This window comes from Streptomyces sp. NBC_01317 (genome assembly GCF_035961655.1).
Classification (GTDB): Bacteria; Actinomycetota; Actinomycetes; order Streptomycetales; family Streptomycetaceae; genus Streptomyces.
Genome location: NZ_CP108393.1, coordinates 3709302 through 3824644, shown reverse-complemented (window position 1 = coordinate 3824644; position 115343 = coordinate 3709302). Strand labels below are relative to the sequence as shown.

General features: G+C 70.5%; 92 protein-coding genes, 2 tRNA genes and 2 pseudogenes (2 of these 96 cut by a window edge). 58 read left to right on the top strand and 38 right to left on the bottom strand.

The annotated features are described in order from the left end of the window. Positions 1-359, bottom strand: the 5' portion of a protein-coding gene (locus tag OG349_RS16240) for an ATP-binding protein (protein ID WP_327235282.1). 88 nt of this gene lie to the left of the window's left edge; only the first 359 of its 447 coding nucleotides appear in the window; its start codon is at positions 357-359; the stop codon falls past the left edge of the window. A gap of 83 nt (positions 360-442) precedes the next feature. Here OG349_RS16240 and OG349_RS16235 point away from each other — a divergent pair, with 83 nt between their 5' ends. The 5 genes from OG349_RS16235 to OG349_RS16215 all read left to right on the top strand — a co-directional run bounded on the left by OG349_RS16235 (position 443) and on the right by OG349_RS16215 (position 4371). After that, positions 443-1258: a helix-turn-helix domain-containing protein gene (locus OG349_RS16235; protein WP_327235281.1), complete on the top strand. Its 816-nt coding sequence runs from the start codon at positions 443-445 to the stop codon at positions 1256-1258. Continuing rightward, positions 1243-1440 (top strand): DUF397 domain-containing protein, encoded by a 198-nt coding sequence (locus tag OG349_RS16230; RefSeq protein WP_327235280.1) that lies wholly within the window; start codon positions 1243-1245, stop codon positions 1438-1440. The genes OG349_RS16235 and OG349_RS16230 overlap by 16 nt, the downstream gene beginning before the upstream one ends. Before the next feature lie 228 nt (positions 1441-1668). Beyond that, positions 1669-2805 (top strand): hypothetical protein, encoded by a 1137-nt coding sequence (locus tag OG349_RS16225; protein WP_327235279.1) that lies wholly within the window; start codon positions 1669-1671, stop codon positions 2803-2805. A 207-nt stretch (positions 2806-3012) separates the two neighbouring features. Beyond that, positions 3013-3942, top strand: coding sequence for a Vgb family protein (locus OG349_RS16220; protein ID WP_327235278.1), 930 nt, complete (start codon positions 3013-3015; stop codon positions 3940-3942). Between the two features lie 90 nt (positions 3943-4032). Further along, the gene (locus OG349_RS16215) at positions 4033-4371 is read left to right on the top strand and encodes a hypothetical protein (protein ID WP_327235277.1); all 339 of its coding nucleotides are present in this window, start codon (positions 4033-4035) and stop codon (positions 4369-4371) included. Here OG349_RS16215 and OG349_RS16210 read toward each other — a convergent pair. Further along, positions 4340-5182 (bottom strand): hypothetical protein, encoded by an 843-nt coding sequence (locus tag OG349_RS16210; protein ID WP_327235276.1) that lies wholly within the window; start codon positions 5180-5182, stop codon positions 4340-4342. The genes OG349_RS16215 and OG349_RS16210 overlap by 32 nt on opposite strands. A 456-nt stretch (positions 5183-5638) precedes the next feature. On the opposite strand from OG349_RS16210, the gene OG349_RS16205 reads away from it, so the two are divergent. From OG349_RS16205 to OG349_RS16190, 4 genes are all read left to right on the top strand, one after another. Further along, entirely contained in the window at positions 5639-6940 is a 1302-nt protein-coding gene (locus OG349_RS16205; protein ID WP_161311291.1) for an aspartate kinase, read from the top strand. 16 nt (positions 6941-6956) lie between these two features. Then, on the top strand, positions 6957-8015 hold the full coding sequence (locus tag OG349_RS16200; RefSeq protein ID WP_327235275.1) for an aspartate-semialdehyde dehydrogenase: 1059 nt from the start codon (positions 6957-6959) through the stop codon (positions 8013-8015). Positions 8016-8449: 434 nt separating this feature from the next. Then, positions 8450-9025 carry a SigE family RNA polymerase sigma factor gene (locus OG349_RS16195; protein ID WP_327238597.1) on the top strand — a complete coding sequence of 192 codons (576 nt, stop codon included), beginning with the start codon at positions 8450-8452 and terminating at the stop codon, positions 9023-9025. A 260-nt stretch (positions 9026-9285) separates the two neighbouring features. Beyond that, positions 9286-10548 (top strand): hypothetical protein, encoded by a 1263-nt coding sequence (locus tag OG349_RS16190; RefSeq protein ID WP_327235274.1) that lies wholly within the window; start codon positions 9286-9288, stop codon positions 10546-10548. Positions 10549-10633: 85 nt separating this feature from the next. On the opposite strand, the gene OG349_RS16185 is transcribed toward OG349_RS16190, so the two are convergent. Next, positions 10634-11398 (bottom strand): SURF1 family protein, encoded by a 765-nt coding sequence (locus OG349_RS16185; protein WP_327235272.1) that lies wholly within the window; start codon positions 11396-11398, stop codon positions 10634-10636. A gap of 139 nt (positions 11399-11537) precedes the next feature. Continuing rightward, on the bottom strand, positions 11538-13364 hold the full coding sequence (locus tag OG349_RS16180) for a S9 family peptidase (RefSeq protein ID WP_327235271.1): 1827 nt from the start codon (positions 13362-13364) through the stop codon (positions 11538-11540). 165 nt (positions 13365-13529) lie between these two features. Between OG349_RS16180 and OG349_RS16175 the strand changes: the two genes are divergently transcribed. Together OG349_RS16175 and OG349_RS16170 are read left to right on the top strand one after the other, a co-directional pair. Next, positions 13530-14231: a hemerythrin domain-containing protein gene (locus OG349_RS16175; protein WP_327235270.1), complete on the top strand. Its 702-nt coding sequence runs from the start codon at positions 13530-13532 to the stop codon at positions 14229-14231. 185 nt (positions 14232-14416) lie between these two features. After that, entirely contained in the window at positions 14417-16396 is a 1980-nt protein-coding gene (locus OG349_RS16170) for an ABC transporter ATP-binding protein (protein ID WP_327235269.1), read from the top strand. Positions 16397-16421: 25 nt separating this feature from the next. Here the strand turns inward: OG349_RS16170 and OG349_RS16165 are convergent, their stop codons facing one another. After that, positions 16422-16988, bottom strand: a complete 567-nt coding sequence (locus OG349_RS16165) for an SMI1/KNR4 family protein (protein WP_327235268.1) — start codon at positions 16986-16988, stop codon at positions 16422-16424. Between the two features lie 932 nt (positions 16989-17920). On the opposite strand from OG349_RS16165, the pseudogene OG349_RS16160 reads away from it, so the two are divergent. Continuing rightward, positions 17921-18434, top strand: a pseudogene (locus tag OG349_RS16160) (hypothetical protein). Positions 18435-18457: 23 nt separating this feature from the next. On the opposite strand, the gene OG349_RS16155 reads toward OG349_RS16160, so the two are convergent. Continuing rightward, a complete protein-coding gene (locus OG349_RS16155; protein WP_327235267.1) occupies positions 18458-18754 on the bottom strand; it encodes a hypothetical protein in 297 nt (98 codons plus the stop codon). Between the two features lie 931 nt (positions 18755-19685). Here OG349_RS16155 and OG349_RS16150 point away from each other — a divergent pair. Then, positions 19686-20951, top strand: coding sequence for a DNA sulfur modification protein DndB (locus OG349_RS16150; RefSeq protein WP_327235266.1), 1266 nt, complete (start codon positions 19686-19688; stop codon positions 20949-20951). Positions 20952-21225: 274 nt separating this feature from the next. On the opposite strand, the gene OG349_RS16145 is transcribed toward OG349_RS16150, so the two are convergent. Further along, positions 21226-21299, bottom strand: a tRNA-Pro gene (locus tag OG349_RS16145). Positions 21300-21384: 85 nt separating this feature from the next. Next, positions 21385-22311 carry a metallophosphoesterase gene (locus OG349_RS16140; RefSeq protein WP_327235265.1) on the bottom strand — a complete coding sequence of 309 codons (927 nt, stop codon included), beginning with the start codon at positions 22309-22311 and terminating at the stop codon, positions 21385-21387. Between the two features lie 101 nt (positions 22312-22412). On the opposite strand from OG349_RS16140, the gene OG349_RS16135 reads away from it, so the two are divergent. Then, positions 22413-22880, top strand: a complete 468-nt coding sequence (locus OG349_RS16135; RefSeq protein ID WP_327235264.1) for a GatB/YqeY domain-containing protein — start codon at positions 22413-22415, stop codon at positions 22878-22880. Between the two features lie 104 nt (positions 22881-22984). Here the strand turns inward: OG349_RS16135 and OG349_RS16130 are convergent, their stop codons facing one another. Beyond that, a complete protein-coding gene (locus tag OG349_RS16130; protein WP_327235263.1) occupies positions 22985-25297 on the bottom strand; it encodes a transglycosylase domain-containing protein in 2313 nt (770 codons plus the stop codon). Positions 25298-25693: 396 nt separating this feature from the next. Between OG349_RS16130 and OG349_RS16125 the strand changes: the two genes are divergently transcribed. Then, positions 25694-26038 (top strand): WhiB family transcriptional regulator, encoded by a 345-nt coding sequence (locus tag OG349_RS16125; protein WP_202532472.1) that lies wholly within the window; start codon positions 25694-25696, stop codon positions 26036-26038. A gap of 152 nt (positions 26039-26190) precedes the next feature. Here OG349_RS16125 and OG349_RS16120 read toward each other — a convergent pair whose 3' ends face one another. Beyond that, a complete protein-coding gene (locus tag OG349_RS16120) occupies positions 26191-27612 on the bottom strand; it encodes an ArsA-related P-loop ATPase (RefSeq protein WP_327235262.1) in 1422 nt (473 codons plus the stop codon). Continuing rightward, positions 27609-28574: an ArsA family ATPase gene (locus OG349_RS16115; protein ID WP_327235261.1), complete on the bottom strand. Its 966-nt coding sequence runs from the start codon at positions 28572-28574 to the stop codon at positions 27609-27611. The genes OG349_RS16120 and OG349_RS16115 overlap by 4 nt, the downstream gene beginning before the upstream one ends. Positions 28575-28669: 95 nt before the next feature. Here OG349_RS16115 and OG349_RS16110 point away from each other — a divergent pair, with 95 nt between their 5' ends. The 4 genes from OG349_RS16110 (at position 28670) to OG349_RS16095 (ending at position 31174) form a co-directional block, all read left to right on the top strand. Then, positions 28670-28831 carry a DUF4177 domain-containing protein gene (locus tag OG349_RS16110; RefSeq protein ID WP_107018142.1) on the top strand — a complete coding sequence of 54 codons (162 nt, stop codon included), beginning with the start codon at positions 28670-28672 and terminating at the stop codon, positions 28829-28831. Beyond that, positions 28828-29319, top strand: a complete 492-nt coding sequence (locus tag OG349_RS16105) for a RidA family protein (protein ID WP_327235260.1) — start codon at positions 28828-28830, stop codon at positions 29317-29319. The genes OG349_RS16110 and OG349_RS16105 overlap by 4 nt, the downstream gene beginning before the upstream one ends. Before the next feature lie 110 nt (positions 29320-29429). Next, entirely contained in the window at positions 29430-30344 is a 915-nt protein-coding gene (locus OG349_RS16100) for an NUDIX hydrolase (protein WP_327235259.1), read from the top strand. Further along, positions 30341-31174: an MBL fold metallo-hydrolase gene (locus tag OG349_RS16095; RefSeq protein ID WP_327235258.1), complete on the top strand. Its 834-nt coding sequence runs from the start codon at positions 30341-30343 to the stop codon at positions 31172-31174. Before OG349_RS16100 ends, OG349_RS16095 begins: the two co-directional genes overlap by 4 nt. Before the next feature lie 128 nt (positions 31175-31302). On the opposite strand, the gene OG349_RS16090 is transcribed toward OG349_RS16095, so the two are convergent. Beyond that, positions 31303-31977: a Crp/Fnr family transcriptional regulator gene (locus tag OG349_RS16090; protein ID WP_161307922.1), complete on the bottom strand. Its 675-nt coding sequence runs from the start codon at positions 31975-31977 to the stop codon at positions 31303-31305. Positions 31978-32279: 302 nt separating this feature from the next. Between OG349_RS16090 and nth the strand changes: the two genes are divergently transcribed. The 3 genes from nth to OG349_RS16075 all read left to right on the top strand — a co-directional run bounded on the left by nth (position 32280) and on the right by OG349_RS16075 (position 35543). Further along, positions 32280-33269, top strand: coding sequence for an endonuclease III (gene nth / locus OG349_RS16085; protein ID WP_442806390.1), 990 nt, complete (start codon positions 32280-32282; stop codon positions 33267-33269). A 351-nt stretch (positions 33270-33620) separates the two neighbouring features. Next, the gene (locus OG349_RS16080; RefSeq protein WP_327238595.1) at positions 33621-34247 is read left to right on the top strand and encodes an NUDIX hydrolase; all 627 of its coding nucleotides are present in this window, start codon (positions 33621-33623) and stop codon (positions 34245-34247) included. A gap of 96 nt (positions 34248-34343) precedes the next feature. After that, complete coding sequence (locus OG349_RS16075) at positions 34344-35543, top strand: MarP family serine protease (protein WP_327235257.1); 1200 nt, start codon at positions 34344-34346, stop codon at positions 35541-35543. Positions 35544-35598: 55 nt separating this feature from the next. On the opposite strand, the gene OG349_RS16070 is transcribed toward OG349_RS16075, so the two are convergent. The 6 genes from OG349_RS16070 to OG349_RS16045 form a co-directional block, all read right to left on the bottom strand. Further along, positions 35599-35778 (bottom strand): hypothetical protein, encoded by a 180-nt coding sequence (locus tag OG349_RS16070; protein WP_161307926.1) that lies wholly within the window; start codon positions 35776-35778, stop codon positions 35599-35601. A 144-nt stretch (positions 35779-35922) separates the two neighbouring features. Further along, positions 35923-36846 (bottom strand): alpha/beta fold hydrolase, encoded by a 924-nt coding sequence (locus tag OG349_RS16065; RefSeq protein WP_327235256.1) that lies wholly within the window; start codon positions 36844-36846, stop codon positions 35923-35925. Next, the gene (locus OG349_RS16060; protein ID WP_401867797.1) at positions 36843-37337 is read right to left on the bottom strand and encodes a phage holin family protein; all 495 of its coding nucleotides are present in this window, start codon (positions 37335-37337) and stop codon (positions 36843-36845) included. Before OG349_RS16060 ends, OG349_RS16065 begins: the two co-directional genes overlap by 4 nt. 41 nt (positions 37338-37378) lie before the next feature. Beyond that, positions 37379-38815, bottom strand: coding sequence for a Na+/H+ antiporter NhaA (gene nhaA, locus OG349_RS16055; RefSeq protein ID WP_442806260.1), 1437 nt, complete (start codon positions 38813-38815; stop codon positions 37379-37381). A gap of 144 nt (positions 38816-38959) precedes the next feature. After that, positions 38960-40915 carry an acetate--CoA ligase gene (gene acs, locus OG349_RS16050; RefSeq protein WP_327235254.1) on the bottom strand — a complete coding sequence of 652 codons (1956 nt, stop codon included), beginning with the start codon at positions 40913-40915 and terminating at the stop codon, positions 38960-38962. Between the two features lie 272 nt (positions 40916-41187). After that, entirely contained in the window at positions 41188-43857 is a 2670-nt protein-coding gene (locus OG349_RS16045) for a bifunctional SulP family inorganic anion transporter/carbonic anhydrase (RefSeq protein WP_327235253.1), read from the bottom strand. Between the two features lie 321 nt (positions 43858-44178). Here OG349_RS16045 and OG349_RS16040 point away from each other — a divergent pair, with 321 nt between their 5' ends. Then, entirely contained in the window at positions 44179-45453 is a 1275-nt protein-coding gene (locus tag OG349_RS16040; protein ID WP_327235252.1) for a hypothetical protein, read from the top strand. Positions 45454-45873: 420 nt separating this feature from the next. Here OG349_RS16040 and OG349_RS16035 read toward each other — a convergent pair whose 3' ends face one another. Then, complete coding sequence (locus OG349_RS16035) at positions 45874-46860, bottom strand: ATP-binding protein (protein ID WP_327235251.1); 987 nt, start codon at positions 46858-46860, stop codon at positions 45874-45876. Between the two features lie 101 nt (positions 46861-46961). Between OG349_RS16035 and OG349_RS16030 the strand changes: the two genes are divergently transcribed. After that, entirely contained in the window at positions 46962-47840 is an 879-nt protein-coding gene (locus tag OG349_RS16030) for an oxidoreductase (RefSeq protein WP_327235250.1), read from the top strand. 536 nt (positions 47841-48376) lie between these two features. Here the strand turns inward: OG349_RS16030 and OG349_RS16025 are convergent. Further along, on the bottom strand, positions 48377-49213 hold the full coding sequence (locus tag OG349_RS16025; protein WP_327235249.1) for an HAD family hydrolase: 837 nt from the start codon (positions 49211-49213) through the stop codon (positions 48377-48379). 534 nt (positions 49214-49747) lie between these two features. Between OG349_RS16025 and ssd the strand changes: the two genes are divergently transcribed. The 7 genes and pseudogenes from ssd to OG349_RS15990 form a co-directional block, all read left to right on the top strand. Beyond that, positions 49748-50845 (top strand): septum site-determining protein Ssd, encoded by a 1098-nt coding sequence (gene ssd / locus OG349_RS16020; RefSeq protein WP_327235248.1) that lies wholly within the window; start codon positions 49748-49750, stop codon positions 50843-50845. Then, positions 50842-52032 (top strand): TadA family conjugal transfer-associated ATPase, encoded by a 1191-nt coding sequence (locus tag OG349_RS16015; protein ID WP_327235247.1) that lies wholly within the window; start codon positions 50842-50844, stop codon positions 52030-52032. The genes ssd and OG349_RS16015 overlap by 4 nt, the downstream gene beginning before the upstream one ends. An 11-nt stretch (positions 52033-52043) precedes the next feature. After that, positions 52044-52928 carry a type II secretion system F family protein gene (locus OG349_RS16010; protein WP_327238593.1) on the top strand — a complete coding sequence of 295 codons (885 nt, stop codon included), beginning with the start codon at positions 52044-52046 and terminating at the stop codon, positions 52926-52928. Then, positions 52925-53707: a type II secretion system F family protein gene (locus OG349_RS16005; RefSeq protein ID WP_327235246.1), complete on the top strand. Its 783-nt coding sequence runs from the start codon at positions 52925-52927 to the stop codon at positions 53705-53707. The genes OG349_RS16010 and OG349_RS16005 overlap by 4 nt, the downstream gene beginning before the upstream one ends. 79 nt (positions 53708-53786) lie before the next feature. Beyond that, complete coding sequence (locus tag OG349_RS16000; protein ID WP_327235245.1) at positions 53787-54017, top strand: DUF4244 domain-containing protein; 231 nt, start codon at positions 53787-53789, stop codon at positions 54015-54017. Positions 54018-54345: 328 nt separating this feature from the next. Then, positions 54346-54735: a TadE family type IV pilus minor pilin gene (locus tag OG349_RS15995; RefSeq protein ID WP_327235244.1), complete on the top strand. Its 390-nt coding sequence runs from the start codon at positions 54346-54348 to the stop codon at positions 54733-54735. Next, a pseudogene (locus OG349_RS15990) lies at positions 54732-54992 on the top strand (Rv3654c family TadE-like protein); the annotation flags it as partial. The gene OG349_RS15995 and the pseudogene OG349_RS15990, both read left to right, overlap by 4 nt. A 40-nt stretch (positions 54993-55032) precedes the next feature. Here the strand turns inward: OG349_RS15990 and OG349_RS15985 are convergent. Next, complete coding sequence (locus tag OG349_RS15985) at positions 55033-57864, bottom strand: DEAD/DEAH box helicase (RefSeq protein WP_327235243.1); 2832 nt, start codon at positions 57862-57864, stop codon at positions 55033-55035. 79 nt (positions 57865-57943) lie between these two features. Here OG349_RS15985 and OG349_RS15980 point away from each other — a divergent pair, with 79 nt between their 5' ends. The 12 genes from OG349_RS15980 (at position 57944) to OG349_RS15925 (ending at position 75871) form a co-directional block, all read left to right on the top strand. Then, entirely contained in the window at positions 57944-58297 is a 354-nt protein-coding gene (locus OG349_RS15980) for an STAS domain-containing protein (RefSeq protein ID WP_003967428.1), read from the top strand. A 103-nt stretch (positions 58298-58400) separates the two neighbouring features. Further along, entirely contained in the window at positions 58401-58856 is a 456-nt protein-coding gene (locus OG349_RS15975) for an ATP-binding protein (protein ID WP_327235242.1), read from the top strand. A 260-nt stretch (positions 58857-59116) separates the two neighbouring features. Continuing rightward, the gene (locus OG349_RS15970) at positions 59117-59707 is read left to right on the top strand and encodes a small secreted protein (RefSeq protein ID WP_327235241.1); all 591 of its coding nucleotides are present in this window, start codon (positions 59117-59119) and stop codon (positions 59705-59707) included. A gap of 133 nt (positions 59708-59840) precedes the next feature. Beyond that, positions 59841-61340: a DUF7059 domain-containing protein gene (locus OG349_RS15965; RefSeq protein ID WP_327235240.1), complete on the top strand. Its 1500-nt coding sequence runs from the start codon at positions 59841-59843 to the stop codon at positions 61338-61340. A gap of 122 nt (positions 61341-61462) precedes the next feature. Further along, positions 61463-61660 (top strand): hypothetical protein, encoded by a 198-nt coding sequence (locus tag OG349_RS15960; RefSeq protein WP_161307459.1) that lies wholly within the window; start codon positions 61463-61465, stop codon positions 61658-61660. A 537-nt stretch (positions 61661-62197) separates the two neighbouring features. After that, positions 62198-65062: a type I DNA topoisomerase gene (topA, locus tag OG349_RS15955; protein ID WP_327235239.1), complete on the top strand. Its 2865-nt coding sequence runs from the start codon at positions 62198-62200 to the stop codon at positions 65060-65062. A gap of 181 nt (positions 65063-65243) precedes the next feature. Continuing rightward, complete coding sequence (tmk, locus tag OG349_RS15950) at positions 65244-69299, top strand: dTMP kinase (RefSeq protein WP_327235238.1); 4056 nt, start codon at positions 65244-65246, stop codon at positions 69297-69299. 149 nt (positions 69300-69448) lie between these two features. Further along, on the top strand, positions 69449-70654 hold the full coding sequence (locus OG349_RS15945; protein WP_327235237.1) for a DNA polymerase III subunit delta': 1206 nt from the start codon (positions 69449-69451) through the stop codon (positions 70652-70654). 79 nt (positions 70655-70733) lie between these two features. Further along, on the top strand, positions 70734-72266 hold the full coding sequence (locus tag OG349_RS15940) for an alpha/beta hydrolase (protein WP_327235236.1): 1533 nt from the start codon (positions 70734-70736) through the stop codon (positions 72264-72266). 97 nt (positions 72267-72363) lie between these two features. Continuing rightward, positions 72364-72437 (top strand) — tRNA-Thr (locus OG349_RS15935). 717 nt (positions 72438-73154) lie between these two features. Further along, positions 73155-74477 (top strand): acyltransferase family protein, encoded by a 1323-nt coding sequence (locus tag OG349_RS15930; RefSeq protein WP_327235235.1) that lies wholly within the window; start codon positions 73155-73157, stop codon positions 74475-74477. 149 nt (positions 74478-74626) lie between these two features. Next, positions 74627-75871 carry a hypothetical protein gene (locus tag OG349_RS15925; protein WP_442806389.1) on the top strand — a complete coding sequence of 415 codons (1245 nt, stop codon included), beginning with the start codon at positions 74627-74629 and terminating at the stop codon, positions 75869-75871. Between the two features lie 684 nt (positions 75872-76555). On the opposite strand, the gene OG349_RS15920 is transcribed toward OG349_RS15925, so the two are convergent. Next, entirely contained in the window at positions 76556-77647 is a 1092-nt protein-coding gene (locus tag OG349_RS15920) for an IS630 family transposase (RefSeq protein WP_327235233.1), read from the bottom strand. Between the two features lie 73 nt (positions 77648-77720). Further along, entirely contained in the window at positions 77721-80174 is a 2454-nt protein-coding gene (locus OG349_RS15915; protein ID WP_327235232.1) for a hypothetical protein, read from the bottom strand. Between the two features lie 361 nt (positions 80175-80535). Between OG349_RS15915 and OG349_RS15910 the strand changes: the two genes are divergently transcribed. Next, positions 80536-83637 carry an AfsR/SARP family transcriptional regulator gene (locus OG349_RS15910; protein WP_327235231.1) on the top strand — a complete coding sequence of 1034 codons (3102 nt, stop codon included), beginning with the start codon at positions 80536-80538 and terminating at the stop codon, positions 83635-83637. A gap of 399 nt (positions 83638-84036) precedes the next feature. Here OG349_RS15910 and OG349_RS15905 read toward each other — a convergent pair whose 3' ends face one another. From OG349_RS15905 to OG349_RS15885, 5 genes are read right to left on the bottom strand one after another with little or no spacing between them, the layout of a single operon-like run. Next, positions 84037-85266 (bottom strand): MFS transporter, encoded by a 1230-nt coding sequence (locus OG349_RS15905; RefSeq protein ID WP_327235229.1) that lies wholly within the window; start codon positions 85264-85266, stop codon positions 84037-84039. 7 nt (positions 85267-85273) lie between these two features. Beyond that, the gene (locus OG349_RS15900; protein WP_327235228.1) at positions 85274-85879 is read right to left on the bottom strand and encodes a GNAT family N-acetyltransferase; all 606 of its coding nucleotides are present in this window, start codon (positions 85877-85879) and stop codon (positions 85274-85276) included. Continuing rightward, on the bottom strand, positions 85880-87088 hold the full coding sequence (locus tag OG349_RS15895; protein WP_327235227.1) for a type III PLP-dependent enzyme: 1209 nt from the start codon (positions 87086-87088) through the stop codon (positions 85880-85882). A gap of 8 nt (positions 87089-87096) precedes the next feature. Then, positions 87097-88416: a DUF6271 family protein gene (locus OG349_RS15890; protein ID WP_327235226.1), complete on the bottom strand. Its 1320-nt coding sequence runs from the start codon at positions 88414-88416 to the stop codon at positions 87097-87099. Then, complete coding sequence (locus tag OG349_RS15885) at positions 88398-89462, bottom strand: phytanoyl-CoA dioxygenase family protein (protein WP_327235225.1); 1065 nt, start codon at positions 89460-89462, stop codon at positions 88398-88400. Before OG349_RS15885 ends, OG349_RS15890 begins: the two co-directional genes overlap by 19 nt. Positions 89463-89967: 505 nt before the next feature. On the opposite strand from OG349_RS15885, the gene OG349_RS15880 reads away from it, so the two are divergent. Beyond that, positions 89968-91476, top strand: coding sequence for a glycoside hydrolase family 3 protein (locus OG349_RS15880; protein ID WP_327235224.1), 1509 nt, complete (start codon positions 89968-89970; stop codon positions 91474-91476). Positions 91477-91541: 65 nt separating this feature from the next. On the opposite strand, the gene OG349_RS15875 is transcribed toward OG349_RS15880, so the two are convergent. From OG349_RS15875 to OG349_RS15865, 3 genes are all read right to left on the bottom strand, one after another. Next, on the bottom strand, positions 91542-92048 hold the full coding sequence (locus OG349_RS15875; protein WP_327235223.1) for a hypothetical protein: 507 nt from the start codon (positions 92046-92048) through the stop codon (positions 91542-91544). 4 nt (positions 92049-92052) lie between these two features. Next, positions 92053-92943, bottom strand: a complete 891-nt coding sequence (locus tag OG349_RS15870; protein ID WP_327235222.1) for a heavy metal-binding domain-containing protein — start codon at positions 92941-92943, stop codon at positions 92053-92055. A 69-nt stretch (positions 92944-93012) separates the two neighbouring features. Further along, positions 93013-94026 (bottom strand): heavy metal-binding domain-containing protein, encoded by a 1014-nt coding sequence (locus tag OG349_RS15865; protein WP_327235221.1) that lies wholly within the window; start codon positions 94024-94026, stop codon positions 93013-93015. 223 nt (positions 94027-94249) lie between these two features. Here OG349_RS15865 and OG349_RS15860 point away from each other — a divergent pair, with 223 nt between their 5' ends. Further along, positions 94250-94759, top strand: coding sequence for a SigE family RNA polymerase sigma factor (locus tag OG349_RS15860; RefSeq protein ID WP_327238592.1), 510 nt, complete (start codon positions 94250-94252; stop codon positions 94757-94759). Positions 94760-94825: 66 nt separating this feature from the next. Continuing rightward, on the top strand, positions 94826-96103 hold the full coding sequence (locus OG349_RS15855; protein ID WP_327235220.1) for a hypothetical protein: 1278 nt from the start codon (positions 94826-94828) through the stop codon (positions 96101-96103). Between the two features lie 97 nt (positions 96104-96200). Here OG349_RS15855 and OG349_RS15850 read toward each other — a convergent pair whose 3' ends face one another. After that, complete coding sequence (locus tag OG349_RS15850) at positions 96201-97892, bottom strand: bifunctional 3'-5' exonuclease/DNA polymerase (protein WP_327235219.1); 1692 nt, start codon at positions 97890-97892, stop codon at positions 96201-96203. 138 nt (positions 97893-98030) lie between these two features. Between OG349_RS15850 and OG349_RS15845 the strand changes: the two genes are divergently transcribed. Continuing rightward, on the top strand, positions 98031-98945 hold the full coding sequence (locus OG349_RS15845; RefSeq protein ID WP_327235218.1) for an NADP-dependent oxidoreductase: 915 nt from the start codon (positions 98031-98033) through the stop codon (positions 98943-98945). 89 nt (positions 98946-99034) lie between these two features. Here OG349_RS15845 and OG349_RS15840 read toward each other — a convergent pair whose 3' ends face one another. Continuing rightward, positions 99035-99595, bottom strand: a complete 561-nt coding sequence (locus tag OG349_RS15840; RefSeq protein ID WP_327235217.1) for a sugar O-acetyltransferase — start codon at positions 99593-99595, stop codon at positions 99035-99037. 144 nt (positions 99596-99739) lie between these two features. On the opposite strand from OG349_RS15840, the gene OG349_RS15835 reads away from it, so the two are divergent. Together OG349_RS15835 and OG349_RS15830 are read left to right on the top strand one after the other, a co-directional pair. Beyond that, the gene (locus tag OG349_RS15835; protein WP_327235216.1) at positions 99740-100966 is read left to right on the top strand and encodes a DUF2786 domain-containing protein; all 1227 of its coding nucleotides are present in this window, start codon (positions 99740-99742) and stop codon (positions 100964-100966) included. Between the two features lie 316 nt (positions 100967-101282). Further along, the gene (locus OG349_RS15830) at positions 101283-101525 is read left to right on the top strand and encodes a DUF397 domain-containing protein (RefSeq protein WP_161309512.1); all 243 of its coding nucleotides are present in this window, start codon (positions 101283-101285) and stop codon (positions 101523-101525) included. 84 nt (positions 101526-101609) lie between these two features. Here the strand turns inward: OG349_RS15830 and OG349_RS15825 are convergent, their stop codons facing one another. Beyond that, the gene (locus OG349_RS15825) at positions 101610-102104 is read right to left on the bottom strand and encodes an ATP-binding protein (protein ID WP_327235215.1); all 495 of its coding nucleotides are present in this window, start codon (positions 102102-102104) and stop codon (positions 101610-101612) included. A gap of 336 nt (positions 102105-102440) precedes the next feature. Here OG349_RS15825 and OG349_RS15820 point away from each other — a divergent pair, with 336 nt between their 5' ends. The 5 genes from OG349_RS15820 (at position 102441) to OG349_RS15800 (ending at position 107461) form a co-directional block, all read left to right on the top strand. After that, positions 102441-103310 carry a helix-turn-helix domain-containing protein gene (locus OG349_RS15820; protein ID WP_327235214.1) on the top strand — a complete coding sequence of 290 codons (870 nt, stop codon included), beginning with the start codon at positions 102441-102443 and terminating at the stop codon, positions 103308-103310. A gap of 71 nt (positions 103311-103381) precedes the next feature. After that, entirely contained in the window at positions 103382-104839 is a 1458-nt protein-coding gene (locus OG349_RS15815) for an aldehyde dehydrogenase family protein (protein WP_327235213.1), read from the top strand. Positions 104840-104919: 80 nt separating this feature from the next. Then, entirely contained in the window at positions 104920-105561 is a 642-nt protein-coding gene (locus OG349_RS15810; RefSeq protein WP_327235212.1) for a PadR family transcriptional regulator, read from the top strand. A gap of 89 nt (positions 105562-105650) precedes the next feature. Beyond that, on the top strand, positions 105651-106628 hold the full coding sequence (locus OG349_RS15805) for an ATP-binding cassette domain-containing protein (RefSeq protein ID WP_327238591.1): 978 nt from the start codon (positions 105651-105653) through the stop codon (positions 106626-106628). Next, positions 106625-107461, top strand: coding sequence for an ABC transporter permease (locus OG349_RS15800; RefSeq protein ID WP_327235211.1), 837 nt, complete (start codon positions 106625-106627; stop codon positions 107459-107461). The genes OG349_RS15805 and OG349_RS15800 overlap by 4 nt, the downstream gene beginning before the upstream one ends. Before the next feature lie 54 nt (positions 107462-107515). Here the strand turns inward: OG349_RS15800 and OG349_RS15795 are convergent, their stop codons facing one another. Both OG349_RS15795 and OG349_RS15790 read right to left on the bottom strand, forming a co-directional pair. Beyond that, positions 107516-108952 (bottom strand): glutamate decarboxylase, encoded by a 1437-nt coding sequence (locus OG349_RS15795; RefSeq protein WP_442806259.1) that lies wholly within the window; start codon positions 108950-108952, stop codon positions 107516-107518. Between the two features lie 138 nt (positions 108953-109090). Beyond that, complete coding sequence (locus tag OG349_RS15790) at positions 109091-110377, bottom strand: ion channel protein (RefSeq protein ID WP_327235210.1); 1287 nt, start codon at positions 110375-110377, stop codon at positions 109091-109093. Positions 110378-110623: 246 nt separating this feature from the next. On the opposite strand from OG349_RS15790, the gene OG349_RS15785 reads away from it, so the two are divergent. Beyond that, entirely contained in the window at positions 110624-111328 is a 705-nt protein-coding gene (locus OG349_RS15785) for a DedA family protein (protein ID WP_327235209.1), read from the top strand. Positions 111329-111356: 28 nt separating this feature from the next. Here OG349_RS15785 and OG349_RS15780 read toward each other — a convergent pair whose 3' ends face one another. Both OG349_RS15780 and OG349_RS15775 read right to left on the bottom strand, forming a co-directional pair. Beyond that, positions 111357-112985: a threonine/serine ThrE exporter family protein gene (locus OG349_RS15780; protein ID WP_327238589.1), complete on the bottom strand. Its 1629-nt coding sequence runs from the start codon at positions 112983-112985 to the stop codon at positions 111357-111359. 125 nt (positions 112986-113110) lie between these two features. Continuing rightward, positions 113111-113608, bottom strand: coding sequence for an inorganic diphosphatase (locus OG349_RS15775; RefSeq protein ID WP_161307199.1), 498 nt, complete (start codon positions 113606-113608; stop codon positions 113111-113113). Between the two features lie 173 nt (positions 113609-113781). Here OG349_RS15775 and dacB point away from each other — a divergent pair, with 173 nt between their 5' ends. Both dacB and OG349_RS15765 read left to right on the top strand, forming a co-directional pair. Further along, positions 113782-115200, top strand: a complete 1419-nt coding sequence (gene dacB, locus OG349_RS15770; protein WP_327235208.1) for a D-alanyl-D-alanine carboxypeptidase/D-alanyl-D-alanine endopeptidase — start codon at positions 113782-113784, stop codon at positions 115198-115200. Between the two features lie 105 nt (positions 115201-115305). Then, positions 115306-115343 carry the beginning of a zinc-dependent metalloprotease gene (locus tag OG349_RS15765; RefSeq protein WP_327235207.1) on the top strand. 1099 nt of this gene lie beyond the right edge of the window, so 38 of the gene's 1137 nt are visible here — the first part of the coding sequence; its start codon is at positions 115306-115308; its stop codon lies beyond the right edge, outside the window.

Sequence of the window (115343 nt, the reverse complement as noted above, 5' to 3'; positions counted from 1 at the left end):
AACCACACGTACTTTCCGAACGGCCTCGGCCCCACCCCCCAGCGGGACGCGATCGCGTCCACCAGCAGCAGGCCGCGTCCGTGCAGGTCGTCGGTCGTGGGGTGCCGCACCCGGGGGCGGGTGCGGTTTGCGTCGTGGCACTCCACCCGTACGCGCTCGTCGTCGGCGCACACCATCAACAGGAACGCGCCGCCGACCGGCACCCCGTGCCGTACCGCGTTGGTCGCCACTTCCGAGACGCACAGCAGGACTTCATCGAGGTCGAAGGCGCGGGCGTCGCGCAGGACGCTCCGGGCGAAGTCGCGTGCCTCGGGCACGGACGCGGTCGATCGCGCGAATCGTCGGATTACATCAATCATGGTCACAGTGTGTCGATGGATGATTACGCTCGGGAGTGACAGAGCGGATACACGGCGCGGTGTGTCAGTAGGAGGTTCGAGCTGTGTCAGTCGAGGGGTCTCACTCGCCGGTCGCGTGGCGCTATGCCGGCGACCAGTTGAAGCGTTGGCGGACGAAGGCGGGCATCAGCCGCGAGGAGTTGGGGACGGCGGCGAATTACGCGCCGGACACGATCAAGGCCATGGAGCAGGGTGTACGCATGCCCACGCCGAAACTCCTAGACGCGGCGGACGATTTGCTGCGGGCGGAGGGGTTGCTGAGCGCGGCGAAGCAGTATTTGCGGCGGGAGAGGTTCCCTGCGAGGGCGCAGAACTTCATGGTGCAGGAGCGCGAGGCGATCAGTCTGTGGTCCTACGAGGTGGCGCTTATCCCTGGGCTGCTCCAGACGGAGGAGTATGCGCGTGCCCTCATCGGGAACTTCTCGCTTTCACTGGCGGAGGAGACTGTGGAGGAACGGGTTGCGGCTCGTCTGGAGCGGCAGATGATTCTCACCCGGAAGCCGCCGGTGGCGTTCAGTTTCGTTCTGTACGAGGCGGCATTGCGCGGTCCGCAGGTGAGTGAAGGCCAGTTGCGCCACCTCTTGGAGGCGGCGGCGCTGCGCAATGTGTCGCTGCAAGTGTTGCCGTATGCGAGGGCCATCCCAGCAGCCCTCGGTGGTCCGATGGTGTTGTTGGAGAATCAGGATCACGATCGATTCGCCTTCGCAGAAGGGCCGTTCGCGAGCGAACTTACCTCCGAGCCGGAACAGGTCAGTCTGGCGACGGAGCGCCTTAGCATGATCCGCATGGAGGCCCTCGGCACTGAGGACTCGGCCCGTTTCCTGGAACGGATGGTGGATGAGCGATGCGTGAGCGACTGATGTGGTTCAAGTCCAGCTACAGCGACGGCGAAGGCGGCAACTGCGTTGAGGTTGCCGGGTGCGACTCCATCGTGCACGTCCGGGACTCCAAGGTGAGCGGGGGGCCCGAGGTGGGGTTCTCCGCCGGGACCTGGGTCGCGTTTGTCGCGTACGCGATTCACGCAGGTCGGCCCGGGGCTTGAGCCTCGGGTTTCGGGTCTCGGGGCTCGGGCTCTTCCCATAGGAGTGGGAGGTGGTGGGAACCCAACCTCCCACCCAAGTCCCTCGCGGACCAGGCGAGATGACTTTCCGTGCCCGGCTTGCGTCGCAGCGTGGTGAGCGTTTAGCGTTCGGAGCATTAAGCGGCCCCGGCCGGTGCGCCAACACCGGGCCCCGGGGCCTGACCAACGAATCGATGAGGCTCTTCGATCGTGGCTTACGCCGATTTTAGTGCTGCCCTGTCCGCGCCCGCACACCCCCCGGCCAATCCCGGGTACGGGAAGCGCTGCGCGCCCGACCAATGCCCGCGTGGCGAGGCCGACTTCGTACATCTGCGCACGAGGGAAGCGGCGATCGCCGCGTACATCGATCGTCTGCCCGAGGGCGCCGCGATCGGGTACAAGGCCCTCGCGGCGAACATCGCCGACTACGGCCAGCAGGCCTGCGGCAAGGCGCTGAACTTCCTCTCGGACGCCGGGCATCTGCGGCGCGTGAAGGAGCATCTCCAGCTGGAGGACAACAGTTTCCGCTGGGTGACGCACACGTACTTCTCGCGTACGTCCAGGGACGATGCCTGGTGGACGGCGTTTGTGCAGCGGTTGCACGGGGTCGACCTCACCGAGCTGGAGCGCCGGAAGAGGGCGGCGGAGGCGGTGGTTGCCGGGGCGGTGGAGGCAGTGGCGCGTGCGGGGGAGGGGGCGGAGGACCTACCCGTTCAGCCCGCGCGCGTTGAGCCCGCACCTGCGAACGCGCAGCCGGCCGCCGTATCCGTACCCCCGCGGTCCGTGCCCGGCCGCACCGCAACCGCCCCCGGTCCCGCCCCCTCGGAGGCCTACCGCATCCTCGCGCGGCTCGGGCGTACCGAGCCCCGAATGACCCTGTCCGCCCGCGAGTGCGCCGCGCTCGAATCCCTCGCCGCCGAGTGGCTGGCGCGGGGGGCGACCCCCGATCACCTGGTGCGTTCGCTGACCGCCGGGCTGCCGCAGCCGTTGCGGAGCCCGGGGGCGATCGCCCGTACCCGACTGGAGAACAAGATGCCGCCCGAGCCGTTCCACGCCCCCGCCCACGTCAATCTCGCGGTCATGGTCTGCATGACGTGTGACGTCGCCGACAACGTGAAGCCGCTGATCAGAGGCGTGTGCGTGGACTGCCGCGAGGAGATGGCGGCGTACGACGCGGCCGAGGACGCGGGCGTGGTGATCGACCGGGTACCGGACACGTTCCTCGCCGTCCCCGCCCAGGTGAACGTCGCCCGCCGCGCCGACGAGTGCCGAGCCATGGCCGGCTTCAAGGCCCGCCCGATTCCGCAGCAGACGCACGTGAACCTGGGCCGGTTGGGGCCGCAATGAGCGCGCGGCCCCGCGACGTGGTCGAGGCGCGCGGTCACCGTGTTCCGGCCGCTTTCTGACGGGTGTTGAACTCTGGGGTTCCCGGGGCCGTATGTCTGGTGGGGGCGGGCGGGGTGACCTTGGCTGCTCCTGGCGGACTGGATCGGCACGTACGGCCGTACATCTGTGCGGTCGTGCACTCGGCCCCGACACGGAATGGACTCGATCGTGACTGCTTCTTCGGCAAGTTCGACCGGCACCTCCCGACCGACCTGGCGCGTGCGCCTCACCGCCGTCGCCATGGGGACCTTCGCGGCCGGGGCTCTCGTTCTTACCGGTGGCCTCTCCGGGAACACGGCGAACGCCACGAATGCCACGAACGCCGCCGCCCCCGCCGCCCCCGCCGTCGTCACCTGCCCCTCCGTCTCCTGCCGTTCCCTCGCCTCCGGTCTCGGTGAGCCCGTCAGCTCGGTGCTCGACGCGAGCGGCAACGCGTACATCACGTACGTCAACGGCGACCTCCGCAAGGTCGCGCTCGCCACCGGCGCCACGACCACCGTCGCCAGGGGCCTCGGCAATCTCCGTGGGGTGGACCTGGACGGCAACGGCAGTGCGTACGTCGGTGACTTCGACGGGAATCTGCGGAAGGTGAACCTCGCCACCGGTTCCCAGGAGTTGCTGGCCGGCGGGCTGGGACCGCTGCACGGCGTCGTCCACGGCGCGGCGGGTGTCACGTACGCGACCGGTGGTGCCGGGAAGTTGTACGAGGTACGGCCCGGGCGGCCCGTACGCGTCGTCGCCTCCGGCCTCGGGCTCTCCCAGGGCATCGCGCTCGACGGCAAGGGTCTCGCCTACACCGCCGACATGATGTCCGGTCGCATCCTCCGGACCGACCTGGCCACCGGCGCGGTCAAGAGCCTCGCCACGGAGCAGTACGAGCCGACGTCCATCTCCGTCGGGAGCGACGGGCAGGTGTACTTCGCCGTGGGCTCGGAGGTGACCCGGCTGAATCCGGTCACCGGTCAGGCCGTCGAGATCGCCACCCTGCGCGGCCTCAACTCCGTCTTCTTCAGGGTCGACAAGAACGGGGACGCCTACGCGACGGACGTGGTGAGCGGCGGTGGCTCGCTCTGGAAGATCACGGGTCTGGTGGGGTAGTTCTCCGGTCGTGGTCGGGTAGTTTGGTTGCGTGTTGAACAAACGTCGTCGGAATGGACTCGATCGCTCGTGCCAGGACGTGTGAAGCGTGTGAAACGTGCGACACGCGCGACCGGCCCGACGACCGCGCCCGCCTGCACGACCCTCTCCACCGCCGCGTTCCCCACGACACGCCGTACCGAACACGCCCGGCGCGTACGCCGTACCGCCCTCGCCATGGGCGCGCTCACCGCGCGCGGCCTGGTGGTGGCCGGCGGCGTACTGGTCCAGGCGGCGGCGAGGGGCGCGGCGGACACCCCCGTACCCGCCCTCTCCGCCGCCGCCAACCAGCCGCACACCGGCGCGAACCCGTCCCGGCGCGACGCCGGGACGGGGTGCGAGTTCTGCCGGGAGGCGATCAGCCGAGCTTGGCCAGCTGCGCGTCGATGATGTCCTTGGGCTGCTTGGTCTCGCCGCCGGCCAGGCTGATCGACATGAAGGTCGCGAGCAGGCCGTCCTTGCGCACGGCCACCAGCGGGGACGAGGTGGCCTCGCCCTCCACCTCCGAGGTCACGGTGAAGGCGACCGCCTCGTCGCCGGCCGTGTAGGTGGCCGGGGCGACCTTCGTGACCTTCGTCTTCTCGCCGTCGGCGGTGTACGTGAAGCCTCCCGCGCACGCCTTGCCCGCCGCGCTCAGCGCCTCCAGCGCCTCCGGGGCGCCCTGACCGGCGTACGAGTTGAGGGTCTCGGCGGCGATCGTCATGTTGCCGAGGGCTGCCAGCGCGTCCTCGGGCGAGGCGTCGGCGCCCGGCTTCTCCGGGACGCTGGTGAGCCTGACGGGCGACGACGCGGCGGGCTTGCCCAACGGCCGGAAGCCCAGGACGTCGACCAGTGGGGCGCACGCCTCGTTGTCGGTGGTGATGCCCTTCCCGATGGCGATGTCGGCCGCAGAGGCCTTGGCGATCTTGTAGCCCTTCACATCGCCCTCGACCAGTGCCAGCTTGTCCAGCTCGGCCTGGGACAGCGCGGTGGCGTCGGCGGCGTCCGCCGCGGGCTTGGCCGCGGCGCTCGCCTTGGACTTGTCGGCGGACTTGCCGGCCTTCTTGTCGGAGTCGGCCGAGCTGTCGTCGGAGCCGCCGCAGGCGCCGACCAGCAGGGCGAGGGAGAGCGCGGACGCGGCGACGGCGGTACGGCGGACGAGGGCGCTGCCCGCGAGGGTGGTACGGGCAGTGGTGGTACGGGCAGTGGTGGTGCTGCGCATGAAACGGTTCCTCTGGGTCTCGGTGAACAACGGTCCCCCCGCCCGACGTTCACCGTTCGGCGACACGCAGATGCTGGCGGATTCTGTTGGTTGACCGAAAATACGTTTCTTTGCCGTCCCATGATCAAGAAATGAGACCCGCCCGGGGGATTGTGATGCTCACGCAATGCCAGAGCCGTCCGATCGAGACGCGTTCCCGTACAACCCTCGCGTACAACACTCGCCACACTCGCGTACGACCCTCGCGTAGGTTCGACTCGCCGTTTTGTGATGTGACGTGGGTTACGTTCCGCGTGGCCCCGGTGATCGCGGGCATGCATGCTCACCGAGCGGCCGCGCCGACCCCCGGTGATCATCCAGTGAGCGGGACATCTCACGATGTGATATAGCAGGGGCGTCGTACGGCCGCTCGTTAGACTGAGCCGACAGTAGTGACGGATTGAGCGAGGAGCGCACGTGGGCCTTGTCGTGCAGAAGTACGGAGGCTCCTCCGTAGCCGATGCCGAGGGCATCAAGCGGGTCGCCAAGCGAATCGTCGACGCCAAGAAGAACGGCCACCAGGTCGTCGTCGTGGTCTCGGCGATGGGCGACACGACGGACGAGCTGATCGATCTCGCCGAGCAGGTGTCCCCGATCCCTGCCGGGCGCGAGTTCGACATGCTGCTGACCGCGGGAGAGCGCATCTCCATGGCGCTGCTGGCCATGGCGATCAAAAACCTGGGCCACGAGGCCCAGTCGTTCACCGGCAGCCAGGCCGGCGTCATCACCGACTCGGTCCACAACAAGGCGCGCATCATCGATGTCACGCCGGGCCGGATCCGTACGGCGCTGGACGAGGGCAACATCGCCATCGTCGCCGGATTCCAGGGGGTGTCCCAGGACAAGAAGGACATCACCACCCTGGGGCGGGGCGGCTCGGACACCACCGCCGTCGCCCTCGCGGCCGCGCTGGACGCCGAGGTCTGTGAGATCTACACCGACGTCGACGGTGTCTTCACCGCCGACCCGCGGGTCGTGACGAAGGCCCGGAAGATCGAGTGGATCTCGTTCGAGGACATGCTGGAGCTGGCGAGTTCCGGCTCCAAGGTGCTGCTGCACCGCTGTGTCGAGTACGCACGCCGTTACAACATCCCGATCCACGTCCGCTCCTCCTTCTCGGGGCTGCCGGGCACGTGGGTCAGCCACGAACCGCTCAATCGCGAACCGCTCAGTCACGAACCGCAAGGGGACCGCAAGGTGGAGCAGGCCATCATCTCCGGTGTCGCCCACGACACCTCCGAGGCGAAGATCACGGTCGTCGGCGTCCCCGACAAGCCCGGCGAGGCCGCCACGATCTTCCGTGCCATCGCGGACAACGAGATCAACATCGACATGATCGTGCAGAACGTGTCCGCCGCGGCGACCGGTCTGACCGACATCTCGTTCACGCTGCCCAAGTCCGAGGGGCGCAAGGCGATCGACGCGCTGGAGAAGACGAAGGCGAAGATCGGCTTCGACTCGCTGCGGTACGACGACCAGATCGCCAAGATCTCGCTGGTCGGCGCGGGTATGAAGACCAACCCGGGGGTGACCGCGGGCTTCTTCGAGGCGCTGTCGAACGCGGGCGTGAACATCGAGCTGATCTCGACCAGTGAGATCCGCATCTCGGTCGTCACCCGTGCGGACGAGGTGACGGAGGCGGTACGTGCGGTGCACACCGCCTTCGGCCTCGACAGCGACTCCGACGAAGCGGTGGTCTACGGAGGCACCGGACGATGAACGAAGGCACCCGGCGATGAACGGAAAGCCGACGCTCGCGGTCGTGGGTGCGACCGGTGCTGTCGGCGCCGTCATGCTCCAGATCCTGTCGCAGCACGCCGATGTCTGGGGAGACATCCGGCTCATCGCCTCGCCCCGTACGAACGGCCGCAAGCTGTCCGTACGGGGCCGGGAGACCGAGGTCCTCGCGCTCACCGAGCAGGCGCTCGACGGCGTGGACGTCGCGGTGTTCCTCGTACCGGACGACGTGTCCACCCAGTGGGCACCCGTCGCCGTCGCCAAGGGCGCGGTCGTGGTGGACAATTCGACGGCTTTCCGGATGGATCGGGACGTTCCGCTGGTCGTTCCGGAGCTCAACGCCCATGCCGTACGGTCCCGTCCGCGCGGCATCGTCGCGAGCCCCGGCTGCGCCACGCTGTCGATGATCGTCGCGGTGGGCGCGCTGCACGCGGAGTTCGGGGTGCGCGAACTGGTCGTCTCCTCGTACCTCGCCGTCAGCGCCGCCGGCCAGGACGGCGTCACCGCGCTGCGCGACCAGCTCTCGCTCGTCGCCGGTACGGATCTGGGTACGCACCCGGGCGACGTACGCCGCGCGGTGGGGGACACCACCGGGCCCTTCCCCGCGCCGCTGGCCCTGAACGTGGTGCCGTGGGCCGGTTCGCTCCAGGGGGGTGGCTGGTCGTCGGAGGAGTTGGCGATCCGCGACGAGACCCGCAAGATCCTGGACCTGCCCGGGCTGCGGATCTCCGCGACCTGCGTCAACGTCCCCGTGATCACCGCCCATTCGGCGGCCGTACACGCGCGCTTCGAGCAGGAGATCACGGTCGACCGGGCACACGAGATCCTGGCGACCGCGCCGGGTGTGGTGCTGTTCGACAACCCGGGCGCCGGCGATTTCCCCACGCCGGCGGACGTGGTGGGTACGGACCCGACGTGGGTGGGGCGCGTGCGGCGGTCGCTGGACGACCCCCGGGCCCTCGAACTGTTCGTCTGCGGCGACAACCTCCGTAAGGGCGCGGCGCTCAACGTGGCGCAGATCGCCGAGGCGGTGGCGGTCGAGCTGTCGAAGGGCTGAACTCCCCCTGAGCCGCGCGTAGTCCGGAGAAAACCGGAAGCCCCGGATCCTTAAGTGTTTGTAGGATCTGTGAACACCCTGTGATCAAGACGATGGTCTGTACCACTTGAACTGCTATGTCCTCGTGTCCGACGATGCGTATCAGTCTTTCTGTGAGTTTCCTTCGGGAGTTCCGCAACCGCTCGCTCGCCGGGAGGCGTCTATGCGGTCGCGCCTGTGGGGGTGCGGGGTGCCGCGAGCAAATGGGGCATTGGGGGAGATCAGGTACGCATGACGGTATTTGGTGCAACGTCAAATGGGTGGGCTCACGCGTACAACCCTGACGGGGGGGAGCGTGTCCAACAGGCGTGGCAGAGGTTCTCGACATCACAGCGATCGTCCCGGTACGCGGCGCGGCAGTGCGCCCCGTCCGGCGTCCGCGTGCGCCCGGCGGGATGCCGGTGATCGCCCGCATGCCCGCCGCGCGTTCCACCCGCATTCCGTCCCAGCGCGACGGAAGTGACGACACGGTGGCGGCGGGTACGACCGTCGACCACCTCACGGAGACCTACCGCGCGCACTACCGTTCGCTGCTCGGTCTCGCCGCCCTGCTCCTGGACGACACCGCCTCCTGCGAGGACGTCGTGCAGGAAGCCTTCATCCGGGTGCACTCCGCGCGCAATCGCGTACGGGAGCCGGAGAAGACGTTGGCGTATCTGCGCCAGACGGTCGTGAACCTCTCCCGTTCCGCGCTGCGGCGGCGGATCCTGGGACTCAAGCTCCTCTCCAAGCCGATGCCTGACATGGCGAGCGCGGAGGAGGGGGCGTACGACCAGCTGGAGCGCGACGCGCTGATCAAGGCCATGCGCGGGCTCCAGCGGCGGCAGCGCGAGGTGCTGGTGCTCCGGTATTTCGCGGACATGACGGAGGCGCAGGTCGCCGAGACCCTCGGGATATCGCTGGGTTCGGTGAAGGCGTACGGCTCGCGGGGCATCAAGGCGCTGCGCGTCGTGATGGAGGCGCAGGCATGAAAGGGCGCGGCTTCGGCCGTACGAACGGCCGGGGAGACGGAGACGGCCGTGAGAACGCGCGGCACGGGCCGGGCGGGTGGGACCGGGACGGGAACCGCGACGGGGACCGCGACCGGAACTGCGAGAGAGACCGTGAGAGGGACCACGCGGAGGACCAGGCGGGGGATCACGCGGGGGATCACGCGGAAAACCGTGCGACCGACCACCGGCCGGGCGACGAGCTCGACGCGCCAATGAACGACCTGACTGGAAACGGAATTGTGAACAAGGGGCCGGAGAACGAGCCGAGTGGCCTGGGCAGGGCCCTCGGCGGCGACAACGGGGCTGCTACGGGCGCCGGCGCTGCTACGGGCGTCGGCAGGGGCAGCGGCGGGAGCGGCGGCGTCGCCGGGAGCGTCGCCGGGGGGCTGGGGTCCGTAGGGGTTGGTTCCGGCTCCGGCTCCAACTCCGGCCTTGCTTCTCTCCTCTCTCCCGGCTCCGGCTCCGAATCCGGGGACGATGAGCTGGCGCTCCGCCGGCTGTTCCACACCGCGGTGGAGGACCTGGAGCCGTCCGACGGCGCGCTCGACCACCTCCGCAGGGCGGTCCCGACGCGGCGTGCCAGGAAGCGCCAGGCGATGGTCGGCGTCGCGGCCGCCGCGTTGCTGTGCGGTACGGCGATCCCGGCGTTCGTCCATGTCGCCAACTCCAGCAGCGCGTCGGACAAGAGCGCCGTCAACGCCGGTCACGGTACGAAGGACCAGGGCGACGGCGGCAGCGAGAAGGCCTCGGGCGGGATCGAGAAGGACACCGACCACCTGCCGGGCGAGGCGTCGGAGGACCCGAACGCGTCCGGCAGCCCCGACGAGCCCAAGGACACGGCATCGGGCTCCGTCGACGGCGGTCCGGGCGGTGCGGCGCAGCCGGACAACACCCTCGCCGCCTCCTCGCCCGTGTGCGACCCGGGCCAGCTCAACGTCGTGACGGCTCAGGCGGGGACGCCGACGGCGGACGGCACGGTGTACGGGACCTTCCGCGTCGCCAACGTCTCGGGAAGCGACTGCTCGGTCGCGGGTAGGGGCTCCTTCAACTTCACGGCGGCGGGCGCGGCCGACCCGGGCAGGATCGCGGTCGTCCAGCACACGGCGGGCGACCAGGCGAGCGGCCTGCCGGACCCGTCCCAGGAAGCGTCGGCGCTGGTTCTCGCGCCGAACAGCGCGTACGAGGTGCAGTTCGCCTGGGTGCCGGCCGACACCTGTCCGACGAGCCCTGCCTCCCCGGACCCCTCGCCGACGGACAACGTGTCGTCGGGCGGCAGCGGTGGCAGCGGTGGCAGCGCCTCCAACCCGGGCTCGGGCGCCACGTCCGGCACGGACACGACCAACACCGCGCCCCAGCTGGCCACCGACGACGGAGGCACGGAGGACGGCAGCGTCACCGTCTCCCACACGGCGGAACCAGGCTCTCCGGTCGCCCAGGCGACGATCCCGAACGCGTGCGCGGGCACGATCTACCGCACGGGCGTGCTGCCGCCCTCGGCGTAGGGGCGCGAGGGCTGAGGCTAGGGGCTGCGGGCTGGGCCAACAGGTTCAAGCAGCCGCTCGGGTGCGGCCGCTCACGCGCAACCGCTCAGGCGGCGGTGTCCAGCCCCAGCTCCAACTCCAACGCCCGGTCCTTCGCGGTCTCCACCTCACGCCGGAACAACCGGAACCACATGAAGACCACGAACCCCGCGAACACGAACCACTCACCCGTGTACCCGAGGTTCTGGAACGCCTTCAGGTCGAGCCCGGTGTTCTCCGCCGCCGTGGCCGGTACGGGCAGCAGCCCCGGCGACGCCTGGCTGACGGTGACCCAGGCGTCGTACACCTGGTACGGCACGACGTTGATGAGCGACGCCGCGCTGATCATCCCGAGCTGTCCCCGCGGCAGGCCGCCGCTCGTGTGCACCCCGGTGGAACCGGACGTCTCGGACGCCTGGAGCGCACCGCTCACGGTGACCTCGCCGGCCGGCGGCGCGGGCACCTTCTTGCCGTCGGCCAGCCAGCCGCGCACGACGGGGAGCGCCTTGCCACTGTCCGTACGCAGCAGGGTCAGGACGTACGAACCGTCCTTCCCGTCCAACTCCCGGTCCGGCACGAGGAACTGGTCGCCGTACCGGCCCGTCGCCGTCGTGTGTCGGCCGGAGGTCTCCTGATCGACGGGCAGCAGCGTCGCCAGCGGCGCGGCGTCCCGCGTGGCGGGGTCGGGCCGTTTCTCGGCCGCGTTCTGGGTGGCGACGCGATCCTCGAAACGCCCGAGCTGCCAGGTGCCCATGAAGATGCAGACGGGGATCGCCAGGACGACGAACAGATTGATCCCCCACCAGTGGGGAGTCACCAGGAAGCGATACACCCCTCCACGGTACGGAACGCCCCCCACCCCCGATTCCCCGGGTCCTGCTACCTCCGCCCTCCCGCTACCGCAACCTCCGCCTCCTGCTACCTCGCCCCTCCCGCTACCTCCGCCCCCCCGCTGAGTCCACCCCCCTCGGTCACCCCAGATGTCTCGCCGCGAAGTCCAGCTCCATCCGGACCTGCTTGATCCGCTCCTCCACCACCAGCGAGCCGTGGCCCGCGTCGTACCGGTACACCTCGTGCGGCGCGCCCCGGGCCGCCAGGCGGTCGACGTAGTTCTCCACCTGCTGGATCGGGCAGCGCGGATCGTTGACACCGGCCGAGATGTAGACCGGCGCCCGTACGGCGTCGACGTACGTGATCGGGGACGACGCCTCGAACCGCTCCGGCACCTCCTCCGGCGTGCCGCCCAGGAGCGTGCGGTCCATCGCCTTCAGGGCCTCCATCTCGTCGTCGTACGCCGTCACGTAGTCGGCGACCGGCACCGCCGCCAGCCCCAGCGCCCACACCTCGGGCTGCGTGCCGAGCCCGAGCAGCGTCAGATAGCCCCCCCACGATCCACCCGAAAGGACCAGCTTCGCCGGGTCCGCGAGACCGGACGTCACCGCCCACTCCCGGACCGCCGCGATGTCCTCCAGCTCGATCAGCCCGACCCGGTACTTGAGCGCGTCCGTCCAGTCGCGCCCGTACCCCGTCGACCCGCGGTAGTTCACCCGTACCACCGCGAACCCGTGGTCCACCCACGCGGCGGGACCGGCCGCGAACGCGTCGCTGTCGTGCCACGTCGGCCCGCCGTGGATCTCGAAGACCGTCGGGAACGGCCCCTCACCCGCCGGCCGCTGCACCAGCGCGTGCACCCGCCCGCCGGGACCCGGCACCCACGCGTCCTCCACCGGCACCGACGCGGGCGCGGCGGGACCGGGGGGATCGAGCACGACCCCGCCCGCCGTGGACCGTACCTCCGGCGGCCGCGCGGCCGACGACCACAGATACTCGACGCTCCCGTCGGGCCGGGCCGTCGCCCCCACCACCGTCCCGGGCGGGGTGTCCACCTGGATCAGCGCGCGCCGTACGAAGTCGTACCGCCACAGCTCGCCGCGCGCCTCGAAGCTGTGCGTGACGAGCAGCCCCGACCCGTCCGGATACCACTCGGCGTTGACGTCCCCGGGCAGCTCGATGGCGAGATCGGTCTCCTCACCGGTCAGCGGGTCCCAGATGATGGGCTCCCAGCGCCCCCGACGCTGATGCCCGACGAGCAGCCGGCTGTCCCCGGCCACCGGCGCGAACCCCAGCACCTCAAGGCCCAGCTCGCGTGTCCCGCCCGCGGTGTCGTCGAGCTCGGCGACCACCGAACCGTCCAGCCGCAGCACCCGGACCGCCGAGTGCATCGCGTCCCCGTGCTCGGTGTGCTCGATCGCGAGCAGATCGCCGTCGTACGACAGGTCCCCGACCCCGGCCGACTCCCGGTGACGGTAGATCTCGACGGGCGGCTGCCCCGGCCGTACGACATGGAGGGTCGACCCGTCCTCGTCGGTGGACCGCCCCACGATGGAGGTGCCGTCCCGCCCGAGCGCCAGCCCGCCCGGATAGGAGGGCGCGAGCCCCGGCGTCGCGGGCTCGTCGCCGGCTCCCGCACCTGCCCCTCCTCCGGACGCGGACGCCGACGCCGACGTCACGAAGGGCTGACGCATCCAGACCCCGAACTCGTCCCCGTCGGTATCGGAGAACCACCAGATCCACTCGCCGTCGGGAGACAGCACCCCGTCCGTGGTCCCGTTCGGCCGGTCCGTCGCCTGCCGCTGCTCGCCCGTCGCCCGGTCCCACGCGTACAGCTCGAACGTCCCCGTCGCGTTCGACACGAACAGCGCCCGCTGAGGAGCGTCCTCCGCCCAGTCGGGCAGCGAAACCCGCGGCGCCCGGAAGCGCTTCTCCCAATCCGGCATCGAACCGGTGATCTGAGTCATGACCCCATTCTGCGCCCGAGCCAGGACATTCGGTCGGCGTACCGCCCAGCCTGTGGACAACTGCCTGTGGATAACTCTCCCGGCCAGGTCCGAGATGCGCGGCCCTGCCGCCGGGGGCACTGTGGGGGGCGGACGCGTCACGGAATCGAAGCCGAGGACCAGACGATGGCAGCTTCACCCCAGGCCGGGGCCGAAGGCTCCAAGATGTACGACGAGCTGCTCGCCGTACACATGATCATGCGCCGGGGCGCCGCTCTCGTCACCGCGTCGTTCGCACGTCTGACCGCCGGGGAGGATGTCGACGTCAGGGCCCTGGTCAAGACGTCCCGCTGGCTGATCGAATTTGTGCATCACCATCACGCGAGCGAGGACGAACTGTTCTGGCCGGTCCTCCGCGGCCTGTTCCCGGCCTCGATCGCCGTACTGGACAGCCTGACCGTCGAACACGAAGCGCTGGACACGGAGCTGCACACCCTCGCCAGGGCGGTGGACGGCATCGCCGACCCGGACGTCACGGGGGAGCGCGCGAAGACCCTGGCGGTCGTCGGCCGGGCGGCCCTCGCCGGCCTGCCGTCGGCGCAGAAGGTCCAGGACCTCCTGGCGACCCACCTGGACAGGGAGGAACCGGTCCTGCGCGACCTGTTCCCCCAGGTCCCGGACGCCGACATCATCCGCGTCCGCGAGGCCATCGTCCACGGCGCGCCGCGCCACAGCCCGTACCTGGTGTTCGGCCTGATGGAGGACCCGGTACGAGTACCGGGCTACGAGGCGATGGCAGCCAACTTCCCGGCCCCCCTGCGCCGACTGCGTCCCCTGCTCCTGACCCGCTACCGCACCACCAAGAAGTCCCTGGGCGCGACGCGCTGACGGCTTCGTACGAGAGCGGCGTCTGGAGCGGGGGCCCGGGTGCTCGTACCACCGCCTTCGCGCTGGACATGCCCCGCGTGCGCCGCCGCCGATGCACTGTGCGCCCTCTCCCGCGAGGGGTGCGGGGCTATTGAATGCCGGGGAGCGCGGACGGTCACCCACGCACGACACGAGCGGGAGTGCGTATGGCGAGGCGGAAATCCCCCACCGGCGAGAACAACACAACGGAGTCCGAGGAACTGCTCTTCGGCGGAGCACTGCGGTACGACATGGGCTGGAACAAGCACGAGGACGCCTTCCTCCAGCTGAACCTCCGATCCATGGTCACTCGCCTGCCCCGACTGCTCCGTACGACAGGGCAGTTGGCGTGGGAGGCGGACAGAAGCGCCCTGCGTCTGGTCGCGTTCGCCGAGGCCGGGAGGGGGATCAGCCAGGCGGTCGGCCTGATCGCCGTCAACCGGGTCCTGGCCCACCTCCTCGGCGAAGGCACCACCGCCGAGCGACTCGCCGACGCAGGCGGCGCGTTGGCGCTCGCAGGGAGTACGGCCCTGGTGGGCGCGGTGCTGCGGGCCCTGGCCACGGCGGGTACGGGCCAACTGGAGCCGAAGGTCGAACGGGTCGCCACCGAGCGGTACTTGTCGCACACGGCCAGGGTGGAACTGGAGGCGGTCGAGGACGACGAGTTCCACAAACTCCTCGACAGCGCCCAGTACGGGGCGGGTTCGGCACGGCGCATGGTGCAGTACTGCCAGAGCGTCCTCAACGCCCTGATGTCCCTCGTCGCGGCCGCCGGCGTCCTGGCCGTACTGCACCCGGTGCTGCTGCCACTGCTCGTCGCGATGACACTGCCCAGCGCGTGGGCGGCCCTATCGGTGGCCAGGCGCCGTTACGTCTCCTTCCAGGTCTGGGTGCAGCACTCCCGGGCCGGCCACCTCATCAGCCAGATGCTGATCTCCACGGACGCGGCCCCCGAGATCCGCGTCCACGACGTCGGCCCCTTCCTCCTGCACCACTTCCGGGCGATGTCACAGTCGCAGGAGGCGGAACAGCGCAGACTGGCAAGGCTCGCCGCTCGTACGGGACTGATCGCGGCGGGCTGGACGGGGCTCGCCACCGCCGCCGCGTACGGGACCCTCGGCGGACTGCTGTGGACAGGGTCGATGGCCCTGGCGGTGGGCGGTACGGCGGTGTTGGCGATCCGGAGCGGTTCGGCGAGCCTGGAGAACCTCGTCCTCCAGGTCAACTACCTGCATGAGGAAAGCCTGTTCGTAGGAGACCTGCACAGGCTGTGCGAGGAGGCGGTCACCCGGTCCATTCCAACGGGAGGCCTCCCCCTTCCCCCCAACCCCTCCGAAATCATCTTCGAGAACGTGGAGTTCACCTACCGGGGCAAGGACAACAAGCGGGCGCTGGACGGCGTCAGCCTCACCATCCCGACGGGGAAGATCGTCGCGCTGGTGGGCGAGAACGGCAGCGGCAAGAGCACCCTGATCAAGCTGCTCTGCGGCCTCTACCAGCCGGACGCGGGCCGCATCCTGTGGGACGGCGTGGACGCATCGAAGGCCGACCGCCAGGAGTTGGTCTCGCGGGTGGCGGTCGTGGGACAGGACTTCTACCGCTGGCCGTTCACCGCGGCGGTGAACATCGGCATTGGCAGAGCCGACGCACCCATGACCGACCAACGCCTCGACGAGGCGGTCCGCTACGCGGGCGCGGAAACCCTGATCGCCGAACTCCCGCGCGGCTGGAAGACGTTACTGGCCCGCGGCTACAAGGGAGGCCACCAACTCTCGGGCGGCGAATGGCAACGCCTCGGCCTCGGCCGCGCCCACTACCGCGCCGGCCAGATCCTCATCGTCGACGAACCGACCTCGGCCCTGGACGCCAAGGCAGAACAACGCCTCTTCGAACAAATCCGCACCCTGGCAGACGCGGGCCAAACGGTCATCCTCATCACCCACCGCCTGGGCTCGGTCCGCGCGGCAGACCTGATCCACGTCCTGGACCAAGGCCGAGTAGCAGAAAGCGGCACGTTCCCGACCCTGCTCGCCGACAACACCCCAGGCCCCAAACTCTTCCGCTCCCTCTACGAACTCCAAGCAGCCCAGTACGCCACAACTCCCGCGACCTCCGTACCGTCCCAGAACGCCACGACAAACAACTGAGACCGCTGAACGCACCCATTGACACCTACCCGTCCTGAGCACCGATCCGCTCGACTGCCTCAGGCCAGGGGAAAGGATCCACGGCGTCCCCGGATCCCATCACTTCCTCCTCCCACCAACCGGTGCCGTTCACCCAGGCGCGGAACCACTCGAAGAGCGACGGCGCGTCTTGGAACCACGTGTCGGCCCAGTCACCCATGTAGGCGTTCGGCTCGAAGAGAAGGACGGGCGCTTGTGGCCGGAGACAGTCGACGGCGGCATACATGCCACACCCCCAGTCCAGGATCGGCAGCACGCCACGAGGCCAGTGAGGCGCCGACTCCTGTGCCTCCTCCTGCTGTACGGGCCAGTGGGCCCCGTACTCCGAAACAACGGTCCGCCCCTCCCCAACAAGCGGAAACAGCTTGTAGTCGGGCCCGAACCCACCATTGGCGACTTCCGCGTACATGCGCACGAGCAGCGCGGGCAAACCAAAGCCGAGCAGCCGCTCGGCCTCCGCGACCGCAACGGAATCCACGCACGGAGGGAGCGGTGAGGACTGCTGAACAGCTAGCGCCCGGACCTGGGACACCAGTTCATCGTGGTCGGTCATGCAGCAGATCGTGACATCCAGGTCTGGCAACGCGACCTGAACGATCACCTGGTGGGGCCCTGACCCTCCGCTCCGGTGAAGACGGCAAGGTACCGGAACTCCCCATGGGTCCCACCCTGTAGAGAGTAGGGCTGCCACCTGAGGAAATAACTCCCACCGAAAACCCGTGCGTTCCGCTCGTAGTCACCCCCACCCCAAAGAAGCTCCCCCGACAGCGTGCGCCCTTCATGGATGCGGAAGTCCTGGTCGCGCGTCACCTTGCTGCCTGCCTTGGGCGGTGACCACAGCCCTGGTTCGTTGGTGATGAGGAGCGCCAGACCGTTCTGGGCGGACCGGCTACCGAAGCGCTCGAGCCGGGCGATGTCAAAGACGAACCCACGACGCCCCAGGTCGCGAGCCCCGTGTGACCTCAGGGCGTACTCCTCCGGCGGCGAACCGGCCGTACCGGCCCAATATGCGGTGTAGTACTTGAACTCAATGGCCGTACGGCCCGAAGGCCCCCAGCACAACAGGTCAAGGTACTCACGACGACCTCCGGCCGCAGCCGGCTGCCGTACCTCCAACCTGGACCGCACCGAGGGAGCGAGCTCCCACAGAGCCCGAGCGAAACTGTGCTGAAGATCCGCTTCGGAATGAAACACGGGCCGATCGAGCCGAAGCCGGTCCAAGACCTTCTCCAACGGCACCTCCCCGGCAATGAGTCCGGACACACCGCCCACCGCAAATGTCATCTCGCCACCCCCAACTACAGCGACACCACGTGGAAGACTCCCAGCAACATCCCACCATCCTGGACGACTTGCTGAACCCCTTCGTGCAGTTCGTTAGGACACCACGCAGCTCGGAGTCTCCCGCCACCCCCACCCCCCCCGGGCCCTCTCGCATAGGCGACGGATCTTGCCCCACCGTCCCACCCCTCCTAGGTTGACCACATGGGTCGCCTCGACATGCTGACCGGAACCAGGCGTCCCACCGACGGTGTCGCGCCAGGTTCGGCCGGCGAGGTACGGACGGCCCTGCTGGGCCTCAATCAGCCGGATGTGCCGTACGTCGTCCGCGACGGCGCCGCGTAGGGAGCCGACTTGGTGGCGGAGTGGCGGATGGCGGAGCCCGCCTGGGAGACCCTTTTTGTGGAGTCCCCACTGACCCGCGCGGTTCGGATCCGGATGCGCGTGGGCCGGGAGAGCCATGAGGTCCGTGTCGTCGAGGAGCAGTGGGAAGTGACCCGGGTCGGGAATCCGCCGAGGCTTGCGATGTCTTCGAAGTACACACGCGGACCGGACAGGACCGTCTCCCGCCACTGGACGATCGGGCGCGAGGAAAACGGCCGCCTGGAAGCGACAGAGATCTTCCGCTTCGACGCCGGGGAAACTGCGAAACCTCCTGCGAGACGCCGTTCTCACGTTGGGCTGGACCTGGCGCGGAGCAATCTTCGGCACGCTGTAGGACTGGTCCTGACCTGCTGTTCCTCAGACTTCGAGGTCCGTGAGATGTTGCCGGGCCGCGTTCCACACCTCTTCGAATTCCTGGAGATTCATGGGCACTTCGACGTGCCCTTCCCATTCGGTGACGGGCAATTCGGCGGTGAAGCCGTACCGGGCATCATCGTCCCCGGCCGACGCGGCCGCGACAGGCCGCTGCGCAGGCCCTTCGAGTTCAACTTGCCGACTCACCCACCCGTCGCCGCCGACCTCGAAGTAGAACCACGTGTCCTCTTCCTCCCACCAGCTGCGGAACCATCTGCTCACCGACTCGTCCTGACCCACCGATCTCCTCCCCACCCCATTCCCACCAGGGTCATCCGAACCAGACGACAAGCCGCACGTTCTCTGCTCCGTGCAGCCCACTCAGTGTCCGCATGACCTCCCAGACGGGTCCCCAGTGGGTGGTGTCGCCGGCGACCGCACGACGGCTGGCGCCGGGCGGTGCTCGTTGCGGGCCAGCGATGCCTCGATCTTTCGGGAGAGCGTGGACTTGCCGATCCCGCCCACACCGTGGAACACGAGGATGTTGCGGCGGGGAGCTTCCAAGTCCTCCACGTCGAAGTCCGCACGGGTCACGTGCCGTAGGTGCTCGGCGAGGCTGGCCGTTACGGCCCGCCACTGTGCCTGCCGGTTCGTGAACGCCTCACTGGCGGCGATGCTCCGGTCGTTCGAGCTGAACAACGTTCGAAGGTCCCGCCCTGCCACAGCTCCCCCTGACGATCAACTGGAGCCAAGCCAAGCTCCGTTGACCACAGCGTGGCACGCCCGCATTCAGGCAGGTCCGCAGGCCGCATTCGGCACACGGCACTTGAGCCTGGGCTACTCCCACATCACCCGGGAGATGCGGGACGAACTGTTGGCGAATCTCACCGCTGAGTGGGAGGCGTCCCTGGATGCCCAGTTGGCCATGTGCCCTAACCAGCTACCCATGTGAGTAGCTGACCCACTTCGGCGTTCCAGCTACCGGGCCACGATGGAGCGCTTATCCCATCTGCATGCCCGCTCTTCTCTAGAACCTGGTGGCTGGCGAGGCCGACGAGTGTGATCGATCAAAAGTCATCAAATTCAGTCTCTTGTCTACAACTTGAGTTCAGTAGTCACCAACTTAGTCTGGGTAATAAGAAATTATTCACCCTGATTGTCAACTGGACGCTACTGTTCGGTTGTTGCTTCGCCAGTCAAGTGCGTGGCTGATCCCATTGAGGGGCTTCTCGTGAGCATTTCCGTCGACCCGCTGCGCCTGTCCAAGCCGCAGGACTCCAGCACGTACCTCGCCATCAGGACCCCTCAGGGCGGCCGTACGGTCTACAGCGTGCGCGTTCCCCTCCTCGACCTTCCGACCATCCTCCCTGTCCCCGATCCGAACAACGTCGATAAGGACAACCGCAAGGTCGACCGGCTTCACGCCAAGCACTTCGGTGAGTACCTCGACACGAAGCAGGACTGGGTGGCCCCTGCTCTGCTGGCCCGGGATGGCGGCGGATGCACCTTCGAGAAGGTGGATGACCAGGGCGCCGTCGGCTACCTCGTCGTTCCGTGGGCGATCGGAGGCATCTCCAGCCTGCGGACCATCGACGGCCAACACCGTGTGCTGGGCGTTGCCATCGAGAAGCAGCGCATCACGGACGCCATCTCCGCGGTGGACCGCGAGCTGGCTCGCAAGGTCAGCCCGGAGAAGGCCGCGAAACTCGAGGCCGAGCGCGAGAAGCTCATCGGCCAGATGAATCGACTCAAGGCCGAGTACGTCGGCCTGGACATCTATGTCGAGCCGGACCCGATCAAGTCTCAGCAGATGTTCGTGGACGTTGCCGACAACGCCAAGGGCATCAGCAGTGCCGTCCGTGCCCGGTTCGACAGCTACAAGGTCGCCAACCGTACCCTGTCCGACGTCATCGACCACCCGCTGCTGAAGGGCCGAGTCGACGCCGAGCAGGATCGCATGACTCTGAAGAACCCTAACTTCATGGGTGCCAAGCACGTCGCCGACATCACCCGTGCCGTCATCGCCGGTGCTGGCGGCCGGATCAGTAAAAAGGCCGAGCAGACTCTCACTGACGGCGAGGTGATCGAGCAGGTCAAGGACTTCCTGGACGTTATCTCCAACGCCTTCACCGACCTCGCCGCCCTCACCGAGGACGACCCCGAGGCGGAGCGTCATCCTGGGGATCTCACCATGGCCCAGGAAGTACGCCGGGCCTCGCTGCTCGGCTCGGTGGGTATGCTCCGCGTTCTCGGTGGCGTGTTCCGAGAACTGCGAGCAGGCGAGAATCCGGTCGAGCTCGACGACATCACCGAGTTCTTCAAGCGCCTCGACCCGCACATGGCTGCGCCGGTCTCCGAGACCAGCATTTGGCGTACTACCGGGGCCAACGCCGACTTCGAGCCGAACGCTTCGGCACCGATCATGCGGACGCAGAACATCGTCCACCTGGTAGGCGCTATCACCGGCTGGTACAAGAAGGCCCCCGCCGCCCTGTAGGCGAAGAACCGGGACGGAAGAGCGCCGCTCCTGAAGGACGGCGCTCTTCGAGCTTCTGGCGCGAAGTGGACCAGTCGTCACGCTCGGCCGAGTCCACCACCGTCTCTTATGGTCCTGCGCATGACCTCTTGCGGGAGCGTCTGCGCCCACCTCAGTGGGTGGCCTCCGGGAGAGATTCCAAGATCTTCTCCCAGATTTCTCCCAACTGGCCCTGGAAACCACTCAGGGGTCTGACCCGCTAAGCGGGTCAGACCCCTGACCTGGTACTTCACTGTCGGGGTGGCGGGATTTGAACCCACGACCTCTTCGTCCCGAACGAAGCGCGCTGCCAAGCTGCGCTACACCCCGATGTCGTCCGTGTGGTGGCGACATCGATTACTTTAGCCCACCGCTGGCCTAGGACGAAATCCGGTTTTGGGGAGTGGGGGAGCCGTCAGGGGTGGGGGGTCAGGGTGACCAGGGTGGCTTCCGGGGGGCAGGCGAAGCGGACCGGGGTGTAGCGGTTCGTGCCGCAGCCCGCTGATACGTGGAGGTACGAGGTGTGGCCGCCCGAGCGGTGGGTCGAGAGGCCCTTCACGCGGTCCGTGTCCAGGTCGCAGTTGGTGACCAGGGCGCCGTAGAAGGGGATGCACAGCTGGCCGCCGTGGGTGTGGCCCGCCAGGATCAGGGGGTAGCCGTCGGCCGTGAAGGCGTCCAGGCTGCGCAGGTACGGGGCGTGCACCACGCCGATCGAGAGGTCCGCGTCCGGGGCCGGGCCGCCGGCGACCTGTTCGTACCTGTCCCGCTTGATGTGGGGGTCGTCCAGGCCCGTGAACGCGATCTCGTACCCGTCGATCTTGAGCCGGCCCCGGGTGTTGGTGAGGCCCTCCCAGCCCGCCGCGTCGAAGGCGTCCCGCATCGGCTCCCACGGGTTGCGCACCGCCGAGGCTGCCGGGGCGTTGCCGTTGAGGCCGTGGCGGCCCTGGGCCTTCTCGAAGAGGTAGCGGGCCGGGTTGCGGAGCTTCGGGCCGTAGTAGTCGTTCGAACCGAAGACGTAGACGCCGGGGAACTCCATCAGCGGGCCCAGCGCGTCCAGCAGCTCCGGTACGCCCTCCGGGTCCGACAGGTTGTCGCCGGTGTTCACGACGAAGTCCGGGCGCAGGCCCGCGAGCGCCTGGAGCCAGTGCCGTTTCTTGCGCTGTCCGCTCACCATGTGGATGTCGGACACCTGGAGGAAACGAAGATCACGCATGCCCCGCGGCAGTACGGGGACGGTGACCCTCCGCAACCGGAACGAGCGGGTTTCGATACCGGCCGCGTAGGCGATTCCGGCCGCGCCGACTGCCGCGATTCCCAGGGGTACTCCGTAACGTGCGCGCATGTTCCCATCGTCTCAGACGTTGTATTGGTCTTTGTACGACCGGGGGAGGAGGCCCTTAATCCTGGGGCGGGTTTCGTGGCGTACCTGTCACACTTGTAGCCATGACCAGCCTCAAGTCCAAGCTCAAGGAAGACCTCACCGCCTCCATCCGGGCCCGTGACGAGCTGCGCTCCGCCACGCTCCGGCTGACCCTCACCGCGATCACCAAGGAGGAGGTCTCGGGTACGACCGCCCGTGAGCTCTCCGACGACGAGGTGCAGAAGGTGATCGCCAGGGAGGCGAAGAAGCGCCGTGAGGCCGCCGAGGCGTTCACGCAGGGCGGGCGTACGGAGCAGGCCGAGCGGGAGAAGGCGGAGGGCGTGCTTCTCGACGCGTACCTGCCCCAGCAGCTGTCCGACGACGAGCTCGCCGGGATCGTCGCCCAGGCCGTCGGGGAGGCGCGTGCCGCGGGCGCCGAGGGGCCGCGCGCGATGGGGGCCGTCATGAAGATCGTGAACCCGAAGGTCGCCGGCCGCGCCGAGGGCGGCCGCGTCGCCGCCTTGGTCAAGCAGCACCTCGCCGCCGAGTAGCGAATCGTACAAACGTCGGGGAGACCCTCTGATACGCCAGGGCGCCCGGTCGGTGACTGACTCGTCAACCGACCGGGCGCCCTGGCGCATCACCGCGGAAGCCCCTACGGGCCGTTCCCCCCGCCGTCCTGGCCGTTCCCTTCCCCGCCGTTCCCGCCGCCGTTCCCGTTCCCGCCGCTCAGCAGCCCCGGCCGCACCGAGAAGTCCGGGAAGGGGTTGTCGCCACCGTCCCCGCCGTTCCCGCCATCTCCGCCGTTGCCACCGTTGTCGCCGTTCCCCCCGTTGTCACCGTTCCCGCCGTCCGTCTGGCCCGCCGTGTCCCCCGGCTTCGCGTCCCCGGAAGGCTTCTCCTCCTGCTTCGGAGGATCCGGGATGTTGACCTCGTTGAACCCGGGAGCCTCGTGTCCGGCCAGCGCGCCGGTCATGGCGTCCTTCCAGATCGGCCCCGGCACCTGGCCACCGAAGACCTTCGCCTGGTAGGCCCCGCCGATGGTGATGTCCACCATCTTCCGCTTGTGCTGCGGGTCACCGACCCACACCGCGCCCGACATGTTCGGCGTGTAGCCGACGAACCAGGCCGCGTAGCGGAAGTCCGTCGTACCGGTCTTGCCCGCGCTCGGACGCTGCGGGCCGAGGCCCGCCTCCGTACCGGTACCGTCCTCCACCACGCCCTTGAGCAGCGTGTTGATGGTGTCGGCGGTCTTCTCGGACATCGCCCGGTTGCACGTCGACTTCGGCACGGGCAGCTGCTTCTTGCCGGGTCCGGTGATCGACTCGATCGCGATCGGCGTGCAGTACATGCCGCGGCTGGCGAACGTCGCGTACGCCGACGCCATGGTCAGCGGCGACATCTCCTGCGTGCCCAGGGTGATCGACGGCACCTGCTGGATCCGGTTGCCGTCGGCCCGCTTGACGCCCATCTTGGTGGCCATGTCCGTCACCGGGCACACGCCGATCTTGCTGATCAGCTCCACGTAGTACGTGTTGACCGACTTGGCGGTCGCTTCCTTCATCCCGTACGGGCCGTGCTCCGACTCGTTCTCGTTCTCGACCGGGACGTCCTTGTCGCTCCACAGTCCGTCGCAGGTCTGGACCGGGGTCGGGTACGTCATCTGGTACGGCGACGGGAACTGCTGCGTCGCCGGAATGCCCTGCTCCAGCGCCGCCGCCGCGACGATCGGCTTGAACGTCGACCCCGGCTGGTAACCGGCGCCGCCGCCCATGTTCTGGTTCACGGACAGGTTGATCTGCGTCTCGTTCTTCCCGAAGCCGTACGGCCTCGACTGGCCCATCGCCAGGATCTTGCCGCTCCCCGGCTCGACGATCGACAGCGCCGTCGCGACCGGGTCGCTCTTGTAGACGTGGTCCTTGATCGACGCCTGCGCCGACTTCTGCGCCTGCGGGTCCAGCGTCGTACGGATCGTCAGCCCGCCCTGGTTCCAGACCTTGGCGCGCTCCTCGCGCGTCTTGCCGAAGACCGGGTCGGTGAGGAAGACCTCGCGGACGTAGTCGCAGAAGAAGCCCGCGCCGTCGACGGCGGTGATGCAGCCGTTCTTGGGCTTGCTGACCTTGAGCTTGATCGGCTCGGCGCCGGCCTTGTCCGCCTCCGCCTGCGAGACGGCACCGACGTCGGCCATCCGCTGGAGAACGGTGTTACGGCGTTTCTGCGCCTCCGCCGGGTCGTTGACCGGGTCGTAGCGCGTCGGCGACTGGACGATGCCCGCCAGCAGGGCGGCCTGGCCGAGGGTCAGGTTCTTCGCCGACGTGGAGAAGTACCGCTGCGACGCGGCCTCGACGCCGTACGCCTGCTGACCGAAGAAGGTGATGTTCAGATAGTTCTCAAGGATCTTCTTCTTGCCCAGCTCCTCCTCGACCTGGATCGCGTACTTCAGCTCCTGGATCTTGCGGCCCAGCGTCTGCTGCGTGGCCTGCTTGAACTTCGTCGCGTCGTCGCCGGCCTCCTCGACGAACACGTTCTTCACGTACTGCTGCGTCAGCGTCGAGGCGCCCTCAGACACCCCGCCCGACTGCGCGTTGCGATTGGCCGCGCGGAGCACGCCCTTGAGGTCGATCGCCCCGTGCTCGTAGAAGCGCGAGTCCTCGATCGCGACGATCGCCTTCTGCATGAACGGGGAGATGTCCTTGAGCGGCACGACGGTCCGGTCACGCGAGTAGACCGTGGCGATCTGGCCGCCCTTGGCGTCCAGGATCTCGGTGCGCTGGCTCAGCGGCGGCGTCTTGAGATTGGCGGGGATCTCGTCGAATCCCTCGACGGTTCCCTTCGCGGCGAGTCCCAGCGCGCCGAACGCCGGCAAGGCGATTCCCGCCAGCACCGCTCCCGCGAGCACACTGACACCGAGGAATTTGGCGGCCTGCTGGGTCCCGGTCAGACCCCCGCCCGAGCGCTTTTTTGGCATGGGGGCAGCCTACGTTCTCATTCGCCGGACACGCGTCAAGGCTCTGGCCTAAGCTGTACCCAACTGTCACAGCAGCGGGGTTGCGCATCAAGCCCTCGATGTGAACTTCCCGTGAACCCGAAACGCGGGGAGCCACGTCTGTATTGACTGCTTCTGCCCCTGAACATCCGTTGTGACTCACCCCTCTTGCCCCGCTTTGCCGGGTTCATGAGTGATGTCCATCGCTCACTCCCCTGGGTGATCTGTCACGCACGCATAGTCCGTTCGGACCATTCAAGATTGGGCCCGAAGGGGGTGTTGCGCTGTGCCCGCCTTCCGTAACGTCCTCAACTGGCAGCGGTGAATATGCCGCTACCGCCGTGGGGGAGCCTCGATTCGGGAGAGGACGGCGCCGGAATGGGCTGGGTAACCGACTGGAGTGCGCAGGCAGCATGCCGCACTACCGATCCGGATGAATTGTTCGTGCAGGGTGCAGCGCAGAACAGGGCCAAGGCGGTGTGCACCGGTTGCCCGGTGCGGACCGAGTGCCTGGCGGACGCGCTGGACAACCGCGTCGAATTCGGCGTGTGGGGCGGGATGACCGAGCGGGAGCGCCGCGCACTGCTGCGCAGGCGTCCCACCGTCACGTCGTGGCGGAGATTGCTCGAAACCGCGCGTACGGAGTACGAGCGCAGCGCGGGCCTCCTGCCCGTGGGCTTGGAGGACGACGAGACGTACGAGACGTACGCGGCCGCGGGCTAGCCGCGGACGTACGACCAACCCGCGGGACAGGTACGAGAGGTACGCCCCGCGGGCCGGCACCGCACGGTCCTGGTGTGCGCCTGGACGTGCGCGGCCGTACGGCTCGGTAGTGGCGGCTCGATCAGCCGCGCCTCCGAGCGCGTCCTCGCAGGTCAGGTCGTACTACGACCGGCCGCGAGGTGATCACCGATGGCCCTGAGCCCGGCGAGGTCATGAACGTCGCCGGGCAGGGCGGCCACCTCGGCCACCGCGACTTCCGGATGCAGAGCGGTGAAGCGGTCGCGCGTACGCCGTTCGCGCGCGAGCACCTGCATCCGTTCCGCGTGCAGACGCAGCAAACCAGCGGTCAGCTGTTCCACACTTGTGACAGAAGGTGTGACGGAATCCGCCTGTGGGGCAGGCGCAGTTGTGGACGAGTCGGACACGGGGGGCTCGGGATCGGGAGACTCGAAGGCCTCCGAGGGTTCTGCGGATTCTGCGGATTCCGGGGGCGGCTCGGGCGCCGCCTCGGAGGCTCCGGGAGAAGAGCCCGCCGCGGCTGCGGCGCCACGAGAAGAAGCATTCCCGGGCTCCTGATCCACAATGCCGCCCTCTTCAAGATTTTCCGCAGCGGCCAGGGCCCGCTCGGCCGAGAGCCGCGCCGCGCCACTGCCATGGACCCGGTTGAGTACGAGACCCGCCAGCGGCATCTCCTCGGCGGCCAGCCTCTCCACGAAGTACGCCGCCTCGCGCAGCGCGTCCCGCTCGGGCGCCGCGACCACCAGGAAGGCCGTGCCGGGCGCCTGGAGGAGCCGGTACGTCGCCTCCGCCCGGGTCCGCAGCCCGCCGAACATCGAGTCCATCGCGGTGACGAACATCTGCACGTCACCGAGGAATTGGCCGCCGAGCACCTTCCCGATCGTGCCGGTCATCATCGACATGCCGACGTTCAGGAACTTCATCCCGGCCCGGCCGCCGACCTTGGCCGGCGCCATCAGCAACCTGATGAACTTCCCGTCCAGGAAGGACCCGAGCCGCTTCGGCGCGTCCAGGAAGTCCAGCGCGGAGCGCGAGGGCGGGGTGTCGACGATGATCAGGTCCCAGGAGTCACGCGCGCGCAACTGCCCCAGCTTCTCCATCGCCATGTACTCCTGCGTGCCCGCGAATCCGGCCGACAGGGACTGGTAGAAGGGGTTGTCCAGGATGGCGCGCGCCCGGTCGCGGTCCGCGTGCGCCTCGACGATCTCGTCGAACGTCCGCTTCATGTCGAGCATCATGGCGTGCAGTTCGCCGGGACCCTCGACGCCCTTCACCTGGCGCGGGGTGTTGTCGAGCGAGTCGATGCCCATGGACTGGGCCAGCCGGCGGGCCGGGTCGATCGTGAGCACGACCACCGTGCGGCCGCGCTCCGCCGCCCGTACGCCGAGGGCCGCGGCGGTGGTCGTCTTGCCGACACCGCCGGAGCCGCAGCACACGATGATGCGGGTGTCCGGGTCGTCCAGCAGGGGGTCGATCTCCAGGGGGGCGGCCGCCGCGTCGAGCGCGGAGGAGTGGCTGCTGGAGGAGGACCGGGAGGCGGTCGGAGTCCGGGTCATGCGAAGGCCTTCCCGAGTTGCCGTAGCTCCCCCGCCAGCCGGTAGAGACCGGCGAGGTCCATCCCCTCCCCGATCAGGGGGAGTTCGTACGTGGGCAGCCCCAGCTTCGCCAGGGCGGCCCGCTGCTCGCGCTCCAGCTCCACGCGCTGCGCGTGCTCCGCCGCCTGGTCGAGCAGGGGCCCCACCAGCTTCGTGGGGGCGCTGACCCCCGCCGTACCGAGCGCCTTGGCGACCTCCTTGCGGCGGTCCCCCGACGCGGCGCGGACGGCGGCCTCGTCGAGGAGGTGGGGCCGTACCTGGTTCACGATCACCTTGCCGACCGGCAGGTCCACGGCCCGCAGCTCGGTGATGCCGTCCACGGTCTCCTGGACCGGCATCTCCTCCAGCAGCGTCACCAGATGCACGGCGGTCCCCGGCGACTTGAGGACCCGCATCACCGCCTGCGCCTGATTGTGTATGGGGCCGATCTTCGCCAGCCCCGCCACCTCGTCGTTCACGTTCAGGAAGCGCGTGATGCGCCCGGTGGGCGGCGCGTCCATCACCACGTAGTCGTAGGCGAAACGTCCCTGCCTGTCCCTGCGCCGGACCGCCTCGCACGCCTTGCCGGTCAGCAGGACGTCCCTGACGCCGGGGGCGATGGTCGTCGCGAAGTCGATCGCGCCGATCTTCTTCAGCGCCCGCCCGGCCCCGCCGAGCTTGTAGAACATCTGGAGATAGTCCAGAAGGGCACGCTCGGCGTCGATCGCCAGCGCGTACACCTCCCCGCCGCCCGAGGCGACGGCGATCTTGCGTTCCTCGTACGGAAGGGCCTCCGTCTCGAAGAGCTGTGCGATGCCCTGCCTGCCCTCGACCTCGACGAGGAGGGTGCGCTTGCCCTCCGTCGCGAGGGCGAGCGCGAGGGCGGCGGCGACCGTCGTCTTACCGGTGCCGCCCTTGCCGCTGACGACCTGGAGCCTGCTCACGTATTCGAGCCTAACCAGTAAGGCCGCAGGCTACGCACGAGGCTGCCCGTGGGTACGGATACGGCGCCATCCGCCGTACGGATACAGTCGCCCCCATGACCAAGTGGGAATACGCGACCGTGCCCCTTCTCGTGCACGCGACCAAGCAGATCCTGGACACCTGGGGCGAGGACGGCTGGGAGCTCGTCCAGGTCGTCCCCGGGCCGAACAACCCCGAGCAGCTCGTCGCCTACCTGAAGCGGGAGCGGGCCGCATGAGCGTGTCGGACAGCGCCGCCGCCGGGACGGTGGAGGCCGCCCTCGCCGGACTGGGCCTGACCTTGCCCGAGGTCGTCGCCCCGCTGGCGTCGTATCAGCCGGCGGTACGGACGGGCCTGTACGTCTACACGTCGGGCCAGCTCCCGATGGTGGAGGGCAAGCTTCCGCTCACCGGCAAGGTCGGGGCGGAGGTCACGCCCGAAGAGGCGAAGGACCTCGCGCGTACGTGCGCCCTGAACGCCCTGGCCGCCGTGAAGTCGGTCACCGGCGACCTGGACCGCATCGCGCGGGTGGTGAAGGTGACGGGGTTCGTCGCCTCGGCCGCGGACTTCACCGGGCAGCCGGCCGTCGTCAACGGCGCCAGCGAGCTGCTGGGCCAGGTACTGGGCGACAAGGGCGTGCACGCGCGCAGCGCGGTAGGCGTGGCGGTCCTGCCGCTGGACGCGCCGGTCGAGGTCGAGATCCTGGTGGAGCTGACGGAGGACTGAGTCGGTGGGCCGGCCGGGCGGCGATCCGGCGCCCGGCCGCCGAGAGCCGGTGCGTACCGCCGGCCCGTACGCCTCTCGAACATCGTCCGCTCAGCGCATAGCATCCGGCCATGCCCAATGGTCAGTGGTACCCGCCCGAGTGGCCCGAGCGGATCCGTGCCCTCGCCGCCGGTGAGATCACGGCGGTGACGCCACGGCGCGCGGCGACCGTGATGCTGCTGCGTGACGGCCCCGCGGAGGCGGGCGGGGCGGTGGCGGGCGCCGGGGCGGGCCCCGGTCGGCCCGAGGTCCACATGCTGCGCCGGCAGGCGTCGATGGCCTTCGCGGCCGGTGCGTACGTCTATCCCGGGGGCGGTGTGGACCCCCGCGACGACGACCGGCCGGTCGGCTGGGCCGGTCCTGGCCGGGACGTGTGGGCCCGCCGTCTCGGCGTGGACGCGGCCTCCGCGCAGGCGATCGTCTGCGCGGCGGTCCGCGAGACGTTCGAAGAGGCGGGCGTCCTGCTCGCGGGCGAGACGGCGGAGACCGTCGTCGGCGACACCACGGGCGACGACTGGGAGGCCGACCGCGCGGCGCTCGTCCGCCACGAGCTGTCCTTCGCGGACCTGCTCGACCGCCGCGGCCTGGTGCTGCGCAGCGACCTGCTCGGCGCGTGGGCGCGCTGGATCACCCCGGAGTTCGAACCGCGCCGGTACGACACCTGGTTCTTCGTGGCCGCGCTGCCGATCGGCCAGCGCACCAGGAACGCGTCCACGGAAGCCGACCGTACGGTGTGGATCGGGCCGGGCGCGGCGACCGAGGCGTACGACAGGGGCGACCTGCTGATGATGCCCCCGACCGTCTCGACCCTGCGGGCGCTCGCGCCGTACGGCTCGGTGGCCGAGGTGCTCGCCACGGCCGGGGACCGCGACCTGACGCCCGTACTGGCGACCGCGCGGCTGGTGGACGGGGAGCTGGTGCTCAGCTGGCCGGGGCACGAGGAATTCACCAAGCGCGTGGACCCGGCCGAAGGAGGGCCCCGATGACGGACGCCGCAGCTCTGCCCGGTCAGCCGCGCGGCGGGACGCTCTCCGGACCCGCCACCGCCCGCGCGGTCAACGTCCTCGCGCCGAACGCCTCCGCCATGACCCTCGACGGCACCAACACTTGGATCGTCTCCGAACCGGACTCCGATCTCGCGGTGGTCATCGACCCGGGCCCACTGGACGACCTCCACCTCCAGGCGGTCGTCGACACCGCCCGGCAGGCCGGCAAACGGGTCGCGCTGACCCTGCTCACCCACGGTCACCCGGACCACGCCGAGGGCGCGGCGCGCTTCGCGCAGCTGACCCGTACCCACGTCAGAGCCCTCGACCCCGCACTGCGCCTCGGCGACGAAGGACTGGCGGCGGGCAACGTGATCACCACCGGCGGTCTGGAACTGCGGGTCGTCCCGACCCCCGGTCACACCGGCGACTCGCTCTGCTTCCACCTGCCCGCCGACCGCGCGGTGCTGACGGGCGACACGATTCTCGGGCGGGGCACCACGGTCGTCGCCCACCCGGACGGCCGGCTCGGCGACTACCTCGACTCACTGCGCCGCCTGCGCTCGCTGACGGTGGACGACGGCGTCCGTACGGTGCTGCCGGGCCACGGTCCCGTCCTGGACGACGCCCAGGGAGCGGTCGAGTTCTACCTCGCCCACCGCGCGAACCGGCTGGCCCAGGTCGAGACGGCGGTGGAGAACGGCTTCCGCACGCCGTCCGAGGTGGTGGAGCAGGTCTACGCGGCCGTGGACAGGTCACTCTGGCCGGCGGCGGAGCTGTCCGTACGAGCGCAGCTGGAGTACCTGCGCGAGCACGGTCTGATCAGCTGATCATTCGGTCCGAACACGCCACCGTCCGGGCGCCTGTACGGCGGCCCGGACGATGGTCCTACAGATGCGGCAGATTCAGCGGCCCAGCGGCCAGCGGCCCAGCGGCCAGTGGCCCAGCGGCCAGTGGCTCAACGCGAACGCTTCGCGAGGCGCTCCACGTCCAGCAGGATCACCGCACGCGCCTCCAGGCGCAGCCAGCCGCGCTGGGCGAAGTCCGCGAGCGCCTTGTTGACCGTCTCGCGGGACGCGCCGACCAGCTGGGCCAGCTCCTCCTGCGTGAGGTCGTGGACGACGTGGATGCCCTCCTCCGACTGCACACCGAAGCGGCGCGACAGGTCGAGGAGCGCGCGGGCCACGCGGCCGGGGACGTCGGAGAAGACCAGGTCGGACATCTGGTCGTTGGTCTTACGGAGGCGGCGCGCGACGGCGCGCAGCAGCGCCGTGGCCACCTCGGGCCTGGCGTTGAGCCAGGGCTGGAGGTCGCCGTGACCGAGGCCGAGGAGCTTGACCTCGGTGAGCGCGCTCGCCGTGGCCGTACGCGGGCCGGGGTCGAAGAGGGACAGCTCGCCGATCAGCTCGCCGGGGCCGAGCACGGCCAGCATGTTCTCCCGGCCGTCCGGGGAAGTGCGGTGGAGCTTGACCTTGCCTTCGGTGACCACATAGAGACGGTCGCCGGGGTCGCCCTCGTGGAAGAGAGCATCACCGCGGGCCAGCGTCGCTTCACTCATGGAGGCGCGGAGCTCTCCGGCCTGCTCGTCATCGAGCGCCGCGAAGAGCGGGGCACGCCGCAGAACGTCGTCCACGTGTTCTCTCCTTGTCGACCTGCTCAGGGAACCAGAGCGGAACCAGGGTCCCCATAATGCCGTACGTGCTGTCCGTTCTCGGGTGGCTCCGTATCTCACGGCCCTCTCGCCGTCTGCCGGGCCACCCCGTGTTCGAAACCGTGTGATCGGTCACAAGCTTGACGTACAGGGGCCCCGGACCGTGCCCGGGAGGCCGATTCGAGTGGTGATCGGCCAGGGCCGGGGCGGATGTCAGTGGAGGGCTTTAGGCTGGCCGGGTGTCCAAAAAGCCGGTGACAGCGCAGGCAGAGAGGGCTGGAGAAGTGGCGGCCGACCGTAATTCCGCTGTGGGCGAACAGCCCTCGGAGCAACCGAAAAAAGCCGCGAAAGCCCCACGAGGCAAGGGGGCGGGCCGAGGCGTGCGCAAGGCCGCGGCCCGGAACGCGGCCCCGGGCGGAGCCGGGACGGAGACGGCCGCGCCGGGTACGCCCATCCGTACGGCGGCCAAACCGGAATCGAGACTGGCCATGGTCCGCCGGGCCCGGCGGATAAACCGCGAGCTGGCCGACGTGTATCCGTACGCCCACCCCGAGCTGGACTTCCGGAACCCGTTCGAGCTGCTGATCGCCACCGTCCTCTCCGCCCAGACGACCGACCTGCGGGTGAACCAGACCACCCCCGCGCTCTTCGCCGCCTACCCGACGCCCGAGGACATGGCCGCGGCCGTGCCCGAGGAGCTGGAGCAGATCATCCGCCCGACGGGCTTCTTCCGGGCCAAGGCGCGGTCGCTCATCGGACTGTCGACGGCCCTCCGGGACAACTTCGACGGTGAGGTCCCGGGCCGCCTGGCCGATCTGGTGACGCTGCCCGGTGTCGGCCGCAAGACGGCGAACGTGGTGTTGGGCAATGCTTTCGGGGTCCCTGGTCTGACTGTGGACACCCACTTCGGCCGGCTGGTGCGCCGCTGGAAGTGGACGGAGCAGGAGGACCCGGAGAAGGTCGAGGCGGAGATCGAGGCGATCTTCCCCAAGAGCGAGTGGACGATGCTCTCGCACCGGGTGATCTTCCACGGCCGCCGTATCTGCCACTCGCGCAAGCCCGCGTGCGGCGCCTGTCCGATCGCGCACCTCTGTCCGTCGTACGGAGTGGGGGAGACGGACCCGGAGAAGGCGGAGAAGCTCCTCAAGTACGAGAAGGGCGGCTACCCGGGGCAGCGTTTGAGCCCGCCCGCCGACTATCCGGGCAGGCCGGCGCCTCCGCTGGGCGCGGGTGCCGGTGCGGAAGCCGGTGGCGGCGGTACGGGCGCGGAATGAGGCACGAGCCGGCGAGTCTCCCCGTACCGGACACCGGTCCCACGGATCGCACCGACGGCACCGACCGCGCGGAAGAACGGCGCGCGTTGAGCGCATGAAGGGCCCGCGCCGTATGACGTCACAGCCGCACGACGCGAGTGCCGTGCGGCGACGCGTCACAGCCGTACGGCGACACACACGGGTGGAGCCGGACGAGGGCGGAACGATCCGGCCGACGGCAGGCGTTAGGCGACAGGGGTGCAGATGACGCGCGCTGACAGGACGTACCACAACCGGACGTACGGCGACCCGGCATACGACGACCGTACGACCGGGGTCGACGTGACCACGGACGGGCTGCCCGACTGGCTCATGCCCGTCGCGCGCGCCGCGCTGGGCGTGGCGCCCGAGCAGCTGAGCCGTTTCCTGCCGCCCAAGAGCGGCGGCGGACGGCAGTCCGCCGTGCTCATCCTCTTCGGGGAGGGCGAGCGCGGCCCCGAGCTGCTCCTCATGGAGCGGGCGGGGAACCTGCGTTCGCATCCGGGCCAGCCGTCGTTCCCCGGCGGCGCGCTCGACCCCGAGGACGGCGACCCGACGACCACCGGGCCCCTGCGGGCGGCGCTGCGCGAGGCGGAGGAGGAGACCGGCCTCGATCCGTCGGGCGTCCAGCTCTTCGCCGTACTGCCCGCGCTCTACATCCCCGTCAGCGGCTTCGTGGTGACCCCCGTGCTCGGCTGGTGGCGCAGGCCCACCCCGGTCGCCGCCGTCGATCCCGCCGAGACCGCCCGCGTCTTCACCGTCCCCGTGGCGGAGCTCACGGACCCCGACCACCGCGTGAGCGCCCTCCACCCCAGCGGTTACCGGGGCCCGGCCTTCCTGGTCGCGTCCACCCTGGTCTGGGGTTTCACCGCCGGACTGATCGATCGCATCCTGCATTTCGCCGGTTTCGAGGTCCCCTGGGACCGCTCGAAGGAGGTCCCGCTGGACTGGCGCGCGTGACAGGCTGATTCCCGCCCGGGACGCGCCGGCCCCGCCTGCCCGTCCCCGCCCGACCCCGCTGCCCAGGCCGTTGACGAATCTGCGAGGCTAACGACGGTGAACGTGCTGGACATCCTGCTGCTGCTCGCCGCTGTGTGGTTCGCGATCGTCGGCTACCGCCAGGGCTTCGTGGTCGGCATCCTGTCGGTCATCGGTTTCCTCGGGGGCGGCCTCGTCGCCGTGTACCTGCTCCCGGTGGTCTGGGACAACCTCACCGAGGACGCGGAGGTCTCCACCACGGCCGCCGTGGTCGCGGTCGTGATCGTCATCGTCTGCGCCTCCATCGGCCAGGCCTTCACGACCCACCTCGGCAACAAGCTGCGCCGCTACATCACGTGGTCGCCGGCGCGCGCCCTGGACGCGTCCGGCGGGGCGCTGGTCAACGTGTTCGCCATGCTGCTGGTCGCCTGGCTGATCGGCTCCGCCCTCGCGGGGACGACGCTGCCCACGCTCGGCAAGGAGGTACGCAGCTCCAAGGTGCTCCTCGGCGTCTCACGGGTGATGCCCACCCAGGCCTCCACCTGGTTCTCGGACTTCTCGTCCGTCCTGGCGCAGAACGGCTTCCCGCAGGTCTTCAGCCCCTTCGCCAACGAGCCCATCACCGAGGTCCAGCCCCCCGACCCCGCGCTCGCGGGCAGTCCCGTCGCGGCCCGCGCCCAGAGGTCCATCGTCAAGGTCGTCGGTACGGCCCAGAGCTGCGGCAAGGTCCTCGAAGGCTCGGGCTTCGTCTTCGCCGACCGCCGGGTGATGACCAACGCGCACGTGGTCGGCGGGGTGGACCAGCCGACGGTCCAGATAGGCGGCGAGGGCAAGCTGTACGACGCGAAGGTCGTCCTCTACGACTGGCAGCGCGACATCGCGGTGCTGGACGTGCCGAACCTGCCCGCGACCCCGCTCCGCTTCACCGACAACGAGGCGCGCAGCGGCGCCAACGCGATCGTGGCGGGCTTCCCCGAGAACGGCGCGTACGACGTGCGCTCCGCGCGTGTCCGGGGCCGTATCAACGCCAACGGGCCCGACATCTACCACCGCGGCGAGGTCAGCCGCCGGGTGTACTCGCTGTTCACGACCGTGCGCCAGGGCAACTCGGGCGGCCCGCTGCTCACACCGGACGGCAAGGTGTACGGCGTGATCTTCGCGCGGTCGCTCGACGACGCGAACACGGGGTACGCCCTGACGGTCGACGAGATCCGCGAGGACATCGAGAAGGGCCGTACGGCCAATCAGGAAGTCGACAGCCAGGGGTGCGCGCTGTAGCGGTGGGGCCCGTCCCCATGTGCGCGTGGGGCCTATGTGCGCGTGGGGCCCGTCCCTATGTGCGCGGGTGGCGCAGCCGGGCCGAGACCCAGCGCGCCCTGCGGCGGAGAATGAGGGAGATCCCGAGCCTCGGATCATGCTCCTGATCGTGCGGGCCGCCCCTCTCGTGGGTGATCGGCACAGTGGCCGAGCGGCGCTTGCGTGGTGCGTCACCGTAGTCGTGCGTCCAGCCCATACGGGGACGTGTGCCCGTGCCCCAAGGTCGATAACCGCGCGGGGGAGGGCCAATTGGCCTATGCGCCCGGCAAGTGGCCCTTCTTAGGACGGGTGTTCGTGATGGTGTTCGAGACGCCGTTTACGACGGTGTCGGATCGCGCGCTCAGCGGTCCGGTTCCGGGTCCTTGAGCCAGTTGATCAGCTCCGAGGAGAACGCCGCCGGGTCCTCCTCGTGCGGGAAGTGCCCGAGCCCGTCGAAGAGCCGCCACCGGTAGGGCGCCTCCACGTACTCCGCTGACCCCGCCGTGCTGCGCGTGCGCATCGCCGGGTCCAGCGACCCGTGCAGCTGGAGCGTGGGCACCCGTACCGGCCGCTTCATGCGCCGGTTGAACTGGATGCCGTCCGGGCGCGCCATCGACCGCACCATCCAGCGGTACGGCTCGATCGCGCAGTGCGCCGTCGACGGAATGGTCATCGCCCGCCGGTAGACGTCGATCGCCTCCTCGTCCGGCAGCGTCGGCCCCGACCACTCCCGGATCAGCTGCCCCACCAACGCCGCGTCGTCCGCGACGAGCTGACGCTCCGGCAGCCACGGCCGCTGGAAGCCCCAGATGTACGAGCCGGCCCGGCTCTGCGACAGGTCGGAGAGCATCGAGGAGCGCCAGCGGCGCGGGTGCGGCATCGAGGACACCGCGAGCCTGCGCACCAGCTTGGGCCGCATCACGGCGGCGGTCCACGCGAGGTATCCGCCCAGGTCGTGTCCCACGAGCGCCGCGTCGGGCTCGCCGAGGGAGCGCACGACGCCGGTGATGTCGAGGGCCAGGTTGGCGGGGTCGTACCCCCGCGGCGTACGGTCGCTGCCGCCCACCCCGCGCAGGTCCATGGCCACCGCGCGGTACCCGGCGTCCGCGAGCGCCGTCAGCTGATGCCGCCAGGTCCACCAGAACTGCGGGAAGCCGTGCAGCAGCAGCACCAGCGGCCCGTCGCCCACCTCGGCGATGTGGAAGCGCGCGCCGTTGGCCGCCACATCGCGGTGGACCCACGGACCATCGAGGCGGACGGCGGAGGCGGAATCAGGGACGGTCATGCGGACGAGCGTGCCACAGACTTGGTCTCCTGCCCGACCCCCCGGGGGTGGGGCTTCGCGTTCTGGAGGACGGACGCCGTCTCCTTGGACGAGGCGATGGACTTCTCCGGCGGCTTGATCTTCTTGAACTTGAGTACGGCGAACCCGCCCAGCAGGCCGGCGAGCACCACGAACGCCCCGCCGACGATCAGGAACGACCAGGCGAGCCCGAGTCCCCAGTTGTGGATGCCGTACGCGGCCGCGAAGCTGAACACCGGCAGGGAGAACAGGGCGAGGATTCCCGCGACGGCGATGGCCCCGCCGCCGATCGCACCCCGCTTGACGTCCTGCCGGATCTCCGCCTTGGCCAGCGCGATCTCGTCGTGCACCAGCCCGGACAGCTCGGTGGTCGCCTCGGCGACCAACTGGCCGAGGCTGCGGTCGGCGCTGACGGGTTCCACGATGACGCCGGTCCGGACTGCGTCGGCGGCTTGCCTGCCGGGGTCGCTCACGGTGACTCCCTCTTCTCGCTCTGGTTCTCGCGTGTGTCAGATCATGCCGGACCGTCGCCGTCATCGCGCGCTGCCCCCGCGTGTTCCGCCAGACGGCGGTGTTCCGCGGCCTTCGCCTCGAAGATCGCGGCCATGCGCAGGTGATACCCGGGATCGTCCTGTTCATAGATGTCCGGTACGCCGTCCTGGTCCTCGTCGCGCTCCTCGTCCGCGCAGAGCGCGCGATAGGTCCGTACGCGGAGCTTGAGCAGGACCCCGGCGAGCACCGCCGCGATGAGGGAGCCCAGCAGGACGGACGCCTTCACCTCGTCGGTCAGCGCCGCGTTCCCGGCGAACGCCAGCTCGCCGATGAGGAGCGACACGGTGAAGCCGATCCCGGCGAGGACGGCGACCGCGAACACGTCCGGCCAGGCCAGATCCTCGTTGAGCCGCGCCCGGGTGAAGCGCGCGGCCAGCCACGTACCGCCGAAGATCCCGACCGCCTTGCCCGCCACCAGCCCCAGGACCACACCCAGGGTCTCGGGGCGGGTGAAGACGTCGCCGAGGACGCTGCCGGTCACCAGGACGCCCGCGGAGAAGAGGGCGAACACGGGGACGGCGAGTCCCGCCGACAGGGGGCGCACCAGGTGTTCGACGCGCTCGCCCGGGGACCGCGTCTCGTCGCCTGTCCTGACGCAGCGGAGCATCAGCCCCATCGCCACGCCCGCGATGGTGGCGTGGATGCCGCTGTTGTACATGAGCGCCCAGTTGACCAGGGCGAGCGGGACGTACACGTACCAGCCCCGTACGCCCGTCCTCAGCAGCAGCCAGAACACGGCGAGGCCGGCGAACGCGCCACCGAGCGCCGCGAAGTTCAGATCGCTCGTGAAGAAGATCGCGATGATCAGGATCGCGAAGAGGTCGTCGACGACGGCGAGGGTGAGGAGGAAGGCGCGGAGCGCGGCGGGCAGCGCGGTGCCGAGGACGGCCAGGACGGCGAGGGCGAAGGCGATGTCGGTGGCGGTGGGGACGGCCCAGCCGTCCAGCGATCCGCCGCCGACCACGTTGACCACCAGGTAGACGAGGGCGGGCGTCGCCATCCCGCAGAGCGCGGCGACGACGGGCAGGGCGGCGGCGCGGGGATCGCGCAGCTCACCGGCGACCAGCTCGCGTTTCAGCTCGACCCCGGCGACGAAGAAGAAGACGGCGAGCAGTCCGTCGGCCGCCCAGTGCTGTACGGAGAGGTGGAGGCCGAGGGCGGAGGGGCCGAAGTGGAAGTCCCGCACGGTGGTGTACGACGCGCTGACCGGGGTGTTCGCCCAGATCAGGGCGGCTACGGCGGCGGCGAGGAGGAGCAGTCCGCCCACGGTTTCGGTACGGAGCGCGTCGGCGACGTAGTTGCGCTCGGGCAGCGACAGCCGGCCGAGGAACTTACGGGCGGTGGCGGTGGCCGTGGGGGCTGGCACGGGGTCGTACCTCCGGGGCGGTTCGGCGGACATGGCGGATCACGTTGCCGACCAGACTTCCCGGCGCACCCAGAATTCCTTGTTCATTTGTCGATGTCGCGCACACTCTACGCGGGTGTGCGCGGGGGCACCCGGTTCGACGGACTCCGGGTGCCCCCGCGTGCGTGCGGGTCGTGCTCAGTCCTCGCTGGTCGCCGACGGCAGCTGCGTCTGGATGAGGTCCATGACCGAGGAGTCGGTGAGCGTGGTGACGTCTCCGAGCGTCCTGTTCTCGGCCACATCGCGCAGCAGGCGCCGCATGATCTTGCCGGAGCGGGTCTTCGGCAGCTCCGCCACCGGGAGGATCCGCTTGGGCTTGGCGATCGGGCCCAGAGCCGTACCGACGTGGTTGCGCAGCTCGGCGACGAGCCCGTCGTCCACGCTCGCGGTGCCGCGCAGGATGACAAAGGCGACGATGGCCTGGCCGGTGGTCTCGTCGGCCGCGCCCACGACCGCCGCCTCCGCGATCTTGGGGTGCGAGACCAGGGCGGACTCGACCTCGGTGGTGGAGATGTTGTGACCCGAGATCAGCATCACGTCGTCCACGCGGCCCAGCAGCCAGATGTCGCCGTCGTCGTCCTTCTTCGCGCCGTCACCCGCGAAGTACTTGCCCTCGAAACGGGACCAGTACGTGTCGATGAACCGCTGGTCGTCGCCCCAGATCGTACGGAGCATCGACGGCCACGGCTCCGTCAGGACCAGATAGCCGCCGCCCCCGTCCGGGACCTCGTTGGCCTCGTCGTCCACCACGGTGGCGGAGATGCCGGGCAGGGCCCGCTGGGCGGAGCCCGGCTTCGTCTCGGTGACCCCGGGGAGCGGTGAGATCATCATGGCGCCGGTCTCGGTCTGCCACCAGGTGTCCACGATCGGGGCCTCGCCGGCGCCGATGTGCTCGCGGTACCAGATCCACGCCTCGGGGTTGATCGGCTCGCCGACCGAGCCCAGGACCCGCAGACTGCTCAGGTCGAACTTGGCGGGGATGTCGTCGCCCCACTTCATGAACGTACGGATCGCGGTCGGCGCGGTGTAGAGGATCGTCACCCCGTACTTCTGGACGATCTCCCAGAACCGCCCCTGGTGCGGGGTGTCGGGGGTGCCCTCGTACATGACCTGCGTGGCGCCGTTGGCGAGCGGGCCGTACACGATGTACGAGTGGCCCGTCACCCAGCCGACGTCAGCAGTGCACCAGTAGACGTCCGACTCGGGCTTGAGGTCGAAGACGGCGTGGTGGGTGTAGGCCGCCTGGGTGAGGTAGCCGCCGGACGTGTGGAGGATGCCCTTCGGCTTCCCCGTCGTCCCGGAGGTGTAGAGGATGAAGAGCGGGTGCTCCGCGCCGAACGCCTGGGGGGTGTGGTGCGGGGTCTGGCGGGCGACGATCTCGTGCCACCAGACGTCACGGGTGCTGTCGAAGGCGGTGTCCTGCCCCGTACGGCGGACCACCAGCACATGCTCGACCTGCGGACACTTGGTGACCGCCTCGTCGATGGCGGGCTTGAGGGCGGTCGGCTTGCCGCGGCGGTAGCCCCCGTCGGCGGTGATGACGAGCTTGGCGTCCGCGTCCTGGATGCGGGAGGCGACCGCGTCGGCGGAGAAACCGCCGAAGACGACGGAGTGCGCCGCTCCGATCCGGGCGCAGGCGAGCATCGCGACCGCGGCCTCGGGGATCATCGGCAGGTAGATCGCGACCCGGTCGCCGGACTGAACGCCCAGCTCCGTCAGCGCGTTGGCGGCGCGGGAGACCTCGTCCTGAAGCTCCGTGTAGGTGATCGAGCGGCTGTCGCCCGGTTCGCCCTCGAAGTGGATCGCGACCCGGTCGCCGTTGCCGGCTTCCACGTGACGGTCCACGCAGTTGTACGCGACGTTGAGTTCACCGTCCGCGAACCACTTCGCGAAGGGCGGGTTCGACCAGTCCAGCGTCTCGGTCGGCTCGGTGACCCAGGTGAGCCGCCTCGCCTGCTCGGCCCAGAAGCCGAGCCGGTCCGCCGCGGCCTGCTCGTAGGCCTCCGCCGTCACGTTGGCGTGCGCGACCAGCTCGGACGGCGGCGCGAACCGCCGCTCCTCCTTGAGCAGATTGGCCAGGCTTTCGTTGCTCACGACATCTCCCTCTCCCGGGCGTCCCCAGGGCGTCCTATGTGTCCCTGGCCTAGCTCATCAGGCGGATGCCCGGGTGACAAGGCCCTTCCGGTAATTGGTTTAGACCTGTGTGGGGTGCGGCGCTTGTGCGCGGGGTGCGGTCCTGTGTACGTGGAGGATCTTCGCGTACGAGACGTTCTTCACGTACACAGGGGCGTGGCCCTCCGCCCCGGGCGGCGGGGAAGAGGGCCACAAGGGGCCACACACTCTCACGGACGGCGGAGGCGGACGGTTCAGGCGCGCGACTCCTCCAGGGCCGTGGGGGCCACGCGGTTGAACACCTCTTCGGAGCCGCCCCCCGAACTCCCCGTCGTACTGCCGTCGGCCAGCAGGTAGGCCTGCGCCTCGCCGACGTGGAAGTACATGCCGTGCAACTCCAGCCTCCCTTCGGCGAGTCCGCGCGCGACCGCGTCGTGGGCGCGCAGATGCGCCAGTTGCTGGACCACGTTGGTCAGGCAGAGCTGTTCGATCGCGTCGGCCGGCAGCCGTCCGGAGATCCTGGCCCAGGAGTGGTGCTTGCTCTTCATCCGATCCAGGCTCGGCTGTCCGTGCCGCAGCCAGCGCCGGAGGGGGGTGCGGGGCTCGCCGTTGACGTCCGGCGTGTTCAACAGGGCCTGCATCGCGCCGCATCCGGAGTGTCCGCAGACGGTGATGGACTGGACCTGGAGGACATCCACCGCGTACTCGATCGCGGCCGCCACCGAGTCGTCCGTACCGTGCGCGCTGTCGGCGCCGGGCAGCGGCACGAGGTTGCCGACGTTCCGTACGGTGAAGAGGTCGCCCGGGCCGCTGGACGTGATCATGCTGGTGACCAGCCGGGAGTCGGCGCAGGTGAGGAACAGCTGCGACGGCCGCTGCCCCTCCCGGGCGAGCCGCGCCAGCTCGTCCCGGACGCGGGGGGCCGTGTTGCGCTGGAACGAGCTGATGCCGCTGGCGAGTTGACGACTGCTCGCCCCACCGCCCACGGGGCGCCGTCCTTCGAGGTGCGGCTGGGTGACGCGCGGGGCTGACGTGCCGAGGCCCGACGTGCTGTTACGGAGCACCGGGGGGCCTGTGGTCGAGGGGGAGGGAGCGGGGGAGGCGGACGCGGAGGACGGGGTGGGGGAGGCGGGGAAGCGTCCTGGTGCGCCCGTACCGAACGGACCTGCGTCGGACGGACCCGTACCGGATGAAGCCGTACCGGATGAAGCCGTACCGAACGAGATCGCGTCGGAGGCGACCGGGCCTGACGGGCTGGCTCCCGACACCTCGGCGACAGCCGGTTCCGCCGCCGGATGCTCCCCGCAGTGGTGGTTACGCCACGGCGTCCACGGACGGCAGCAGGACTGGAGCTCCGTCGTCGGCTCCGCGATCCGCCCGCCGGCCCGGCCGGTGAACTCCGCCGTCCCTCCTTGCGCGAGATGCGAGGTCTGCCAGTCGTGCAACGCCTCGTACGCCGCGTGGTCCATGAAGGACCCGTCCAGCTCGACCACACTGTCCGCGCGCTGCGGCACCTCCTGGAGGATCCGGCTGAGCCGCGGCACCGCCAGGAACGTCAACTGCCCCCGGACCCGGATGCGGTGGACTCCGTTCCGCTCGGCCACCGTGATCCGTGTCCTGGTCAGCCGGTGCATCGCGACCGCCACCGCGACGGCGATCCCGATCGCCACCCCTTCCAGGACGCCGGTGAACACCACCCCGGCCAGCGTCACCGCGTACACCAGCATCTCGCGGTTCCGCTTCACGCTGCGCAGATGGACGAGGTTGACCATCTGGATCCCCACGACCATCACCAGCGCGGCCAGCGCCGCCAGCGGGATCAGGTCGAGCACCGGCACCAGCAGCAGCGCCGCGACCGCGACCCACAGGCCGTGCAGCATCGTCGAATTCCGGCTCACCGCGCCTGCCGCGACATTGGCGGAGCTGCGCACGGCGACGCCGGTGATGGGCAGCCCGCCGAGCGCGCCGGAGAGGATGTTGCCCGAGCCCTGTCCGAACAGCTCGCGGTCGAGCCGGGCGCGCGGGATCCGGACGGCGGGCTCCTTGCGCATGGCCACCAGCTTGTCCACGGCGACGGCGGAGAGCAGCGATTCGACGCTGCCGACCAGGGTGACGGTGAGGACGGCGGCGATCAGCCCGAGCACCGGGCCCTGAGGCAGCTCCGGCAGGGCGTGGTTGCGCCACGAGGGCAGGTCGACGCGCGGGAGGCCCACCCCGAGCACGGCGGCCACCGAGGTCGCCAGGGCCACCGCGGCGAGCGTGGCGGGGACCTTCCGTACGAACCGGCCGCCGCGCCCAGGAATCCGTGGCCAGGCGAGCAGCACCACGATCGTGAACACGCTGACCGACACCGCGCCGGGATGCAGGTCCGCCAACTGGGCGGGGAGTCCTTTGACGTTGGCGACCGCGGAGCTCTGCGGGGAGCCGCCCAGCACGATGTGGAGTTGGGACAGCGCGATCGTGACGCCGATGCCGGCGAGCATGCCGTGCACGATCGCCGGGCTGACGGCGAGGGCCGAGCGGGCCACCCGCAGCGCCGAGAGGCCGAGTTGGGCGAGGCCGGCGCAGACGGTGATGGCGCAGGTGGTGCGCCAGCCGTACAGCTGGATCAGGTCGGCCGTGACGACGGTGAGCCCGGCGGCGGGGCCGCTCACCTGGAGCGGCGCGCCGCCGAGGCGGCCGACGACCAGGCCGCCGACGGCCGCCGCGACCAGGCCGCCCTGGAGCGGCGCGCCGGTGGCGAGTGCGATGCCGAGCGAGAGCGGCAGCGCGATCAGGAAGACGGTGACGGAGGCGGACAGGTCGGCCCCGGCGATCCGGAACCGGAACCGGGATCGGAACGGGGGCCGGGAGCCGGGGGACGGCGGGTCGGTACGGGCCGGTCGAGCGGCGCCGTCGGCGCGAGTGGGTACGCGGGCAGACATGTTTCCCGTCTCCTCCGGGGCAGCGCGGTCGCGGAACGTGGGGGTCGCGGCCGTGGGTCACGGCGTGCAGCGGCGGGATGCAACAGCGGGATGCTCAGTGCAACTCTTGGTAAACAGATCGTAATGGAGAGTAAAGACTCAGGCATGACTTACGGGGCAAATGGGTCAATCAATCACTCGAACTAGCGATTAGTCATTTTGTACGGCTTGTCGTTTCATCTTCCTTTTGTTCGTGGTGCGAGGTTGGCGGCGCTCGGCGCCGTGCCGGCACCTCGCCGCTCGGCACTTCGGTACGCGAACCCTGAAGGAAGAGGTGGGCGGATGCTGGCCGCCAGAAAGAGAATCACCTTCGGCGCCGCCGTCACGGCGCTCGCCGTCGGTCTGACCGGCTGTTCCGGTGGTGGCCCGGGGGGCGGGCCCGAGGCCGAGAACGGCGCGTACGGCGCCAGGAAGGCGCCCGCGGCGCCCAAGAACGTCGTACGGCTCATCGGCGACGGCTCCACCGCGTACACCGGTGCGCAGCCGCGGCTGCCCAAGCCGCAGCGGTTGAAGCCGGGTCAGAAGCCCCCGCAGTTCGTGGTGTTCTCGTGGGACGGGGCGGGCGAGGACAGCCAGCGGCTCTTCTCCCACTTCCGAGAGGTGGGCAAGAAGTACGACGCGACGATGACGTACTTCCTGAGCGGGGTCTATCTCCTCCCCAAGGAGAAGGCCCGGCAGTACGACCCGCCGCAGCACGCGGCCGGCAGCTCGGACATCGGCTTCAACGACACCAAGGGGATCTCGGACACCCTGCGGCAGCTGCGCGGCGCCTGGCGCGACGGCAACGAGATCGGCACGCACTTCAACGGCCACTTCTGCGGCAAGGACGGGGGTGTCGGCACCTGGTCGGTCGACGAGTGGAAGAGCGAGATCAGCCAGGCCAAGGCGTTCGTGAAGGGCTGGAAGACCAACGCGGGGCTCGCGACCGAGGCGCCGCTGCCCTTCGACTACGACAAGGAGCTGGTCGGCGGCCGTACGCCCTGCCTGGAAGGGCAGAAGAACATGATGCTGGCCGGGCGGACGATGGGCTTCCGCTACGACTCCAGCGGCGTCGGCAACCAGGTCTGGCCGAAGAAGACCGAGGGCCTCTGGGACCTGCCGCTCCAGCTGGTGCCGGTGCCGGGGCGCGCCTTCGAGACGCTGTCGATGGACTACAACTTCATGTTCAACCAGTCGGGGACGACCAAGGGCGACCCGGCCAAGCACACGTACTGGGGCAACCAGATGCGGGACGGCCTGCTCAAGGCCTTCGACCGGGCGTACGACGGCAACCGCGCCCCGCTGATCATCGGCAATCACTTCGAGTCCTGGAACGGCGGCACGTACATGCGCGCCATCGAGGAGACGATCAGGACGGTCTGCGTCCAGCGGGACGTGCGCTGCGTGTCGTTCCGTCAGCTGGCGGACTGGCTGGACGCGCAGGACCCGCAGACGCTGGAGAAGCTGCGCGGCCTCGGCGTCGGCCAGGCCCCGAAGGGCGGCTGGGCCCCGTACATGACGGACCCGACCACCCTCACCCCGTCCCGGGCCCCGGCGGGCCCCGAACAGAAGAACTGACCGACCTGGCCCCGCGCCGGCCGGCACGGTGTCGGCCCGGCTGAGGTCCGGCGGGGTCTCAGCCGGGCTGGGGCACGGCTGACGCTTCGCTGAGGATGAAGGCGGGGTCGACCTGGGAAGCCAGGCAGATTCCTCCTTCTGCGGCCCTCGCGCCGTTCGGCGCCTGGGGCGCCTGCCGGGCTTCGGGCCGCTGCGCCGGACTCCGTCCGCCGGTAGCGCGGCCGGGGTCCGGCGGGGTCTCAGCCGGGCTGGGGCACGGCTGACGCTTCGCTGAGGATGAAGGCGGGGTCGACCTGGGAAGCCAGGCAGATTCCTCCTTCTGCGGCCCTCGCGCCGTTCGGCGCCTGGGGCGCCTGCCGGGCTTCGGGCCGCTGCGCCGGACTCCGTCCGCCGGTAGCGCGGCCGGGGTCCGGCGGGGTCTCAGCCGGGCTGGGGCACGGCTGACGCTTCGCTGAGGATGAAGGCGGGGTCGACCTGGGAAGCCAGGTCGACGCCCGTCTTCGCGTTGCCCCAGCTCTCCGCGTTCCTGAGGTGGAAGTGGACCATCTGCCGGGTGTACCGCTCCCAGTCGCGATTCTCGTACGAGTCCTCCGCCGCGTCCTGGAGGGTCTGGAGCGCGCAGCGGTTGTCCGCCTCCAGCAGCTCGAAGCGGGGCGGGCGGCCCTTCTCCATCGCCCGGACCCAGTTGGAGTGACCCACGGTGACAAGCAGGTCCTCGCCCACCTCCTGGCGGAGGAAGTCCACGTCGTCCTCCCCCTGCACCTTGTTGCCGACGACCTTGAGCGAGACGCCGAAGTCCCGCGCGTACTCCTTGTACTGCCGGTAGACCGAGACACCCTTGCGCGTCGGCTCCGCCACCAGGAACGTCATGTCGAACCGCGTGAACATCCCCGACGCGAAGGAGTCGGAACCGGCCGTCATGTCGACGACGACATATTCGTCCGGCCCGTCGACCAGGTGGTTCAGGCACAGCTCGACCGCGCCGACCTTGGAGTGGTAGCAGGCCACCCCGAGGTCGGACTCGGTGAAGGGCCCCGTGGCCATCAGCCGGATCTCCCCGTCGTCCAGCCGGACGGCCCGCGCGCACGCGTCGTACACCGGGTTGTCCTCGTTCACCCGGAGCAACCGCGACCCCTCGCCCGGCGGCGTCGTCTTGATCATCGCGTCGGCGGACGCGATCCGCGGGTTGCTGCCGCGCAGATAGTCCTTGATCAGCGGAAGATGCGCGCCGAGCGCGGGCAGCGCGGCCGACTCCTCGTCCGTGAGGCCGAGCGCGGGCCCCAGGTGCTGGTTGATGTCGGCGTCCACCGCGACGACGGGAGCCTCATTGGCGGTCAGATGGCGGATGAAGAGCGAGGACAGCGTCGTCTTGCCGCTGCCGCCCTTACCCACGAAAGCGATCTTCATGTTCACGTAGGTTAGCGGCTCACCGTGTTCGCCGGTCACATTCAGTGAAGAAGACCACTCCAAGGTGGGGCGCCCCTCGCGGGCGCGTAGCCTAGCTACTTATGAGTACGACTTCCTCTGACGCCTCTTCCGCTCCGCGGCCGGAGGAACCCCTGCTCGCGCTGGCCTCCCTGCCGGGCGTCCCCGACGCGGTGGATTCCGTGCGCAGGGCGGTCGACCGCGTCTACGGCCACCGGGTGATGCGCCGCCGGAGCAACGAGGTCGCCTCGGAGGCGGCCCTGCGCGCGGCACGTGGTTCCGCCGCGCTGTCCGGCGCCGACTGGGCGCTGGAAGAGGTGCGCAGGCGCAGCGACTTCGGTGCCGACGACGAGGCCCGTACGGTCGGCGCCGCACTGCGCCTGACCGCCGAGGCCGGCCAACTCCTTTCCATCTGGGACCAGTCACCGGTACGGGTGCTGGCCCGGCTGCATCTGGTGGCGGCGGGCGGCGCGGGCCCCGCCGACGACACGGTCGGACGGCCCCGGCTGGCCGGCGAACGTGTGACGGAGACCCCCGGCGCCGATGCCACGGGACCGCTGACCGAGGCGCCGCTGCCCGGCGCCGCCGAGGTGGCGGGACGGTTGGAGGGGTTGTCGGCCCTGGTCGTGGCGGGGAGTTCGGCGCCGGCGCTGGTGACGGCCGCGGTGGTGCACGGCGAACTGCTGGCGCTGCGCCCGTTCGGTTCGTACAACGGCCTCGTGGCGCGCGCCGCCGAGCGCATCGTGCTGACCGGCAGTGGGCTGGACCCCAAGTCGGTCTGCCCGGCGGAGGCCGGCCACGCGGAGCTGGGCCGCGCCGCGTACGCGGCCGCCTTCGCCGGCTATCTGTCGGGCACCCCGGACGGGATGGTCACGTGGATCGCGCACTGCGGCCGCGCGATCGAACTGGGAGTGAGGGAGTCCACGGCGGTATGCGAGGCCCTCCAGCGCGGTGCGGCTTGAACGCGCCGCGTTCTGTAGCTCTCGCGCTTTGAACCGGCCGCGCTTTGAACCTGTCGCGCCCCTGAATTTGCCAGCGCTTATTGCGAACGGCGGTCCGGTCCGCATTCCCGTCGCCCGGACGGACCGGGCAGAATTGCGGCGGCATCACTTTCGATGCCGCCGCCAACACGTCCGCCGAGTTACCAAGCGTCCTCGAAGTAGTGCCCATCAGGTCGGGAACTTCGCCCGTCACCTGGTGCGGCTGGCCCGTAATCGACGGGTCGACGTCGCGTGGGTACTCGACTTCCGTGCTTCGGTCCGTGGGGCCTCAAGCGTTTCTCAGGTGATCCTCTCGGATGTCCTTGGTCTCGCGGGCCGTTGATTCCTTTGTACTCCTGTCCCCAGGGATGCGAAACCCCCGGCTCGACTTCTTTACTTTCATGTTCAAACAGGTGCGAAACGGGCGGTTGGCGATTAGGGAACGGGCAGCGGACGAGGACGAAACGGGCGGCGGGTGGTGGTGAGGGAAATGGGCGCCGTCGGACGGGGGCAAGTGCTCACACGGGCGCCGTCGTCCGGCGGCGGCTCGCGTACCAGACGAGCCCCGCCGTGGCCGCCGCCGCACCCACGGCCGCCGCGGCCACCAACGCCGGGCGCGCCGGCATCGACAGGGCGGGCAGCCGCCGCTTCAGCCGAACAGGCCTGCTGAAGACCAGGATCGGCCAGTCGCGCGCGATCGCCTCCCGCCGCAGCGCGCGGTCCGGATTGACCGCGTACGGATGGCCGACGGACGACAGCATCGGGACGTCCGTGATGGAGTCGCTGTACGCGTAGCAGCGCGACAGGTCGTAGCCCTCGGACTCGGCGAGCGCCTTGACCGCCTCGGCCTTGGTCGGCCCGTACGCGTAATACTCCACCTCGCCGGTGAAGCAGCCGTCGACGCCGACGGCCATCCGGGTCGCCACCACCCGGTCGGCGCCGAGGAGTTCGCCGATCGGTTCGACCACCTCCGCGCCCGAGGTGGAGACGATCACCACGTCCCGGCCGGCGGTGTGATGGTCCTCGATGAGGGATGCCGCTTCGTCGTAGATGATCGGGTCGATGAGATCGTGCAGGGTCTCTGCGACGATCTCCTTGACCTGTGAGACGTTCCAGCCTTTGCAGAGCGCGGAGAGGTACTCCCGCATCCGCTCCATCTGGTCGTGATCGGCGCCTCCGGCGAGGAAGACGAACTGCGCGTAAGCGGTCCGTAGTACCGCCCGGCGGTTGATCAGACCGCCTTGGTAGAAGGGCTTGCTGAAGGTCAACGTCGATGACTTCGCAATGACCGTCTTGTCCAGGTCAAAGAAGGCAGCTGTGCGCGGCAAGGAGCGGATTTCCACGAGGGTGAGCATATGCGCCCACCATTCGGCGTAAGGTCCGGCGCGTGGGTTTGCCTGAGAAGGCCGTCGGGTACACCATGGAAGTCACGGATCGTTCGCGACCGTGCTAACCCGGCCCGACTCCTCCCCCCCCGAGTCTGGCTGTGGGGACGACCCCCGCTCTCCCCCCCGGCGGGGGTCGTCGCATGTCCGGACGCGTTTTCGTCTCTCGAATCCCGTTGTCCCCCCTCTCCTGACTTCGCTCGATTCCGTCTGCGGTGCGGCGTGCGGCGGCGTGTTTCCATTCATACCCCTCACTCTGCGTAGCCGATGCGCTGCGCTGCGGAAGTCACCGGTATGAGCGAGCGGGATATTCACAACCTGTGAGTTGTCCACAGTTTTCGAGCAAGATCCACACGATTTCCTGTTCCCCTGCACGGTGATTCCGACCGCGAAGTTCGCGGAAGCCGGAATCACAGATACCGGATGCCAGCGAGACCGCTGAGAAGCGCTCGCAGATCCGGGATCGAGGCAGAGATGAGGGGGGCGGAGATCGTGGCGGGATCCATGACATCCGATCGGGCACAGGTCGCCGGAGGGCGACGGGCGGGACCGCTGATCGTGACCGAGGACGCGGATCTGCTCGACGATCTGCTGCGGCTGTGTGCTGCGGCGGGCGCGGAGCCGCAGGTGCACCACGGGGTGCCGGAGGCGAAGGGGTGCTGGGAGGACGCGCCCATGGTCCTGGTCGGGGACGACGCGGCGGCGCGCTGCCGCGGTGCCACCCGCAGGAGGGGGGTGATGCTGGTGGGCCGCGATCAGGACGATCCGGACGTGTGGCGGCGGGCCGTGGAGATCGGCGCCGACTGTGTCCTGCGGCTTCCCGACGCGGAGGGCTGGCTGGTCGACCGGATCGCTGACGCGGCGGAGGGCGTGGGCCGGCAGGCGCTCACGGTCGGCGTGATCGGCGGGCGCGGGGGCGCGGGGGCCTCGACCCTGGCGTGCGCGCTGGCCGTCACCGCGGCCAGGGCAGGCCGGCGCACGATGCTCATCGACGGCGATCCGCTGGGCGGCGGGCTCGACGTGCTGCTCGGCGGTGAGCAGACCGAAGGCCGGCGGTGGCCGGATTTCGCGGCCTCGAAGGGCCGGGTCGCCGGGGGCGCGCTGGAGGAGTCGCTGCCCCGGCTGCACGAGTTACGGGTGCTGAGCTGGGATCGCGGTGACGCGGTGGTGGTTCAGCCGGAGGCCATGCGGTCCGTGCTCGCGGCGGCCCGTAGGCGCGGCGGCATCGTGGTGGTGGATCTTCCGCGCCGGATCGACGAGGCCATGGCGGAAGCCCTGGCCCAGGTGGATCTCGGGCTGCTGGTGGTGCCCGCCGAGCTGCGGGCCGTGGCGGCGGCCGGGCGGGTGGCTTCCATGGTCGGCATGGTCCTCCAGGACCTGCGGGCCGTGGTCCGGGGGCCGTACGCGACGGGTCTGGACGAGCGGTGGATCGCGGGCGCGCTCCGGTTGCCGTTGGTGGGCGAACTGCCCTGGGAGCCGGGCCTGGCCCAGGCGCAGGAGGGCGGTGCGCCGCCGGGATCGAGTGCCCGTGGCCCGCTCGCCGCGTTCTGCACCGCGTTCTGGGAGCGGGCGCTGGCCGGCGAGGGGAGTGTGAGCCCGTGAACGGCCGTGCGCGGGACGAGGTCCCGTACGGCGGGGCGCCGGCGGGCGGCCTGCTGGACGCGGTGCGGCAGCGGCTGGCGGAGAGCGGGGCCGAACCGACCCCGGCGCGGGTGGCGGCCGCGCTGCGGGCCCAGGGCCGGCTGCTCGGGGACGCGGAAGTGCTCGGCGCTGCGGAGGAGTTGAGGTGCGAGCTGGTGGGCACGGGGCCGCTGGAGCCCCTGCTCGCCGATCCGTCGGTGACGGACGTCCTGGTCTCGGCGCCCGACCGGGTGTGGGTGGACCGGGGCGGCGGGCTGGAACTGACCGGTGTGGCGTTCGCCGACGCCGCTTCCGTACGGAGGCTCGCGCAGCGGCTGGCGGCGGTGGCGGGGCGGCGGCTGGACGACGCGCGGCCCTGGGTGGACGCCCGGCTGCCCGACGGCACACGGATGCACGCGGTGCTGCCACCGGTGGCGGTCGGTTCGCCGTATCTCTCGCTGCGGGTGGTGCGGCCCAAGGCGTTCTCGCTGGGGGAGTTGATCGCGGCGGGGACGGTGCCGCCGGGCGGCGACCGGGTGCTGCGCGCGCTGGTGCAGGCGCGGCAGTCCTTCCTGATCAGCGGCGGTACGGGCACGGGCAAAACCACGCTTCTCTCGACGTTGCTCGGCCTGGTCGGTCAGCGGGAGCGGATCGTTCTGGCCGAGGACTCGGCGGAGCTGCGGCCGGACCACCCCCACGTGGTGCGGCTGGAGTCCCGGCCGGCGAATCAGGAGGGCGCGGGCCTGGTGACGCTGGAGGACCTGGTCCGGCAGGCGCTGCGGATGCGGCCCGACCGGCTGGTCGTCGGCGAGGTGAGGGGGCGTGAGGTGACGGACCTTCTGGCCGCCCTCAATACAGGCCATGAAGGCGGCTGCGGGACGGTGCACGCCAATACGGCGGCCGATGTGCCCGCCCGGCTGGAGGCGCTCGGGACGGCGGCGGGGCTGGACCGGGCGGCGCTGCACAGCCAGCTGGCGGCGGCGCTGTCGGTGGTGATCCATCTGGTGCGGGACCGCGACGGGCGGCGTCGGCTCGCGGAGGTGGATGTGCTGGAGCGGGACAGCGCGGGGCTCGTGGTGCCGGTGCCCGCGTTGCGGTGGGGAGCGGAGGCGTTCGCGTACGACCGGGGCTGGCCACGGCTGTTGATGCTGATCGGAGGTGCCTTGTGACGACGGTGTCGATGTCGGCGGCGGCATACGCGGCGATGGTCTGCGCGGGGGCGGCGGCCTGGCTGACGGTCGACCGCAACGTGGCGGCGCGACGGGCCACGGTGCTGTTCGTGGACGGTGACGGTGCGGACGCCGGCCGCGCGGGGGACGGCCGGTGGGCGTGGGCGGCGTCGTGGCGGCGGTGGCGGGTGGGCGTGGTCCTGCGGGCGCGGCGGTTGCGTGGGGAGTGGCTCTGTCTGCCGGTGGCGGGAGTGCTTGCCGTGTTGGGGGACTCCGTGCTGCCGCTGATCGGGGGCGCGGTCGCCGTGCCGCTTGTGCGGCGCCGGCTGCGGGCCCGGGAGCGGGCGAAGGCCGCTGAGCGGCGGGCCGGCGGTGTGGTGGCGCTGTGCGGGGCGGCGGCGGGGGAGCTGAGGTCCGGTGCGCAGCCGGTCCAGGCGCTGCTGGCGGCCGCGGTGGCGACCGGGGGCCTGGGGGACGCCGAGGCCCCGGTGGTGGCCGCCGCGCGGTTCGGCGGGGAAGTGCCCGAGGCGTTGCGGCAGGCGGCGCGTGAGCCCGGATGCGAGGGCCTGGCCGGGCTCGCGGCCTGCTGGCGGGTGGCCGTGGACGGCGGGGCGGGTCTGGCCGCCGGTCTCGACCGGTTGGAGGCCGCTCTGCGGGCCGAGAGGGAGCAGCGGGAGGACCTGCGTGCCCAGTTGGCCGGCGCGTGGTCGACGGTCGTGGTGCTCGCGCTCCTCCCGGTGCTGGCTCTGGCGATGGGCTGGGCGCTCGGCGCGGATCCGTTGCGCGTGCTGCTGCACACCCCCGCCGGGCTGGGCTGTTTGGCGGTCGGCGGGCTGTTGGAGGGGGCCGGTCTGTGGTGGGCCGGCCGGATCGTGCGCATGGGGGTGGGGACATGAGCGGGGAGTTGACCCATCGGCTGTGGGCGGTGGGCTGGGCGCTGGCCGCTGTCGGGTGCCTGTTGTTCACGGTGGTGGCGGTGCGGTACGAGCGCCGGGTGCGCAAGCGGCTCGCGGTGGTCCTGTCCGTGGAGTGCGGGCGGCGGCGGCGAACGTGGCCGGACGTGAGGGCCTGGGCGCGGCGTTGGGGCCCGGTGTTCGCCGCTGTGGTCACCGGCTATGTGCTCGTCGGAGGCGTGACCGGCTGGGTCGTGGGATGCGCGGGGGCGTATGGGGTGCGGCGGTGGCTGAGGAGCCGGGCCCCCGACGACGCTGCCGTCGCGGCCGACGAGGCGGAGGCGGCGCGCCAACTCCCGCTTGCCGCCGATCTGCTGGCGGCCTGTATCGCCGCCGGGGCGGGTCCGCGTGAGGCGGCCGAGGCGGTCGGTGAGTCGCTGGGCGGACCGGTCGGGGACCGGCTGGCCCGGACCGCCGCGGAGCTTCGGCTCGGCGGTGAACCGACCGCGGTGTGGGGGAGGTTCGGCGCGATACCGGGCGCGGCGGGGCTGGCCAGGTGTCTGGAGCGGGCCGGCGTCAGCGGGGCACCCGCGGCCGAGCCGGTGGCGCGGCTGGCCGAAGGCCTCCGGGCGGAACGGGCCCGTACGGCGGTGGCCCGCGCCCAGCGGGCGCAGGTGCTGATCACCGCGCCGGTGGGGCTGTGCTTCCTGCCCGCGTTTCTGGCGGTGGGGGTGGCGCCGGTGGTCATCGGCCTGGCGGGCGGACTGCTGCGCGGCGGGTGAATGGAGGCCGCCGTCAATGGCGCCGGGATCTTTTCGTTCTTCGAATTCATGTTCATTTCACGGATCACGGGAGGTAGGCATGCGGGAGTTCGGCATGGGGGTGCGGGCGGGTGTGCGGTGGCTGTGGCTGTGGCTGTGGCTGCGGCTGCGCGGCACGCGGACGGACGCGGGGATGGCGACGACGGAGTTCGCCATGGTGACGCTGGCCGCCGCCGCGCTGGCGGCGGTGCTCTACAAGGTGGTCACGGGCGGACAGGTCTCCGACGCGCTGCGGTCGGTGATCGGGGAGGCGCTCGGTGCGCGGTTCTGACAGTCGGCGACCGGTGAGGGACCAGCAGGGACCGATGAGGGCCCATGGGCGACCGAGGAGGCGGTCCCGCCGATCCAGTACGGGCCCCGGGCCATTCACGGCGGGCCCCGGGCCATCCACGGCGGGCCACGTGGCAGCCGCCACCGGCTGCGGGCCATCCGCGACGGGGCGCGGGCCATCCGGGACGGGCCGGAGGCGATCCGCGACGGGTTCCGGGGTGGCCGCGATGGGCCGCGGTCCATCCGCGACGGAGCAGGGGGCAGCCGCGACGGCCCGCAGGCGATCCGGGACGGGTCCCGGGCGATCCACGACGAGCCGAAGACGGTTCATGACGGGCGACCGGGGGTCCGTGACGGTGGAGGCGGCGATGGCCGTCCCGGCGCTGGTGGCGTTCACCCTGGCGCTGGTCTGGGCCCTGACGGCGGCATCCGCGCAGATCCGGTGCGTCGACGCGGCGCGGGCCGGGGCGCGAGCGGCCGCCCGGTCGGAGCCGGAGGCCGAGGCGCTGGCGGCGGCCCGTTCGGCCGCTCCGGAGGGCGCAAGGGTCACGATGGCGCGGTCCGGGGACCTGTGGCGGGTACGGGTGGAGGCGCCCACCCCCGGGCCGGGTGCGCTGGCCCTGACGCTCGGTGCGGAGGCGGTGGCTCCGGCTGAGGACGCCCAGGACGGAGCTGGAGGCGGCCTTGGAGGCCCTGGGGCCATGGGGGTGGCGTCATGAGCGGGGACCGGGGGGCCGCGACGGTCTGGGTGGCGATGGCGGCGACAGCGATGTGCGCGGTGTTCGCGCTGGTCCTCGCCCTCGGCCAGGCGGTCGCCGCTCGTCATCGGGCCGGGGGCGCCGCCGATCTCGCCGCCCTCGGCGCGGCCGGGCGGGCGCTCCAGGGCCGGGCCGCCGCCTGCGACCGGGCGGCGGAGGTGGCCGCCGCCCAGGAGGCCGAGCTGGTGCGGTGCGCGCTGATGGGGGAGATCGCGGACGTGACCGTACGGGCGCGCTTCGGCCCGTACGGCCTGGAGGTCAGGGCCCGGGCGGGGCCACCACTGCCGTCGCCGGTCCCTGCTCGGGTCCGGGACGGGGATCAGGTTTCGTCGGGGGGCCTGGTTCGGACCGGGGGCCAGGTTCCGAACGGGGGGTGGATTCGGACCGGGCCGGTGGCACGGTCGGCGTGGTCGTGGTCGTCGCTTTCGGCTTGGTTGCCGTCGGCTCCGGACGCGGTGCCGATGTCGGGGCTCGGTCCGGCGTCGGTCCCGGCCCCGGTGCCGCTGTTGTCGGCTCGTGCTCCGGGCGCGCTGTCGGTACCAGGTCCGGCTCCGGGTGCGGTGCCCGCGGCGCGGGCTCCTGGTCCGGCACCGGTGACGGGGCCGGAGGCCGTGTGCCGGGCGCGGTCGTGGCCTCGGGGTCCGCCGGTGCGGACTTGAGCAGTTCGGTGAGGAGGCGGACCGCGCCGCGCTTGTGCAGGGGCTCGTTGCCGTTGCCGCACTTCGGGGACTGGACGCAGGAGGGGCAGCCCGCCTCGCACTCGCAGGACGAGATCGCCTCGCGGGTGGCCGTGAGCCATGCGCGGGCCGTGTGGAACGCCCGCTCGGCGAAGCCCGCGCCGCCGGGGTGGCCGTCGTACACGAAGACCGTCGGCAGCAGCGTGTCCGGGTGGAGCGGTACGGACACCCCGCCGATGTCCCAGCGGTCGCAGGTCGCGAAGAGCGGGAGCATCCCGATCGAGGCGTGCTCGGCGGCGTGCAGGGCGCCGGCCAGCTGTTCCGGGTTGACCCGGGCGGCGTCCAGCTGGTCCTCGGTGACCGTCCACCAGACGGCCCGGGTGCGCAGGGTGCGGGGCGGGAGGTCGAGCTTGCTCTCGCCGAGCACCTCGCCCGTGATGAGCCTGCGGCGCAGGAAGGAGACGACCTGGTTGGTGACCTCGACGGAGCCGTAGCAGAGGCGTCCCGCGCCCCAGGGGATCTCGGTGTCGGTTTCCAGGACGGAGATGGCGGTGGTGTCGCGGGCGGTGGTGGAGTACGGCGGGCTGGCCTCCTCGACCAGGGCGACCGAGTCCTCCAGGTCGAGCTGTTTCACCAGGTAGGTGCGGCCCTGGTGAAGGTGGACGGCGCCGTCGTGGACGGCGGCGTGCGAGGCGGGTTCGTCGACGGTGCCGAGCAGCCGGCCGGTGGCTGCCTCGACGATCTGGACGGGCCGGCCCCCCTCGCCCCGGATGTCCGCGAGATCGGCGGCGCGCTGCCTGCGGGTCCAGTACCAGCCGGACGCGCGCCGCCGCAGCAGCCCGGCGGACTCCAGCTGGGGGAGCAGCCCGGCGGCGGCCGGGCCGAAGAGCGGCAGGTCGGCTTCGGTGAGGGGCAGCTCCGCGGCGGCCGCGCACAGGTGGGGGGCGAGGACGTACGGGTTGTCCGGATCGAGGACGGTCGACTCGACGGGCTGCTGGAACAGCGCCTCGGGGTGGTGGACGAGGAAGGTGTCCAGCGGGTCGTCGCGTGCGACCAGGACGGCCAGCGCCCCCTGCCCGGCGCGGCCCGCGCGCCCCGCCTGCTGCCACAGCGAGGCGCGGGTGCCGGGGTAGCCCGCGATCAGGACGGCCTCCAGGCCGGACACGTCGATACCGAGTTCCAGGGCGGTGGTGGCCGCGAGGCCGAGGAGTTCGCCGGAGTGCAGGGCCCTCTCCAGGGCGCGGCGTTCCTCGGGCAGGTAGCCGCCCCGGTAGGCGGCGACCCGGCGGACCAGGGAGCGGTCGACCTGCGCCAGCCGTTCCTTGGCGATGACGGAGATGAGCTCGGCGCCGCGCCGGGACCGTACGAACGCGACCGTACGGACGCCCTGGAGGGTGAGGTCGGTGAGGAGCTCGGCCGTCTCGGCGGTGGCGGTACGGCGGACGGGGGCGCCCTTCTCGCCGTGGAGGTCGGTGAGCGGGGGTTCCCAGAGGGCGAAGACCAGCTCGCCGCGCGGGGAGGCGTCGTCGGCGACCTCGTGGACGGGCAGGCCGGTGAGCCGGCCGGCGGCCAGGGCGGGCCGCGCCGCGGTGGCGGAGGCCAGGAGGAAGACGGGGTCCGCCCCGTAGCGGGCGCAGACGCGGCGGAGCCGGCGCAGCACCTGGGCCACGTGCGAGCCGAAGACACCCCGGTACGTGTGGCACTCGTCGATCACGACATAGCGCAGGGAGCGCAGGAAGGAGGCCCAGCGGGGGTGGGACGGGAGTATCCCCCGGTGCAGCATGTCCGGATTGGTCAGGACGTAGTTGGCGTACTGCCTGACCCACTCGCGCTCCTCGACGGGCGTGTCCCCGTCGTAGACGGCGGGGCGTACGCGGGTGCCCAGCGGGGCGGCGAGTTCCTTGACGGAGCGGCGCTGGTCGGCGGCGAGGGCCTTCGTGGGGGCCAGGTACAGGGCGGTCGCGCCGCGCCCGTTCGGGGCCTCGGAGCCGTCCAGGAGGGTGCTCAGCACGGGAGCGAGGTAGGCGAGGGACTTGCCGGAGGCGGTGCCGGTGGCGATCACGACGGATTCGCCGTCCAGGGCATGCTCGGCGGCGGTCGCCTGGTGGGCCCACGGATGATCGATTCCGGCCCGCTGGATCGCGTCGATCACCTCCGCGCGGATGCGATCAGGCCAGACCGCATGACGACCCGCCCTCGGGGGCAGGTGCTCCGTATGGGTGATGCGCGCAGCACGGCCCGCCCCCGCGGCGAGCCGGTCGAGGACCGTACCGGGGGAGGGGCGGCTTTCCCCGCTCTCGGCGGGTCCTTGGGGGCGGTGATTCCTGGCCATCGGCATCGAGTGTGTCACTGGCATGACGGACAATGGTCCCAAGGCGTCGTGCATGGCTGCTGGTAAGTGATTGAATGCCATCGCGGCTGGCGATACGTCCCCTGGCTCCGTCGGGGAGACCCGAGGGGCGACCGCTCGATAGCAAGGTGCTGGAGGATCCGTGGACCTGTCTCTGTCGACTCGCAATGTGTCCGGCCCTGGTGGCGACCGTACGGTCGTCGAGGTCGGTGGCGAGATTGATGTGTATACCGCGCCCAAGCTGCGCGAGCAGTTGGTCGAGTTGGTGAACGACGGCAGCTACCACCTGGTTGTCGACATGGAAGGCGTGGACTTCCTTGACTCCACCGGTCTCGGCGTGCTCGTGGGCGGACTCAAGCGGGTGCGTGCGCATGAAGGCTCGCTGCGCCTGGTCTGCAACCAGGAGCGCATTCTCAAGATCTTCCGGATCACCGGCCTGACCAAGGTGTTCCCCATCCACACCACGGTCGACGAGGCCGTGGCGGCCACCGACTGAGGTCGGTCGCCACCTTCCGGAGGAAGGGCGGTGGGCTCCGGGCCGTGTGCCCGGGCGCCCGCGTCCTGTGAGTTTGCACGCTCGTACGTTCGAGGGGGATCGCATGGCCACCGTTGAACTCCGCTTCAGCGCCCAGCCCGAACATGTCAGGACGGCCCGTCTGGTGGCGGCCGCCGTGGCGCGCCGGGCCGGCGTCGATGAAGCTGTGTTGGACGAGGTCAGACTCGCGGTCGGTGAGGCATGCAGCCGGGCGGTCGGGCTGCATCGCAGTCATGGCATCACCGCCCCGGTGAGAGTTGTCCTCATCGAGGAGGAGAAGACCTTCTCCATCGAGGTCGGCGACGAGGTGCCGAGCACGGGCAGCGTCGCCACCGAAGCCCCGGAGGCGGGCGGCGGAGCGCCGGCCGGCGATCTGTACGACCATGACGCCGACGGTGAGGACGAGATGGGACTCGCGGTCATCAGCGGGCTCGTCGACGACGTCGAAGTCACCTCGGACGACGACGGTGGCGTCATCCGGATGACCTGGCCGACGGCCGACGCCGTAGCGCTGCCGTGAATTCCTGATTCCTTTCAAGAAAGGCCCTGCCGAGCAGGGCTCTTCTTGTTTTACGGGGGGCGTTGTCCGCCCGGTCGCCCATCGCCCCGCGCGCAGGTCGCCCACCGCCCCGCGCACAGAAGGGCAGCGAGGTGAGGTGTCTCTCCCCTGTTGCTGGTGCAAATGGCTCCAATGCGACATGAACCGGACGTCCGGCGCGCGGGTGTAGCCCACATGGCGTGTATGTTCCGGGGCCGAGAGCCTTGGAAGGGACCAAACCGGTGAACAAGAAGCTTGTGGCCGCGCTGTCCGGCGGTGCGGCACTGCTCATGGCGCTGACCGGCTGTAGCAGCGGCGACGACAGCGACAACAAGGTGAACGACTGGGCGAAGCAGGTCTGCGACCAGGTGCAGCCACAGCTGAAGAAGATCGCGGACGCCAACGTCTCCATCCAGCAGGTGACCTCGGACAGCAGCAAGCCGGCCGACGTCCAGAAGACGGACTCGGCGGCCTTCCAGTCCATCTCGGACGCCTACAAGGCCCTGGGATCCGCCGTGAACGGCGCGGGCGCGCCGCCCGTCAAGGACGGCGCGACGACCCAGCAGGAAGCCGTCAAGGAACTCAACGCCACCTCGGCCGCCTACGCGGGCCTCAAGCAGAAGGTCGACGCGCTCGACACCAAGGACCAGGCGAAGTTCGCCGACGGCCTGACCGGTGTCGCCGAGGAGCTCGACAAGCTCAGCAAGAGCGGTGACGACGCGCTCCAGAAGCTCCAGTCCGGCGAGGTCGGCAAGGCCATGGCGAAGCAGCCCGGCTGCCAGAAGCCGTCGCCGTCCGCCTCGGACGCCGCGAGCCCGTCCGCGGACTCGTAACCCCGTCCGCGGACCGGTGACCCCGTCCGCACGCTCGTCACCGCGGGGAAGACTCGCGACACCGCGGCCCGCCGCGCCCCTTCCGGGCGGCGGGCCGCGGGCCGTTGTCAGTGACAACCGCCACAATGGTGAGGTGAGTACGACCAGCCTTCCCTCGCCCGACCACTCGTCCCGACTCCGTGAGGTCCTCCTCGCCGCGGACTTCACCGCCGACGGTCTGCTCGACCTGCTCGGCGCCCCGGCCTACACCGCGCTGGCCCGCAGCGAGACCGTGCCCGCCCTGCGTGCCACCGAGGGCCACACCGCGCTCGAATCGCTCGTACGGCTCTTCCTGCTCCAGCGCCCCGTCGCCCGGGAGCACGCGGAGGGCGCCCTGGCACTCCCCGAGGCGCTGGCCGGGGGCTGGATCATCGAGGACGGGGACGAGATCCGCGCCACGGTCGACGTACGGCCGTACGGCGGCCCCGAGGGGCAGGACTGGTTCATCGTTTCCGACCTGGGGTGCGCCGTCGGCGGCGCGGGAGGCGTGGGGGACCACGACGAAGGGGTCGTGCTCGGCGTCGGCGGGGCCTCGACGACCTTGGCCGGAATCACCGTACGGACCCCCGTGGAGAGCGCCCTCGACCTCGGCACGGGCTCCGGCATCCAGGCGCTGCACGCGACCCGGCACGCCACACGCGTGACGGCCACCGACCTCAATCCGCGCGCCCTCGCCTTCACCCGCCTGACCCTGGCGCTCTCCGGGGCGCCCGAGGCCGACCTGCGCGAGGGGTCCCTGTTCGAGCCGGTCGCGGACGAGACGTACGACCTCATCGTCTCGAATCCGCCCTTCGTGATCTCGCCCGGCGCCCGGCTCACCTACCGGGACGGCGGAATGGCCGGCGACGATCTGTGCCGGACGCTGGTGTCGCAGGCGGGGGACCGGCTGAACCTGGGCGGGTACGCGCAGTTTCTCGCCAACTGGGAGCACATGGAGGGGGAGGAGTGGCAGGAGCGGCTGCGCTCCTGGGTGCCGCGCGGCTGCGACGCGTGGATCGTCCAGCGGGAGGTCCAGGACATCACGCAGTACGCGGAGTTGTGGCTGCGCGACAGCGGCGACCACCGGAGCGACCCGGAGGCGTACGCGGCGCGGTACGGGGCGTGGCTCGACGAGTTCGAGTCCCGTGGGACCAAGGCGGTCGGCTTCGGCTGGATCACGCTCAGGAAGTCCGGCGCCGAGCAGCCGTCGGTCGTCGCGGAGGAGTGGCCGCACTCGGTGGAGCAGCCGCTCGGCGACGCCGTACAGGCGCACTTCGAACGACAGGACTACCTGCGGGCGCACGACGACGCGGCGCTGCTCGCCGACCACTTCGTCCTGGCGACCGAGGTCGTCCAGGAGCAGGTGGGGCTGCCGGGCGCGGAGGACCCCGAGCACGTGGTGCTGCGCCAGCACCGGGGGATGCGGCGGGCCACGAAGGTCGACACGGTCGGGGCGGGCTTCGCCGGGGTCTGTGACGGCACGCTCAGCGCCGGGCGGATCCTGGACGCCATCGCGCAGGTCATGGGCGAGGACCCGGTGCTGCTCCGGGACCGTACGCCGCAGTCGATCCGGCTCCTGGTGGAGGAGGGCTTCCTGGAACCGGCTTCCGGGTGAACCTGCGCGTGGCGTTCACCCGAAATTCGTACTCCTGACGTCCCGGGCTGCCAGCCTCGGGCTCCTGGGTCGCGGCGCTCGGGAACGGGCGCCGGGTACGACGGAGTGAACGGGGTGCGGGCATGGAGAGCGGGCCGGCGATCTTCGCGGGGACGGCCTTCGCGCTGTTCGGCGCCGCGCTGCTGCTGTGGACCGGGGTACGGGTCCTGCACCGCGCGCCGGTGGCCCACGGGGTCGGGGCCGCGGCATCCATCACGCTCGCGACCCTCTCAGGCGTGGCTTTTCTCGCGCTCGGCGTCTGGTGCTTCGGCCGCATCTGAGCCCCGCGTCCGAACCGCTCTGGTCCCCACCGACCGATCCCCTCCGAGCCCGCGTCCGATCTCCTCTGATCCGCGCCGTCTGATCCCCGCCGTCCGATCGCCGGCTCTGACCCCCGCGCTCCGATCCGATCCTCGATCCGAGATCTGATCGCCGATCCGAGCCCCGCTTTCCGATTGAGGACCGGAATCTCCCGTCCATGATCGACAGGCGCCTCCGCACAGTGCCCCGCACCCGCCGGACCTGCACCGGACCCTCTCCGTACCCCCGGCGCACGACCCCCCTCCCGGCCCGCCCCGGAATCACCGGGGAAGCGGTCCGACGCGACGGGCCCGGGGGTCCGGGCGGCAGGAATGCCCGGAGTCGGGTTACCGTTCGAGTGGCCGTTGCGGTCTTTTGCCGTTTGACACGGGGGCGGGTTGTACCGTCACACTCCGCAGCGAAGCAGCGTCACCGCTGGGCCGTACCGGTCCCGCCGTGCCGTTCTGCCGTACTGGCGTACGGGCCCACCGAGTGTCGATCCGGAGAGAAGAGCGAAGTTGTCCCCGACCAGCGAAGCCGCACACGGCGGCCGCCGACTCGTCATCGTCGAGTCGCCTGCCAAGGCGAAGACGATCAAGGGCTACCTCGGCCCCGGCTATGTCGTCGAGGCGAGCGTCGGGCACATCCGCGACCTCCCGAACGGTGCCGCCGAGGTGCCCGAGAAGTACACCGGCGAGGTACGCCGACTCGGTGTGGACGTGGACAACGACTTCCAGCCGATCTACGTCGTCAATGCCGACAAGAAGGCCCAGGTCAGAAAGCTCAAGGAGCTGCTGGCCGAGTCCGACGAGCTCTACCTCGCCACTGATGAGGACCGCGAGGGCGAAGCCATCGCGTGGCACCTCCAGGAAGTCCTCAAGCCCAAGGTCCCCGTCCACCGGATGGTCTTCCACGAGATCACCAAGGACGCGATCAGGGCCGCCGTCGCCAACCCGCGCGAGCTGAACACGCGCATGGTCGACGCCCAGGAGACACGCCGGATCCTCGACCGGCTGTACGGCTACGAGGTCTCGCCGGTCCTGTGGAAGAAGGTCATGCGGGGCCTGTCCGCCGGCCGCGTGCAGTCCGTCGCCACCCGGCTCGTCGTCGAGCGCGAACGCGAGCGCATCGCGTTCCGCTCCGCCGAGTACTGGGACCTGACCGGCACGTTCTCCACCGGCCGCGCCGGTGACGCCTCCGACCCGTCCTCGCTGATCGCCCGGCTGAACGCGGTCGACGGCAAGCGGGTCGCCCAGGGCCGTGACTTCGGTTCCGACGGCCGCATCAAGTCCGACCAGACGCTCCACCTGGACGAGGAGAACGCGCGCGCCCTGGCCGCCGCGCTGGAGAACACCTCGTTCTCGGTACGGTCCGTCGAGTCGAAGCCGTACCGCCGTTCCCCGTACGCACCCTTCCGTACGACGACGCTCCAGCAGGAGGCCTCGCGCAAGCTGGGCTTCGGGGCCAAGTCCACGATGCAGGTCGCGCAGAAGCTGTACGAGAACGGCTTCATCACCTATATGCGTACGGACTCCACGACACTCTCCGACACCGCCATCTCGGCGGCCCGCGCGCAGGTCACGCAGCTCTACGGGGCGAACTACCTGCCGGACAAGCCGCGCACGTACGCCGGCAAGGTCAAGAACGCGCAGGAGGCGCACGAGGCGATCCGGCCCTCGGGTGATCGTTTCCGCACTCCCGCCGAGACGGGTCTGTCCGGCGACCAGTTCCGCCTCTACGAGCTGATCTGGAAGCGGACCGTCGCCTCCCAGATGAAGGACGCGGTCGGGAACAGCGTCACCGTCAAGATCGTCGGTTCCGCCTCCGACGGCCGCGAGGCGGAATTCTCCGCGTCCGGCAAGACGATCACCTTCCACGGCTTCATGAAGGCGTACGTCGAAGGCGCGGACGACCCGAACGCCGAGCTGGACGACCGCGAGCGCCGGCTGCCGCAGGTCGCCGAGGGCGACGCGCTCTCCGCCGAGGAGCTGACGGTCGACGGCCACGCCACCAAGCCCCCGGCCCGCTACACCGAGGCGTCGCTGGTCAAGGAGCTGGAAGAGCGCGAGATCGGCCGCCCGTCCACGTACGCCTCGATCATCGGGACGATTCTCGACCGCGGTTACGTGTTCAAGAAGGGCACGGCGCTCGTCCCGTCCTTCCTCTCCTTCGCCGTGGTCAACCTGCTGGAGACGCACTTCGGCCGGCTGGTCGACTACGACTTCACGGCCCGCATGGAGGACGACCTCGACCGCATCGCGCGGGGCGAGGCGCACTCCGTGCCGTGGCTCAAGCGCTTCTACTTCGGTGAGGGCGGGGACGGCGAGGACGTCGGCGCCGCCTCGGCCGCGGGCAACGGCGACGGGGACCACCTCGGCGGCCTCAAGGAACTGGTCACGGACCTCGGCGCGATCGACGCCCGGGAGATCTCCTCGTTCCCCGTCGGCGACGGCATCATGCTGCGCGTCGGCCGGTACGGGCCGTACGTGGAGCGCGGCGAGAAGGACGAAGAGGGCCACCAGCGTGCCGACGTGCCGGAGGAGATGGCGCCGGACGAGCTGACGGTCGAGTACGCGGAGGAGCTGCTGGCCAAGCCGAGCGGCGACTTCGAGCTGGGCGCGGACCCGGTGACGGGGAACCAGATCGTGGCGAAGGACGGGCGGTACGGCCCGTACGTCACCGAGATCCTCCCGGAGAACACGCCGAAGACGGGCAAGAACGCGGTCAAGCCGCGTACCGCCTCCCTCTTCAAGTCGATGTCCTTGGACACGGTCACCATCGACGACGCCCTCAAACTGATGTCGCTGCCGCGTGTGGTGGGGACGGACGCCGAGGGGGTCGAGATCACGGCGCAGAACGGCCGGTACGGTCCGTATCTCAAGAAGGGCACCGATTCACGGTCCTTGGAGACCGAGAACCAGCTCTTCGACATCACACTGGACGAGGCGCTGGCGATCTACGCCCAGCCGAAGCAGCGGGGCCGCGCGGCGGCCAAGCCGCCGCTCAAGGAGCTGGGCACGGACCCGGTGAGCGAGCGCCCCGTGGTGGTGAAGGACGGTCGCTTCGGGCCGTACGTCACCGACGGCGAGACGAACGCGACCCTGCGGACGGACGACAGCGTCGAGGCGATCACCCCGGAGCGGGGCTACGAACTGCTCGCGGAGAAGCGCGCCAAGTCGCCGGCGAAGAAGACGGCGAAGAAGGCTCCCGCGAAGCGGGCCCCGGCCAAGAAGGCGACGACGGCGAAGAAGGCCGTCGCGAAGAAGACCACGGCGACGGCCGCCAAGAAGACGACGGCGAAGAAGACGAGCGCGACGACCAAGGCGACCGCGGCGAAGAAGTCGACGGCTTCGGCGTCGAGGTCGGCCAAGTCGGACGAGTAAGAGCGGACGATTAAGAGCGGCCGACGAGGACGAGTACGAGCGGCCGGTGCGGGTGAGAGCGGCCGGAAAAGCGGACGAATGGGCGGGTGCGGGAGGGCAACCGGGCGGTAATCGCCACGCCTGGACCACCCGCTCCGCACCGGCCGCACGGACTGTCACCGGCTGCGGATAGGCTGGGCGGATGACGCGAGCCGAGCAGCCAACGGTCGTGAGCGCCACCTCCGACTCCGACGCACTTGCCGCAGACTCACGAGAGCGCGCCGTACGCTCACTGCTGCGCCTCCCACCGCTGCGGCGGTTGTGGGGCGCCCAGCTCATCGGCGGTGTGGGCGACGCGCTCGCCGTTCTCGTGCTTCTGCTGCTGTCGTTGCAAGCAGCCATCTCCGAGGGCTCGTTCGGCGCGGGATACCGAGGCGCGGCGTTCGCCGTCGCGGCGGTGTTCGGGGCGCGGGTCGTGGCCACGGTGCTGTTCGGGGCGGTGCTTCTGGGACCGCTGACGGCGTTGGTGACTCCTGGTTCCGGCACGCGTCCCAGGACGGGCACCGGTACGGATTCTGCTGCTCCTGGTGCTTCCGGTGCTTCCGGTACGGGGGAGAGCGACGGGACCGGTGCTTCGGCCGTCGGGGCCGACGGCCGTCCCCCGCGCGGCGGCACCTCCGGCAAGCGCGCCAAGCCGCGCAAGCCGCCGCGGGAGGGCGGGCCGCTCGACCGTCGCTGGACGATGATCGGCGCGGACGTCGTACGCCTCGCACTCCTGATCATCGCCCCGCTGTGGATCGACTGGACCCCCGACCGCGCCCTGCCCATCCTGCTCAGCACGGTCTTCGTGGCCGGGGTCGCCGAGCGTTTCTGGACGGTCGCCAAGGAGAGCGCGGCTCCCGCCCTGCTCCCGGCGCCTCCGATGGAGGGCGCGGCGGTCCGCCCGCTGCCCGACCACTTCGACGCCCTGCACCGCCTCTCGCTGCGTACGGCGTTCCTGGCCGTGCCCGCGGCGGCGGCCGTGCTGCTCGTGGCCACGCTGATCGGCAATCTGCTCGGTACGGGCATCGACTGGTTCTCGCTGCACCAGGCGGCCCTCGGGTCGTACGTGGCGGCGGGGCTCTTCGCGGCCTCCGTGTCGACGCTCTACTTCATCGAGCTGCCCGACGGGCGTACGCCCCGGCCGCGCTCGCCGCTGGAGGGGCTGCGGCGGCCCTCGGCTTCCGTTTCGGGTTCTTCTTCGGCTTCCGGCTCCGGTTCGGCTTCCGGCTCTGGCTCCGCTTCCGGCTCCGGTGCGGGCAAGGGGCGGACGGGCGGCGTGCCGCTGTTCGTCCTCGCCTGCTCCGCCGTGGCCGGCGCCATCGCGGCTGCCGTCTCCGTGTCCGTCCTGCACGCGAAGGACCTCGGCGGCGGCCCCGTCGCGTTCGCGCTGCTCGTCCTCTTCCTGACCGGTGGCACCGGGCTCGGCATCCGGGGCGCGGCCAAGGTGCTGCCCTCCCTGTCCCGCCGCCGCCTGCTCCCGCTGGCGATCGCGCTGACCGGTATCGCGCTGCTCGCCATGGGGCTCGTACCGGACACGGCGACCGTGCTGTTCCTCGCGCTGTTCACCGGCTTCGCCGCCGGCGTCGCGGCGAACACCGGACACACGCTGATCGACCTGGAGACCGAGGAATCGCTCCGTACGCGCGTGACCGGTCATCTCCACGCGGTCGTACGGCTCTTCGTGGCGGCCGGAGTGGTGATCGCGCCCCTGCTCGCCGCGGCCATCGGCCCGCACCGCCTCGCCAACGAGGACTTCGTCTTCGCGCACGGCGGGGCCGCCTTCACGCTCATGCTGGTCGGCGCGCTGCTGCTGCCCGTGGCGGCGGTGGTGCTCGCCAAGACCGACGACCGCGCCGGAGTACCGCTGCGCAGGGACCTGCGGGACGCGGTGCGGGGCGGCGCCGACCCGGCGCAGGCCCCGGCCGCGTCGGGCTTCTTCCTCGCGGTGGAGGGCGGCGACGGCGCCGGCAAGTCCACGCAGGTGGAGGCGTTGGCGGAGTGGATCCGTGGCAAGGGCCACGAAGTGGTCGTCACGCGCGAGCCGGGCGCCACGCCGGTCGGCAAGCGGCTGCGTTCGATCCTGCTGGACGTGTCGAGCGCCGGTCTGTCGAACCGCGCGGAGGCGCTGCTGTACGCGGCCGACCGCGCCGAGCACGTCGATTCGGTCGTCCGGCCCGCCCTGGAGCGCGGTGCGATCGTCATCTCGGACCGTTACATCGACTCGTCCGTCGCGTACCAGGGCGCGGGCCGTGACCTCTCGCCGACCGAGATCGCGCGGATCTCGCGCTGGGCGACGGACGGACTCGTACCGCACCTGACGGTGCTGCTCGACGTTTCCCCGGAGACGGCGCGTGAGCGCTTCACGGAGGCGCCTGACCGGCTGGAGTCGGAGCCCGCGGAGTTCCACCAGCGGGTACGGTCCGGCTTCCTGACGCTCGCGGCGGCCGACCCCGCCCGGTACCTCGTCGTGGACGCGGGCCAGGAGCCGGCGGCCGTCACCACGGTCGTACGGCACCGGCTCGACCAGATGCTGCCGCTGTCCGAGGCCGAGGTGAAGGCCCGGGAGGACGCACGGCGGGCCGCCATCGAGGAGGCCAGGCGCCGGGCCGAGGAAGAGGCGGCGCGCAAGGCGGAGGAGGAGCGGCTGGAGCGCGAGCGCCAGGCGCAGCTGGCCAAGCTCCGTGCCGAGGAGGAGGAGCGCAAGCGCCGCGAGCTGGAGGAGGCGCGGCAGCGCGAGGCCGAACGGCAGGCGGAGGAAGCCAGGCAGCGCGCCGAGGAGGAGCGCCGGCTGGCCGAGGAGGAGCGCAGGCGCCGGGAGGCCGAGCAGCAGGCGCACGAGGCGGAGCAGGCGCGTCTCAGGAGGCAGGCCGAGGACGAGGCCAGGCTCCGTGCCGAGGCCGAGGAGCGGCGCCGGGAGAAGCAGCGCAAGGCGGAGGAGGCGCTGCTGAGGGCCGAGGAGGCGCGACGGCTCGCGGAAGAGTCCGCTGCGGCCGCTGCGGCGGCTTCGGCCAGGGCGGCGGAGGAGGAAGCGGCCGCGGGGCGGGCCGCGGCGGAGAAGGCGGCGGCCGAGCGGGCCGCTGTGGAACGCGCTGCGGCGGAGAGGGCGGCCGCCGAGCGAGCCGCCGCTGAGCTGGCTGTCGCCGAACGGGCCGCTGCTGAACGGGTGGTCGCGGAGAGGGCTGCCGCTGAGGAGGCGGCGCGTCAGGGTGCCGCCCGGGAGGCTGCTGCTGCTCGGGAGGCCGCTGAGGCCGCCGCGCAGGCGGCTGCTCAGGCATCCGCTCAGCCTTCTGTAGAAGCAGCGCGGTCCGAGCCTCCGGCGTACCCGCCGCACGAGACCACGGTGGCGACACCGGCGGTACCGGGCTCGCGCTTCCTGAAGAAGCCGGAGTTCGCTCCGGACGAGGTGACACGCGAGGTCCGGGCGGTCCGTCCGGAGCCGGAGGACGAGCGCCGGACGGCGGGCTCCGACGCCGAGGAGACGGCGGTCATTCCGCAGGTCCAGGAACCGGCGGGGGACGAGACCCGGGTGATCCCGCGGATCCAGGATCCGGCGGCCGACGAGACGGCGGTGATTCCGCCGGTACGCGACGGGCAGGGGGACGCGGACCGGCCGGGGGAGCGGGACGCGCGTGATCGCCGGGACTCCGAGGGTCCGAGGGACGCGGAGGATCGGCGGGACTCAGGGGATTCGAGCGACGCGGAGGATGCGCGGGGCGGGGACGGTTCGGCGGATACCGGGGGTTCGCAGGACGCGCCGGGTTCACGGGACGCGGAGGGTTCGCGGGATCCGCGTGACCCGAGGCAGTCTTGGGACGCGCCGGGTACGCCCGACCCCCTGGGCGGACGGGACGCCAGGGACGCGCGTGAGGTGCGCGCCACCGACGAGACGGCCGTCCTTTCGCCGGTACGGCCCGTACAGGATGCCGTTCCGGCGGACAGGGTGCCGCCGGGCTTCTTCCGCGAGGAGACGCCGGAACCGGCGGTCGCCGAGGGTGCCAACGAGCGCACGCGTGAGCTGCCGCAGCTGTATCCGGACGGCGGACAGGGCCCGGTGCCCGGTTACGCGCAGGCGCCGCCGGAGGCGGAGCGTCCGCGCCGCCGTTCGGACTGGGCGGAGGAGACCCCCTTGGACGACCTCCCGACCCTGGCCGACGAACTGCTCGGCCCGCACGACGACGACCGCGACGAGAACGGCGGACGGCGGCGGCGCCGCTAGCCGGTTTCCGGCGGATCCTCGCGGATCAGCCTGCGGATGACCTTGGTGGGGCCGGGACTGTCAGACCCCGGCCCCACAATGGATTCCGTACGGCACACCACGCGCCGTACGGCACGCATACCGGCACGGCACGGAGGTGATGGCGGCACATGACCGTATGGGACGACCTGGTCGGGCAGGAGCGCGTCCAGGCGACGCTGGCCGCGGCCGCTCGGGACGCGGACGCGCGTGTCACGGCCGAGGCCGCGGGCCTCGCACCCCCCGAGGCGACGAGGATGACGCACGCCTGGCTCTTCACGGGACCGCCCGGCTCCGGCCGCTCCACCGCCGCCCGCGCCTTCGCCGCCGCCCTCCAGTGCACCAGCCCGGACCGCGCGCTGGGCGGAGAGCCGGGCTGCGGGTTCTGCGACGGATGCCATACGAGCCTGATCGGGACACACGCGGATGTGGATGTGATCCGTACGGACCTGCTCTCCATCGGGGTGAAGGAGACCCGTGAGCTGGTCCGCCGCTCGCAGCTCTCCCCGGCCGGCGGCCGCTGGCAGGTCAACGTGCTGGAGGACGCCGACCGCCTCACCGAGGGCGCGGGCAACGTCCTGCTGAAAGCCGTGGAGGAGCCGGCGCAGCGCACCGTATGGCTGCTCTGCGCCCCCTCGCTGGAGGACGTCCTGCCCACGATCCGCTCCCGCTGCCGTCACCTCGTTCTGCGTACGCCGTCCGTGGCGGCGGTGGCGGACGTCCTGATCCGGCGCGACGGCATCGACCCCGAGGCCGCGCACGCCGCCGCGCGCGCGACCCAGGGGCACATCGGCCGGGCCCGCCGGCTGGCCACGGACGAACGGGCGCGTGCCCGCCGCGCCACGGTCCTGAAGATGCCGTTGCGCGTCGACGACATCGGCGGCTGTCTCCGGGCGGCCCAGGAGCTGATCGACGCCGCGACGGAGGACGCCAAGCAGGTCGCCGAGGATGTCGACGTCAAGGAGACGGAGGACATGAAGGCGGCGCTCGGCGCGTCGGCAGGCGGCCGGATGCCGCGCGGTACGGCGGGCGTGATGAAGGAGCTGGCCGACCGCCAGAAGCGCCGTTCGACCCGTACGCAGCGGGACAGCCTCGATCTGGCACTGACCGAACTCACCGGCTTCTACCGCGATGTGCTGGCCCTCCAGCTGGGTTCCCGCGTCCAGCTCGCCAACGTGGACGTACGGGACGCGCTGGACCGGGTCGCCAGGGCCTCCACCCCGGAGCGGACGCTGCGCCGCATCGAGTCGATCAGCGGCTGCCGCCAGGCGCTGGACCGCAATGTGGCGCCGCTGCTGGCGGTCGAGGCGATGGCGGTGTCGCTGCGGGCGGGCTGACCGGGAACCGGACGGCCCGCGATTCACCCGTTCGAGCGTGGAAACACGGGACGCGTCACACGGCGGCTAGGCTCGCGGAATGGACACCAGGCGCCTCTTCCGCATCTCCGCCACCGCCCTCGTGGCGGCCGGTCTCCTGCTCTCGGGTTGCAGCTCCGACTCGGCGTCGGGGGCGGGTACGGGAGCGGGCTCGACGGCGGATCCGGCCGCGCTGAAGAAGTTCTACGGGCAGAAGCTCGCCTGGCGTTCGTGCGGGGTGACCGGCTTTGAATGCGCCAAGATGAAGGCGCCGCTGGACTACACGAAGCCGGACGGGACGGAGATCAGCCTGGCGGTGGCCCGTAAGAAGGCCACAGGCCCCGGCACACGCCTCGGTTCCCTCCAGGTCAACCCCGGAGGCCCGGGCGGCTCGGCCGTCGGCTACCTCCAGGCGTACGCGGGCATCGGTTACCCGGCCCCGGTCCGCGCGCGGTACGACATGGTGGCCATCGACCCGCGCGGGGTGGCCGACAGCGAGCCGGTCGAATGCCTGACGGGCAAGGAGATGGACGCGTACACGCAGGTCGACCAGACCCCGGACGACCAAGGCGAGGAAACACTCCTCACCGCGTCGTTCAAGAAGTTCGCGGCGGGCTGCGAGAAGCGGTCGGCCACGATCCTGCCGCATGTCTCCACGGTCGACGCGGCCCGCGACATGGACGTCTTCCGCGCGGCGCTGGGCGACAAGAAGCTGACGTACGTGGGTGCGTCGTACGGCACCTTCCTCGGGGCGACGTACGCCGAGCTGTTCCCGAAGCACACCGGCCGGCTCGTCCTCGACGGCGCGATGGACCCGTCCCTCCCGGCCCGCGAGCTGAACCGCGACCAGACCGCCGGCTTCGAGACGGCCTTCGCCTCCTTCGCGGCGGACTGCGTCAAGCAGACGGACTGCCCGCTCGGCACGAAGTCCGTCGCGGACGTCGGCGTACGGATGAAGGCGTTCTTCAACACCCTGGACGCCAAGCCCGTGGCCACGGGCGAGAGCCGCCCCCTGACGGAGTCGCTGGCGACGACGGGGGTGATCGCCGCGATGTACGACGAGTCCGCCTGGCCGCAGCTCCGTGAGGCCCTCACGACGGCGATGGCGGGCGACGGCTCGGCGCTCCTCACCCTCGCCGACTCGTACTACGAACGCGACAGCGACGGCTCGTACGCGAACTTGATGTTCGCCAACTCCGCCGTCAACTGCCTGGACCTCCCGCCGGCCTTCTCGGGCCCCGCCGAGGTCACCGAGGCCCTGCCCTCCTTCGAAGAGGCCTCCCCGGTCTTCGGCGAAGGCCTCGCGTGGGCGTCCCTGAACTGCGCGTACTGGCCCACGAAGGCCACCGGCACCGCACACCGCATCGAGGCCAAGGGCGCGGCCCCGATCGTCGTGGTCGGCACCACCCGCGACCCGGCGACCCCGTACAAATGGGCGGTCTCCCTGGCCGACCAGCTCTCCTCGGGCACCCTGCTCACGTACGACGGTGACGGCCACACGGCGTACGGCCGGGGCAGCGACTGCATCGATACGGCGATCAACACCTACATCCTGGAGGGCACACCCCCCAAACCCGCCACAAAGTGCTCCTGACCTGCAAAAACACCCCAGCACCCAGGGGGTGAGGAGCACCCCCGGAAACTGTGTAGACTTGGCCCCGCCGCTGACCGCAGTATGGTCCGGACGGCACGCCGCCTTAGCTCAGTTGGCCAGAGCAACGCACTCGTAATGCGTAGGTCTCGGGTTCGAATCCCGAAGGCGGCTCTGTAGAAGCCCCAGGACATCTCGCCATGACCTGGGGCTTTTGCTATTCCCCCGGATGCGGCGGCGCGGGTCGCGAGCCGCTCGGCCGGCTGTGGTCTCCGTTCTGGTCCCACTCGATCCGGCTCCCTCGCGGCAGGCCGCCGGGGCGGGTCGGGTCAGGCGCCGAGGAGGTGCCGCAGGCCGGAATGGTCTAGCTCGTTGCCGGCGTGGACCGTTTGATCGTCCGGGCACTCCGTGGTGCTACACGGGTAGATTCCTTGCAGGTCGGCGGGCTGTCCGGGACTGGATGCGGATCATGGGCGCTCTCGTGGGGACCGGCGCAATATGCATGACGGTTTGTCAGTTTGTATGGTCGCGTTGAGGTCAGTACTGTCCGCGCTGAGAATGTTTCGATCATGAGCGGGAGTGTGGCCGAGTGATACGTACTAGGCTCTTCGTGGGCGGATTTGCACTGTCGATGCTTCTTGTTGTGGGGAACGCCGCAGTGGCGGCGGCCGTCTGTATGCCTTACAAGAAGACGGCGAGCGCTTTGAGGCAATAGGCCCGGAAGCGGCCCCCGGCCGCTGCTGCCTCACCGGCGGGTAGGGCTCACCGGCGGGTGGGGCTCACTCCCGACCCGGTCGGGCGGCGTTGGCTTGTGTCGTGTTGGGTACGAGTTGGTTGCGGTCCTGGGGGAGTTTGCCCGGGTGAGGGCTGTGGGGGGCAGCATGGTGGCGCATGGGGAGGGACCGGTATGTCGACTTCGTGCGTGCCTGGGCGATCGTTCTGGTGGTGCTGGGGCACTGGGTGATCACTGGGCTGGTTCTCGGGCCCGGTGGGGAGATTGACGCGCCGGAGTTGTTGGCGGTCGAGCCGTGGACGCGGTGGCTGACGCTGGGTTTTCAGATCATGCCGTTGTTCTTTCTGGCCGGGGGCCACGCGGCGGGTGGTTCCTGGGTGCGGGCCCGGGCGGCGGGGGGTACGGCTGCTGGGTGGGTCGGGCGGCGGGGGCTGCGGTTGTTGCTTCCGGCGGCTGTGTACAGCGGGCTCGTGCTGTCTGCCGTCGGCGTGTGCTCGGTTGTTGGTGTGGATCCGGGCACCCTGGCTCTGGTGGGGTGGGCGATGGCGATGCAGTTCTGGTTCCTGCCGGTGTACCTGCTCCTCGGCGTCCTGACTCCGCCGCTGCACGCGGCACACCGGCGCTGGGGACTTCGCGTGCCGGTGGTGATGGGCGCCGTCGCCCTGGTGGTCGGCTGGTGGGGGATGGGTGGGCAGGCGCCGTACGTCGGAGCGGTCAACTACGTGCTGGTGTGGGGCGTGGCGTACCAGCTGGGTTTCTGTTGGTACGACGGGCTGCTGACGGGGCGTCGGCCGGTCGCGGTGGCGGTCGCTCTGATGGTGGGCGGGGGGTTGGTGTTCGCGGCGTTGATCACGTTCGGGCCGTTCCCGGTCAGTCTGATCCGGGTGACCGGGCAGACCCCCAGCAACACCGACCCGCCGTCGGCGGCGATGCTGGCCTGGGTGGTGGCACAGGTCGGTCTGTGTCTGCTCGCCGCGCCGGCGGTACGGCGGCTCCTCGCCCGCGAGCGGGTGTGGCGGGCCGTGCGCCGCGTGGGCGGCGCCAGCATGACGCTCTACCTGTGGCACATGCTGCCGGTGCTGGTGGTCGCCGCCGTCTTCTACCTGCCCGGGATCGCGCCCGACCCCGTGTTCGGGTCCGGGGCGTGGTGGGCGCTGCGGGTGCCGTGGCTCTTGGTGCTCGGTGTGGTTCTGGTCGGTGTGCTGGTGGTGTTGAGGCCGTTGGAGCGGTGGCAGGCGCGACTGTACGAACGTACCCGGCCGCGCTTCGACCTGCGCCGCGCCTGGCCTCTGTGGCTCGGTCTGCCAGCCGGCGTCGCCGCCTTCGCCTACTTCGCCACCCGGGGCTTCGCCCCCGACGGACGGGTCCCGGTGCCGGCCGCCCTGGCCCTCGTCCTGGGCACCATACTCGTGATGACAACCCGCCTGGCGGGCCGGGAAGAACCGGACGATGCCAAGGGCGCTTTGAGGGAAACCGTCTGATCTGCCCTGGGACATCTCGCCCTGACCTGGGGCCTCTTCGGTGAGGTGCGGGCGGGCAAGGTGGCTGCAAGGTGGTTGCAAGGAAAGCGTCGTACGTGTCGGGCATTCCCCCGTCGACTGCTGTACGCAGCCGACAAGCATGGGGGAGCATTGTGTCTGTCAAAACCACTCAATCGGCGCTGATCGAGCAAGGCCGGTGGCTGACCGTACCGGACTGCAAGCAGGTGTTGGTCGTTGCCCACACCGTGGCCTTCGCTCAGCGTCTGCGCGAGGCTTTCTGCCTGTTGGAGGCGGACTTCCGGATCCAGGTGGTCTTCACCGCCGCGCCGCACGCGTTCGGTGGCGGTGTCGCGCGGTACCTGGAGAGTCTGGGGATCGCCACCGTGCCCTGGGAAGAGGCGCTGCGGGCCGAGTTCGACCTGGTGCTCGCGGCCGGGTCCCGGGGGGTGCATGAGCTGAACGCGCCGGTTCTGCGGATGTCGCACGGAGCCGGCCACACCAAACTGCTGACCGACACCTCGTCGCTGGCGCCGGGGGAGACGCGGGCGCCGGGGATGCTGAGTCGTCAGCATCTGCTGCACGAGGGGCGCGTCGGGCCCGCGGCGATCGTCTACGCGCATGAGCGTGATCTGGAGGAACTGGCGCTCTCGTGCCCCGAGGCGCTGGCCGTCGCCCACGTGGTGGGCGACCCCTGCGTCGATCGCATCGTGGCCGGCATGCCCCGGCGCGAGGAGTACCGGCGGGCGCTGGGGCTCGGTGAGGGGCAGCCGTTCGTGGTGGTCACCTCGACCTGGGGGCCCACCTCCACCTTCGGGCGGATCGACGCCCTGCTGCCGCAGCTCCTGAGCCAACTCCCGGGCCAGGACTACCGGGTGGCGTTCCTCTTCCACCCGAACATCTTCTCCGGGCACGGGAACTGGCAGGTGCGGAGCTGGCTGGCCGGCTGCCGTGGACGCGGGATCTCGGTGGTGCCACCGGAGGCGGACTGGCAGTCTCTGCTGATCGCGGCCGACTGGGTGATCGGGGACCATGGCTCCCTTACGGCGTACAGTACGCTGACCGACGCCGCCGTACTGCTCACGCCCGGACCGAGGCGTGAGATCGCCGCGTACTCCCCGGCGGCGCTTCTTGCCACCGTCGCGCCGGTGGTCACCCCCGGGCATCCGCTGGACGAGCAGTTGCGGTACGCGGCGCGACAGCATCGTCCGGGGCAGTACGCCCAGGTCGCCGCCCTGCTGTCGTCTGCGCCCGGAGAGTTCCACCAGCGGATGCGTACGGTCATCTACTCCATGCTGGAGCTGGGCGAACCCGCCAGCGCGCCGCCCGTTCCGCCCCTGCCGCTGCCCTCTCCGCTGGAGCAGTGGGAGGCCGGTTCTCTGGGGATGGCGCAGTGAGGGGCCGGCCTGTCGGGGGGCGGCGTACGGGGAGTGAGGAAGACTCCTCCGAGGCGGCACTGCCCTGCGTGAGGTGGGGGTGGGTTCGCTTCCTCGGTGGGGACCACGCCTGTACGGGTTCCCTCGGCGGGATGGTCGCTGTGGGGGCCTCCGTCGGATGGAGGTCTGTGACGGGGAGCGGTGTGGTGCGTGTACGGGTCGATGCGGCCGTCCCGTTGGACGGGAGGTGGTCGGGGTTCTCCCGCGAACAGGCCTGTGACGTACACCTGTTGGTGAACCCCGACGCTCCAGGGGGAGCCCGCCGCGCGGAGTACGCCGATGTACTCGTCGCGCGGGCGCCGCTGCCGTCGGTGGCGGCTCGCGCCCGTGCGGAACAGCTGGTCGCGCGATGGCCGGGGTGTCTCGTCGCCGCCGTATCGGACAGGGGCGGTGGGTGTGCGCTGGGGGCACGGGGTGGCGGGAGTGTTGTCCTGCCCGCGGGGGCGGCGGTCGGTCGCTTCCCGGCTCCTCCGTTTGTTGTCGCCTCCGTGGCGCACGCCTGGGTTGTCGCCGGGGGTTCGTCGGGGGACTTGAGGTCCGTCGTCCTTGAGGGGGGCGGGGAGTAGGGCGTGTCCGCGAAGTGGCGTCGTTCGCCCGGAGGGCGTGCCGGGCGTCGCGAGCCAGACGCCACTTCGCGGACACGCCCTAGTCTTCTGAGTCAGGAATTCTGTTCAGATATGAGGCGAGGCGTTCGAGGATCTCGTCCGCGGTCTTGGTCCAGATGTAGGGCCTGGGGTCGGTGTTCCAGGCTGTGATCCAGGTCCGGATGTCCTTCTCCAGGGCCTGGACGGTCTTGTGGACGCCTCGCCGTATCTGTTTGTTCGTCAGCTCGGCGAACCATCGCTCCACAAGATTGAGCCAGGACGATCCAGTCGGCGTGAAGTGCAGATGGAACCGCGGGTGGGCCAGTAGCCATGTCTTGATGGCCGGGGTCTTGTGGGTGGCGTAGTTGTCCAGCACGAGGTGGATGTCGAGGCCGTCGGGCACTTCCCGGTCGAGTTTGACGAGGAACTTCTTGAACTCCTCGGCGCGGTGGCGGCGATGCAGGGAACCGATGACCTTGCCTGTGGCGACCTCCAGGGCGGCGAACAGGGTGGTGGTGCCGGCGCGGACATAGTCGTGCGTGACGCGTTGCGGCACTCCGGGCATCATCGGCAGCACCGGCTGCGAGCGATCGAGGGCCTGGATCTGCGACTTCTCGTCCACGCAGAAGACCAGAGCCCGCTCGGGCGGGTCCAGACAGAGGCCGACGACATCGTGGACCTTGTCGACGAAGTACGGGTCTGTCGACAGCTTGAACGTCTGCGACCGGTGCGGCTGCAGACCGAACGCCCGCCAGACCCGCGACACCGTCGACTGCGACAGGCCCGTCCGCCTCGCCATCGACCGCGTCGACCAGTGCGTCGCGTTCTTCGGAGCCGACTCCAGCGTCCTGGTGACCAGCGCGGCCACCTGCTCGTCGCTCACCGTCCGGGGACCGCCCGAGCGGGGCATGTCACCCAGGCCGGCGATCCGATACTCGACGAACCTCGCCCGCCAGCGGCCCACCGCATGCGGCGTCGCGCCGAGCCGGGCAGCGACGTCCTTGTTGGAGGCGCCCTCCGCGCAGGCCAGGATGATCCGACAGCGCAAGGCCCACGCCTGCGGCGTGGAACGGCTCCGCACCCACCCCTCGAGCGCAGCCCGCTCCTCGTCCGACAGAACCAACTCGGCCTTCGGCCGTCCAGTACGTGCCACAGGCCAAGTCTAAACATCTGAACAGAATTCCTGACTCAGAAGACTAGGAATCCGGCACCGGCTGCGGCACCGCTCACAGGTGCCGCAGCCGGTCGTCCACGCGCCGCGCGTCGGCCGGGTCCTGCCGCCCGTACAGCTCCCGGGCCGCCTCGTAACAGCGACCGGCCTCCTCCCCGTCGCCCCGCTGTTCGGCGGCCTGTCCGAGCCATTCCAGGGAACGCGCCTGCCAGTGTTCCGACCGGGCGCCGGCTCCACGGAACATCCCCAGCGCCTCCCGCAGCCGCGCCGTGCCCCCTTCGTGATCGCCGTCGGACGCCAGGACGTGTCCGAGGAGGGCCAGAGCGCGGGCGGCCTCGTAGTGCTCTTCCTGCGCGTCGAGTTCGGCATGTGCGCGGACCAAGTAATCGGCCGCCGTGGAGAGTTCGCCCGCCGCTAGGGCGGTCTCCCCCAAGCGTCTTCGGGAAAGTGCGGCCCCGCGCAGGTATCCGATGGACTCCCGTAGCCGCAGGGCGTTCTCGAAGTACCCGCGCGCCTCGTCCAGTTGTGAGGTCAGCAGGCTGAGGTGGCCGAGACCGTTGAGTGCCTGCGCCTGCTGTCGTACGTCTCCGTCGTACGTCGCGTGCTCCAGCGCCTGCGTGTACCAGTCGGCGGACTCCGCGTACCGGCCGGCGGTGCGCAGGCCGATCGCACCCGAGGTCAGCATGCGTCCCTCGCCCGCTCTGGACCCGCTCGCGCGCGCCGCCGCGAGGCCCTCGCGGTGTGCCTCGATCCACAGGTCCGTGGGCCGGAGGCGTAGGAACAAAGGCCACATCACGTCCACCAGGCGCCAGCAGGCGGTGTGCCATCCGGCATCCGCACAGTGCCGTACGGCGCCCATCAGACCGTCACGGTGGGTGTCGAGCCAGTCCAGCGCCTCGGCCGGCCCCGCGAGGGGGGTCGGTACAACAGCCGGTGCGTCAGGTGAATCTGATGCATAGTCAGAGATCGGCATGCGGTGGCTGGGCGTGAGGATCGTCTCCGCCTCGCTCGCGGTGGCCAGGCACCAGGCCACGTACCGGCGCAGTGTGTGCTCGTACCGCGCAACGGATTCCTCCGCTGTGCCGAGCCGCCGCGCGTGGGGGCGTACGAGGTCGTGGAAGCGGTAGACGCCCGAGCCCGTCTCCTCCAGGAGATTCGCTTCCAGCAGTGCGTCGAGGGCCAGTTCGACGGCCTCCGCGGTGGTGGTGTTGTCGGCGGTGCTCGCGGTCAGCAAGAAGAGGTCGTAGCGGTCCGTGGGCAGCAGACCCATCCGCCGGTAGAGCGTCGCGCTGTCGTGCGGCAGCAGTTCGTACGAGAGGTCAAGTGCGGTACGCACCACGGCTTCTCCATCGATACGTAGGGCGTCGAGCGACCCCTGTCCCTGGGACAGGCTCGCGGCGAGGGCGGATACGGAACGGTTCGGACGGACGGCGAGTTGTGCGGCCGCCAGGCAGACCGCGAGGGGGAGGCAGGCGCACAGGGTGACGACCTCGCGTGCCGCGACCGGGTCCTGTGCGACGCGGCTGCCGCCACCGCCGGCGGCCAGCAGCTTGACGGCCGATTCCGTGGTGAGGGTTCCCAGCCGGTGGAGGGCCGCGCCGTCGACCAGCAGCCCGGTGAGATGGTTTCTGCTGGTCACGACCGTGAGGCCCGTCGCTGAACCGAACAGGAGCGGGCGGACCTGCGCCGCCGTGTATGCGTTGTCCAGGAAGACGCCGAGCCGCAGGTCCGCGGTCAACGAGCGCCAGAGGGCGATTCGTTGGGCGAGGTCCGCCGGTACGGAGGCGGCCCCGAGGGCGTGCAGAAAGCCTTCCAGTACGGCGGTGGGGCGAACCGGCCGGACAACCGGCCCGCCGGCCTCCCTGGTCTCCCCGCCTTCCCTGCCTTCCCCGGCCTCTCCGCCGGTGGCGTGGCCGCCCAGATCGGCGTACAGCTGGCCGTCGGGAAAGCTGTCCGCCTGATCACGCAGCCAGCGGGAGACGAGTGTTGTTTTCCCGACGCCCGCGAAGCCACTGACCACCAGGAGTTGGTGGGTGTGCGGAGGATGCTGCGCGCGGAGGGCGTCCAGGGCTCGTACGTCGCTCTCCCGGTCGACCAACTGCCGTCGTACGGGCGGAAATTGGCGGGGCGCCGGAGGCCGGGGTCTGTCCTGTGGGGCGGAATGGTGCACGTGGATGCCGCCGTGGATGTCGCGTGCCTGCACGGCCGGGCCGTGGATGACGGCGGCCCCGCCGATGGCGTTCGTACGATCCGCGTTCGTACGGTCGGAGTCCGCACGGTCGGAGTCCGTACGGTTCGAGTCCGTGCGGTCCGGGTTCGTGCGGTCCGGGTTCGCATCGTCCCTGCTGACCGTGGGCGGGGTGTGCCGCCGGAGCCAGTCGGTCACCGCCGCCTCCGTGCCGGAATCGCGCGAAGCCAACGCGGCGACCGCCCAGGCCAGTTGCGCCATCGCCGGGGTGACTCCGACAGCGGCCGTGGCCGTTTCCACCGCGCGCCACAACTCGGCCACCCCCTGATCCACCCGAGCCGTCGCGCGGAGAACGTGGGCCAATTCCCGCCACGCGAGGGATTCCCGGTCCCTGGCACACAAGGCCATGGCCGATAACAATGCTTCCGGTGTGCCGGATTCAGGAAATGCCACGTCCGTACCCCCATACGCACTGCCCGGCTCATGCCAACAGCATATGCACCGGACGCGCTTCGTCAGTGACCGTCGTGGAGTCCTTCCCCTGCCTCGGGGGCGGCTGAACGGAATCGTTCTTAGATGAATCAATTTCGGACTTAAATGGGGCCTTGATGGCCACGCATGACTACCGCGTGACATCCTCGGATACCCGGCCAGGAGAGGCCGGACCGGCGGAAGGACGCTGGTGGAGTTCGAGATTCGACTTTCAGGATCGGTCGAAGTACGGGCCCTCGGCCGACGCAATGATCTCGGTTCCACCAAGACCCGCCTGGCGCTCGCCGCTCTGGCCTGGGATGCCAGTCGTACGGTGAGTGTGGATACGCTGATCCACCGGATCTGGGACGACAACCCGCCGGCCAAAGCCAGAGAAGCGCTGCACGCCCACGTATCGCGTATCCGAAAAGCCTTTCGGATCGCCGGGGGTGACGCGCCCGCGATCAACAGCCGGACCAACTCGTATGTCATGCAGGTCGATCCGGACCGGGTCGACCTGCGTCGCTACACGAGTTATGTCGACCAGGCCCGCTCTCTGAAGGACAGCGACGACGAGGACGAGGCCATTCGCCTGCTGGACCTGGCGGCGGGCCTCTGGCGCGGCGAGGCCCTGGCGGGGATTTCCGCGTACTGGGCAGGTCATCTGCGTGCCACGGTCGCCGAGAGCAGCCTCACCGCCGCCATGGTCCGGGCCGAAATCCTCATGGGGGCAGGGAAGTTCGCGGAGGCCGTACCCGTACTGCTGCCTCTGGTCGAGGAGCATCCGGTCGACGAGGCCCTGGTCGAGCGACTGGCCCTCGCCCTGTACGGCAGCAGCCGCTCCGCCGAGGCGACCAAGCTGGTGCAGAGGACGCGGCAGCGTGTCGTCCGTGACATCGGCCTCGACGCGGGCCGTCGCCTGCACCGCGTCCATCAGGGAATCCTCTCAGGAACCCCGGCGGCGGCGCTGCTGGGGCAGTCCGGGATCGGCAGGCGTACCCCTTCCCGGACGACAAACCGGGTTCCTGACAACTTGCCGCGTGATGTCCCCTGGGTGGGGCGGCACGACGAACTGCGGCTGCTCACGGCGGCGCTCTCCGAGACGAGCCGTACCTCGGCGCCGGTGGTCACCATCGAGGCCATCGACGGCATGGGGGGCATCGGGAAGACGTCGATGGCAGTGCATCTCGGGCATCAACTGCGCGAGGAGTTCCCCGAAGGCCGGATTTATCTGCATCTGCACGGCCATGCCCCGGACCGTGAGCCGCTGACGGCCGTCCGCGCGCTCACGGAGTTGCTGCGCCTGCTCGACACCCCGCCGGGCGAACTGCCCAAGGATCTGGACGGGTTGGTCTCGCTCTGGCGCACCACGGTGCGGGACCGCCGCATGCTGGTGATACTGGACGACGCCGCGGGGGCCGCCCAGGTCCGGCCTCTGCTCCCCGGGGCGTCCCCGACGGCGGTGATCGTGACCAGTCGGCAGCGGCTTCCCGGTCTGCCCGGTGTGCGGCCCGTCTCCCTCGACGTGCTGCCGCGTGAGGACGCCGTCGCGCTCTTCGCGCAGCGGCTCGGGGGCCGGCGTACTGTCCTGGCCTCGGATGCGGCGGAGATCGTTCGCATTTGTGGATATCTGCCGCTGGCCGTCGAGCTTGTGGCCAGCCGTCTGCTTTCCCGGCCGTCGTGGACGACGTCCGACCTGCTCAAGCAGTTGACGAGCGGGATGGAGCACCTCTCAGAAATGCGGGACGGAGAGAGGACGTTGTCCCATGTTTTCGGATTGTCGTACCGCGCACTCACGCCTGTGCAACAGCTTGTCTTCCGGCAGGTCGGACTGCACTTCGGCGTGCAGTTCGGTACGCACGCGGTGGCGGCCCTCGCCGACCTCTCCTTCGAGGAGACCGAACGTGCGCTGGAGGAACTCCAGGCTCACCACCTGATTTCCGAGCCGTCGCCGCACCGGTTCACGGTTCACGATCTTCTGCGCGAATACGCCCGAACGCTCAGCGACCATACGGGGGATTCTGATTCCGCTTCCGGCGGCGAAGTCGAAGGGGCCTCGGAGCAGGCACTTCGGCGTCTTGTCGATCACTATGTACGGGTCGCGGACCGGGCCGACCGGTTGGCCTATCCGTTCCGCTGCCGGATCGTTGTCGACGCCGACGGTGGTGGCCACTCCGCCACGCGGGAGCCGGAGATCGCGGACGCGCAGGCGGCCGAGCAGTGGCTGATCACCGAGGGCGCGAATCTGCTGAGGGCGTTGGACTGGACGCGGCGGTACGGCTCCGAGGCCGAACTGGCGCTGCACACGCATGTGTTGGCGGGGTTCTTGGATCTGGAGGGCCATCTGGAGGTGGCCGAGCCCCTGCTGCGTCGTGCCGTCGCGCACTGGCGGGCCGTCGGGGACGACGGTGCGCGGGCGCGGGCTCTGCTGGATCTGGGTGCGGTGTGTGCTCACAGTGGCCAGTACGACGAGGGGTACGCGATGGCGCGTGAGGCGCTGGGTATCGCGCGGTCGTTGAAGGATGAAGATCTGGAAAGCGAAGCGGTTCACCAGTTGTCGATCCCGCTGTGGCACACCGGGCAGTACGTACTGGCTCAGACGCTCCAGGAACGCTCCCTTGATTTGCGACTGCGATCGAACGATCGATTACAAGTGGCGCGCAGTCTGAATTTACTCGGCATCACACATCTTCATCTTGGGCAGAATCAGGTCGCGCTTGAATACTTCCTGCGGGCTTTTGCCGGTTTTACCGATGCCGGCGACGACAGGGGAAGATATCGCACCTTGAACAATCTCGCCGAACTGCAACAGCAGATGGGAAATCTGGAAGCGGCGGAGCGGGCTTATCGAGAAGCGATCGAGGTCTCGGAGACCATGGGGAGCAGGGGTGATCGCGCCACACTCTGGATGAACCTCGCGAGCGTGCTGACCCCTCGCCGGAAGACGGACGAAGCGCTCGCTTTGTATGCCCGTGCGTTACCGGTGCTCCGCGGCGTGGGGGACGTGCGCGGGGAGGGTATCGCTCTCGCCGGCATCGGCAGGGCGTACCGGATGACTGGTCGCAGTGAGCAGGCGTTGGCCCAGCTCATTGCCGCCCTGGCGGTGCTGAGGAGAATCGGCGCCACCGGTGAGGTGGCCGGCGTCCTCTACGACCTGGCGCAGGCCGAACTGGACAGTGGGCGCTTGGAGCGGGCCGAGGCTCGCCTGGAGGAAACACTCACGCTCTGCAAACGGAGCGGTGCTCGCGGTGAGGAGGAGCGGGCCTTGGAGGCGCTCTCCTCGCTGCGGCGGGCGAGGGGTTTCGGGGGATAAGGTCGCCTGTTTCCGCCGCTGGGTCGGCGGGCCGGTGTGCGGGTAGATGGCGGCTCTCGTCACGCGCTACTCTTTCGATCACGTGATGCGGGCTGCGGCTGCCGAATTCGCCACGCCCTCGTGCCTGCTCGGAAAACCCTCAGAAATCAGGAACGGCGCTCTTGATATTTAACGGAAGCAAGAATTCCGATACGCGTGCATTTGCTGCGATGCGGTGGGCAAAGCGCGTACGTCCCGTTGGAGCCTACGTATGCATGCCGTACGTTGTCCTGCGGTTCGTGGATCTGCTGTCGGCGACGGATGCGACCACATGGCTATAAGACCCTGACACCGGCGGAGTGACCACGAAGCCCCAGGACATCGTGCAATGTCCTGGGGCTTCCGCATGCCCGGGAAGTGTCAGGCCGTCAGGGGATCGTCCAGCGGGTCCGGGTCCGCCGCCGATTGTGGTGTGGGCCAGCTGATCCGCGTGCTGCACAGCGATACGACGATCGCCGAGGCCGCCACCGCGCCCATGCCCCACACCAGGCCGCTCCCGTTCGCGATGAAGCCGATCACCGGGGGGCCCGCCAGGAGGCCCACCGTCCCCATCGTGGCCACCAGGGTCAGCGCGTCCGAGCCCTGTGACGCCGCCGCCACGTACACGCAGGGCGTCACGGCCGCGATGCCCAGGCCGACGCAGGCGAAGCCGATCAGGGCCGGGACCACACCACCGGTGAGGAGCGCGACGGCCAGGCCCGCGCCGGCCAGTGCGCTGCCGGTGCGGACGATACGGGCGTCGCCCCAGCGGCTGCGCCAGCCGTCGGCGAAGAGGCGGGCCAGGACCATCATTCCCGAGACGACGGCGATGCCCAGGGGCGCGAGTTCCGCCGACGCCTTGGCGACGTCCTTGAGGTAGATGGCCGACCAGTCGTTCATCGCGCCCTCGGTGACCGTGCCGAACGCCATCGCGGCGCCCATCCACAACGTCATCGCGGCCGGCAGGGCCCACTTGGCGCGGGTCTTCTTCTCCGGTGCGTCCGCTGTCTCCGCCGTGTCCGCCTTCTCCTCCGCCGGCCGCTCCTGCGCCAGCAGCCCCGGCCGCGCGTACGCGGCCAGCAGCAGGAGCAGGACGGCCGCCACCCCGAAGTGCACGATCACGGTGGACGTCACGGTGTTCATGCCCGACGCCAGCAGCGCGGCGGCCAGCGAGCCGCCGCTGAACGTCGCGTGCAGCTTGGACATGGCGTTGCGCTCGTACCTCACCTCCAGCTCCGCCCCCTGCGCGTTCATGGCGACGTTGAGACACGCCACGAGCGCGCCGTCGACCGCCATGATCAGCAGGGCGACGGGGTAGTTCGGCGCTTCGGCCAGCACCAGGAGCAGCAGGGCGAGGCCGAGCGCCGCCACCAGGGCGAGGCGCCGGGAGCCCAACCGCCGCATGAGGACCGCCACCAGGGGGAACGACGCGGCCGCGCCGATGCCGGTGGCCATCAGCAGCAGGCCGACCTCCGCCGCGGTCAGGTCGAGGTGGGTCTTGATCGCGGGGAGCCGCGCGGCCCAGGTGGCGTACTGGAACCCCAGCGAGCTGAACAGGGCGGCGATCGCCAACTGTGCGCGGCGGAAGGGATCGTCGTGAACACGGAACATGGTGTGATCAGCCCACTTCGTCTTGTGCTGCTGGTACGGCTGGCGCTGCTGGTACGGCTGCTTCTTGTACGGCCCCAGCTGGCGAGGCCCCTGCCGGCGAGGCCCCTGCCGGTACAGCCCTGGACATGTACACCGCGCCCGGTCCGTACCCCTCCGTGGGAGCGGCCCCGGGGCGGGCGGTGAATCCGTTCGCCGCCCAGAAGGTGTCGCTGCCGTTGACGGCGATCAGGGAGATCCGCTCGTACCCCTCCGACCGCGCCGTCGCGAGGAGGTGGTGCAGGAGGGTCTTCGCGAGCCCCCTGCCCCGAAGCCCCTCCTCGATCACGAGATCGTGCAGATGCAGGTTCGAGTGGTGTGCGCGTACCGCCGCCGCTTCCTCCGCGCGCGTCAGGTCCGGATACCCGTGCTCCGGGTACGGCAGCGCCAACACATAGCCCGCGAGCCGCTGTTCGGCATCGAGGGCGAAGCAGGTGCCCGGCGACGCGCGCACCCTGGACTCCAGGGCACTCCGCTCCTCGGACAGCCCGAGGGCGGCGTACGCACCGGATTCCAGCGCGACGATCCCGTCCCAGTCACCTTCGGAGACCGGGCGTACGCGCACGTCGTGGTTCATCTACTTCCTCGCCTCCCCGCTCGCCCCCGCCAGGTGGCGGTCGCCGCGTATGCACGTGTAGGGCAGCGGACTGAAGCCGTTGAACCCCTGCGTCATGTAACTGATGGCGTACGCACCGCTGGAGAGCACCCAGACCGGGTCGCCGGACGCGACCGTACGGGGAACGCGCACCAGCCCGTGCTCGCGGGAGTAGGCGTCGTCGCTGTCGCAGGTGGGTCCCGCGACCACGGCCGGTATGTGGACGGCGTCCGTGTGCGTCGGGAAGGTGAGCCGGTACTGCAACTCGTCCATCTCGTACAGGCCGTTGAACTTCCCGCAGCTCAGATACAGCCAGTGCTCGTGTTCCCCGCCGGGCGTCCGCCGCGTGGACAGCCGGGAGACGTGCGCCCGGATCGCCCCGTGGTCGGCGACGAGATACCGCCCCGGCTCCACGATGAACCCCAGGTCGTGCCCCGGCACTTCGCGGCACCGCCGCATGCCCTCCCGGATGACGGCGAAGATCTTGTCCAGCGGCGGGTCCAGCCGCTCGCCCCGCTTGTTGAGGTAGCCGAGCGCCGGCAGACCTCCGCCGAGGTTCACGTGGTCCAGGAAGATGCCCCGCCCGTGCAGGACTTCGAGCACGTCGACCAGCTTGTCGAAGGCGCTGCGCCAGGCTTCGGCGGTCATCTGCTGCGAACCGACGTGCACGGACAGCCCGGACGGGGTCAGACCCGTCTCCCGGGCCCTTTCCAGTACGAGCACCGCGTCGGCGGCCGAGCAGCCGAATTTGTTGGTGAGGCCCCAGAGCGCGCCCTGCCCGTCGGTCGCCAGCCGGCAGAACACGCGGGCGCCGGGGGCGTTCTCCGCGATCGCCGTGACGTCTTCCAGGCTGTCGGTCGCGAAGTCCCTGATGCCGAGACGGTGTGCGTCGAGGATGTTCCGGTCGGACTTGATGGTGTTGCCGTAATGAATGCGTTCGAGCGGCACACCCGAGTTGATCGCCTGCGCGATCTCGTTCGGGTTGGCCGCGTCGACTCCCGCTCCTCTTTCCGCGAGGCAGGAGATCACCTCGTCCACGGGACAGGCTTTCATGGCGAAGCGGACGGCGACGTGCGGGAGTTCGCGGGTGACGACGTCGTAACTCGCCTCAATTCCCGTGAGATCGAAGATGATCCGGTCATCGGTGGCGGCGGCCAGGGCGGTGAGCATGGATATGTTCTCGTGCGTCATCGACAGGTTCAGCCAGACTGCCGTTCGAGCCGGTAAAGGCTCGTGGCTCGGCTCGCGTGCGTCAGCGGGGCCCATGCCTCGATCAGCAGCGCGAAATCATTGATGTCCTGTCGGGCCTCGTCCAGAAGCCGCTCGCGACCCGCGAGAAGGACGTCGGCGAACTCGGCGTATCTGCCGCCCAGTTTCCGGTAGGACCGGTCGAGGGTGTCCAGCCGCTCCACGTTTTCCGTACGGTCGAGCGCGGCGCTCTCCCTGGCGAATTCGGCGATCGTGGGGACGTGTACCCGGTGCTGTTCGTCCAGCAGCGTCTCGCCGGCCGCCGCCATTTTGGCGTAGATGAAATTGAAGTAGAGCATCGACAGGAAGAACTTCGCGAACCTCGTCTGGTACGCGAGGAATCCGGCGTCCGTCCGCCGCTCACCGGTGTAGAAGTTCACGATGTTGCGGTTGTGCAGGACGCCGGGCAGCGTGGAATTCTGGACCAGGTGCAGGAGGAAGTAGTCGCTGCCGATGGTGTCGGTCGCGGGCGGCAGCGGCACCGATTCGTGCACCTGGTGGAAAGCGATGTTGCACATGTCGACGTGCATGGGGTCGACCACGGTCAGCGTCGCGTGGTCCTCGGTGAAGGCCTCGGTGCCGGCGCCCCGGAAGGACTCGTCGGCGAGCTTCTTCTTCTCCTCCGCCGACCACTGGCCGGGCGCCCACAGGCTGACCACGTCGTAGTAGACGTCCCGGTCGAGCCGGTACATCTCGTCGATGTCGACGGACATCTCGCCGACGAACGAACTGCCCACCATCGTCACGGGCTTGTCCGCGTGGCGGGGATCGAGCGTGCTCTCGTCCACGCCGTCGGCCGCGTCGGCCGCGCGCTTTCCGAGCGACATGAGTTCGTGGTGGACGGGAAAGACCGGCACCCCGTCGACGGCCTGATATCGGCTGTCCGAATCCCGGCGGTGGACGGATTCGCAGCCGAGAGCGGTGGCGATGAGGAACGCGCGATTGGTGCACGCGCCGTACGAAAGACGGGCGGGCAGCATGAGGTCGAGCAGCAGCTCCGGCTTGACGGAGCCCGCCCGGTTGATGACCCGCCGGAGAAAGTCCCGCTGTTCCGCCTCGTCCAGATGATGGGTGATCACCCGCGGTACGTCGGAGACCCCGCGTACGACCCGGGCGTGTTCGGCGAAGGTGGCCGCGTCGGACGAGTCGAGGATGAGCAGGTGGACCTCGACGTCGAACTGCCCTGCCGCGTAAGCCGCTTCTTCGGCGATGGCCGAAATCGTCTCGGCGCAGGCCCTGTTGGTCGGAAGGGTCAGACAGATTCTGCGCATGCCCGGTCCCCGGTCGGCAGTTCGCGGTCCTGCTTGCCCCAGGATTCAAGACCCAGCAGTTTGGCACCCAGGTCGGTCAGCCCGGCGGCTCCGTACCGGAGGGATTCGTGCTGGGTGGCGTCGCCGACCAGCGTCTTGTTCCACTCCGGGGTACGGAGATGGCGCCAGGAGTCGACGCGCGAACGGCGCAGTTCCTGATGCGATTCCAGGGCGGGCATCATCGTCAGGTACTGGACCGCCCTGACCCCGTTCTCCGAGGTGTTGGGGGCGACTCCGTGTGCCAGCAGACCGTTCCAGATCAGCAGGTCGCCGGCCTCCAACTCGGGCCGGATCACCGGGAATTCCGTACGGTCGACGGCGGGCCTGATCGGGTCCCGGTCCGCGGGCTGGGCCACCCGCCACGGGTCGAACTGCCGGAACAGCTCCGGGTTGCACTGGAAGCCGCCGTGGTCCGGCCTGGTGTCGTTCAGCGCGATGATGCCCTGCACCCGCTGCGGCAGCACCCCGAGCGTGGTGTCGACGTCCCAGTGGAGGTCGATGTCGAACCCGCGCTCCGTGGGGGCGATGTGCGCGCGGTCGCGGTTCCTGACGTTGGGCGGGTTGAGGTTGAGCCGGTCCAGGCTCACCCACAGCTCTTCGCAGTCCCACACGTCGGCGAACGCGTCGTACACGCGCTGCGTCTGGCGGTTGTCCCACATGAGCTGGTGGTGGTACGCCTCCACGAAGCCGTAGATGTGCAGTTCCCGGTCGAGGTCGGAGCGGAACTCCTTTTCCTCGTACCACGTTTCGGGCCGCTCGGGGTCAAGTCCCTGGAACTCCCAGGCGAAATCGAGGAGGCGTTTCGCCGAAACGGCCGGGATCGCCTCCTTCACGACGATGTAGCCGTACGTCTGCCAGAAGGCGAAGTCCTCCTCGGACAGCACGCGGAGCTTCTGTGTTTTCCGGAGATCCCGCAACTGCGTCTGCGCGAGATAGGTTTCGCCGTCCGAGCTGAAATACGGGACGTCCGAAGGCGCTCGATAGAGATAGTTGTCAGGCTCCGACATACAGTCGCTCCAATGCTCGAATTTCCTTGAGCGGATGGCTCCCGGCCCGAACCCGCGGCGGGACACATCGTCGGTCAGTTGTCGCTGTCAGTACGGGAGTTGATACGCACAGCGGTGAGTCCGGCGCACGGTCCCGTCAGAGGTAGTCCGCCTCACAAGCCCCTTGCGACCCCCGTGTCCCCTGGCGAACTCGCGCCACACAAATTGGACTAGACCAGCGGCTCCGTGTCAACTGTAGAAAGGGGCAAGGATTCCGGGTGCGCTAACAAGGTGATGCGATTCCGGTTTGGCGGTCACGGATAGTGCCGAAGAGGTTACGAGAATGGCCTCGTTATTCGGTGGTCACGGTTGGTGTCGGTGGGGTGACGAGAACGGGCGCACGGGCGGCATGAGTTCGGCGGCCGGGGCCGAGGGGGTGTCTTGACACTGTCGATTGAGCTAGGCGAATATCCGTTGGTCTGTACCAAGGGGCCGGGTCATCCGGCACTACCGGAAGGCCCACCCGATGTCCTCCAGCAAGCACAGCAAAGAGCTGCGGCGACTCGCGCTCTCCGTCCTCCAGCCGGGGTTCGTGGGTACCGAAGCGCCCGACTGGGTCCTGCGCGACATCCGTGACGGCCTGGCCTCCGTCGTGCTCTTCGCCCGCAACATCGTGTCGCCCGAGCAGGTCGCCAACCTGACCGCCCAACTCCGCTCCGAGAAACCCTCGTTGATCATCGCCATCGACGAGGAGGCGGGGGACGTCACCCGCATCGAGTCCTCGACCGGCTCCACCCGCCCCGGCAACTTCGCCCTCGGCGCCGTCGACGACCCCGAGCTGACCGAGTCCGTCGCGCGCGACCTGGGCCGCCAGCTGCACGCGGCCGGCGTCAGCCTCAACTACGCGCCCAGCGTGGACGTCAACTCCAACCCCGACAACCCGATCATCGGCGTCAGGTCCTTCGGCGTCGACGCCGGACTGGTCTCCCGGCACGCCGCCGCGTGGATCCAGGGACTCCAGTCGGGCGGTGTCGCCGCCTGCGCCAAGCACTTCCCGGGCCACGGGGACGTCGCCGTCGACTCCCACCACGGCCTGCCCACGTACGACGCGGACCTGGACGAGATCGCCGCGCAGGCGCTGCCCCCGTTCCGGGCCGCCCTGAAGGCGGGGGTACGCGCGGTCATGAGCGCCCACCTCCTCGTACCGGCGTACGACCCCGACCTGCCGGCCACCCTCAGCAGCCGCATCCTCAACGACCTGCTCCGCAAGGAACTCGGCTTCGACGGACTGATCGTCACCGACGCCATCGAGATGGGCGCGGTGGCGAACCGTTACGGGATCGAGGGCGCCACGGTCATGGCCGTCGCGGCCGGCGCCGACGCCATCTGCGTCGGTGGGGAGAACGCCGAGGAGTCCACCGTCGGCCTCCTGGCCGACGCCCTCGTCCGCGCGGTGTCCGCCGGGGACCTCGCCGAGGACCGCCTGGTGGAGGCGTCCCGCCGGGTCGCCGAATTCGCCGAGTGGTCCACGCGTCTGGGCCAGGGGGTCCCGGTCAACCCCGTCAGCGGCGACATCGGCTTCATCGCCGCCCGGCGCGCGATCCGTACGAGCGGCTCGACGCAGGGCGTTCTCCCGCTGACCGCCGCTCCCCACGTGGTGGAGCTGGTGCCCTCCAACAACCTGGCCATCGGCAAGGAGACGCCGTGGGGTGTCGCCGTACCGCTGCGCGAGCGGCTGCCGGGAACCACCTTCGTACGGGTGCACCACCAGCAGTTGGAGGCCGACTCCACCGTCCTGGAGAAGCACGCGCTGGCACCCGCGTCGGGCCGTCCGATCGTGGTGGTCGTACGGGACGCCTCCCGGAACAAGTGGATCGGACGCGCCCTCGCGGACCTCACCGCGGCCCGCCCCGACGCGATCGTGGTGGAGATGGGCCTGCCCGGCTCCACCGCCCCCGGCGCGGTCCAGATCTTCACCCACGGCGCGACGGCGGCCTCGGGGGTCGCGGCGGCGGAGGTCCTGACCGGCGCCTGACGTACCGTCACCGTTCCGTCATTGCTTGTACGTTGCTCCTCATCGCTCCGACGCCCGTCGCGCGGTCAGCCCTCCAGGATCAGTTTCTCCAGGGCCGCGCGGGCCTCGGCGTCGGAGCGGGAGCGGGCGGCCATGGCCGCGGCCAGGCGGCGGGTCCATTCGTCAAAAGCAACCGGGGTGCGGGACAGGACCACGCCGCGGACCACCTTGGCGACCTCCGCCACCGGGTGGCCGTGGGTCAGGGTGAGGGTGAGGCGCTCGTCCTCCAGGGCGATCTCCACGCGTTCCACCCGGCCCTCGCGGCCGGCGAGGCGGTCCGACAGCGTGCGCCTGCGGTCCAGCGTGATCGACCCGGGCGGGAGCGCCGCCGCCAGGGAGCCGCTCAGGACCTGGCCGTAGATCTCCAGGTCCGCCGCGTCCCTGCGCAGCGCCGCCGCCAGCGTGTCGACCGACTCGGCAGGGGCGGCGGCGGGGAGGCGGGATGCGTTCTCGCCGAGGGCGTTCTCGTCGGGCTCGCTCTCTCCCGGCTGGCTCTCTTCCGGCTCGTTCTCGTGGGGCCCGCTCTCCGTCACGGTGTCACCCGTCCAGGCTCAGCACCATCGTCGGACGTTGGATCTCGTGGTCGGAGCGCAGCGGCCGTACCGCCGTACCGATCGAGAAGAACTCCGTGGTGTGGCCGCCCCAGCGGTGGTTGTGCGCGTTCAGCTGGACGCCGACGACCCCCTCCGCGTCCAGCTCCTCCGCCTCCGCCTGCATCCGGGCCATGGCCAGTTCGCGGGCGTCGTAGAGGGCCTGGGTGAACTTCTCGATCTCCACGTTCTTGCCGAAGTTGGAGAACGTCGACCCCATCCGCTGGTGCGCGATGTGGTACACGCACGTGCCCATCACCATGCCGAGCGGCGCGTAGCCCGCCCGGATCAGGGTCCAGAAGTCCTGGCCCGAGAGGTCCGAAGTGAAGGGCTGGCCCTTGTTGTTGCGCCAGACCGTGCCGCCCGGCGCCGGGTGGTCGGACTTCACCGCCGTGCCGATGGCGATGAACTCGGCGATGTCGTTGCCGAACTCCCGTGCCTCGACGCTCAGCCGGACCCCGACGATGCCGTCCGCGCCCAGCTGCGCGGCCTCGGCCTCCATCCGGGTCATGGCCAACTCACGTGCGTGGTACATCGCTTGGCTGAGGGTCTCCAGCTCCTGGTTCTTGTTCCACCGGCCGAGCTGGATGCCCACGTGGTAGATCGAGCTGCCGAGCACCAGGCCGATGGGGCGGAAGCCCACCTCCCGTACAAGCAGGAACTCGTTCACCGAGAGGTCGCTGGTGAAGATCGAACCGGCCTTCCCCGGCTCCAGCGCCGCCAGCCTGCGCATGGCGTCGACCGGGACCCCCTGTTCGCTGGGGCCGGTGCCGGGGTTCCGCGCCTCCTCCGTGGCGCCACCCTCGTTCGTACCCTCGTCCGCGTAGTCACCGCTCACGTCTCCACCTCTTCTTCCGGGCTGCTCGCGCCGTGCCGTGCCACTGACCGTCCGTCGCCGTTTCTGCCGTCATCCCTGGTCGCCCAGCTCCTCCAGCTCCTCGACGAGCCGGCGCCGCTCGGCCGGATCCCCGTACGGACTGCCCTCCGTCGCCGCGAGCCGGCGCCGCAGCCGGTCGCCCCGCCGGTCCAGCGGCATCACGGCGAGCGTCGGCGGGCGCTCCGCCCGCGCCTGGAAGCGGGCGATGGTCGTGGCCACCATCGTCGACTCGGCCACGTGGTCCTCCGCCTCGGTGCCGTAGCGGGACGCCCGTACGCACGACTCCCGCCAGATCCGCAGGTCACCGCTGGCGAGGATGACGCCGTCGCCACCGGCGTGGGTCCCTTGCAGCTCCAGCTGGTGCCGGGCGTCGGCCCGTACGTCCCCGACCAGCGCGCTCCACGCGCCGACCTCGGTGTTGCTCCAGGAGAACGCCTGCGAGCGGGTGCCGAAGTCGTCGTGGCGGACGCCGATCGACATGCCGACCAGCAGTTCCACCGGCACCCAGCCGGCCGCGACGAGCTTGGCGAAGCCCTGGCCGTCCAGGTGGCAGGTGAAGGGGCGCGGCGCGCGGACGTCGCCCCTGGCCCGGACCGCCGTACCGATCACCTTGAACTCCAGGCAGTTCGGCTGCGACGGGAAAGGGGCCATGGTGAATTCCGCCGCCACGACCCCGTCGCCGCCGAGCGCCGTGCACTCCGCCGCCAGCCTGCTGAGAGCAGTACGGCGCGCCTCGTCGAACACATGAACGAGCCCGGCCGCCGGTGCGCCGTCCCCGGACAGGGCCACCTGGCCGGGCGCCGTCGACATCGTGTAGCCCGCGCCGAGGTAGAGGCAGTCGTAGTACCCCCAGTTCCGGCCCGCGCGTCCCACCTGGTAGACCGTCGATCCCATCGCCTGGCCCACCGGCTCGAAGCCCACCGAGCGGATCGCCGCGAAGGCGCTCGTGGAGAGCGCGGACGACCACGTTCCGCTTCGTTGGGCCTCGGTGATACGCAGCTCGGCGGCCGGAGGCAGGCCCGCGCCGCTCCATGGGACCGTCATCCACCCACCACCTGTCGCCGCCCGTCCCTTTTGTGCCTCTATTCACCCTAATCGAGTCGCCCGGATGGCGCCCGACCCCCGGTCCCCGGATCCCTCTGAAACATTCCGGCCCCGCCGTCGCGTCAGAGAGAGGTAAGGGCGGGAAGCCGGAGCAGTCCAGGTGAACGGGGAAACCATGGGCCTCATGGGAATGAGGGGGCGGGGGCGTCGGAGCGGTGAGGGCGTGCGCGCGGCCCGCGCGGACGATTTCAAACAGTTCGCCGCCGGCCGTACGAACCACCTCTTCCGCTCCGCGTGCCTGCTGACCAGCGGCGACACGCATCTCGCCGAAGACCTGGTGCAGGAGACGCTCGGCCGGATGTACGCGCTGTGGGGGCGCGTCGCCCGGATCGACAACCCGGCGGGGTACGCCCAGACCGTCCTGGTCCGTACGTTCCTCACCCACCGGCGGCGGCGCTCGGCCACCGAACAGCCCGTCGGGGAGATCCCCGAGACGGTCCCCCACTCGGGCGACGACCCCGCGCTGCGCGTGGCGCTCCTCGCCGCGCTCGGCCAACTGCCCCCGAAGGACCGGGCGGTGGTGGTGCTGCGGTACTGGGAGGACCGCAGCATCGAGGAGACGGCGCACGCGATGAATTGCAGCTCGGCCGCCGTACGGACCAGATCCGTACGGGCGTTGGCCAAGCTGCGTGAGCAACTGGGCGGCGTGTTCGCCGAGTTCGCCGACCGCTGATCCTGGCGGAACTCCCGTTCAGGACTGTTCTGTCCCGTGAACCATGAGTAAGGAGTGGGATCAACCATGCCCTTTGAAGAGCCGTACGAGGACAAGATCGGTCACGCGCTGCGTGCCACGGGCGACACCTTCGAGCCCGCCGACTGGTCCACCCTGGTCGACGGCGGACTGGCGCGTGGCCGCCGCAAGGTGGCCCGCCGCCGTTCGGCCGCCGTGACCGGCGGTGTGCTCGCTCTGGCCGTGATCGGCGTCGGCGGGGCGTACGGGGGCGGGCTGCTGGGGGGTACGGAGAGTGGCGGTACGTCCCTCGCCGTGCCGGCCCTGTCCGCCACCGAGGCAGGGCTCTCCGGCGCCGACCTGACCAAGATCCTGACGGGTCTGCTTCCCGGGGGAACGCTGAGCGAGGTGAGCGCCAGGGGAGCCGGGGACACACCCAGCGCCGACGTGTCCGGGGTCTTCGACGACGGCAAGGGCCCGGCCGCGATCGCCGTCGTCCTCACCCGCGTGGGCGGAAAGCCCGCGATCCCGCAGATGCAGTGCCCGGATCAGGTGCTCGTACCGTACGAGTCCTGCTCCCACACCCAGCTCCCCGACGGTTCGGCGCTCCGGATCTTCCAGGGGTACGAGGGTCCGGACCTCAAGGACGGCGTCAAGCGGTGGCAGGCGACGCGGATGAACGGCAGGTTCCTGGTCGACGTCACCGAGTACAACGCCCCCGCCGAGAAGGGCGCCCAGGTCTCCCGGCCCGAACCTCCCCTCGGCACAGCGGAGTTGCGGGCCCTGGTGACGTCGAAGGAATGGAACGGGCCACTGCGCGCGCTGCCCACGGCCCCGCCCGGGAAGGACGCCGAGCGGAAGGTCGGCCCCTCCGAGTTCCCGGAGGGGGCGGGCGGCACGGGGGTGGGCGAGTCCGCCGGGACCGTACAGGGGACGGTCCGTGAGACGTTCCTTTCCCTGCTCCCCAAGAGGGTGAAGGTGCTCGACCACGGCGGCCAGGAGGACGAGTACGCGTACGCCGTCGTGGACGACGGCAAGGGAGCCGGGTTCGTCCAGGTCAATGTGCAGCCCGACATGCTTGATGTCGCGGACGAGCTGTACGGCGAGGGCGCGACGACCCTGCCGGACGGCACGCTCCTGAAGACGACCAAGGAGCCCAGTGAGAAGGGCGGCAAGGGCGCGGTCATGTGGACCGCCGACACCATGCGCCCCGACGGTCTCCGCGTGGTGGTCTCCGCCCTCAACGCCGACGCGTTCCACGCCGACGCGACCCGCAAGGCGCCCGTGCTCTCGATCGGCCAGCTCACCGCCCTCGCCACCAGCGAGAAGTGGCTGACGGCCCGATAGGGCGTGTCCGCGGACGCGTCCAACCGTAGGACCGACATCGCGATCCGCCGAGCCGGGGGGCTCGGCGGATCGCCGCGGTCGGAGGCGCCCGCCCCGCTCACTTCGCGTCGAAGTACCGCTCCACCGTCGCCGTCGTGAACGGAAACCGCACCGGCGTCTCGCCGAAGGCGATTCGGCCGGCCAGCTCCCCCGCCGCCCGGATCGCCTCCGTCACCTCCGTCGTCTCGTCCTCCGGGCAGTGCACGATCACCTCGTCGTGCTGGAAGAACACCAGCTCCGCCCGCATCCCCGCCGTCGCCCGCCGCAGCGCCGCCAGCATCAGCAGCGCCCAGTCGGCCGCGCTGCCCTGCACGACGAAGTTCCGCGTGAAGCGGCCGCGCGCCCGGCCGTTCGTCGACGCGTACCCCGGGGTGAACTCACCGTCCACGGACACCGCCTCCCCCGCGTCCTGCGGGATCCCCGCCTCGCCGTCGTCCTCCGCCCCGGCCGCGCGCGGGCTGGTGCGCCCGAGCCACGTCCGTACGAGCCTGCCCTCCTCGCCCGCCCTCGCCGCGTCGTCCACATACGCCACGGCCAGCGGGAACCTGCGCCGCAGCGCCGCCAGGTTCTTCAACCCGTCGCCCGACGTCTGGCCGTAGATCGCGCCCAGCAGCGCGACCTTCGCGTGGTCGCGGTCGCCCGCGAACGCCCGGTCGGACAGGGCCGTGTACAGATCGCCGCCGTGCCCGGCCACCTCCATCAGCCCCGGGTCGCGGGAGATCGCGGCCAGCACCCGGGGCTCCATCTGGTCGGCGTCCGCCACCACAAGCCGCCACCCCGCGTCGGCGACGACGGCACGCCGTATCACCTTGGGGATCTGGAGCGCCCCGCCGCCGTTGGTCGTCCAGCGGCCGGAGACCGTACCGCCCGGCAGGTATTCCGGCCGGAACCGCCCGTCCCGTACCCAGTCCTGGAGCCACCCCCAGCCGTGTGCCGTCCAGATCCGGTACAGCTTCTTGTACTGGATCAGCGGCTCCACCGCCGGGTGGTCGATCTCCGCCAGCTCCCAGCGCCGCGTCGACCTCACCTTGATCCCGGCGCCCGCGAAGGCCTTCACGACATCGGCGGGCAGATCCGGCCGCACCCGCCGCCCGAACGCCGCCGACACCTCGTCCGCCAGCTCCGCCAGCCGGCGCGGCTCACCCCCGCCCGCGTACCGCTCGCCCAGCAGCTCGTGCAGCACCTCGCGGTGCACGTCCGCCCGCCACGGCAGCCCCGCGCGGTGCATCTCGGCGGCCACCAGCATGCCCGCCGACTCCGACGCCGTGAGCAGCCGCATCCGTCCGGGGTGTTCGGCCGCCGCGTGTCTCTCCCGCTGCCGCGCGTAGACCTCCAACAAGCCCTCGAAGGGGATGTCGGCGCCCGCGTGCGGCTCGAACAGCGACGACTGCGAGCCCGGCGCCGCCGAGCGCGGCGGCGGATCGGGCGGTACGGGCCCGTTGTGCAGCCGTGCCCAGGCCGCCGCCGCCGACCGGGGCTCCCCGAGCCGCCCCTCATGGCCGAGGAGGAGCTGCTCCGCCGCCTCGATGTCGTAACACCGCTCCACCCGTACCCCTGCCGCCAGCAGGCGCGGATACGTCTCCGCCGTCGACCGCCACACCCACCGCCCGACCCCGGGCAGCCGCTCCCTGACCGCCGCGACCAGCTCGGGCTCCCGCTGCACGGGCCCGGCGGGCAGGCCGTCGGCGCCCAGCGGAGCGAGCAGCGCGCCGCCGCCGTCCGTCGGTGCGACAGCCCATCGTTCGGTCATGGAATCGAGTCTCGCAGGAGGGTCTGACAGCCGGGCAGGTCCGGCAGCCGGGCGGGTCCGGCCGCCGGACGGCCCGTGAAGCGGCACGATCGATTCCGTAGACAACACGATCCCCACCCCCACCCCACGGAGACACGCATGAAGGCGATCCAGTTCGAGGAGTTCGGCGGCCCCGAGGTCCTGCACCTCAAGGACATCGGCGAACCACACGCGGGCCCCGGCCAGGTCCGCGTCGCCGTGAAGGCCGCAGGCGTCAACCCGATGGACTACAAGATCCGCCACGGATGGCTGAAAGATTTCTTCCCCACCCCGCTGCCGTATGTCCCGGGCCTCGAATTCGCCGGTGTCGTCGACGAGATCGGTGAGGGAGTGACCGAGTACGCCGTCGGCGACGAGGTGCTGGGGTGGAGCGCCACCGGTTCGTACGCCGAGTACGCCCTCGCCGACGTCGTCGCGCCCAAGCCCGCCGGGCTCGGCTGGGAGGAGGCCGCGGCGATCCCGATCGCCGGGGAGACCGCGCTCCGGGTGCTGGACCTGCTGGCCCTGGCCGACGGCGAGACCCTGCTCCTGCACGGCGCGTCCGGCGGTGTCGGCGCGGTGGCCGTACAGCTCGCGGTGGCACGCGGCGTCAACGTCATCGGTACGGCGGCCCCGTCGAACCACGACTACGTGCGCTCCCTGGGCGCCGTGCCCGTGGCGTACGGCGACGGTCTGGTCGAGCGGGTCAGGAAGGTCGCGCCCCAGGGCGTGGACGCCGTGTTCGACGCGGCCGGCAAGGGAGCGCTGCCCGACTCGATCGAACTGCGCGGCGGTACGACCGACCGCATCGTCACCATCGCGGACGGGGAGGCGGCCGAGTACGGGGTGACGATGACGTCCGGCGCGCCCGACGACGAGTGGAAGCGGGACTCGCTGGTACGGAACGCCGGGCTGGCGGTCGAGGGCGGTCTGCGCCTCCGGATCGCCGAGACGTTTCCGCTGTCCCGCGCGGCGGAGGCGCAGGCGAGGAGCGAGGAGGGCCACCCGACGGGCAAGCTGGTGATCGTGCCGTAGGGCCGTAGGGCGGTAGGGCGGTAGGGCGGTAGGGCCGTACGGCCGTAAATCGGCGGGGGCGGGGGCACATTCCCCCGCCCCCTGCTCCGTCACTCCGTCAGCGCCCTGACCACCCTCGCCGGATTCCCCACCGCCAGCACCCCGGCCGGCAGGTCCTTCGTCACCACGGCCCCCGCCCCCACCACCGTGTTCTCGCCGATCGTCACCCCCGGACAGACGATCACCCCGCCCCCCAGCCAGACGTTGTCCCCGATGGTGATCGGCGCCGCCCTCTCCCAGCCCGCCCGCCGCCGTTCCGTGTCCAGCTCGTGGAGCGGCGTGAGCAGCTGGACGTTCGGGCCGATCTGGACGTCGGCCCCGACGGTGATCGGGGCCGCGTCCAGGAACACCGCGTTGAAGTTGACGAACGTACGGTCACCGACGCTGATGTACGTGCCGTAGTCGCAGTGGAACGGCGGCCGGATGTTCACCCGCTCACCCACCGAACCGAGCAGCTCCGCCAGGATCCCCGCGCGCTCGGCATGCTCGGCCCCTCCGTTCGCGTTGTACGCCGCGCAGAGCGCGAAGCGGCGCTCGGTCTGCGCGCCCAGCTCCTCGTCGTCCGCGATGTACCACTCCCCGGCCAGCATGCGCCGCTTGTTCTCGCCCACGGTCGGTCCTCTCCTCGGACGCGGATACGGAGGCGCCCACGCTAGCCGCACACCCGGTCTGGGATCATTGATCCTTCGGGCAGATACACACGGGCAGATGCACACGCGCAGATACGCACGCGCAGGTACGGGGAGGGCAGTGGCATGAGCGAGGCCGGCACACGGACCGTCGAGCTGGCCCTCGCCGCCCTCCTGGCCGGCGGCGGCCCGGGGAGCGACGGCAGCGAAGGGGTCGACACCGGCGCCTCCCTCCTCGCCGCCGACCCCACCGCCGACGCCGAGCTGCGCCGGCGCGGTGAGGGGTTCGTACGGCTGGCCTGGGAGCGCGGCTGGCAGCCCGCCGACGTCGTACGGCTGGTCCGCCGCGATCTCGACGAGCCGCACGTACGGCTCGTCACCGAGCTGATCACGGCGGAAACGCGGCGGTACGAGCGGCTCCCGCCGCGCTGGTCCGGCCAGCTCGCGGACCTCACCGCCGGGTCGGCGCGGGCACCGGCGACGCCCCGGGCCGACCGCTTCTCCCACGCCACCGCCGTACTGGAGCTGTACCGGCTGCTCATCCGCCTGCCCGCCGTCGAACCGGTCGGTCCCGTACCGGGCACGCCCCTCCATCTGCCGCCCGCCGAGGGCGAGCCCCGCATGCTCACCCGGATCCGCGCGCTGCTCGCGAAGGCGGAGGTGACCGGCTACCCGCCGGAGGCCGAGGCACTGACCGCCAAGGCGCAGGAGCTGATGGCCCGGCACAGCATCGACGACGCGCTGCTCGCCGACCGGACGATGCGGGGCGATGTGCCCGGCGCGTGCCGGATCGGGGTGGACGCGCCGTACGAGACGGCGAAGGCGATCCTGCTCGACGCCGTCGCCACCGCCAACCGCTGCCGTGCGGTGTGGAACAGCGCGTACGGCTTCTCCACCGTGGTCGGCTTCGAGGCCGACCTGGCGGCGGTCGAACTGCTCCACACCTCGCTGCTGGTGCAGGGGACGGCGGCGATGACCCGCGCGGAGGCGGAGCAGCGGGCGGCGGGCCGCAAGCGGACGAAGACCTTCCGTCAGTCCTTCCTGATGGCGTACGCGCACCGCCTCGGCGAACGCCTGGCCGCGGCGGCCGACCAGGTGACGGCGGACGCGCGTGACGAATCCGGTGACGCGGGGGGCGCCGCCCTCCTCCCGGTCCTCGCCGCGCGGGACGTGGCGGTCGAGGACCGTACCGACCGGATGTTCCCCGAGACGGTCGCGACCCGCGTCCGCGGGGTGACGGACGAGGCGGGCTGGACCCACGGCACCTCGGCGGCGGACGCGGCGCGGGTGCCCGGCGGCAGGGGTACGTCTGCCGGCCGCGGCCGGATCCGCCCGGGTACGGACGGACCCTAGGGCCCTCAGCGTCCACCGGGCCCCGGCGTCCACCGGGCCTCCCGGGAGGGCTCGTACCCCGGCAGGGAGCCCCATCCGCGTTACCTGTGTGACCTGTGCGACCCGTGGGGCCGGTGTGATGCCCTCGATCTTTACCTGGACACTGGAGCCAGAAAGCCGTTCTGTGCGTCTGTTCCAGGAGAGCGCACGTGCACGTGTGAAGGAGTAACCGAAGGACCACCCCGCGTGCACGTGCATCTGCTCATGCATGCGCACATGAACACAGCTATGATCCGGGAAAGTTGACACTTGCACCTTGCAACTCGGGGAGCGACCTGTGCACCACGTGTACAACGGCATTGCGGCCACAGAGCTGCACGGCGTCGTCTGGCAGAAAAGTAGGCACAGCAACTCCCAGGGATCCTGCGTGGAGTTCGCCAAGCTGCCTGGTGGGGAGGTGGCGGTACGGAACTCACGCCACCCGGACGGCCCCGCGCTGGTGTACACGCCGGCCGAGATCGAGGCGATGCTGCTCGGTATCAAGGACGGCGAGTTCGACCACCTGATCGCGGAGGGCTGAGAGCGCCGAAACGGGCGAAATCGCCCGGAGAGTATGGCCGGAACGCATGCGTTCCGGCCACCCTCGTGTCCGTCGTTCGGTGGGTCAGTCGGTCTGGAGCTGGAAGAGCGCCCAGACCACCTTTCCGTGCAGCGAACCCGCCAGCGGGTGCCAACCCCAGGTGTCGCTGAAGGAGTCGACCAGGAACAGGCCCCGGCCGGACTCCGCCGCACAGTCCTCGTCCGTCTCCCGTGCCACCGGGCTCGAATGACTGGGATCGCGGACCGCGCACACCAGACGCGACTTCCACCGCATCAGGTGCAGGCGTACGGGGGAGTCCTGAGGCTCCCGCGGGGTGTCCGCGGGCAGGGCGTGCCGCAGCGCGTTGGTGACGAGTTCGGACACGACAAGCGCGACATCGTCGAAGCGGTCGTCAAGTTCCCACTGGTCCAACGTGGTCCGGGTGAACTGCCTGGCCCCGCGCACCGCCTCGTAGCGGGCGGGCAGGGCGCACGACGCCGAGCTGGCCACCCCTGCGGGATCGATGGGGGGAAGCCCCTGCCTTAAAGGCTCGAGCATGGTCGATCCATTCGTCCCCATGCGAGGCACTCCCGGGATTCGCGGCCGTAGCGATACTGCGCGGTGGTCCAGCGTCACAACACGTCAATCACGAACGAGCACACAGGTGCGCGGGGACCATGGTTCCGAATGCGTACGGCAGATGCAAGGGCAGATGCACGTGCACGTGCCGGACCTGTCCCTTCACGTGACGGTTCTTTCACATTTCTCCCACCGACTACTTTTAGGCTCTCCGTAAAGCCTTCTTCTTTCCGTAATCGAATGAGTACGCGCTGAAGCGTTTTGATGGCAGAATCCGGGGCTTGGGGCTCGGGGGTGCCCTGCGGTGAACCACTTGTGATGGGGAGGGTTGGAGACGTGACCGCAGCCGAATCGGGCGGTTCCGTAGTGCGGCGCATTCTGCTGGGCTCACAGTTGAGGCGCCTGCGCGAGACGCGCGGCATCACACGTGAGGCCGCCGGCTACTCGATCCGCGCATCCGAGTCCAAGATCAGCCGTATGGAGTTGGGACGGGTGAGCTTCAAGGCCAGAGACATCGAGGACCTGCTGACCCTCTACGGGGTCGCGGACGAGCGGGAGCGCGGAGCTCTCCTCGGCCTGGCCCGGGAGGCCAACGTCGCGGGCTGGTGGCACAGTTACAGCGACGTGCTGCCCGGCTGGTTCCCGACCTACATCGGTCTGGAGGGCGCCGCCTCACTCATTCGTATCTATGAAGTGCAGTTCGTGCACGGCCTGTTGCAGACCGAGGCGTACGCCCACGCCGTGGTCACACGCGGGATGCGCGACCCCGAGAAGCAGTGTGCCGAGATCGACCGGCGCGTCGCGCTGCGGCTGGAGCGCCAGAAAGTGCTCGTCTCCGAACGGGCGCCCCGCTTCCACGCCGTGCTGGACGAGGCCGCGCTGCGCCGCCCGTACGGCGACCGCTCCGTGATGCAGGGCCAGTTGAGGCACCTCATCGAGATCTCCGAGCAGCCGAACGTCACACTCCAGGTGATGCCGTTCAGCTTCGGCGGCCACGCGGGCGAGACCGGTGCCTTCACGATGCTGAGCTTCCCCGAGTCGGACCTCTCCGACGTCGTCTACCTCGAACAGCTCACCAGCGCCCTCTATTTGGACAAGCGCGAAGAGATCGCCCACTACGAACGGGTGATGGAGCGGCTCCACCAGGACAGTCCCGGCCCCGGTGAGAGCCGCGATCTGCTTCGTGGACTCCTCGAACTCTGCTGATACAGAAGTATGATGACGTGACATCAGTGACATCGGTTACGCGGTAGTCCTGCGACGAGGGGTCGAGTCTCATGTCCTTCTTCACCAGCCTCGCCCACCAGTACATCGACGGTGAGTGGAAGCCCGGGAGCGGCTCCTGGGACATCATCGACTTCAACCCGTACAACGGGGACAAGCTGGCCGCGATCACGGTGGCCTCGGTGGCGGAGGTCGACCAGGCCTACCGTGCGGCGGAACGCGCGCAGGTGCCCTGGGGCGAGAGCAACCCGTACACGCGCAGGCTGGTGTTCGAGCGCGCCCTGCGGGTGGTCGAGGACCGTGAGGACGAGATCGCCGAGACGATCGTCGCGGAGGTGGGCGGCACCCGGCTCAAGGCCGCCTTCGAACTGCACCTCGCCAAGGAGTTCCTGCGCGAGGCGATCCAGCTGTCGCTGCGCCCCGAGGGCCGAATACTGCCCTCGCCGGTCGACGGCAAGGAGAACCGCGTCTACCGGCTGCCGGTCGGGGTCGTCGGTGTCATCAGCCCCTTCAACTTCCCGTTCCTGCTGTCGCTCAAATCGGTCGCGCCCGCGCTGGCGCTCGGCAACGCCGTGGTCCTCAAGCCCCACCAGAACACCCCGATCTGCGGCGGATCCCTGGTGGCGAAGGTCTTCGAGGACGCGGGCCTGCCGCCCGGCGTGCTGAACGTCGTGATCACCGACATCGCCGAGATCGGCGACGCGCTGCTGGACCACCCCGTACCCGCGGTCATCTCCTTCACCGGCTCGGACAAGGTGGGACAGCACGTCGCCACCGTCTGCGCCAAGAACTTCAAGCGCGCCGTCCTCGAACTGGGCGGCAACAGCGCGCTCATCGTCCTGGACGACGCCGACATCGACTACGCGGTGGACGCGGCGGTGTTCAGCCGGTTCGTGCACCAGGGCCAGGTCTGCATGGCGGCCAACCGCATCCTGCTGGACCGGTCGGTGGAGAAGGAGTTCACCGACAAGTTCGTCGCCAAGGTGAGGACGCTGAAGGTCGGTGACCCGGCGGACCCGGCGACCCACATCGGCCCCCTCATCAACTCCTCGCAGGCCGACGCCGTGACGGCGGCGGTCGACCAGACCGTCGCGGCCGGCGCGACGGCGCTGCTGCGCGGCCCGACCGTCGGCAATCTCGTCTCCCCGACGGTGCTGACCGGCCTGGCGGCCGACTCGCCCGTCCTGGGGCAGGAGATCTTCGGCCCGGTGGCGCTCCTCGTCCCGTTCGACGGGGAGGACGAGGCGGTACGGATCGCCAACGACACCCCGTACGGCCTGAGCGGGGCCGTGCACACCGGGGACATCGAGCGCGGGGTGCGGATCGCGCACCGTATCCGTACCGGCATGATCCACATCAACGACGGTACGGTCCACGACGAGCCGATCGTCCCCTTCGGCGGCGAGAAGCACTCGGGGTCGGGGCGGCTGAACGGCGAGTCGATGATCGAGGCGTTCACCACCCAGAAGTGGATCTCGGTGCAGTACGGCCGCTCGCGGTTCCCGTTCTGAGCTTTCCTCTCGGGGCCGGCCTGAGCCTTCGCCCCGGGGCTGGCGCGGGGTGTGCCCCACCAGGGCCATAGCCTGGAGCCATGTCAGCGATCCGTTTGCTCGTGCTCGGCGCGGTGCGCCAGCACGGGCGGGCCCACGGCTACCAGGTGCGCAACGACCTGGAGTACTGGGGCGCGCACGAGTGGTCCAACACCAAGCCCGGCTCGATCTACCACGCCCTCAAGCAGATGGCGAAGCAGGGCGTGCTGCTGGCCCACGAGGTGGCGCCCAGCACGGCGGGCGGGCCGCCGCGTACCGAGTACGAGATCACCGGGGCGGGGCACGAGGAGTACTTCAGGCTGCTCCGCGAGTCGCTGACGGCGTACGACCAGAACGTGGACGTGCTGTCCGCCGCTCTCGGCTTCGTCCTCGACCTGCCGCGGGCGGAGGTGGTCGACCTGCTGGGGAAGCGGGTGGCCGCGATCGAGGCCTGGCGGGACACGGTGACGAAGAACTACGTACCCGAGGCCGGCCCCGAGCAACTCGGGCACATCGGCGAGATCATGAACCTCTGGGTGCATACGGCGGACACCGGCGCGGAGTGGACGCGCGGGCTGATCGCGCGCGTCGAGGGCGGGGCGTACACCTTCGCGGGGGAGGGCGAGCCGTTCATCGGGGTGCTCGGCGAGGGTGAGGAGAATCCGTACGCGACGGGTGTCACGCACGAGGGCGACACCAGCTAATCAAGTTTGACCAACATGCCGCCAGGGGATATCTTTCCCGTGATGGTCAAACTTGACTACCTGGGGTGGAGGAGACGCTGGTGGCTGACCTGACCGATGTGATCGTCATGGAGGGCGTACGGAAGCGGTACGGCGACAAGCGGGCGCTGGACGGTCTCGACCTGACGGTCGCGCGCGGCACGGTGCACGGCGTGCTGGGGCCCAACGGCGCGGGCAAGACCACGGCCGTACGGGTCATGACCACGCTGCTGCGGCACGACGAGGGGGTGGCGCGGGTGGCCGGCTTCGACGTACGGACCCAGGGGGCCGAGGTACGGCGGCGGATCGGGCTGCTCGGCCAGCACGCCGCGGTGGACGAGGAGTTGAGCGGCCGTCAGAACCTGGAGATGTTCGGACGGCTCCACCGGCTCGGCGCCCGGCGGGCCGGCGCCAGGGCAGGCGAACTGCTCGACCGCTTCGGCCTCCGGGACACCGGGCGCAAGGCGGTCAAGCAGTACAGCGGCGGCATGCGGCGGCGGCTCGACCTCGCCGCCTCGCTGATCACCGACCCGGAGGTGCTCTTCCTGGACGAGCCGACCACCGGACTCGACCCGCGCGGCCGGGCCGAGGTGTGGAGCGCGGTGCGCTCGCTGGTGGGCGGCGGGACGACCGTCCTCCTCACCACCCAGTATCTGGAGGAGGCCGACCAACTGGCCGACCACATCTCGGTGGTGGACAGCGGCCGGGTCGTCGCGGACGGCACGGCGGACGCGCTCAAGGCGGCGACCGGCGGCGACCGGATCGACGTCGTCCTGCGGGACGCCGGTCGACTCGGTGAGGGAGCAAGGCTGTTGGCGGGAGCGGCGGGCACGTACGCCGTCGGCACGGACGTGGACCGGCGCCTGCTGAGCGCGCCCGTCACGGACCGGATGGCCGTTCTGACCGAGGTGGTACGGGCGTTGGGCGCGGCGGGCATCGAGGCCGAGGACATCGCACTGCGGCGGCCGACGCTGGACGAGGTCTTCCTCCACCTCACCGGCGGGGACACCCCGGGCCACCACGACCAGCAGCGGGAGGCTCTCGTATGACCACCCTGGACGCGACCCCGACCGTCCCCGTCCCCGCTCCCACCGCCGGCAACCGGCTCGGCCGGGCTCTCACCGACTCGTGGACCATGACCCGGCGCGAACTCGCCCACTGGGCGCGGCAGCCCGTCCAGATCGTCGTGGGCCTGGCCTTCCCGGTGATGCTGCTCCTGATGTTCGGCTTCCTGATCGGCGGCGGCCGGGGCCTCGCCGGGGACTACGTCGACTACCTCGTGCCCGGCATGCTCGCCCTGACGATGGCCTTCGGCCTCGAAGCGACGATGCTCGCCGTCACCCAGGACCTCGACAAGGGTGTCATCGACCGCTTTCGCTCCCTGCCGATGGCGGCGTCGGCGGTCCTGGTGGGACGCAGCGTCGCGGACATGATCCAGTCCGCGGCCGGCCTGGTGGTCATGATCGGCGTCGGCTGGACGATCGGCTGGCGCTGGCACGACGGTCCGGCCGCCTTCCTGGCCGCCGTCGGGCTGCTGCTCCTGTTCCGGTTCGCGATGCTGTGGGCCGGCATCCAGCTGGCGATGGTGGCGGGCCGCCCGGAGATGGTGCAGGCGGTCCAGATCCTCGTCTGGCCGGTCGGCTTCCTCTCCAACGCCTTCGCGACGCCGCAGTCCATGCCGGGCTGGCTGGGCGCAGTGGTCGAGTGGAACCCCCTGTCGGCCACGGCCACGGCGGTACGCGACCTCTTCGGCAACCCGGTCGCGACAAGCGGCTCCTGGCCGGCCGAACACGCGGCCCTGCTGGCGGTGGCGTGGCCGGTGGCCCTGTTCCTGGTGTTCTTCCCCCTGGCGGTACGGCGGTTCGGCCGCCTGAGCCGCTAGAGGTACCGCCGCCGTACGGGTCCGGGGCCGTCGCCGGGCCCGTACGGCCGTCCCTCAGTGGTGGAACGACGTCGCCGCCGTCTTGTCCCGGGCCGGCGGGTGCTCCTGGGCGCGCAGTTCGGGCAACAGCTTCTCCAGGTCGTCGATCAGCAGCTCGCCGAGGTCCGCCGAGAAGCCGTTGCGGCAGACGATCCGCAGGACGTCGAGATCCTCGCGGTTGGCGGGGAAGGTGTACGCGGGCACCAGCCAGCCGCGCTCGCGCAGCCGCCGTGACACGTCGAAGACGTCGAAGTTCGTCACTCCGGGGGCCGTGGTGAAGGCGAAGACCGGCAGCTCGTCCCCCCGGGTGAGCAGGCGGAACTCCGCCATCGCCCCGATCCGCGCGGACAGGTTCGTGGCGATGTCCCTCGCCGTCTGCTGGACGGCCCGGTAGCCGTCCCACCCCAGGCGCAGGAACGTGTAGTACTGCGCGACCACCTGCGCGCCCGGCCGGGAGAAGTTCAGCGCGAAGGTGGGCATCTCGCCGCCCAGGTAGTTCACCCGGAACACCAGCTCCTCGGGCAGCTCGGCGGGTGAGCGCCACAGGGCCCAGCCCACCCCCGGGTAGACCAGGCCGTACTTGTGCCCCGAGGTGTTGATGGACGAGACGCGCGGCAGCCGGAAGTCCCAGACGAGGTCCTCGTCGAGGAAGGGGGCGACCATGGCGCCCGAGGCGCCGTCGACGTGGACGGGGATGTCGAAGCCGGTACGTTCCTGGAGGGCGTCCAGGGCGGCGCACAGCTCGGCGACCGGTTCGTAACTCCCGTCGAAGGTCGAGCCGAGAATGGCGACCACGCCGATGGTGTTCTCGTCGCAGAGGTCGGCGGCGGCCTGCGGGTCGAGGTGGAAGCGGTCGCCCTCCATCGGCACCTGCCGCATCTCCACCTCCCAGAAGTTGCAGAACTTCTCCCAGCAGACCTGGACGTTGATCCCCATCACCAGGTTCGGCCGGGCCGCCGCCGGGTAGCGCGCGGCGTTACGGGTGGCCCAGCGGCGCTTGAGCGCCAGCCCCGCGAGCATGCAGGCCTCGCTCGACCCGGTCGTGGAACAGCCGACGGCCGTCACCGGGTCGGGGGCGTTCCAGAGGTCGGCGAGCATCGCCACACAGCGCCGTTCCAGCTCGGCGGTACGGGGGTACTCGTCCTTGTCGATCATGTTCTTGTCCCGGCACTCACCCATCAGGATCCCCGCCTGGGGCTCCATCCAGGTGGTGACGAAGGTGGCGAGGTTGAGCCGGGAGTTGCCGTCGAGGAGCAGCTCGTCATGGACCAGCTGGTACGCCGTGGAGGGCGGCATCGGACCGTCGGCGAGCCGGTGCAGCGGCGGCGCGGAGGTCATGTCACCGACCGGATCCGCCGACCCGTAGAAGGGGTTGAGCGACAGCCTGCGCATCTCGGCGGAGTGCTGCTCCGACCCGTCCGGCGACGGCGGGGCTCCTCGGTGGAGTGACACTGCGGTCTCCTCGGCGTGGGAAAGGCCCCCTCGGCGAGGATACGGAGGATCGGCGCGGGACGCCCGGCGGGACGGACGAACGGGGCAGTCGTACGAACGGAGCAGTCGTACTGAAGCGGCACACGCGGGGCACGTGTCTCACCGCAGCGCCGTCCCGTCCTCCCGCACCTGCATCTGTGGACGGCCGGTGACGAGCAGCCAGGCCGGGAGCAGCGCCACGCACAGCAGCGGGAGCAGGTTCGGGTCGGCGGTCAGCACGGCCGCCGTGAACAGGCTGAGCCAGCCCTGCCGGGTGACCGCGAGCAGCATCCCGAGCACCGCGCAGACCACCCCGACCGTGGTGTCCACGCCCGGCACCAGGGCGTGGGCGCAGAGCCCGAGCGACACCCCCGCGAAGAGCGCGGGGAAGATCCGGCCGCCCCGGAAACCGCACGCGGCGGCGACGAGCACCGCCGCCAGTTTCACCACCGCCATCAGCGCGAACCGCCCCGCCGACCAGCCGTCGGGATCGGCGGCCAGGGTCTTCACCTCGTCCAGCCCCTTGAAAAGCGTCAGACGGCCGCCCAGGGCCCCCAGAAGGCCCAGCAGCAGCCCGCCGACCGTCAGGGCCAGAACGGGGTGCCGGAGGCGCTGGAAGGCCGTGTGGGCGTACGGGAAGGCGTAGACCATCACCAGGCCCAGCGCCGCCGCGACCGGTGTGATCACCAGTGCGGCCAGCGCGTCGCTCCAGTGGGTGCCGGAATGGTCCGGCAGATCGAGATCGAACGTCGGATGGTCGATCAGTACGGTCATCAGCCCGCCGGCCCCCGCCGCGATCAGCGGACCGAACAGCTTGTCCCACAGCGAGCCGGGACCGGGACGCGACGCGAGCGTCTCGGAGAGGACGAGCGCGGCGGCCACCGGCGTACCGAACAGCGCGCCGATCGTGCCGGCCGCGCCCAGCGAGATCCACAGCAGCGCGGGCGCCCTCGGCGCCACCTTGCGGCCGAGCCAGTAGGTCAGCGCGATGTTCGCCGCCGTGATGGGGTTCTCCGGGCCGAGGCTCACCCCGCCCGCCAGCGCCAGCACGGTCACGACCAGCAGCCCGGGCACCACCCCCGCCGGCATCGGCTTGTCGACCAGGCCGGTGGTGGCCGGGTCGGGCCCCGCGTGCCCGTACACCTGACGTACGACGATCCCCACCGCCAGCCCGGTCGCCGTGAGCATCACGATTATCCAGAGCGAGGAGTACCGGCCGACCCCGAGCGCGTCGGGGAGGCTCTTCCACAGGACGTCCTTGAGCCGGTCCGCGAGCCCGCTCACCCCCAGGAGGACGAGGCTGGCGAGCACGCCGGTCACCAGCGAGGGGACGACCAGGGGCAGCAGCGTGCGCGCGGAGGGCGCGGGCGCCGGCGCGGTGCCGGTCGGCGGAGCGTCGGGGGCCACGCGCCCACCGTACGGGGACGGACGTCCCGTACCCCTGCAAAAGAGGGCATGGCGGGTGGAAAGAACCGCCGGCCGGGACCGGGGGGACGGCGGGCCGTTCCCGGGGTCGTTCGCCCCCCTGTGACCGGGGCGGATCTCATGGGGGCGGGTGGAACCAGGGAGCGCGGGTAGGCGTTGATAGCTTGTGCGCGGCCGACCACGCCGATTCGACGATCGACCGACCAACGACACAGGAGTCCGGAACCCGTGACCACCCTTGCGCTCGGACCCAGCTGGCTGGACCCGGACTATCTGATCGGGACCTTCGGACTGATCGGTGTCCTCGCCATCGTCTTCGCCGAGTCCGGCCTCCTCATCGGCTTCTTCCTGCCGGGGGACTCGCTTCTCTTCACCACCGGCCTGCTGGTCACGGCGGGCACGCTCGACCACCCGCTGTGGCTCGTCTGCGTGCTGGTGGTGCTGGCGGCGATCATCGGGGACCAGGTCGGGTATCTCTTCGGCCGCAAGGTCGGGCCCTCGCTGTTCAAGCGCCCGGACTCCCGGCTCTTCAAGCAGGAGAACGTCGAGAAGGCGCACGAATTCTTCGAGAAGTACGGTCCCAAGTCGCTGGTCCTGGCCCGCTTCGTGCCGGTCGTCAGGACGTTCACGCCGATCATCGCCGGTGTGAGCCGGATGAACTACCGCTCGTTCATCACCTTCAACATCATCGGCGGCACGCTCTGGGGAGCGGGTGTCACGCTGCTCGGCGCCGCGCTCGGCAAGATCGACTTCGTGCACCAGCACATCGAGACGATCCTGATCGCGATCGTGCTGATCTCGGTGCTGCCGATCGCCATCGAGTTCCTGCGGGCGCGCTCCAAGTCCAAGAAGGAGGGCGGCTCCACGGCCGGCCGTCCCGTCCCGGACACCGCCCCGGAGACCGGCGGCCGCGGCCGCCACGCGAAGCGCTGACCGCCCGGCCGACGCCGCTCGTCAGGGATCAGAAGCCGCGCGTCCGCTTGGCCGCGCGGCGGCCGGACGCCCGGCCCGCTCCCGGCACCTTGAGGAACAGCCGGGAGATCTCCCCGCCGAGATTCACCCCGATCGCGATCGCCAGCGCCAGCGCCGCCGCCTTCGACAGGGACGCCAGCCCGTGGTCCAGGTCGTTCTGGGCGAGGCCCAGCAGCCCGAAGTACGTGGCGGAGCCGGGCAGCAGCGGACCGATCGCCGCCGTGACGTACGGCAGCGCGGACGCGAAGCGGTAGCGCGAGAAGAGCTGTCCGAAGAGCCCCACCAGACCCGCCGCCACGGCCGTGGCCGCCACCGGCGAGATGCCCCCGGTGTGGTGCATGGCCGCGTACACCGCCCACGCCACCCCGCCGTTGACGGAGACCATCAGCACGGTGGAACGTTCCTGCTGGAGCAGGATCGCGAAGGCGAAGCTCAGCACGACGGCCGAGAGGATCTGTACCACCGGCCGCTCGGGGGTGTTCAGCGCCGCGTCCGGGTTCAGCTGCGCGTCGAGCTGCACCCCCAGGTAGAGCACGAGCAGCACACCGATGATGATCGCGACGAAGAAGTACATGACCTCCAGCAGGCGCGCGGCCGCGGTGATGTAATACCCCGTCAGCCCGTCCTGCACCCCGGCCACCAGCGCCCGCCCCGGCAGCAGCGCGAACAGACCACCGGTGATGACGGCCGACGGCCGGCCGTCCCAGTGCACGGCCGACCCCAGCAGGGTCAGCGCCACCCCCATCGCGGCCGGCGGCATCGCCGCCACCACGAACTGGTAGAACTCCGGCAGCCCGCGCCCCGCCGCCAGCCACGCCAGCCGGTCGCCGAGCATCGCCCCGAGCGCCGCCGCGACGAACACCACGGGACCACCGCCGACCAGCACCGACGCGGCCCCCGCCAGCAGCCCGCTCGCCAGCGTCAGCGCCCAGCCCGGGTACGGGTGGCGGTTGCGCCGTATCACCGCGAGCCGTCGGTACGCGTCCTCCAGCGTGACGTCCGTGTCCTCGGCCGTGATGTCGTCCACGAGCGTGAAGACCGCCGCGAGCCGCGTGTAGTCCGTCCCCCGGCGCCGTACGGTCCGACTGGCCGTCACCGGGTCCTCCACCAGCGACGGCTGGTACGAGATCGACAGCAGGGTGAAGGTCACCGTCGGCTCGCAGCGGGCCAGTCCGTACGCGCGGCTGACCGCGAACATCGCCGTCTCGACGTCCTCCGCGCCCTCGCCGCCCGCGAGCAGCAGCTCACCGATACGCAGCGTCAGGTCCAGGACCCGGGGGACGGCGGGGCCCGCGTCGTCGTGCCGCTGCACGGTCTCCGGTACGGGCCGTTCGCCGACCGGCATCCGTAGGAGGGTGCGCATCCGGTCCTGCCAGGGCGCCTCTTTCGTCAACCGGACGAGGGGCGTGCCCTCCGCCGGGGTGAGGGCCTGGGACGGCAGACCCGCCTGGGACGGCAGACCCGCCTGGGACGGCAGACCCGCCTGGGACGGCGCACCCGCCTGGGACGGCAGACCGTACGCGCGCGGCCTGTCCACCCCGAGGGGCGGGGCGAAGGCACTGCGCGCCTCGTCCGAAGGAGGCTTGCGGTCCTCAGGACCGTCCGACTCGCCCACCACTGTCTGCTTCCCGCTCTCTTCCACGTCGTCCTGCGTTCCTGTAGTCCCCCGTCCCCCTTACACACGGATGGGCGGCACACCCCCGGAGGGATGCGCCGCCCGTACGGCCGTACACGGTCAGGCGGTCAGTGGTGCGCGCCGCCCTGCGCCTCAAGACGCTTGTACGAGGCCTCGATCTCGGCCTCGGCCTCGGCGCGGCCGACCCAGTCGGCGCCCTCGACGGACTTGCCGGGCTCCAGGTCCTTGTAGACCTCGAAGAAGTGCTGGATCTCCAGGCGGTCGAACTCGGACACGTGGTGGATGTCGCGCAGGTGCTCCACCCGCGGGTCCGACGCCGGGACGCACAGCAGCTTGTCGTCGCCGCCCGCCTCGTCGGTCATCCGGAACATGCCGATCGCGCGGCACTTGATGAGGCAGCCGGGGAACGTCGGGTCGTCCAGGATGACGAGGGCGTCCAGGGGATCGCCGTCCTCACCCAGGGTGTTCTCGACGAAGCCGTAGTCGGCCGGGTAGCTGGTCGAGGTGAAGAGACGACGGTCAAGGCGGATCCGACCGGTCTCGTGGTCCACCTCGTACTTGTTCCGCGAACCCTTAGGGATCTCGATGGTGACGTCGAACTCCACGGGTGCTCCTCCATGATCAACACATGCGTACGGTGAGGTTGCGGCCTCACGGAGAAGCACCCCGTGCCGCGGCCGGACGGGCCGCCGTTGGCCGGGGTGCCGTGCTCGTGGCAAGGCGCAGTGATTAAGTGTCCCCCACGCAGGTGTGTGTTCGCGAAAGGGGCTGGTCAGCCGTGCTTGAGCCGAAAGTGTGGCAGCTCACGGCGGGTTCGGTCGCCGTCGGCCTGGTGCTCGCCGCCGGAGCCGTCTCGCTCGCGGGCCCATGGGACTCCGGCCAGCGTAAGGCCGAGCGGCGCTGGGCCGCCGCCCAGGACCGTACAGGTGGCGCAGATCACGGCCCGCCGGCCGCGCACGGCCCCGCCCGGCAGCCCGCCCCCGCCCCCAGCGCCCCGGCGGTCCTCGCCGCGCTCGGCGGTGCGGCCCCGGCCGCCGCCCGGCTGCCCGCCGGCCTCGCCGAGAAGCTCGGGAAGAAGCTCGGGCCGCTCCTGGACGACCCCGCGCTCGGCACGGTCCGTACGGCGGACGTCATCGACGTCGCCACCGGCCGGCGGCTGTACGGCAGGAGCCCCGACACCCCGATGGTCCCCGCCTCCACCGTGAAGATCGCCACCATGGTCGCCGCCCTCTCCGCGCTCGGCCCCGAACACCGCATCCCCACCACCGTCGTGGCCGGCCGCGACGCGCGGAAGCTGACCCTCGTCGGCGGCGGCGACGCCTCCCTCGACACCCGGCGGCTCGGCGCCCTCGCCGACGACACCGCCCGCGCCCTCGGCGACCGGGGGATCGCCGCCGTCGAGATCGGCTACGACGTCTCCCTCTACTCGGGCCCCCGCGAACACCCCATCGGCCCCAACGACAACATCGCCCCCGTCGTCGCCCTGATGGCCGACGAGGGCCGCCTCGACCACTCCACCAGCGGGCCCGCCCCTCGTAGCGGAGACCCGGCCGGCGACGCCGCCGACGTCTTCGCCGGGCTGCTGCGCGACCGGGGCGTCAGGATCACCGACACCACCGGCCCCCACCGGGCCCCCAAGGGCGCGAAGCCCCTGGCCAGGACGTACTCCGCGCCGCTGTCCGCGCTGGTCGAGCGGACCCTGACCGAGAGCGACAACGACCTCGCCGAGTCCCTGGCCCGCCAGACCGCCCTCGCCGAGGACGAACCGGCGAGCTTCGCGGGCGCCGGACGGGCCGTCACCGAACAGATCGAGGAACTGGAACTGCCCCTCGGCCACGCCCGGTTCACCGACGGCAGCGGACTGAGCCGCAAGGACCGGGTCGGCGCCTCCCTGCTGACCGCCCTGCTGGCCCGGGCCGCCGACCCCGACCACCCGGAGCTGCGCCCCGTCCTGACCGGACTGCCCGTCGCCGGATTCAGCGGCACCCTGCGGGGGCGGTACGAGGGCGACGTACCGGCCAGGGGACTCGTTCGGGCGAAGACCGGCACGCTGACCGGCGTGAACACCCTCGCGGGCACCGTCGTGGACACCGGGGGACGGCTCCTGGCCTTCGCGTTCCTGGCCGGCGCGACCCCCGCGCCCGACCCCGCCCAGACGGCCCTGGACCGCCTCTCCGCCGCCCTCGGCCCCCGCTGAGGCCCCCGGACGGCCCCGTGCGGGGCCTGTTGTCCCCCGGCGGCTCCGCCGTACGGCCCCCGTCGTCCCCTGACGACTCCGCCGCCGACCACGTACGGTTGACGCATGACGAGCATCGGTGGTGCAGAGATGGTCGACTGGAA

Excerpts from the sequence above, each read along its gene's own strand:
- ssd (WP_327235248.1), top strand. The coding sequence starts at position 49,748 with ATGACATCCGATCGGGCACAGGTCGCCGGAGGGCGACGGGCGGGACCG.
- OG349_RS15800 (WP_327235211.1), top strand. The coding sequence starts at position 106,625 with ATGACCACCCTGGACGCGACCCCGACCGTCCCCGTCCCCGCTCCCACC.
- OG349_RS15975 (WP_327235242.1), top strand. The coding sequence starts at position 58,401 with ATGGCCACCGTTGAACTCCGCTTCAGCGCCCAGCCCGAACATGTCAGG.
- OG349_RS16010 (WP_327238593.1), top strand. The coding sequence starts at position 52,044 with ATGTCGGCGGCGGCATACGCGGCGATGGTCTGCGCGGGGGCGGCGGCC.
- OG349_RS15945 (WP_327235237.1), top strand. The coding sequence starts at position 69,449 with ATGACCGTATGGGACGACCTGGTCGGGCAGGAGCGCGTCCAGGCGACG.
- OG349_RS15890 (WP_327235226.1), bottom strand. The coding sequence starts at position 88,416 with ATGCGCAGAATCTGTCTGACCCTTCCGACCAACAGGGCCTGCGCCGAG.
- OG349_RS16180 (WP_327235271.1), bottom strand. The coding sequence starts at position 13,364 with ATGACTCAGATCACCGGTTCGATGCCGGATTGGGAGAAGCGCTTCCGG.
- nhaA (WP_442806260.1), bottom strand. The coding sequence starts at position 38,815 with ATGTCCGCCGAACCGCCCCGGAGGTACGACCCCGTGCCAGCCCCCACG.
- OG349_RS16200 (WP_327235275.1), top strand. The coding sequence starts at position 6,957 with ATGAACGGAAAGCCGACGCTCGCGGTCGTGGGTGCGACCGGTGCTGTC.
- OG349_RS16030 (WP_327235250.1), top strand. The coding sequence starts at position 46,962 with ATGAGTACGACTTCCTCTGACGCCTCTTCCGCTCCGCGGCCGGAGGAA.
- OG349_RS15960 (WP_161307459.1), top strand. The coding sequence starts at position 61,463 with ATGGAGAGCGGGCCGGCGATCTTCGCGGGGACGGCCTTCGCGCTGTTC.
- OG349_RS16000 (WP_327235245.1), top strand. The coding sequence starts at position 53,787 with ATGCGGGAGTTCGGCATGGGGGTGCGGGCGGGTGTGCGGTGGCTGTGG.
- OG349_RS16070 (WP_161307926.1), bottom strand. The coding sequence starts at position 35,778 with ATGGGCTGGACGCACGACTACGGTGACGCACCACGCAAGCGCCGCTCG.
- OG349_RS16120 (WP_327235262.1), bottom strand. The coding sequence starts at position 27,612 with ATGACCCGGACTCCGACCGCCTCCCGGTCCTCCTCCAGCAGCCACTCC.
- tmk (WP_327235238.1), top strand. The coding sequence starts at position 65,244 with ATGACGCGAGCCGAGCAGCCAACGGTCGTGAGCGCCACCTCCGACTCC.
- OG349_RS16080 (WP_327238595.1), top strand. The coding sequence starts at position 33,621 with ATGCCCGTCGCGCGCGCCGCGCTGGGCGTGGCGCCCGAGCAGCTGAGC.
- OG349_RS15885 (WP_327235225.1), bottom strand. The coding sequence starts at position 89,462 with ATGTCGGAGCCTGACAACTATCTCTATCGAGCGCCTTCGGACGTCCCG.
- OG349_RS15905 (WP_327235229.1), bottom strand. The coding sequence starts at position 85,266 with ATGTTCCGTGTTCACGACGATCCCTTCCGCCGCGCACAGTTGGCGATC.
- OG349_RS16110 (WP_107018142.1), top strand. The coding sequence starts at position 28,670 with ATGACCAAGTGGGAATACGCGACCGTGCCCCTTCTCGTGCACGCGACC.
- OG349_RS16025 (WP_327235249.1), bottom strand. The coding sequence starts at position 49,213 with ATGCTCACCCTCGTGGAAATCCGCTCCTTGCCGCGCACAGCTGCCTTC.
- OG349_RS16135 (WP_327235264.1), top strand. The coding sequence starts at position 22,413 with ATGACCAGCCTCAAGTCCAAGCTCAAGGAAGACCTCACCGCCTCCATC.
- OG349_RS16210 (WP_327235276.1), bottom strand. The coding sequence starts at position 5,182 with ATGCGCAGCACCACCACTGCCCGTACCACCACTGCCCGTACCACCCTC.
- OG349_RS16065 (WP_327235256.1), bottom strand. The coding sequence starts at position 36,846 with ATGACCGTCCCTGATTCCGCCTCCGCCGTCCGCCTCGATGGTCCGTGG.
- OG349_RS16230 (WP_327235280.1), top strand. The coding sequence starts at position 1,243 with ATGCGTGAGCGACTGATGTGGTTCAAGTCCAGCTACAGCGACGGCGAA.
- OG349_RS15985 (WP_327235243.1), bottom strand. The coding sequence starts at position 57,864 with ATGGCATTCAATCACTTACCAGCAGCCATGCACGACGCCTTGGGACCA.
- OG349_RS16170 (WP_327235269.1), top strand. The coding sequence starts at position 14,417 with ATGGCGAGGCGGAAATCCCCCACCGGCGAGAACAACACAACGGAGTCC.
- OG349_RS15880 (WP_327235224.1), top strand. The coding sequence starts at position 89,968 with ATGTCCTCCAGCAAGCACAGCAAAGAGCTGCGGCGACTCGCGCTCTCC.
- OG349_RS15835 (WP_327235216.1), top strand. The coding sequence starts at position 99,740 with ATGAGCGAGGCCGGCACACGGACCGTCGAGCTGGCCCTCGCCGCCCTC.
- OG349_RS15930 (WP_327235235.1), top strand. The coding sequence starts at position 73,155 with ATGGGGAGGGACCGGTATGTCGACTTCGTGCGTGCCTGGGCGATCGTT.
- OG349_RS16130 (WP_327235263.1), bottom strand. The coding sequence starts at position 25,297 with ATGCCAAAAAAGCGCTCGGGCGGGGGTCTGACCGGGACCCAGCAGGCC.
- OG349_RS16165 (WP_327235268.1), bottom strand. The coding sequence starts at position 16,988 with ATGACCGACCACGATGAACTGGTGTCCCAGGTCCGGGCGCTAGCTGTT.
- OG349_RS16105 (WP_327235260.1), top strand. The coding sequence starts at position 28,828 with ATGAGCGTGTCGGACAGCGCCGCCGCCGGGACGGTGGAGGCCGCCCTC.
- OG349_RS15810 (WP_327235212.1), top strand. The coding sequence starts at position 104,920 with ATGTCAGCGATCCGTTTGCTCGTGCTCGGCGCGGTGCGCCAGCACGGG.
- OG349_RS15825 (WP_327235215.1), bottom strand. The coding sequence starts at position 102,104 with ATGGGGACGAATGGATCGACCATGCTCGAGCCTTTAAGGCAGGGGCTT.
- OG349_RS16035 (WP_327235251.1), bottom strand. The coding sequence starts at position 46,860 with ATGAAGATCGCTTTCGTGGGTAAGGGCGGCAGCGGCAAGACGACGCTG.
- OG349_RS16005 (WP_327235246.1), top strand. The coding sequence starts at position 52,925 with ATGAGCGGGGAGTTGACCCATCGGCTGTGGGCGGTGGGCTGGGCGCTG.
- OG349_RS16100 (WP_327235259.1), top strand. The coding sequence starts at position 29,430 with ATGCCCAATGGTCAGTGGTACCCGCCCGAGTGGCCCGAGCGGATCCGT.
- OG349_RS16040 (WP_327235252.1), top strand. The coding sequence starts at position 44,179 with ATGCTGGCCGCCAGAAAGAGAATCACCTTCGGCGCCGCCGTCACGGCG.
- OG349_RS15895 (WP_327235227.1), bottom strand. The coding sequence starts at position 87,088 with ATGACGCACGAGAACATATCCATGCTCACCGCCCTGGCCGCCGCCACC.
- OG349_RS15995 (WP_327235244.1), top strand. The coding sequence starts at position 54,346 with ATGACGGGCGACCGGGGGTCCGTGACGGTGGAGGCGGCGATGGCCGTC.
- OG349_RS15850 (WP_327235219.1), bottom strand. The coding sequence starts at position 97,892 with ATGACCGAACGATGGGCTGTCGCACCGACGGACGGCGGCGGCGCGCTG.
- OG349_RS15865 (WP_327235221.1), bottom strand. The coding sequence starts at position 94,026 with ATGACGGTCCCATGGAGCGGCGCGGGCCTGCCTCCGGCCGCCGAGCTG.
- OG349_RS16175 (WP_327235270.1), top strand. The coding sequence starts at position 13,530 with ATGGCAGCTTCACCCCAGGCCGGGGCCGAAGGCTCCAAGATGTACGAC.
- OG349_RS15855 (WP_327235220.1), top strand. The coding sequence starts at position 94,826 with ATGCCCTTTGAAGAGCCGTACGAGGACAAGATCGGTCACGCGCTGCGT.
- OG349_RS15940 (WP_327235236.1), top strand. The coding sequence starts at position 70,734 with ATGGACACCAGGCGCCTCTTCCGCATCTCCGCCACCGCCCTCGTGGCG.
- OG349_RS15815 (WP_327235213.1), top strand. The coding sequence starts at position 103,382 with ATGTCCTTCTTCACCAGCCTCGCCCACCAGTACATCGACGGTGAGTGG.
- OG349_RS16095 (WP_327235258.1), top strand. The coding sequence starts at position 30,341 with ATGACGGACGCCGCAGCTCTGCCCGGTCAGCCGCGCGGCGGGACGCTC.
- OG349_RS16140 (WP_327235265.1), bottom strand. The coding sequence starts at position 22,311 with ATGCGCGCACGTTACGGAGTACCCCTGGGAATCGCGGCAGTCGGCGCG.
- OG349_RS16045 (WP_327235253.1), bottom strand. The coding sequence starts at position 43,857 with ATGTCTGCCCGCGTACCCACTCGCGCCGACGGCGCCGCTCGACCGGCC.
- OG349_RS15845 (WP_327235218.1), top strand. The coding sequence starts at position 98,031 with ATGAAGGCGATCCAGTTCGAGGAGTTCGGCGGCCCCGAGGTCCTGCAC.
- OG349_RS15900 (WP_327235228.1), bottom strand. The coding sequence starts at position 85,879 with ATGAACCACGACGTGCGCGTACGCCCGGTCTCCGAAGGTGACTGGGAC.
- OG349_RS16125 (WP_202532472.1), top strand. The coding sequence starts at position 25,694 with ATGGGCTGGGTAACCGACTGGAGTGCGCAGGCAGCATGCCGCACTACC.
- OG349_RS16195 (WP_327238597.1), top strand. The coding sequence starts at position 8,450 with ATGCCGGTGATCGCCCGCATGCCCGCCGCGCGTTCCACCCGCATTCCG.